Source organism: Sulfitobacter sp. AS92 (genome assembly GCF_038900015.1).
In the GTDB taxonomy this organism is placed as follows: Bacteria; Pseudomonadota; Alphaproteobacteria; order Rhodobacterales; family Rhodobacteraceae; genus Sulfitobacter.
On sequence record NZ_JBBMQL010000001.1, the window covers coordinates 508,300 to 616,252 of the forward strand.

At 60.2% G+C, this 107,953-nt stretch carries 120 protein-coding genes, 2 tRNA genes and 1 other RNA gene (1 of these 123 cut by a window edge); 72 read left to right on the forward strand and 51 right to left on the reverse strand.

What is annotated here, in order from left to right:
• Nucleotides 1-207: 207 nt before the first annotated feature.
• On the reverse strand, nucleotides 208-762 hold the full coding sequence (locus tag WNY61_RS02435) for an NYN domain-containing protein (RefSeq protein ID WP_007118160.1): 555 nt from the start codon (nucleotides 760-762) through the stop codon (nucleotides 208-210).
• Between the two features lie 123 nt (nucleotides 763-885).
• Between WNY61_RS02435 and folK the strand changes: the two genes are divergently transcribed.
• The 12 genes from folK (at nucleotide 886) to recO (ending at nucleotide 10,386) form a co-directional block, all read left to right on the forward strand.
• Nucleotides 886-1,494 carry a 2-amino-4-hydroxy-6-hydroxymethyldihydropteridine diphosphokinase gene (gene folK / locus WNY61_RS02440; protein WP_342849859.1) on the forward strand — a complete coding sequence of 203 codons (609 nt, stop codon included), beginning with the start codon at nucleotides 886-888 and terminating at the stop codon, nucleotides 1,492-1,494.
• Between the two features lie 73 nt (nucleotides 1,495-1,567).
• Nucleotides 1,568-1,921, forward strand: a complete 354-nt coding sequence (gene rpoZ / locus WNY61_RS02445; RefSeq protein WP_007118158.1) for a DNA-directed RNA polymerase subunit omega — start codon at nucleotides 1,568-1,570, stop codon at nucleotides 1,919-1,921.
• 36 nt (nucleotides 1,922-1,957) lie between these two features.
• Entirely contained in the window at nucleotides 1,958-4,108 is a 2,151-nt protein-coding gene (locus WNY61_RS02450) for a bifunctional (p)ppGpp synthetase/guanosine-3',5'-bis(diphosphate) 3'-pyrophosphohydrolase (RefSeq protein ID WP_342849860.1), read from the forward strand.
• A gap of 36 nt (nucleotides 4,109-4,144) precedes the next feature.
• Nucleotides 4,145-4,801: a DUF2062 domain-containing protein gene (locus WNY61_RS02455; protein ID WP_342849861.1), complete on the forward strand. Its 657-nt coding sequence runs from the start codon at nucleotides 4,145-4,147 to the stop codon at nucleotides 4,799-4,801.
• Nucleotides 4,802-4,900: 99 nt separating this feature from the next.
• Complete coding sequence (locus WNY61_RS02460) at nucleotides 4,901-5,653, forward strand: pyridoxine 5'-phosphate synthase (RefSeq protein ID WP_342849862.1); 753 nt, start codon at nucleotides 4,901-4,903, stop codon at nucleotides 5,651-5,653.
• A 111-nt stretch (nucleotides 5,654-5,764) separates the two neighbouring features.
• Nucleotides 5,765-6,208, forward strand: coding sequence for a PA2169 family four-helix-bundle protein (locus WNY61_RS02465; RefSeq protein WP_342849863.1), 444 nt, complete (start codon nucleotides 5,765-5,767; stop codon nucleotides 6,206-6,208).
• A 149-nt stretch (nucleotides 6,209-6,357) separates the two neighbouring features.
• On the forward strand, nucleotides 6,358-6,762 hold the full coding sequence (acpS, locus tag WNY61_RS02470) for a holo-ACP synthase (RefSeq protein WP_342849864.1): 405 nt from the start codon (nucleotides 6,358-6,360) through the stop codon (nucleotides 6,760-6,762).
• Between the two features lie 132 nt (nucleotides 6,763-6,894).
• The gene (gene lepB / locus WNY61_RS02475; RefSeq protein WP_342849865.1) at nucleotides 6,895-7,731 is read left to right on the forward strand and encodes a signal peptidase I; all 837 of its coding nucleotides are present in this window, start codon (nucleotides 6,895-6,897) and stop codon (nucleotides 7,729-7,731) included.
• On the forward strand, nucleotides 7,728-8,414 hold the full coding sequence (rnc, locus tag WNY61_RS02480) for a ribonuclease III (protein WP_342849866.1): 687 nt from the start codon (nucleotides 7,728-7,730) through the stop codon (nucleotides 8,412-8,414). Before lepB ends, rnc begins: the two co-directional genes overlap by 4 nt.
• On the forward strand, nucleotides 8,411-9,319 hold the full coding sequence (era, locus tag WNY61_RS02485) for a GTPase Era (protein WP_342849867.1): 909 nt from the start codon (nucleotides 8,411-8,413) through the stop codon (nucleotides 9,317-9,319). The genes rnc and era overlap by 4 nt, the downstream gene beginning before the upstream one ends.
• Nucleotides 9,320-9,334: 15 nt before the next feature.
• Nucleotides 9,335-9,664 (forward strand): DUF1491 family protein, encoded by a 330-nt coding sequence (locus WNY61_RS02490; RefSeq protein ID WP_342849868.1) that lies wholly within the window; start codon nucleotides 9,335-9,337, stop codon nucleotides 9,662-9,664.
• Nucleotides 9,664-10,386, forward strand: a complete 723-nt coding sequence (gene recO / locus WNY61_RS02495) for a DNA repair protein RecO (RefSeq protein ID WP_342849869.1) — start codon at nucleotides 9,664-9,666, stop codon at nucleotides 10,384-10,386. Before WNY61_RS02490 ends, recO begins: the two co-directional genes overlap by 1 nt.
• On the opposite strand, the gene WNY61_RS02500 is transcribed toward recO, so the two are convergent.
• Both WNY61_RS02500 and WNY61_RS02505 read right to left on the reverse strand, forming a co-directional pair.
• On the reverse strand, nucleotides 10,370-10,762 hold the full coding sequence (locus WNY61_RS02500) for an META domain-containing protein (protein WP_342849870.1): 393 nt from the start codon (nucleotides 10,760-10,762) through the stop codon (nucleotides 10,370-10,372). The two genes, recO and WNY61_RS02500, sit on opposite strands and share 17 nt — an antisense overlap.
• A gap of 67 nt (nucleotides 10,763-10,829) precedes the next feature.
• Nucleotides 10,830-12,512, reverse strand: a complete 1,683-nt coding sequence (locus WNY61_RS02505) for an acyl-CoA dehydrogenase family protein (protein ID WP_342849871.1) — start codon at nucleotides 12,510-12,512, stop codon at nucleotides 10,830-10,832.
• A gap of 142 nt (nucleotides 12,513-12,654) precedes the next feature.
• Between WNY61_RS02505 and WNY61_RS02510 the strand changes: the two genes are divergently transcribed.
• Nucleotides 12,655-13,419, forward strand: coding sequence for a sulfite exporter TauE/SafE family protein (locus WNY61_RS02510; protein ID WP_342849872.1), 765 nt, complete (start codon nucleotides 12,655-12,657; stop codon nucleotides 13,417-13,419).
• A gap of 293 nt (nucleotides 13,420-13,712) precedes the next feature.
• Here the strand turns inward: WNY61_RS02510 and WNY61_RS02515 are convergent.
• A tRNA-Ala gene (locus tag WNY61_RS02515) sits at nucleotides 13,713-13,788 on the reverse strand.
• A gap of 93 nt (nucleotides 13,789-13,881) precedes the next feature.
• The gene (locus WNY61_RS02520) at nucleotides 13,882-14,211 is read right to left on the reverse strand and encodes a TIGR02300 family protein (RefSeq protein WP_007118144.1); all 330 of its coding nucleotides are present in this window, start codon (nucleotides 14,209-14,211) and stop codon (nucleotides 13,882-13,884) included.
• A 111-nt stretch (nucleotides 14,212-14,322) separates the two neighbouring features.
• On the opposite strand from WNY61_RS02520, the gene WNY61_RS02525 reads away from it, so the two are divergent.
• A complete protein-coding gene (locus WNY61_RS02525) occupies nucleotides 14,323-15,009 on the forward strand; it encodes a SprT family zinc-dependent metalloprotease (protein ID WP_342849873.1) in 687 nt (228 codons plus the stop codon).
• Here the strand turns inward: WNY61_RS02525 and WNY61_RS02530 are convergent.
• Both WNY61_RS02530 and WNY61_RS02535 read right to left on the reverse strand, forming a co-directional pair.
• Complete coding sequence (locus tag WNY61_RS02530) at nucleotides 15,006-16,127, reverse strand: aminodeoxychorismate synthase component I (RefSeq protein WP_342849874.1); 1,122 nt, start codon at nucleotides 16,125-16,127, stop codon at nucleotides 15,006-15,008. The two genes, WNY61_RS02525 and WNY61_RS02530, sit on opposite strands and share 4 nt — an antisense overlap.
• 8 nt (nucleotides 16,128-16,135) lie before the next feature.
• Nucleotides 16,136-16,429, reverse strand: coding sequence for a Dabb family protein (locus tag WNY61_RS02535; protein ID WP_342849875.1), 294 nt, complete (start codon nucleotides 16,427-16,429; stop codon nucleotides 16,136-16,138).
• A gap of 126 nt (nucleotides 16,430-16,555) precedes the next feature.
• Between WNY61_RS02535 and WNY61_RS02540 the strand changes: the two genes are divergently transcribed.
• Complete coding sequence (locus WNY61_RS02540; protein WP_342849876.1) at nucleotides 16,556-17,206, forward strand: GntR family transcriptional regulator; 651 nt, start codon at nucleotides 16,556-16,558, stop codon at nucleotides 17,204-17,206.
• Between the two features lie 14 nt (nucleotides 17,207-17,220).
• On the opposite strand, the gene WNY61_RS02545 is transcribed toward WNY61_RS02540, so the two are convergent.
• A complete protein-coding gene (locus tag WNY61_RS02545; protein ID WP_342849877.1) occupies nucleotides 17,221-17,532 on the reverse strand; it encodes a hypothetical protein in 312 nt (103 codons plus the stop codon).
• Between the two features lie 293 nt (nucleotides 17,533-17,825).
• Here WNY61_RS02545 and WNY61_RS02550 point away from each other — a divergent pair, with 293 nt between their 5' ends.
• Nucleotides 17,826-18,272 (forward strand): GNAT family N-acetyltransferase, encoded by a 447-nt coding sequence (locus WNY61_RS02550; protein ID WP_342849878.1) that lies wholly within the window; start codon nucleotides 17,826-17,828, stop codon nucleotides 18,270-18,272.
• On the opposite strand, the gene WNY61_RS02555 is transcribed toward WNY61_RS02550, so the two are convergent.
• Nucleotides 18,269-19,231 carry an acetyl-CoA carboxylase carboxyltransferase subunit alpha gene (locus WNY61_RS02555; protein ID WP_342849879.1) on the reverse strand — a complete coding sequence of 321 codons (963 nt, stop codon included), beginning with the start codon at nucleotides 19,229-19,231 and terminating at the stop codon, nucleotides 18,269-18,271. The two genes, WNY61_RS02550 and WNY61_RS02555, sit on opposite strands and share 4 nt — an antisense overlap.
• A gap of 158 nt (nucleotides 19,232-19,389) precedes the next feature.
• Nucleotides 19,390-20,349 carry an L-malyl-CoA/beta-methylmalyl-CoA lyase gene (locus tag WNY61_RS02560; RefSeq protein WP_342849880.1) on the reverse strand — a complete coding sequence of 320 codons (960 nt, stop codon included), beginning with the start codon at nucleotides 20,347-20,349 and terminating at the stop codon, nucleotides 19,390-19,392.
• 255 nt (nucleotides 20,350-20,604) lie between these two features.
• Here WNY61_RS02560 and dgcN point away from each other — a divergent pair, with 255 nt between their 5' ends.
• Genes dgcN through WNY61_RS02575 form a run of 3 tightly spaced genes read left to right on the forward strand, consistent with a single transcriptional unit; the run spans nucleotide 20,605 to nucleotide 23,437 of the window.
• Nucleotides 20,605-21,606, forward strand: coding sequence for an N-acetyltransferase DgcN (gene dgcN / locus WNY61_RS02565; RefSeq protein ID WP_342849881.1), 1,002 nt, complete (start codon nucleotides 20,605-20,607; stop codon nucleotides 21,604-21,606).
• Between the two features lie 2 nt (nucleotides 21,607-21,608).
• Nucleotides 21,609-22,574, forward strand: coding sequence for an N-acetyl-D-Glu racemase DgcA (dgcA, locus tag WNY61_RS02570; protein WP_342849882.1), 966 nt, complete (start codon nucleotides 21,609-21,611; stop codon nucleotides 22,572-22,574).
• A gap of 2 nt (nucleotides 22,575-22,576) precedes the next feature.
• Entirely contained in the window at nucleotides 22,577-23,437 is an 861-nt protein-coding gene (locus tag WNY61_RS02575; protein WP_342849884.1) for a D-amino-acid transaminase, read from the forward strand.
• A 3-nt stretch (nucleotides 23,438-23,440) separates the two neighbouring features.
• Here WNY61_RS02575 and WNY61_RS02580 read toward each other — a convergent pair whose 3' ends face one another.
• Complete coding sequence (locus WNY61_RS02580) at nucleotides 23,441-23,884, reverse strand: DMT family transporter (protein WP_342849885.1); 444 nt, start codon at nucleotides 23,882-23,884, stop codon at nucleotides 23,441-23,443.
• A 107-nt stretch (nucleotides 23,885-23,991) separates the two neighbouring features.
• On the opposite strand from WNY61_RS02580, the gene WNY61_RS02585 reads away from it, so the two are divergent.
• Nucleotides 23,992-24,450 carry a MaoC family dehydratase gene (locus WNY61_RS02585; protein ID WP_342849886.1) on the forward strand — a complete coding sequence of 153 codons (459 nt, stop codon included), beginning with the start codon at nucleotides 23,992-23,994 and terminating at the stop codon, nucleotides 24,448-24,450.
• 195 nt (nucleotides 24,451-24,645) lie between these two features.
• Here WNY61_RS02585 and WNY61_RS02590 read toward each other — a convergent pair whose 3' ends face one another.
• Complete coding sequence (locus tag WNY61_RS02590; RefSeq protein WP_342849887.1) at nucleotides 24,646-24,957, reverse strand: DUF1244 domain-containing protein; 312 nt, start codon at nucleotides 24,955-24,957, stop codon at nucleotides 24,646-24,648.
• Between the two features lie 154 nt (nucleotides 24,958-25,111).
• Here WNY61_RS02590 and pyk point away from each other — a divergent pair, with 154 nt between their 5' ends.
• From pyk to WNY61_RS02620, 6 genes are all read left to right on the forward strand, one after another.
• On the forward strand, nucleotides 25,112-26,557 hold the full coding sequence (pyk, locus tag WNY61_RS02595) for a pyruvate kinase (protein WP_342849889.1): 1,446 nt from the start codon (nucleotides 25,112-25,114) through the stop codon (nucleotides 26,555-26,557).
• A 27-nt stretch (nucleotides 26,558-26,584) separates the two neighbouring features.
• The gene (locus WNY61_RS02600) at nucleotides 26,585-26,809 is read left to right on the forward strand and encodes a hypothetical protein (protein WP_342849890.1); all 225 of its coding nucleotides are present in this window, start codon (nucleotides 26,585-26,587) and stop codon (nucleotides 26,807-26,809) included.
• A 136-nt stretch (nucleotides 26,810-26,945) separates the two neighbouring features.
• Complete coding sequence (gene rpmI, locus WNY61_RS02605) at nucleotides 26,946-27,146, forward strand: 50S ribosomal protein L35 (RefSeq protein WP_007118125.1); 201 nt, start codon at nucleotides 26,946-26,948, stop codon at nucleotides 27,144-27,146.
• Between the two features lie 15 nt (nucleotides 27,147-27,161).
• A complete protein-coding gene (gene rplT, locus WNY61_RS02610; protein ID WP_007118124.1) occupies nucleotides 27,162-27,527 on the forward strand; it encodes a 50S ribosomal protein L20 in 366 nt (121 codons plus the stop codon).
• 166 nt (nucleotides 27,528-27,693) lie between these two features.
• A complete protein-coding gene (locus WNY61_RS02615) occupies nucleotides 27,694-28,737 on the forward strand; it encodes an alpha/beta hydrolase (protein ID WP_342849891.1) in 1,044 nt (347 codons plus the stop codon).
• Between the two features lie 243 nt (nucleotides 28,738-28,980).
• Entirely contained in the window at nucleotides 28,981-30,177 is a 1,197-nt protein-coding gene (locus WNY61_RS02620) for a Hint domain-containing protein (protein WP_342849892.1), read from the forward strand.
• Here the strand turns inward: WNY61_RS02620 and WNY61_RS02625 are convergent.
• Together WNY61_RS02625 and WNY61_RS02630 are read right to left on the reverse strand one after the other, a co-directional pair.
• Complete coding sequence (locus WNY61_RS02625; RefSeq protein ID WP_342849893.1) at nucleotides 30,166-30,378, reverse strand: hypothetical protein; 213 nt, start codon at nucleotides 30,376-30,378, stop codon at nucleotides 30,166-30,168. The genes WNY61_RS02620 and WNY61_RS02625 overlap by 12 nt on opposite strands.
• 105 nt (nucleotides 30,379-30,483) lie before the next feature.
• On the reverse strand, nucleotides 30,484-31,158 hold the full coding sequence (locus tag WNY61_RS02630) for a type 1 glutamine amidotransferase domain-containing protein (RefSeq protein WP_342849894.1): 675 nt from the start codon (nucleotides 31,156-31,158) through the stop codon (nucleotides 30,484-30,486).
• Between the two features lie 171 nt (nucleotides 31,159-31,329).
• Here WNY61_RS02630 and pheS point away from each other — a divergent pair, with 171 nt between their 5' ends.
• The 5 genes from pheS (at nucleotide 31,330) to mscL (ending at nucleotide 37,730) form a co-directional block, all read left to right on the forward strand.
• Nucleotides 31,330-32,403 carry a phenylalanine--tRNA ligase subunit alpha gene (pheS, locus tag WNY61_RS02635; RefSeq protein WP_120351945.1) on the forward strand — a complete coding sequence of 358 codons (1,074 nt, stop codon included), beginning with the start codon at nucleotides 31,330-31,332 and terminating at the stop codon, nucleotides 32,401-32,403.
• 608 nt (nucleotides 32,404-33,011) lie between these two features.
• The gene (gene pheT, locus WNY61_RS02640; protein ID WP_342849895.1) at nucleotides 33,012-35,408 is read left to right on the forward strand and encodes a phenylalanine--tRNA ligase subunit beta; all 2,397 of its coding nucleotides are present in this window, start codon (nucleotides 33,012-33,014) and stop codon (nucleotides 35,406-35,408) included.
• A 15-nt stretch (nucleotides 35,409-35,423) separates the two neighbouring features.
• A complete protein-coding gene (locus WNY61_RS02645; protein WP_342849896.1) occupies nucleotides 35,424-35,867 on the forward strand; it encodes a YtoQ family protein in 444 nt (147 codons plus the stop codon).
• A gap of 183 nt (nucleotides 35,868-36,050) precedes the next feature.
• On the forward strand, nucleotides 36,051-37,175 hold the full coding sequence (locus WNY61_RS02650; RefSeq protein ID WP_342849897.1) for a histidine kinase dimerization/phosphoacceptor domain -containing protein: 1,125 nt from the start codon (nucleotides 36,051-36,053) through the stop codon (nucleotides 37,173-37,175).
• 123 nt (nucleotides 37,176-37,298) lie between these two features.
• Nucleotides 37,299-37,730 carry a large conductance mechanosensitive channel protein MscL gene (mscL, locus tag WNY61_RS02655; protein ID WP_342849898.1) on the forward strand — a complete coding sequence of 144 codons (432 nt, stop codon included), beginning with the start codon at nucleotides 37,299-37,301 and terminating at the stop codon, nucleotides 37,728-37,730.
• A 61-nt stretch (nucleotides 37,731-37,791) separates the two neighbouring features.
• On the opposite strand, the gene ald is transcribed toward mscL, so the two are convergent.
• The gene (gene ald / locus WNY61_RS02660) at nucleotides 37,792-38,910 is read right to left on the reverse strand and encodes an alanine dehydrogenase (protein ID WP_342849899.1); all 1,119 of its coding nucleotides are present in this window, start codon (nucleotides 38,908-38,910) and stop codon (nucleotides 37,792-37,794) included.
• A 138-nt stretch (nucleotides 38,911-39,048) separates the two neighbouring features.
• Here ald and WNY61_RS02665 point away from each other — a divergent pair, with 138 nt between their 5' ends.
• A complete protein-coding gene (locus WNY61_RS02665) occupies nucleotides 39,049-39,507 on the forward strand; it encodes an Lrp/AsnC family transcriptional regulator (RefSeq protein ID WP_007118113.1) in 459 nt (152 codons plus the stop codon).
• A gap of 135 nt (nucleotides 39,508-39,642) precedes the next feature.
• Here WNY61_RS02665 and rpsU read toward each other — a convergent pair whose 3' ends face one another.
• Nucleotides 39,643-39,849 carry a 30S ribosomal protein S21 gene (rpsU, locus tag WNY61_RS02670; protein ID WP_007118112.1) on the reverse strand — a complete coding sequence of 69 codons (207 nt, stop codon included), beginning with the start codon at nucleotides 39,847-39,849 and terminating at the stop codon, nucleotides 39,643-39,645.
• A 110-nt stretch (nucleotides 39,850-39,959) separates the two neighbouring features.
• On the opposite strand from rpsU, the gene WNY61_RS02675 reads away from it, so the two are divergent.
• The 4 genes from WNY61_RS02675 to WNY61_RS02690 all read left to right on the forward strand — a co-directional run bounded on the left by WNY61_RS02675 (nucleotide 39,960) and on the right by WNY61_RS02690 (nucleotide 42,648).
• Nucleotides 39,960-40,652: a COQ9 family protein gene (locus WNY61_RS02675; protein ID WP_007118111.1), complete on the forward strand. Its 693-nt coding sequence runs from the start codon at nucleotides 39,960-39,962 to the stop codon at nucleotides 40,650-40,652.
• Between the two features lie 82 nt (nucleotides 40,653-40,734).
• Nucleotides 40,735-41,469, forward strand: a complete 735-nt coding sequence (locus WNY61_RS02680) for an ABC transporter ATP-binding protein (RefSeq protein ID WP_342849900.1) — start codon at nucleotides 40,735-40,737, stop codon at nucleotides 41,467-41,469.
• On the forward strand, nucleotides 41,444-42,040 hold the full coding sequence (locus WNY61_RS02685; protein WP_342849901.1) for an energy-coupling factor transporter transmembrane protein EcfT: 597 nt from the start codon (nucleotides 41,444-41,446) through the stop codon (nucleotides 42,038-42,040). The genes WNY61_RS02680 and WNY61_RS02685 overlap by 26 nt, the downstream gene beginning before the upstream one ends.
• Nucleotides 42,041-42,102: 62 nt before the next feature.
• Nucleotides 42,103-42,648, forward strand: coding sequence for a biotin transporter BioY (locus WNY61_RS02690; RefSeq protein ID WP_342849902.1), 546 nt, complete (start codon nucleotides 42,103-42,105; stop codon nucleotides 42,646-42,648).
• A gap of 33 nt (nucleotides 42,649-42,681) precedes the next feature.
• On the opposite strand, the gene WNY61_RS02695 is transcribed toward WNY61_RS02690, so the two are convergent.
• Both WNY61_RS02695 and WNY61_RS02700 read right to left on the reverse strand, forming a co-directional pair.
• Nucleotides 42,682-43,788 carry a thiolase family protein gene (locus WNY61_RS02695; protein ID WP_342849903.1) on the reverse strand — a complete coding sequence of 369 codons (1,107 nt, stop codon included), beginning with the start codon at nucleotides 43,786-43,788 and terminating at the stop codon, nucleotides 42,682-42,684.
• Nucleotides 43,785-45,014 (reverse strand): AMP-binding protein, encoded by a 1,230-nt coding sequence (locus tag WNY61_RS02700; protein ID WP_342849904.1) that lies wholly within the window; start codon nucleotides 45,012-45,014, stop codon nucleotides 43,785-43,787. Before WNY61_RS02700 ends, WNY61_RS02695 begins: the two co-directional genes overlap by 4 nt.
• 96 nt (nucleotides 45,015-45,110) lie before the next feature.
• Here WNY61_RS02700 and WNY61_RS02705 point away from each other — a divergent pair, with 96 nt between their 5' ends.
• Nucleotides 45,111-46,121 (forward strand): NAD(P)H-quinone oxidoreductase, encoded by a 1,011-nt coding sequence (locus WNY61_RS02705; RefSeq protein WP_342849905.1) that lies wholly within the window; start codon nucleotides 45,111-45,113, stop codon nucleotides 46,119-46,121.
• 157 nt (nucleotides 46,122-46,278) lie between these two features.
• Here WNY61_RS02705 and WNY61_RS02710 read toward each other — a convergent pair whose 3' ends face one another.
• Nucleotides 46,279-46,923 carry a ribonuclease T2 gene (locus WNY61_RS02710; RefSeq protein WP_342849906.1) on the reverse strand — a complete coding sequence of 215 codons (645 nt, stop codon included), beginning with the start codon at nucleotides 46,921-46,923 and terminating at the stop codon, nucleotides 46,279-46,281.
• 123 nt (nucleotides 46,924-47,046) lie between these two features.
• Between WNY61_RS02710 and WNY61_RS02715 the strand changes: the two genes are divergently transcribed.
• The 3 genes from WNY61_RS02715 to WNY61_RS02725 all read left to right on the forward strand — a co-directional run bounded on the left by WNY61_RS02715 (nucleotide 47,047) and on the right by WNY61_RS02725 (nucleotide 50,431).
• Nucleotides 47,047-47,826: a DUF1013 domain-containing protein gene (locus tag WNY61_RS02715; RefSeq protein ID WP_342849907.1), complete on the forward strand. Its 780-nt coding sequence runs from the start codon at nucleotides 47,047-47,049 to the stop codon at nucleotides 47,824-47,826.
• A gap of 118 nt (nucleotides 47,827-47,944) precedes the next feature.
• Nucleotides 47,945-49,066, forward strand: a complete 1,122-nt coding sequence (locus WNY61_RS02720) for an endonuclease/exonuclease/phosphatase family protein (RefSeq protein WP_342849908.1) — start codon at nucleotides 47,945-47,947, stop codon at nucleotides 49,064-49,066.
• Between the two features lie 186 nt (nucleotides 49,067-49,252).
• Entirely contained in the window at nucleotides 49,253-50,431 is a 1,179-nt protein-coding gene (locus WNY61_RS02725) for a type III PLP-dependent enzyme (RefSeq protein WP_342849909.1), read from the forward strand.
• 81 nt (nucleotides 50,432-50,512) lie between these two features.
• Here WNY61_RS02725 and recR read toward each other — a convergent pair whose 3' ends face one another.
• From recR to WNY61_RS02745, 4 genes are all read right to left on the reverse strand, one after another.
• Nucleotides 50,513-51,106 carry a recombination mediator RecR gene (gene recR / locus WNY61_RS02730; protein WP_342849911.1) on the reverse strand — a complete coding sequence of 198 codons (594 nt, stop codon included), beginning with the start codon at nucleotides 51,104-51,106 and terminating at the stop codon, nucleotides 50,513-50,515.
• Between the two features lie 53 nt (nucleotides 51,107-51,159).
• Nucleotides 51,160-51,504 carry a YbaB/EbfC family nucleoid-associated protein gene (locus WNY61_RS02735; RefSeq protein ID WP_067624876.1) on the reverse strand — a complete coding sequence of 115 codons (345 nt, stop codon included), beginning with the start codon at nucleotides 51,502-51,504 and terminating at the stop codon, nucleotides 51,160-51,162.
• Nucleotides 51,505-51,555: 51 nt separating this feature from the next.
• Nucleotides 51,556-53,310 (reverse strand): DNA polymerase III subunit gamma/tau, encoded by a 1,755-nt coding sequence (locus tag WNY61_RS02740; RefSeq protein ID WP_342849913.1) that lies wholly within the window; start codon nucleotides 53,308-53,310, stop codon nucleotides 51,556-51,558.
• 78 nt (nucleotides 53,311-53,388) lie between these two features.
• A complete protein-coding gene (locus WNY61_RS02745) occupies nucleotides 53,389-53,751 on the reverse strand; it encodes a DUF202 domain-containing protein (protein ID WP_342849914.1) in 363 nt (120 codons plus the stop codon).
• Between the two features lie 63 nt (nucleotides 53,752-53,814).
• On the opposite strand from WNY61_RS02745, the gene WNY61_RS02750 reads away from it, so the two are divergent.
• Entirely contained in the window at nucleotides 53,815-54,648 is an 834-nt protein-coding gene (locus WNY61_RS02750) for a neutral zinc metallopeptidase (RefSeq protein ID WP_342849915.1), read from the forward strand.
• A 260-nt stretch (nucleotides 54,649-54,908) separates the two neighbouring features.
• On the opposite strand, the gene ffs is transcribed toward WNY61_RS02750, so the two are convergent.
• Together ffs and WNY61_RS02760 are read right to left on the reverse strand one after the other, a co-directional pair.
• Nucleotides 54,909-55,006: signal recognition particle sRNA small type (gene ffs, locus WNY61_RS02755), an RNA gene on the reverse strand.
• Nucleotides 55,007-55,043: 37 nt separating this feature from the next.
• Complete coding sequence (locus WNY61_RS02760) at nucleotides 55,044-56,891, reverse strand: 5'-nucleotidase C-terminal domain-containing protein (protein WP_342849916.1); 1,848 nt, start codon at nucleotides 56,889-56,891, stop codon at nucleotides 55,044-55,046.
• A 151-nt stretch (nucleotides 56,892-57,042) separates the two neighbouring features.
• Between WNY61_RS02760 and nudC the strand changes: the two genes are divergently transcribed.
• On the forward strand, nucleotides 57,043-58,011 hold the full coding sequence (nudC, locus tag WNY61_RS02765; protein WP_342849917.1) for an NAD(+) diphosphatase: 969 nt from the start codon (nucleotides 57,043-57,045) through the stop codon (nucleotides 58,009-58,011).
• Between the two features lie 62 nt (nucleotides 58,012-58,073).
• Nucleotides 58,074-58,547, forward strand: a complete 474-nt coding sequence (locus WNY61_RS02770; RefSeq protein ID WP_342849918.1) for an SRPBCC family protein — start codon at nucleotides 58,074-58,076, stop codon at nucleotides 58,545-58,547.
• 18 nt (nucleotides 58,548-58,565) lie between these two features.
• On the opposite strand, the gene WNY61_RS02775 is transcribed toward WNY61_RS02770, so the two are convergent.
• The gene (locus WNY61_RS02775) at nucleotides 58,566-59,423 is read right to left on the reverse strand and encodes a prephenate dehydratase (RefSeq protein ID WP_007118090.1); all 858 of its coding nucleotides are present in this window, start codon (nucleotides 59,421-59,423) and stop codon (nucleotides 58,566-58,568) included.
• Between the two features lie 154 nt (nucleotides 59,424-59,577).
• Between WNY61_RS02775 and WNY61_RS02780 the strand changes: the two genes are divergently transcribed.
• The 5 genes from WNY61_RS02780 to WNY61_RS02800 all read left to right on the forward strand — a co-directional run bounded on the left by WNY61_RS02780 (nucleotide 59,578) and on the right by WNY61_RS02800 (nucleotide 66,025).
• On the forward strand, nucleotides 59,578-60,078 hold the full coding sequence (locus WNY61_RS02780) for a cytochrome c family protein (RefSeq protein WP_342849920.1): 501 nt from the start codon (nucleotides 59,578-59,580) through the stop codon (nucleotides 60,076-60,078).
• Nucleotides 60,079-60,309: 231 nt separating this feature from the next.
• Nucleotides 60,310-62,241, forward strand: a complete 1,932-nt coding sequence (locus WNY61_RS02785) for an extracellular solute-binding protein (protein WP_342849921.1) — start codon at nucleotides 60,310-60,312, stop codon at nucleotides 62,239-62,241.
• Between the two features lie 9 nt (nucleotides 62,242-62,250).
• A complete protein-coding gene (locus tag WNY61_RS02790; RefSeq protein ID WP_007118087.1) occupies nucleotides 62,251-63,342 on the forward strand; it encodes a microcin C ABC transporter permease YejB in 1,092 nt (363 codons plus the stop codon).
• A complete protein-coding gene (locus WNY61_RS02795; protein ID WP_342849922.1) occupies nucleotides 63,342-64,448 on the forward strand; it encodes an ABC transporter permease in 1,107 nt (368 codons plus the stop codon). The genes WNY61_RS02790 and WNY61_RS02795 overlap by 1 nt, the downstream gene beginning before the upstream one ends.
• Nucleotides 64,445-66,025, forward strand: coding sequence for an ABC transporter ATP-binding protein (locus WNY61_RS02800; protein ID WP_342849923.1), 1,581 nt, complete (start codon nucleotides 64,445-64,447; stop codon nucleotides 66,023-66,025). Before WNY61_RS02795 ends, WNY61_RS02800 begins: the two co-directional genes overlap by 4 nt.
• Nucleotides 66,026-66,154: 129 nt before the next feature.
• Here WNY61_RS02800 and WNY61_RS02805 read toward each other — a convergent pair whose 3' ends face one another.
• Both WNY61_RS02805 and WNY61_RS02810 read right to left on the reverse strand, forming a co-directional pair.
• Entirely contained in the window at nucleotides 66,155-67,630 is a 1,476-nt protein-coding gene (locus WNY61_RS02805; protein WP_342849924.1) for a D-alanyl-D-alanine carboxypeptidase family protein, read from the reverse strand.
• A gap of 266 nt (nucleotides 67,631-67,896) precedes the next feature.
• Nucleotides 67,897-68,604: an HAD family hydrolase gene (locus WNY61_RS02810; protein WP_342849925.1), complete on the reverse strand. Its 708-nt coding sequence runs from the start codon at nucleotides 68,602-68,604 to the stop codon at nucleotides 67,897-67,899.
• A gap of 158 nt (nucleotides 68,605-68,762) precedes the next feature.
• Here WNY61_RS02810 and clpS point away from each other — a divergent pair, with 158 nt between their 5' ends.
• The 7 genes from clpS (at nucleotide 68,763) to WNY61_RS02845 (ending at nucleotide 73,635) form a co-directional block, all read left to right on the forward strand.
• Nucleotides 68,763-69,083 (forward strand): ATP-dependent Clp protease adapter ClpS, encoded by a 321-nt coding sequence (gene clpS, locus WNY61_RS02815; protein ID WP_342849995.1) that lies wholly within the window; start codon nucleotides 68,763-68,765, stop codon nucleotides 69,081-69,083.
• A 3-nt stretch (nucleotides 69,084-69,086) separates the two neighbouring features.
• A complete protein-coding gene (locus WNY61_RS02820) occupies nucleotides 69,087-70,079 on the forward strand; it encodes a class I SAM-dependent methyltransferase (RefSeq protein WP_342849926.1) in 993 nt (330 codons plus the stop codon).
• Nucleotides 70,080-70,098: 19 nt separating this feature from the next.
• On the forward strand, nucleotides 70,099-70,899 hold the full coding sequence (locus WNY61_RS02825; RefSeq protein WP_007118080.1) for an SDR family oxidoreductase: 801 nt from the start codon (nucleotides 70,099-70,101) through the stop codon (nucleotides 70,897-70,899).
• A 113-nt stretch (nucleotides 70,900-71,012) separates the two neighbouring features.
• A tRNA-Met gene (locus WNY61_RS02830) sits at nucleotides 71,013-71,089 on the forward strand.
• A 138-nt stretch (nucleotides 71,090-71,227) separates the two neighbouring features.
• Nucleotides 71,228-71,659 (forward strand): thioesterase family protein, encoded by a 432-nt coding sequence (locus WNY61_RS02835; protein ID WP_342849927.1) that lies wholly within the window; start codon nucleotides 71,228-71,230, stop codon nucleotides 71,657-71,659.
• Between the two features lie 75 nt (nucleotides 71,660-71,734).
• Nucleotides 71,735-72,703 carry a Gfo/Idh/MocA family oxidoreductase gene (locus WNY61_RS02840; protein WP_342849928.1) on the forward strand — a complete coding sequence of 323 codons (969 nt, stop codon included), beginning with the start codon at nucleotides 71,735-71,737 and terminating at the stop codon, nucleotides 72,701-72,703.
• The gene (locus WNY61_RS02845) at nucleotides 72,700-73,635 is read left to right on the forward strand and encodes an acetamidase/formamidase family protein (RefSeq protein WP_342849929.1); all 936 of its coding nucleotides are present in this window, start codon (nucleotides 72,700-72,702) and stop codon (nucleotides 73,633-73,635) included. The genes WNY61_RS02840 and WNY61_RS02845 overlap by 4 nt, the downstream gene beginning before the upstream one ends.
• A 67-nt stretch (nucleotides 73,636-73,702) precedes the next feature.
• Here WNY61_RS02845 and WNY61_RS02850 read toward each other — a convergent pair whose 3' ends face one another.
• From WNY61_RS02850 to hmgA, 7 genes are all read right to left on the reverse strand, one after another.
• Nucleotides 73,703-75,382, reverse strand: a complete 1,680-nt coding sequence (locus WNY61_RS02850) for an ABC transporter substrate-binding protein (protein WP_342849931.1) — start codon at nucleotides 75,380-75,382, stop codon at nucleotides 73,703-73,705.
• A 235-nt stretch (nucleotides 75,383-75,617) separates the two neighbouring features.
• Nucleotides 75,618-75,806: a DUF2783 domain-containing protein gene (locus WNY61_RS02855; protein ID WP_342849932.1), complete on the reverse strand. Its 189-nt coding sequence runs from the start codon at nucleotides 75,804-75,806 to the stop codon at nucleotides 75,618-75,620.
• Entirely contained in the window at nucleotides 75,803-77,410 is a 1,608-nt protein-coding gene (locus tag WNY61_RS02860; RefSeq protein ID WP_342849933.1) for an FAD-dependent oxidoreductase, read from the reverse strand. The genes WNY61_RS02855 and WNY61_RS02860 overlap by 4 nt, the downstream gene beginning before the upstream one ends.
• Nucleotides 77,411-77,428: 18 nt before the next feature.
• On the reverse strand, nucleotides 77,429-77,689 hold the full coding sequence (locus tag WNY61_RS02865) for a hypothetical protein (RefSeq protein WP_342849934.1): 261 nt from the start codon (nucleotides 77,687-77,689) through the stop codon (nucleotides 77,429-77,431).
• Entirely contained in the window at nucleotides 77,689-78,639 is a 951-nt protein-coding gene (locus WNY61_RS02870; protein ID WP_342849936.1) for an MBL fold metallo-hydrolase, read from the reverse strand. Before WNY61_RS02870 ends, WNY61_RS02865 begins: the two co-directional genes overlap by 1 nt.
• Before the next feature lie 51 nt (nucleotides 78,640-78,690).
• The gene (fahA, locus tag WNY61_RS02875; protein WP_342849937.1) at nucleotides 78,691-79,944 is read right to left on the reverse strand and encodes a fumarylacetoacetase; all 1,254 of its coding nucleotides are present in this window, start codon (nucleotides 79,942-79,944) and stop codon (nucleotides 78,691-78,693) included.
• A gap of 26 nt (nucleotides 79,945-79,970) precedes the next feature.
• Complete coding sequence (gene hmgA / locus WNY61_RS02880) at nucleotides 79,971-81,305, reverse strand: homogentisate 1,2-dioxygenase (RefSeq protein ID WP_342849996.1); 1,335 nt, start codon at nucleotides 81,303-81,305, stop codon at nucleotides 79,971-79,973.
• 93 nt (nucleotides 81,306-81,398) lie between these two features.
• On the opposite strand from hmgA, the gene WNY61_RS02885 reads away from it, so the two are divergent.
• Both WNY61_RS02885 and WNY61_RS02890 read left to right on the forward strand, forming a co-directional pair.
• Nucleotides 81,399-81,848: a MarR family transcriptional regulator gene (locus WNY61_RS02885; RefSeq protein ID WP_342849938.1), complete on the forward strand. Its 450-nt coding sequence runs from the start codon at nucleotides 81,399-81,401 to the stop codon at nucleotides 81,846-81,848.
• A 26-nt stretch (nucleotides 81,849-81,874) separates the two neighbouring features.
• On the forward strand, nucleotides 81,875-82,759 hold the full coding sequence (locus WNY61_RS02890; protein WP_342849939.1) for a DMT family transporter: 885 nt from the start codon (nucleotides 81,875-81,877) through the stop codon (nucleotides 82,757-82,759).
• Nucleotides 82,760-82,761: 2 nt separating this feature from the next.
• Here WNY61_RS02890 and WNY61_RS02895 read toward each other — a convergent pair whose 3' ends face one another.
• The gene (locus WNY61_RS02895) at nucleotides 82,762-83,571 is read right to left on the reverse strand and encodes a division plane positioning ATPase MipZ (protein WP_342849940.1); all 810 of its coding nucleotides are present in this window, start codon (nucleotides 83,569-83,571) and stop codon (nucleotides 82,762-82,764) included.
• A gap of 233 nt (nucleotides 83,572-83,804) precedes the next feature.
• Here WNY61_RS02895 and WNY61_RS02900 point away from each other — a divergent pair, with 233 nt between their 5' ends.
• Nucleotides 83,805-84,488: a hypothetical protein gene (locus WNY61_RS02900; protein ID WP_342849942.1), complete on the forward strand. Its 684-nt coding sequence runs from the start codon at nucleotides 83,805-83,807 to the stop codon at nucleotides 84,486-84,488.
• 181 nt (nucleotides 84,489-84,669) lie between these two features.
• On the opposite strand, the gene rpmE is transcribed toward WNY61_RS02900, so the two are convergent.
• From rpmE to WNY61_RS02960, 12 genes are all read right to left on the reverse strand, one after another.
• Nucleotides 84,670-84,891 carry a 50S ribosomal protein L31 gene (gene rpmE / locus WNY61_RS02905; protein WP_007118064.1) on the reverse strand — a complete coding sequence of 74 codons (222 nt, stop codon included), beginning with the start codon at nucleotides 84,889-84,891 and terminating at the stop codon, nucleotides 84,670-84,672.
• Nucleotides 84,892-84,902: 11 nt separating this feature from the next.
• Nucleotides 84,903-85,286: a 50S ribosomal protein L19 gene (rplS, locus tag WNY61_RS02910; RefSeq protein WP_342849944.1), complete on the reverse strand. Its 384-nt coding sequence runs from the start codon at nucleotides 85,284-85,286 to the stop codon at nucleotides 84,903-84,905.
• 254 nt (nucleotides 85,287-85,540) lie between these two features.
• A complete protein-coding gene (locus WNY61_RS02915) occupies nucleotides 85,541-85,702 on the reverse strand; it encodes a DUF1328 family protein (RefSeq protein WP_007118062.1) in 162 nt (53 codons plus the stop codon).
• Between the two features lie 69 nt (nucleotides 85,703-85,771).
• Nucleotides 85,772-86,560, reverse strand: coding sequence for a tRNA (guanosine(37)-N1)-methyltransferase TrmD (gene trmD, locus WNY61_RS02920; protein ID WP_342849945.1), 789 nt, complete (start codon nucleotides 86,558-86,560; stop codon nucleotides 85,772-85,774).
• Entirely contained in the window at nucleotides 86,557-87,348 is a 792-nt protein-coding gene (locus WNY61_RS02925; RefSeq protein WP_342849946.1) for a hypothetical protein, read from the reverse strand. Before WNY61_RS02925 ends, trmD begins: the two co-directional genes overlap by 4 nt.
• 15 nt (nucleotides 87,349-87,363) lie before the next feature.
• Entirely contained in the window at nucleotides 87,364-87,891 is a 528-nt protein-coding gene (rimM, locus tag WNY61_RS02930) for a ribosome maturation factor RimM (RefSeq protein WP_342849947.1), read from the reverse strand.
• Entirely contained in the window at nucleotides 87,888-88,037 is a 150-nt protein-coding gene (locus tag WNY61_RS02935; protein WP_007118058.1) for a hypothetical protein, read from the reverse strand. Before WNY61_RS02935 ends, rimM begins: the two co-directional genes overlap by 4 nt.
• Complete coding sequence (bluB, locus tag WNY61_RS02940) at nucleotides 88,037-88,666, reverse strand: 5,6-dimethylbenzimidazole synthase (RefSeq protein ID WP_342849948.1); 630 nt, start codon at nucleotides 88,664-88,666, stop codon at nucleotides 88,037-88,039. Before bluB ends, WNY61_RS02935 begins: the two co-directional genes overlap by 1 nt.
• Nucleotides 88,667-88,682: 16 nt before the next feature.
• A complete protein-coding gene (gene rpsP / locus WNY61_RS02945) occupies nucleotides 88,683-89,069 on the reverse strand; it encodes a 30S ribosomal protein S16 (RefSeq protein ID WP_007118056.1) in 387 nt (128 codons plus the stop codon).
• A 49-nt stretch (nucleotides 89,070-89,118) separates the two neighbouring features.
• Nucleotides 89,119-89,427 carry a chorismate mutase gene (locus WNY61_RS02950; RefSeq protein WP_342849949.1) on the reverse strand — a complete coding sequence of 103 codons (309 nt, stop codon included), beginning with the start codon at nucleotides 89,425-89,427 and terminating at the stop codon, nucleotides 89,119-89,121.
• A complete protein-coding gene (gene ffh, locus WNY61_RS02955) occupies nucleotides 89,424-90,935 on the reverse strand; it encodes a signal recognition particle protein (RefSeq protein WP_342849950.1) in 1,512 nt (503 codons plus the stop codon). Before ffh ends, WNY61_RS02950 begins: the two co-directional genes overlap by 4 nt.
• Before the next feature lie 265 nt (nucleotides 90,936-91,200).
• Nucleotides 91,201-91,785, reverse strand: a complete 585-nt coding sequence (locus WNY61_RS02960; RefSeq protein WP_342849951.1) for an NAD(P)H-dependent oxidoreductase — start codon at nucleotides 91,783-91,785, stop codon at nucleotides 91,201-91,203.
• 127 nt (nucleotides 91,786-91,912) lie between these two features.
• On the opposite strand from WNY61_RS02960, the gene WNY61_RS02965 reads away from it, so the two are divergent.
• A complete protein-coding gene (locus WNY61_RS02965; RefSeq protein WP_342849952.1) occupies nucleotides 91,913-92,800 on the forward strand; it encodes a LysR family transcriptional regulator in 888 nt (295 codons plus the stop codon).
• Nucleotides 92,788-93,714 carry a DMT family transporter gene (locus WNY61_RS02970; RefSeq protein ID WP_342849953.1) on the forward strand — a complete coding sequence of 309 codons (927 nt, stop codon included), beginning with the start codon at nucleotides 92,788-92,790 and terminating at the stop codon, nucleotides 93,712-93,714. Before WNY61_RS02965 ends, WNY61_RS02970 begins: the two co-directional genes overlap by 13 nt.
• Nucleotides 93,715-93,904: 190 nt before the next feature.
• Here the strand turns inward: WNY61_RS02970 and WNY61_RS02975 are convergent, their stop codons facing one another.
• Nucleotides 93,905-94,261: a metalloregulator ArsR/SmtB family transcription factor gene (locus WNY61_RS02975; RefSeq protein WP_342849954.1), complete on the reverse strand. Its 357-nt coding sequence runs from the start codon at nucleotides 94,259-94,261 to the stop codon at nucleotides 93,905-93,907.
• A 239-nt stretch (nucleotides 94,262-94,500) separates the two neighbouring features.
• Here WNY61_RS02975 and WNY61_RS02980 point away from each other — a divergent pair, with 239 nt between their 5' ends.
• The 7 genes from WNY61_RS02980 to WNY61_RS03010 all read left to right on the forward strand — a co-directional run bounded on the left by WNY61_RS02980 (nucleotide 94,501) and on the right by WNY61_RS03010 (nucleotide 101,149).
• On the forward strand, nucleotides 94,501-94,851 hold the full coding sequence (locus WNY61_RS02980) for an AtpZ/AtpI family protein (protein ID WP_342849955.1): 351 nt from the start codon (nucleotides 94,501-94,503) through the stop codon (nucleotides 94,849-94,851).
• Nucleotide 94,852: 1 nt separating this feature from the next.
• Nucleotides 94,853-95,614 carry a F0F1 ATP synthase subunit A gene (locus WNY61_RS02985; RefSeq protein WP_007118047.1) on the forward strand — a complete coding sequence of 254 codons (762 nt, stop codon included), beginning with the start codon at nucleotides 94,853-94,855 and terminating at the stop codon, nucleotides 95,612-95,614.
• Between the two features lie 64 nt (nucleotides 95,615-95,678).
• Nucleotides 95,679-95,903, forward strand: coding sequence for a F0F1 ATP synthase subunit C (locus tag WNY61_RS02990; protein WP_007118046.1), 225 nt, complete (start codon nucleotides 95,679-95,681; stop codon nucleotides 95,901-95,903).
• A 90-nt stretch (nucleotides 95,904-95,993) separates the two neighbouring features.
• Nucleotides 95,994-96,551, forward strand: a complete 558-nt coding sequence (locus WNY61_RS02995; protein WP_342849956.1) for a F0F1 ATP synthase subunit B' — start codon at nucleotides 95,994-95,996, stop codon at nucleotides 96,549-96,551.
• Nucleotides 96,552-96,566: 15 nt separating this feature from the next.
• Nucleotides 96,567-97,127, forward strand: coding sequence for a F0F1 ATP synthase subunit B (locus WNY61_RS03000; protein WP_342849997.1), 561 nt, complete (start codon nucleotides 96,567-96,569; stop codon nucleotides 97,125-97,127).
• Between the two features lie 94 nt (nucleotides 97,128-97,221).
• Entirely contained in the window at nucleotides 97,222-97,512 is a 291-nt protein-coding gene (locus WNY61_RS03005; protein ID WP_342849957.1) for a hypothetical protein, read from the forward strand.
• Between the two features lie 181 nt (nucleotides 97,513-97,693).
• Nucleotides 97,694-101,149 (forward strand): AAA family ATPase, encoded by a 3,456-nt coding sequence (locus tag WNY61_RS03010; RefSeq protein WP_342849958.1) that lies wholly within the window; start codon nucleotides 97,694-97,696, stop codon nucleotides 101,147-101,149.
• Between the two features lie 116 nt (nucleotides 101,150-101,265).
• On the opposite strand, the gene WNY61_RS03015 is transcribed toward WNY61_RS03010, so the two are convergent.
• Nucleotides 101,266-101,622 carry a helix-turn-helix transcriptional regulator gene (locus tag WNY61_RS03015; protein WP_342849959.1) on the reverse strand — a complete coding sequence of 119 codons (357 nt, stop codon included), beginning with the start codon at nucleotides 101,620-101,622 and terminating at the stop codon, nucleotides 101,266-101,268.
• 164 nt (nucleotides 101,623-101,786) lie between these two features.
• Between WNY61_RS03015 and WNY61_RS03020 the strand changes: the two genes are divergently transcribed.
• A complete protein-coding gene (locus WNY61_RS03020; RefSeq protein ID WP_342849960.1) occupies nucleotides 101,787-102,695 on the forward strand; it encodes a LysR family transcriptional regulator in 909 nt (302 codons plus the stop codon).
• Nucleotides 102,696-102,771: 76 nt separating this feature from the next.
• Here WNY61_RS03020 and WNY61_RS03025 read toward each other — a convergent pair whose 3' ends face one another.
• Nucleotides 102,772-104,370 carry a phosphoenolpyruvate carboxykinase gene (locus WNY61_RS03025; RefSeq protein WP_342849961.1) on the reverse strand — a complete coding sequence of 533 codons (1,599 nt, stop codon included), beginning with the start codon at nucleotides 104,368-104,370 and terminating at the stop codon, nucleotides 102,772-102,774.
• Nucleotides 104,371-104,748: 378 nt separating this feature from the next.
• Here WNY61_RS03025 and WNY61_RS03030 point away from each other — a divergent pair, with 378 nt between their 5' ends.
• The 4 genes in view from WNY61_RS03030 to rapZ are tightly spaced (at most 42 nt apart) and all read left to right on the forward strand, a layout consistent with a single transcriptional unit that may run on beyond the window.
• The gene (locus WNY61_RS03030) at nucleotides 104,749-105,450 is read left to right on the forward strand and encodes a response regulator transcription factor (protein WP_007118038.1); all 702 of its coding nucleotides are present in this window, start codon (nucleotides 104,749-104,751) and stop codon (nucleotides 105,448-105,450) included.
• A 42-nt stretch (nucleotides 105,451-105,492) separates the two neighbouring features.
• Nucleotides 105,493-107,181, forward strand: a complete 1,689-nt coding sequence (locus tag WNY61_RS03035; RefSeq protein WP_342849962.1) for a sensor histidine kinase — start codon at nucleotides 105,493-105,495, stop codon at nucleotides 107,179-107,181.
• A gap of 18 nt (nucleotides 107,182-107,199) precedes the next feature.
• Complete coding sequence (locus tag WNY61_RS03040; protein WP_342849963.1) at nucleotides 107,200-107,628, forward strand: HPr kinase/phosphatase C-terminal domain-containing protein; 429 nt, start codon at nucleotides 107,200-107,202, stop codon at nucleotides 107,626-107,628.
• Nucleotides 107,625-107,953, forward strand: the 5' portion of a protein-coding gene (gene rapZ / locus WNY61_RS03045; protein WP_342849964.1) for an RNase adapter RapZ. It continues 577 nt past the right edge of the window; only the first 329 of its 906 coding nucleotides appear in the window; the start codon lies at nucleotides 107,625-107,627; its stop codon lies off the right edge, out of view. The genes WNY61_RS03040 and rapZ overlap by 4 nt, the downstream gene beginning before the upstream one ends.

Genomic DNA, 107,953 nt, shown 5'->3' on the forward strand with positions numbered 1-107,953 from the left:
AGAACAGGTAGTATGGGATCAAGGGGAACGCATGGGTTCATGTGCTGTATTGTATCTTCCCTGGGGTATTTTAGAAATTTCACAGACCAGTGACGCCATAGTCGCTGGTCTGTTATTCGTTTGCCTGCTGTCCCGATAAAAAAGACAAAGATAACCCACTGCTGCACGGGGCAGCATGGTTTCGGGCGGGAATAAAGCGGTTTGCGCCTAGTCTTGCGGGGCGGAGATAGGATCGCGCGGCGGGCGGCCAATAACATCACGCAGATCATCAAGCTCAATAAAGTTATCGGCTTGGCGGCGCAGGTCATCAGAGATCATCGGCGGCTGGCTGCGAATCGTCGACACAACGGATACGCGCACGCCTTGGCGCTGCAGGCTTTCCACCAGCGGACGGAAATCACCATCGCCTGAGAAGATCACGATATGATCGACGCGGGGGGCCAGTTCCATCGCATCAACGGCCAGTTCGATATCCATGTCGCCTTTGACTTTACGGCGGCCCATGCTGTCGGTGTATTCCTTGGCCGGTTTGGTGACCATGGAAAAGCCATTGTAGTTCAGCCAATCAACAAGCGGGCGGATCGGCGAATACTCATCATTTTCCAGCAGCGCGGTGTAGTAGAAGGCGCGCAGCAGCTTGCCGCGGCGCATGAACTCTTGCCGCAGCAGTTTGTAGTCGATGTCGAAGCCTAGCGCCTTTGCCGCGGCGTATAGGTTGGAGCCATCTATAAATAGCGCCAACCGCTCATCTTTGTAGAACATTAATCTATCCTTTCGGCAGGCTTCGCCGTATTCCCGGTTTAATTTGTAATCGCCGCGGATTAAAAAATTCGTGACGTCAGGCGATGCCCCCACATCAGGGTGCATAACTAAGGTTTTTTAGCGATGCCGCAAGACCCCGAAGGGATGGAATTAAGCAGTAGAAAGCCTATACGAAAGTATAGCCTTCTGATTGCGCTCGGCGGTAATCTTGCATCTTCTGTGGGCAAACCGCAGGAAACTCTGAAATCGGCTTTAAAGCTATTGCAAACGTCTGGCGCGGTGATTCGCGCCACCAGCCCATTCTATCACACTCCGGCATTTCCCGCAGGCGCAGGGCCAGATTATGTGAACGCTGCTGTGCGTGTCGAAGCATCGTGGGACCCGCAGAAAGCCTTGGGGGTGTTGCACCGCATCGAAGCGCAGATGGGCCGCGAGCGCGTGCAGCGATGGGGGCAGCGTACGCTGGATTTGGACCTGCTGGCCTGTGACGATATTGTGTTGCCAGACCGTAACACCCACAAGATGTGGCGCGACTTGCCGCTTGAGGCGCAGATTGGCCGCACACCTGAGCAGTTGATCCTGCCGCATCCGCGGCTGCAGGACCGTGCGTTTGTCTTGGTGCCGCTGGCAGATGTCGCACCTGATTGGGTACATCCGCTGCTTGGAAAGCCGGTGCGCGCCTTGCTTGAGGCCCTGCCGGAGCGGGACCGTGCCAGCGTGCGGCGTCTGTAATAACGGCTTGTAAATCTGCCTGAAGAGGCCTAAATAGCGCACTTCTGGCAGCAAATGAGATATTGGAGGCTTCATGGCCCGCGTCACCGTCGAAGATTGTGTTGATAAGGTTCCGAACCGTTTCGAGCTTGTTATGCTGGCCGCGCACCGCGCCCGTGAGATTGCTGCCGGATCGCCGTTGACCGTCGACCGCGACAACGACAAGAACCCGGTCGTGTCCCTGCGTGAGATTGCAGACGAAACGCAGTCTGCCGATGATCTGCGTGAGCGTCTGATCGAAAGCAATCAGAACCAGATCGAAGTCGACGAGCCCGAAGAAGACGCCATGGCGCTTTTGATGGGTGCCGAGCAGGACAAGCCCGAAGAAGACAGCATGTCCGAAGAAATGTTGCTGCGCCAGTTGATGGCCGCACAGGGGCAGGGGTAACCCCCGCGCCCCGGCCGGGGCTATGAGGCAGATGGCATGAACAGCGCCGACATTACTGCCGACGACCTGATCGCTCTTGTTCAAGGCTATAATCCCCGTACCAACGAGCCACTGATCCGCGCAGCCTTTGACTATGGCGCGCAGATGCATGATGGCCAGTTTCGCCATTCCGGCGAGGCTTATTTTACCCATCCCGTCGCCGTCGCTGCGATCCTCACGGAACAGCAGCTTGATGATGCGACGATCATCACCGCCCTTCTGCATGACACGATCGAAGACACCAAAGCGTCTTACGCCGAGGTGCAAAACCTCTTTGGTGGCGAAGTGGCCGAATTGGTCGATGGTGTCACCAAGCTGACCAACCTTCAGCTCAACTCGACCGAGACCAAGCAGGCCGAGAACTTTCGCAAGCTTTTCATGGCGATGTCCAAGGACCTGCGGGTCATCCTCGTCAAGCTCGCCGACCGTTTGCACAACATGCGGACGATCAAATCCATGCGCCCTGACAAGCAGGTCAAAAAGGCGCGGGAGACGATGGACATCTATGCGCCGCTTGCGGGCCGTATGGGCATGCAATGGATGCGCGAAGAGTTGGAAGACCTCGCCTTTCGCGTGCTCAACCCCGATGCACGTGCGTCGATCATCCGGCGTTTCATTACGCTGCAACGCGACACCGGCGATGTGATCCAGCGGATCACTGGCGACATGCGGGTCGAGTTGGAAAAAGCGGATATTGAGGCCGAAGTCTTTGGCCGGGCCAAGAAACCCTATTCGATCTGGCGCAAGATGGAGGAGAAGGAGCAGAGCTTCTCTCGTCTGTCTGACATCTACGGCTTTCGTGTGATCACTGCCTCCGAGGAAGATTGCTACCGTACGCTCGGCGCGATCCACCGGCGTTGGCGCGCGGTGCCGGGGCGGTTCAAGGATTACATCAGCCAGCCCAAGACTAACGGCTACCGCAGCATCCATACCACCGTCTCGGGGCGTGATGGCAAGCGGGTCGAGGTGCAGATTCGCACGCGGCAGATGCATGACGTGGCCGAAACCGGCGTTGCCGCGCATTGGTCCTACCGTGACGGTGTGCGCAGCCGGAACCCCTTTGCCGTTGATCCCGCCAAGTGGATCAGCCAACTGACCGAACAGTTCGACGCCGAGACCGACCACGAGGATTTCCTCGAGGCGGTGAAGCTTGAGATGTACGCCGACCAAGTGTTCTGCTTCACGCCGAAGGGCGATGTGGTGAAACTGCCGCGCGGCGCGACGCCAATTGATTTCGCTTATGCGATCCACACGCGGATCGGCAATGCCTGCGTGGGGGCCAAGATCGACGGGATGCGCGTGCCGCTGTGGACGCGCATCAAAAACGGCCAGTCGATTGAGATCACCACTGCGCAGGGCCAGACCCCGCAGGTCACATGGCTTGATATTGCAACCACCGGCAAGGCCAAGTCGGCGATCCGTAGGTCGCTGCGCGAGGTGGATCGGGAACGGTTTATCAAGCTGGGCCGCGAATTGGCACGCTCGGCCTTTGCCCAAGTCGGCAAGAAGGTGACCGAGAAGGTACTGCATACTGTTGCCAAAAACCTGCGGCTGAACGGTTCAGATGAGGTGCTCGCTCGCCTTGGCAGTTCCGAGCTTACAGGGCGGGAGGTCGTACAATCTGTCTATCCTGACCTCGCCCCGCAAAAGGGCGAGCAGATCGATGTGCGCCGCGCCGTGGTCGGGCTGGAGCCGGGCCAGAGCTTTGACCGAGCACCCTGTTGCACGCCGTTGCCCGGCGAACGGATCGTTGGCATCACTTTCCGGGGTAAGGGCGTGACCGTCCACGCGATCGATTGTGACCGCCTCTCGGAATACGAAGCTCAGCCCGAACGCTGGCTTGATCTGCGCTGGCATGACGGCAGCCATCCAGCGGTCTATACCTGCGCGCTCGATATCACCATCGGCAACGGCGCGGGGGTGTTGGGGCGGGTCTGCACCTTGATCGGCGAAGCCTCGGCCAATATCTCGGATTTGGAATTTGTGGAGCGTAAGCCTGACTTTTACCGGCTGGTGGTCTATGTGGATCTCAGAGATGTAACACACCTGCATTCGCTGATGTCCACGCTTGAAGCCGAGAGTGAGGTCGCCGATGTCAGCAGGCACCGCAATATGAGCACGGGAAAGACTGTCGAAAAGACTGGCTGACCCGCGCAGAAGAAACGCCGATACTGGACCTAAGACTTGATTTTCAAACGCCGCGATCCGAAACCGACCCTGCGCGCGCTGGCCGAGTTTCTGTGGCCGCGCGGTGGATGGACGCGTGCGTTTCACTATGTCAAACACCGGATGCGGCGGCTGCCTGACAGCCCCGAACGCATTGCGCGGGGCATCTGGGCCGGGGTCTTTACCACCTTCACCCCGTTCTACGGGCTGCATTTTATCGTGGCCGCGCTTATTGGTCGGCTGATGCGGGCCAATATATTGGCGGCTCTCATGGCGACCTTCTTTGGCAATCCGCTGACCTATGTCCCAATTGGGATTGCTGCCCTGCAAACGGGGCACTGGATCCTCGGCGCGCCCGTGGCGGCGAGAGAGCATCGCTCTTTCGGTGGGAAGTTTCTGGATGCGGGGCACGACCTACAAGAGAACTTCTTTGCGATCTTTACCGATGCGACGATGGATTGGTCCGGCCTTGCGGTCTTTTTCCATCAGGTTTTCTACCCCTATTTGATCGGGGGCATCCTGCCGGGGATGATCTGTGCCACGATCGCCTATTACATCTCGGTCCCGGTTCTGCGCGCTTATCAAAAGCGGCGGCGGGGCATGATCAAGGCCAAGTTCGAGGCGCTGAAACATAAGGCCGCGCAAAAGGCCGAGGCCAAGCGCCACGCGGACTGAACCTCTGCCAGTATCAAATTTCTGGAAAAAGCGCTTCCCCCTATGGGGTTGCCGAAAATTCCAACCTATGGTCGCGGTAATGATGCGAGAGGAATCAACATGGCTGACCAACCAAAGCTGAGATTGGGCGTGAACATCGACCATGTGGCGACCGTGCGCAATGCACGGGGCGGGGCCTACCCTGACCCGCTGCGCGCTGCCAAAATCGCAGAGAAGGCCGGGGCCGATGGCATCACCGCGCATCTGCGCGAAGATCGGCGGCATATCTCAGACGCCGATATCGAAGGGTTGATGGAGGTCCTCTCCGTTCCGCTTAATTTTGAGATGGCCGCCACCGATGAGATGCAAAAGATCGCCCTGCGTCACAAGCCGCACGCGGTGTGCATCGTCCCCGAAAAACGCGAAGAACGCACCACCGAGGGCGGTCTGGAAGTTGCGCGTGAGGAAAACAAGCTGGCTCATTTCATCGCCCCGCTGCGCGAAGCGGGCAGCCGGGTGTCGATCTTCATCGCGGCTGAACCTGCCCAGATCGAGGCCGCCAACCGCATTGGGGCCGAGGTGATTGAGCTGCACACCGGTGCCTATTGCGATGCTTTCGCCGAAGGCCGCTGGGACGCGGCGGATATTGAGCTAACGAAACTGCGTGAGATGTCGACGTTTGCCGCGTCCCTAGGTCTTGAGGTTCACGCGGGTCATGGGCTTACCTATGACACAGTGACCCCCGTCGCCGCCTTTCCAGAAGTGCGCGAGCTTAACATCGGGCATTTCTTGATCGGAGAGGCAATCTTTTTAGGGTTGGAGCCCGCGATCACCGAAATGCGCCGCCTTATGGATGCGGCCCGCGAGGACTAACCCAGGCCTCCTGCAACGGCGGAAACTTACTTATTCGATGCTTTGCTATGGACCCAAATCGGCTTTGCCGCGTTGGGCCGCCAGACTGGTTAACAAACCTTGGAGGCACCAATGAGCGACCATATTGATACACTGCAGAAACTGCACACCCGCCTGATCGACAGCCGTGACGGCTATCGTGAATCCCGCAAGCAAGTCTCTGACGAAGTGGCTTTTGTCGGCTTCTTCGATCAGCGCATCGCCGAGCGCGAGAAGTTCCACACCGAGCTGCACCGCCAACTGGGCGCAGACGGTATCGACGTTTCCGAAGAGGGTTCTGTCGCCGCGTCGGCCCACCGGGGCTGGCTCAAGCTGCGCGATGCGGTCACAGGCGATGCGGAAGCGGTCTATGACGAGATCATCAACGGCGAATCCGCATTGGTCGAAAACTACGACGACGCGATCAAAGCCACCGCTGGCCGCCCGGGCTATGAGTTCCTGACCGAGCAGCGCGCGTCCGTGCAGCGCGCGATTGACGAGGCAAAAGCCGAAAAGGCCCGCCACGCCGTCGCATAAACTGAACATCACTTAGACCCGGTTAACGCCGTCCCGCCCCCGCGGGGCGGCGTTTTAATGTGGCATTGCTGCTTTTCCTCAGCAACACGCCATGATCTATTGCCTGCAAAGGGCGCACCGGCCCTATCACGCGACAAGAATGGCTTTCAATGATCCTCGGCATCGGCACTGATCTGGCGAATATCGACCGTATCCAAGGCACGCTCGACCGCTTTGGCGACCGTTTCCGCAATCGGGTTTTCACGCCCATTGAGCAACACAAGGCCGAACGTCGCCGCGATGTGGCGGGCACCTATGCCAAACGCTGGGCCGCAAAAGAGGCGTGCTCAAAGGCACTCGGCACCGGGCTGCGCATGGGCATCGCTTGGCGTGACATGGCAGTGAGCAACCTAAAGACGGGCCAACCTGTGATGGAGGTGACCGGCTGGGCCGCTGATCGCCTTGCCGCGATGACCCCGCCGGGGCATGAGGCGATTATCCATGTGACGTTGACTGACGATCACCCCTGGGCGCAGGCCTTTGTGGTGATCGAAGCGCGCCCCCTTGCCGATTAGGCCTTCGTGGGCTGGCGTGTCGTGGCGTTTCGCGTCATATCCACGCGGGGCAGGCCGATCCGGTCCCGCTTCACTTGACTTGGCCCGCACGGCCCCGCATGTAACCCCAAACCGATATGTCAGGAGCGCCGCATGGCCGCCAAGGAAAAAACCGGCAACGCCTTTGTCGAAACCATCAAGACAATTTTTTGGGCGCTGCTGATCGCCGGTGTCTTCCGGACCCTGTTTTTCCAGCCTTTTTGGATCCCTTCCGGCTCCATGAAAGAGACGCTGCTGATCGGTGATTTCCTTTTCGTAAACAAGATGGCCTACGGCTACTCCTACGCCTCCTGTCCCAGCGTGATGCTCCCCGGTCTTGGGGTCGAGATCGACGCCAAAGATGTCTGCGGTGTCTTTGATGGCGATAACGAGCGTCTGTTCGGCTCTGAGCCTGAGCGCGGCGATGTCGTAGTCTTCCGCCACCCCGTGTCGGGCCGTGACTACATCAAGCGTCTGATCGGCCTGCCGGGTGATAAAGTGCAGATCCAAAACGGGATCATCAGCCTGAACGGCACCCCGGTCAAAGTTGAAGACGCAGGCACGTTTGAAGAAGCGATGGCCCCGCAAGGCCCGCAGCAACTCCGTCCGCGTTGTGAAAATGGCCCCGTGGGTCAAGGCGGCACCTGCGTTAAAAGCCGCCAGATCGAAACCCTGCCCAATGGTGTGTCGCACCCTATCTTGAATATTACCAATCAGCAGTCGGACAACACCGGCGTCTATACCGTGCCTGAAGGGCATTACTTCTTCATGGGCGACAACCGCGACAACTCAGCCGACAGCCGTTTGGCACAGCGTGCAGGCGGTGTGGGTTTCGTCCCGTTCGAGAACCTGATTGGCCGTGCAGACCGCATTGTGTTCAGCTCTGCCGGGCGTTCAATGCTGTTCTTCTGGACATGGCGCAGCGATCGTTTCTTTGAAGCTGTCAGATGAAACTAAGCGGTGACCTAAAAGCGTTTGAGGCGCGTATCGGCCATAGTTTCGCCAAGCCGGAACTGCTCGTCCGTGCCGTGACCCATGCCTCCATGTCCTCGGCCAACCGCGATGACAATCAGCGGTTGGAGTTTCTGGGCGACCGGGTCTTGGGGCTTGTGATGGCCGAAGCGCTTCTGGCGCTTGATCCCGGTGCGACCGAAGGCCAGTTGGCCCCGCGTTTCAACGCGTTGGTGCGCAAAGAAACCTGCGCAGACGTGGCGCGTGAGATTGATCTGGGCAAGGTCCTGAAGCTGGGCCGTTCTGAGATGATCTCGGGCGGGCGGCGCAAACAGGCGCTTTTGGGCGATGCCATTGAGGCAGTGATCGCCGCTGTCTATCTCGATAGTGGTTTTGAAGCTGCAAAAGGGTTGGTTCTGCGGCTTTGGGGCGATAGGCTTAAAACCGTTAAGGAAGACGCGCGTGACGCCAAAACCGCGTTGCAGGAATGGGCGCAGGCGCGCGGGCTGATGCCGCCGCGTTACGTGCAGACCGACCGAAGCGGCCCCGATCACGCCCCTGTCTTTACGATTACCGCGCGGCTGGATAACGGGGCCGAAGCCGCCGCCACCGCGCCCTCAAAACGCGCCGCCGAACAGGCCGCCGCCACCACGCTGCTGCGGCAATTGGAGAAGAACTCATGACCACCCGTGCCGGATTCGTCGCCCTGATCGGAGAGCCCAACGCGGGCAAATCCACGCTGCTGAACCGCATGGTGGGGGCCAAAGTCTCGATCGTGACCCATAAGGTGCAGACCACCCGTGCGCGCATTCGTGGTGTCGCGATGGAGGGGCAGACGCAGCTTGTTTTCGTCGACACGCCCGGTCTGTTCCAGCCGCGCCGCCGTCTGGATCGCGCGATGGTTGCCGCCGCTTGGGGCGGGGCTGCGGACGCCGATGTGATCGTGCTGCTGATCGAGGCGCACCGTGGCATGACCGAGGGTGTGGAGCGCATTCTTGAGGAACTTGGCAACATCGCCAAAGGCCGCCGGGTTGCGCTGGCGATCAACAAGATTGACCGCGTCGAGGCGCCGGTGCTGCTGGGCCTGACCGAGAAGATGAACGCGCGGTTTGACTTCACCGAAACCTTCATGATCTCCGCCGAGCGTGGCCACGGCATCGACACGCTGCGCCAGTGGCTGGCCGGAGAGGTGCCAGAAGGCCCATGGCTCTACCCCGAAGACCAGATCGCCGATCTGCCGATGCGCAATATCGCGGCTGAGATCACCCGCGAGAAGCTGACCCTACGTCTGCATCAGGAACTGCCCTATCAGCTCACGGTTGAAACCGAGAACTGGGAAGAGCGCCCCGATGGCTCTGCCCGGATTGACCAGTTGGTCTATGTGATCCGCGATGGTCACAAGGGCATTGTGCTGGGCAACAAGGGCGAAACGATCAAAGCCGTGGGCAAAGCTGCCCGCGAAGAGCTTGAAGAGTTCCTTGGCCGCAAGGTGCATCTGTTCTTGCAGGTCAAAGTCCGCGCCAATTGGCTGGAAGAGGCCGAGCGCTATTCCGAGATGGGCTTGGATTTCAAAGATGGCAATGACTGAGCGTAAAGGTCAGCCATGCCGCGTCTGACCGCGCGCTTCTGGGTCGATGCCTATCTCACCCGGCTGCGGCTGCAGGATATTCCCGCTTTTGTTGTGGCGCATGGTGATGACACCGGCGGCGCGGTCTTGGTGAAACTGGCAACGCTCGATGGCCGTGCGATGCTGTTCCAGCGCTCCTTCGATCTGATGACAGGGGACCGAAAGTGGGTCGAACTGGCGTCTGGCGACGAGGGGGAGGTCGACGCTACTGTCACCCGCCAGCGCGGCTTTGATCCCGACCTTTGGGTGATCGAAGTCGAAGACAGGCAAGGCCGCCACCTGTTGGACGAACCGGGGCTGAGCTGATGGAATGGCGCGATCAAGGCATTTTGCTGAGCGCGCGGCGACATGGCGAGACTTCCGCGATCATTGAGGTTTTTACCCCCAAACAAGGCCGCCATGCAGGTGTCGTGCGCGGCGGCACCAGCCGCAAGATCGCGCCAAGCTTACAACCCGGCGCACAGCTTGACGTGGCATGGCGCGCGCGGCTGGAGGATCATATCGGCGCCTTCACCGTCGAGCCGCTGCGCAGCCGCGCGGCGGTGGCCATGCAGGACCGTCTGGCGCTGGCGGGGCTAAATGCAGTGACCGCACTCCTGTCCTTCTGCCTGCCCGAGCGCGAACCGCATCCCGCGCTTTACCTGCGCACCGAGACGCTCTTGGATATGCTGGGGCAGGGGGATGTCTGGCCACTGGCCTATCTGAAATGGGAACTGCGCCTGCTGGAAGAAATGGGCTATGCGCTCGATCTGGAAAGCTGCGCGGTGACCGGGGTGAGCGAAGAACTGATCTATGTCTCGCCCAAATCGGGCCGCGCGGTATCGGCCAAAGGCGCGGGGGAGTGGGCGGATCGGCTGCTGCCCCTGCCTGCGGTTCTGCGTGGGGGCGCGGGCAGTGACGCGGAGATTGCGCAGGGCTTGGTGACCACGGGCCATTTCCTGACCGCGCATTTGGCGCGCGATCTGGGGGGCAAACCGCTGCCCGAGGCGCGGGCGCGGTTTATCGACGCTTTTAGTCGGCGGCTTTGAACACCAGCCGTTCACCGCTGTCATCCGACAGGATCAGCGTGTCGCCCAACACGTCCGAGATCGTCACATCCCCCAAGGCTTTCAGAAACGCCGCCTCTGCCGCAAGGTCTGGGCAGGCGCGGCGCGTGGCGGCGATATGGCCCGCGTCGAACCACGGGTAGGGCACCGTCATCGCAGCGCTATAAGCGTTGCAGGGGGCTTCTCCGGCGATTTTGCCGGTCTCGGGGAAGGTCAGCGTGGCTCGGGCATCGAAGGGGGTGCCGTCCAACTCCACCAAGGTCCATGCCTTGTCGCCCGCCTCGTAGGCGCGGACGGTCTCATCGCCTTGGCATTGCGGTAGGGCGCTGAGGGCGGCGAGGATCAAGAGGCTGCGCATGGGCTGTCCTTTAGTTTGAAACGCCGCCTATGTCCTCGACATCGGCAGCGCTTGCAACCCCGGCGCGTTAGCCCAGCAGCCGCCGCGCGATAACCTGCGCTTGGATTTCCGCCGCACCTTCAAAGATGTTGAGAATCCGCGCATCGCATAGAACCCGGCTGATCTTGTACTCCAGCGCGAAACCGTTGCCGCCGTGAATCTGCAAACCATTGTCCGCTGCCGCCCAAGCGACACGCGCGCCGAGCAGTTTGGCCATGCCTGCCTCGACATCGCAGCGCCGTCCGGCGTCCTTTTCGAAGGCGCTGTAATAGGTCAACTGCCGCGCGATCATTAGTTCCACCGCCATCATCGCCAGCTTGCCCGACACGCGGGGGAAGTTGATCAGCGATTTGCCAAATTGCTTGCGGTCTTGCGCGTATTGCATCGAGATATCGAGCGCCGATTGCGCCACGCCGATGGCACGCGCAGCGGTTTGGATGCGGGCCGATTCAAAGGTTTCCATCAGTTGTTTGAAACCGCGCCCCTCTTCGCCGCCCAGAAGGTTCTCGCCCTTAACCTCAAAACCATCGAACGCCAGTTCGTATTCCTTCATCCCGCGGTAGCCGAGCACCTCGATCTCCCCGCCGGTCATGCCCGGGGTGGGGAAGGGGTTGGCATCGTCGCCGGGGGTTTTTTCAGCCAAAAACATCGACAATCCGCGGTGGTCTGTCGTGTCGGGGTCCGTGCGCGCCAGCAGCGTCATCACATGGGTCCGCGCCGCATGGGTGATCCAAGTCTTATTGCCGGTGACCTTGTAGTCATCCCCGTCCTTCACCGCGCGGGTGCGCAGGCTGCCGAGGTCCGACCCGGTGTTCGGCTCGGTAAAGACCGCCGTGGGCAGGGTTTCCGCGCTGGCAATGCGGGGCAGCCATTTCTCTTTTTGCGCGTCGGTGCCGCCACAAAGGATCAGTTCCGCCGCGATTTCCGAGCGGGTGCCAAGCGAGCCGACGCCGATATAGCCGCGCGAAAGTTCCTCGCTGACCACGCACATCGACGCTTTGGTCAGGCCAAGCCCGCCGAATTTTTCGGGAATGGTAAGGCCAAAGACGCCCATCTCGGCGAGTTCTTCGATCACTTCAATAGGGATCAACTCATCCTTAAGGTGCCAGTCATGGGCATAGGGTTCGACCTTCTCGACCGCGTAGCGGCGGAACTGGTCGCGGATCATCTCAAGCTCTTCGTCGAGGCCGCTGACGCCAAAGGTCACATCGGCGCTGCGCTCCTGCATGAGTTCAACCAAACGGCTGCGCGCGGCCTGCGTGTTGCCGCTGCGGGTCAGGGTCGTGATCGCTGGATCATTAAGCACGGTTTCATCTTCGGCGCTCAATCCCAAATCTTGCAGGCGCAGCATCTCGCCCTGGTTCATCTGGATCCCGCCCCGGATCTGGCAGAGGTATTCGCCAAAGGCGATTTGATGCAGCAGCTCTTCGACCTCACCAAAGCGGCCGTCGCTTTGCAACCGTTCGGCCCAAAGCTGCATCTGCCGCAGCGCCTGCACATAGGTGGCAAGCCACGCGAGCCCATGGGCTGCTGTCTGATTGGCTTCGATCAGCTTGGCCGAAACGCGGTCATCCTCACTGACCTGCGCGCGGACAGCGGCGGTAGCCTGCTCTAGCAACCGGTCGAGGGGCGCCAGTGCCGCGCCGGTCAGCCCGGTCAGATCATCGAGAATTACGCTATGCATCGTCATATCCTGACCGTCATGTGCCATGAGCTGTCCTTTCGTGCTTGGGGAAGATATAGACCTTTCGCATTTGCAGCACAACAAAGATACGTTTTTATGCAGCATTTTGTTCTAATCTTGCGCGCCCATTTTCGACGTGCGGTTGCCGAGCAGGCTGCTATGTAGCGGTATGGACAGTATTTTTCCCTTTCTCACCCCGCTCGAATTCTATGCTGCACTTGCGATCGGCCTGTGTGGTGGCTTTGTTAAAGGGGTCGTCGGGTTCGCTCTGCCTTTGGTGCTGATTTCAGGTCTCACGACCTTCATGGCGCCTGAGTTAGCGCTGGCTGGCCTGATTCTGCCGACTGTTTTGGCGAATGCCCTTCAGGCGCTGCGGCAGGGGCCGAAGGCGGCGATGCGGTCGATCCGGCTTTTCCGGGTATTCTTGATTTGCGGCGGCGTGATGTTGGTGCTGTCCGCGCAACTGGTTCGGTTGGTGCCGCCAACGGCCATGCTGTTGATGATTGGGGTCCCGGTGGTGCTGTTCGCACTGCTGCAACTGTCGAAGTATAAATTTCGCCTCGCCCAGCGGTCGCTGAAGGTTGAGGCGCTGGTCGGTGGATTTGCCGGGGCTATCGGCGGCATTTCAGGCATTTGGGGGCCGCCTACAGTGGCCTACCTGACTGCGCTCGGGACCGAGAAACACGACCAGATGCGGATACAGGGCGTTATCTACGGGCTGGGTGCGGTCGCGCTCTTGGCCGCGCATATCGGGTCGGGTGTGTTGAATGCCGAAACTTGGCCGTTTTCGGCGCTGTTGATCCTGCCAGTGCTCGTGGGTGTCTGGCTGGGCAGCAAGGTGATGGACCGAGTGGACCCCGTGCTGTTTCGCAAGATGACGCTGCTGGTGCTGATGGTGGCGGGGCTGAACCTGATCCGACGGGCGGTGTTCTGAGCGGGGCTGGAAGTGAGCGTAAGGCGCGACCGGCTATCATCAGCCTATCCCAATGGGTTGGTGATTTGGCAAGGTTTGGCCCGCGCTAGGTAGTGCACATCATGGGCGCGGCGTAGTGGCAAGAGGCGAGACAAATCGCCGACCAGTAGGCAGGGGTGGCCTACAGATTTTGATCGCAGAGCATCGTTTGCAACTGCGATATAGCTTGTATCGTTTGTATGGACTGTTGCGCTGCGCTCTCATCGCTTCTTCGAAGCGACTGCCGCGCGACGCCTTTTGCTTTGCAAAAGGCTTGGTGGAGCCTAGCGGGATCGAACCGCTGACCTCCTGCATGCCATGCAGGCGCTCTCCCAGCTGAGCTAAGGCCCCATCGTGGATCGTGTGATCCGGGTCGTTATGCGCCGCTAACTAGGCGCTGGCGAAGGCGGGATCAAGCAGAAAATTGACCCCGCCGTCGATTAATTAGTCGTCGTCGTCTGACGCGACATCGGCGATATCGTCGAGGGGAACTGTATCCTCGTCATCATCGTCGTCGTCCAGCAGATCATCATCCAGATCCACATCAACTGTATCGTCGTCATCAACGAGGGAATCGTCGTCTGCCTTATCGCCTTTCTTGGCTTTGGCTGTGACCGCATCCTCGGCATCCGCCGCAATCATGCGCGACTTGGAATTGTCGACCGCGACCTCTTCGCCCGTGTAGGGGCTGATGATCGGATTCTTGTTGAGGTCATAGAAGCGCTTGCCCGTCGTGGGGCACAGGCGCTTGGTTCCCCATTCTTCATTGGGCATGAAACACCCCTTTATAATATTGCTGTTGCGTGTAGATGATTCCGGCCAAGTGCCATATGAGGGGGGCACTGTCAAAGGCTTTGGCCACTATCTAGGGACGTTGCTCCGGTAATGAAAGACCCAGTGCTGCCCGGCAACCCGCCGATTCCGTTGATCTTGCGCCGTTCGGCCCGTGCCCGTCGCATCTCTTTACGCATTTCGCAGTTGGATGGACGAGTGACGCTGACCATGCCCAAGCGCTTGGCCGAGCGTGAGGCGCTGGCCTTTGCCGAAACCAAGCAAGACTGGATTCGCCAACACCTTGCCGCGCGGGGCGAAGACGTGATTGTCGCACCGGGGGCTGAGCTGCCTGTGGGCGGCAAGGTTCTCAAGGTGCGCGGCGGGCAGGGGCGTGGCGTGCGGATCGGTCCCGAAGAGATTCTCGTGCCCGGTCCGGACGACAGCGTTGGCAAACGGCTTGCTGCACATCTGCGCGAAGTGGCACGGGATCGGTTGGCTGGCGCTTGTGACGACTATGCCGCCCTGCTGGGAAGGTCCTACAACCGCATCACCCTGCGCGACACGCGGTCCCGCTGGGGATCGTGCACCAGTGACGGCGGGCTGATGTTTTCTTGGCGGCTGATTATGACACCGCCAGAAGTGCTGGATTATGTTGCGGCCCATGAGGTCGCGCATTTGGCGCAAATGAACCACTCGCCGGCGTTCTGGGCCGAGGTCACGCGGATCTACGGGGATTATCAGGCCCCCCGGCAATGGCTGCGCGATCACGGCGGCGCGCTGCACCGCTATCGGTTCTAGGGCAGGGTCGCAAAGCGCGCTTTCAGCAGCGCTTCGGCATATTCATCTTCGGCTGTGCTGTCATGCACCACGCCGCCACCGACATTTAGCCGGAGCCGCCCGTCGGCGTGGCAGGTCGCCGTGCGAATCGCCACGTTGAACTGCATCGCCCCTGAGGGCGCGATCCAGCCAATAGCGCCGCAATAGGCATCGCGTGGAGCAGGTTCTAACGCGCGCAAGATCTGCATGGCGCGAATTTTGGGCGCACCGGTGATAGAGCCGCAGGGGAAGAGGGCGTTGAAGATGTCCGTCAGGCGCGTCTCCGGCAAAACCTGTGCCGTGATGCGCGAAGTCATCTGATGCAGGGTCTCATAGGTCTCGATCTCGAACAGCTTCGGCACCTCGACGCTGCCCACCTCTGCAATCCGGCTGATGTCGTTGCGCAGCAGATCAACGATCATCAGGTTTTCCGCCATGTTCTTTTCCGACGCGGCGAGATCGGCGCGCAGCTTGGCGTCTTCATGGGCATCCTGCCCGCGCCGTGCGGTGCCCTTCATCGGACGCGCGGTCAGGTGGCCATCAGCATTCAGCGCAAAGAACAACTCGGGCGAGCGTGAAAGCAACACCGGGCCGCCAAGATCGACGAAGGCCCCATGTTCCACCCTCTGGCGCTGCCGCAGCCGGGCATAGAGGGCGGCAGGCGTGCCGCTATAACGCCCCTCCATCCCAAAGGTCAGATTGGCCTGATAGATATCCCCGGCTGTGATGAAGTCCTGCACCTGCGCAAAGGCGGCCTCATACTGGATAAAATCCCAATCCGGCGTCAGGGCAGACAGGCTGGCGTCCGCTGTCGCATCCTCGAAATGGTACGCCTCAGGCGCATCAAAAACCCCGAAACGCAGCAAGGGCAGGCCGCGCCCCGCAGGCATTAGATCGCGCAGCTTGCCAGAGCCGAGGTAGCCCAACTCATAACTCGCATAGCCAGCAAGCCATGCTCCGCCCGCCTGCGCCGCCTCAAGGGCTGCAAAGGCCGCGGGCACCTCTGCAGGGGTCTCGGCACTGATGATCCGCTGTAGCGCGCGAAAACCTGTGCCGCCCCGCAGCGGGCCAGTGTCAAAGAGAACGCAAGGACCAGCCATGCTGCGCCTTAAAAGTCCGCAGGCACGCGCATGTCGCGCAGCGGGCGGACGATATCGATGGATTCTTGGTAGATTGGATGCGCCTTATAGGCGGCCAGCGCCTCGGCGTCGGGGAATTCGGCATAGACAACCACATCCACATCGCCCGAAAGCGCATCGACACGGGTGTTTTCGCAGATCTCGAAGGTTGTCGAATGCGGGATGTTGGCCAATTTCCAAAGCCCCGCCACGATCGTAGGCAAGTCTTGGGGGTCTTTGGCCGAGAAAAAGACCACGTGACGGATGAAGTTTCGTTTGGTCAAGGCGCGTCTCCTTTGGCGGTTTTATCCCCGATAAATCGCCGCAGGGCCCGGGACAACGGGTGATCGTGCTCAGCGCCGCAAAATGCCGCGCTTGACGGGTGGCCATTTTGTGATCACAAGCGCATCATGAACCTAAGCCCCCGCCCTGTCGAGGCCACCCCACTGGCCCATGATCGCGTCTACCGTCGCCTGCGCGCGCAGATCATGCACGGCGATCTACCGCCCGGTCATGCACTGACCCTGCGCGGTATCGGCAAGGAATATGAGGTCTCCATGACGCCCGCGCGCGAAGCGGTGCGGCGTTTGGCGGCCGAAGGCGCGCTAACGATGTCGGCCTCGGGGCGCATCTCGACGCCTGAACTCAGCAATGAGCGGATCGAGGAATTGGCAGCACTCAGGACGCTGCTAGAGGTCGAACTGGCCTCGCGTGCCCTGCCGCGTGCCCATATGGCGCTGATCGAGCGGATGCAGACGATCAATACCAATATCGCCGAGGCCGTGGCCCACCGAGATGCGGTCAGCTACATCCGCACCAATCTGGAATTTCACCGCACGTTGTACCTGCGCGCCCAAGCGCCTGCCATGCTCGCCATGGCTGAAACCGTATGGCTGCAAATGGGCCCCACGATGCGCGCTCTCTATGGTCGCTTGCGGCGGACCGAGCCGCCGCATTTCCATCGGTTGATCATCGCCGCCCTGCGCGCCGGTGATGAACCGGGGCTGCGGTTGGCGGTGCGTTCTGATGTGACCCAAGGGCTGCGGATGCTGGCAAGTTGACAGTCGGCCTATGCTCAACTCGCCGCGCCCTTCTTCGGCGGCGCGACAGGCTCGACCATCCAATGCGTACCGGTCGATAGAATGCAACTTATGCCTTCGGGCCGGCTTATCAGCACGGTAAAGCTGCCAGTTTCCTGAGAGGCAAAGACCTCGATCAACGCGTTCGGATTCTGAAGCCCCCGCGCCGAGAGGGTCTCGCCATAGTCGGTTTCCAATTTCGTGGCGAGCACCGCGCGCGGGGCGCAGGCCAGAGCCTGAGCCCAAGCCGGTGGCCCGGTGCAGGCCATGCCAAAGAGCAGGGCGGCGGTGAGAATACGCTTATACATGACAGGCTCCCTTCTGATGTGACCAACAAGGGCATCTGGCGGCACAGGGGTGTCGCAGACGCCCTGTACATTTAATATCGGGTGCATTGGGGCCGCTTGCAAATCACACCGGCTCACATATGCGGCGCTTGACAGCCGCGCGGCACGGAGGCACCTAGGCTTCATGGAAACGACCTGCCTCACAATAGTCTATTATCCCCGCTCTTAATCGGCGCGGCACCTATACCCATATCCACAAGCCGCCACAGCGCGGCTTTGCTTGTCTCCCTGTGGCGATCACAGAAAGAGACGACATGCCCCCTATTCGCCCCGCCCGAAAATCCGACTTGCCAATGGTGCTTGATCTGGCCCACGCGCTGGCGGCCTACCACGGTGACACCGCAACACTCACGCTGGCAGCGCTGGAACGTGACTGCCTTGACCCCACACCTTGGCTGACCCTCTTGGTGGCCGAAGGCGCGACCGGGCTGCGTGGCTATGCCGCGCTCTGCCCCCAGATGCAGTTGCAATTCGGCGCAAGGGGGATGGACCTGCACCATCTCTTTGTCTGCGACACCGCGCGCGGGCGCGGCATCGGCAAAGCACTGGTGGAAGCCGCGCTGGAGCACGCGAAGGCGCGGGGCTGCAGCTATATGACAGTAGCCACAGATACAAAAAACCGGCGCGCGCAGGGGTTCTACCGCGCCGCCGGTTTCGATCAAATCACGCCTGATCCGCGTTTTCGGCGGCGGCTGGCTTAGGCCGCCAGCCCTTTGCGCCCCATCTCAAGGAACTTGGTCCGGCGGTCTTTGATCAAGGTCTTGCCGTCCTTGCCGTCGAGTTCCTTGAGCATGGCTTCGATCGACTTGCCCACCGCCTTGATCGACTCTTCGGCATGACGATGCGCGCCGCCCATGGGCTCTGGAATGATCCGGTCAATCACACCCAATGTCTTAAGCTCATCCGCCGTCAAACGCATCTGTTCGGCAGCTTCGCGCATCTTCTCGCTGTCTTTCCACAGGATCGACGCACAGCCTTCGGGCGTGATCACCGAATAAACCGAATGCTCCAGCATCGCGACGCGGTTCGCTGTGGCAAAAGCCACCGCCCCGCCGGAGCCGCCTTCGCCGACGATCACACTGATCAACGGCACACCGATCTGCAGGCATTTCTCGGTCGAGCGGGCAATCGCCTCAGATTGACCGCGTTCTTCAGCACCTTTGCCAGGATAAGCGCCCGGCGTGTCGACAATGGTGACTACGGGTAGGTTAAACTTATCTGCCAATTCCATCAAACGCACCGCTTTGCGATAACCCTCAGGTCGGGCCATGCCGAAATTACGCTCGATCCGGCTCTTGGTGTCATTGCCCTTCTCATGGCCGATGACCATGACCGGCTTGTCATTAAAACGCGCCAACCCACCCATCACCGCCAGATCATCGGCAAAGTTGCGATCCCCGGCCAACGGCGTGAACTCGGTAAACAGCGCTTCGATGTAATCTCTGCAATGAGGCCGCTCAGGGTGGCGTGCAACTTGGCATTTGCGCCAAGGTGTCAGCGAACCATAAAGGTCTTCAAGCATCCCCGCCGCTTTTTTATCCAGCGCGCGGGCCTCGTCGGTGATGTCCATCTCTTCGTTGGACCGGGCCAGCGCCCGCAGCTCTTCCGCCTTGCCTTCAATCTCGGCCAGCGGTTTTTCGAAATCCAGATATTGGGTCATTGCATGCTCCGGCTTGTTGCCCTGTTATATGGAGCGCAACGCGCCGGTTTGCAACGCGGGTTTGAAAGGCAGGCAAGCCCACGCCCTTACCTCTTCATCCTTTTCCAAATACCCGCGGGGGTCCGGGGGCAGCGCCCCCGGCGGCCTGCCTCAGTCGCTCAGCTCCCGGCGATCATCTCCGACTGCCGCACCACAACCTCGGCCTGCTTGATGCTGGCAATGTCCACCAGACGCCCCTTATAAACCGTGGCCCCTTCGCCCTTCGCCTTGGCTTCTTCCATCGCAGCCAGAATCTCGCGCGCTTCGGCCACGGCTTCTTCCGAGGGTGTGAACACCTCGTTGCTCAATGCGATCTGTTTGGGGTGGATCGCCCATTTTCCCACCATGCCCAAAGTCGCCGAACGCCGCGCCTGCGCCCGGAAACCTTCGTCATCCGAGAAATCGCCAAATGGGCCGTCGACGGGCAGAACGCCATGGGTGCGGCAGGCAGCGACAATCGCGGCCTGCGCCCAGTGCCACGGGTCAGACCAATGTTTTTGATCGCCGCGCTGCATATAATAGTTCTCTTGCGTGCCACCGATGCCGGTGGTCTGCATGCCCATCGACGCCGCGAAATCGGCGGCCCCCAACGACATCGCCTGCAAGCGCGGCGAGGACGCGGCGATCTCTTCTACATGAGCAATCCCAGCGGCGGATTCGATGATCACCTCAAAGCTAATTTTCTTCTCGCGGCCCATGGCGGTCTCCACAGCGGTCGCGAGCGCGTCAACAGCATAGACATCCGCCGCGCAGCCAACTTTAGGGATCATGATCTGATCGAGACGCGGCCCCGCCTGTTCCAACAGATCAACCACATCGCGATACCAATAGGGGGTATCCAGCCCATTGATCCGCACCGAAAGGGTCTTGTTGCCCCAGTCGATGTCCGAGATCGCCTTGATGATATTTTCCCGGGCGCTGTCTTTGTCCGACGGTGCGACGCTGTCCTCGAGGTCAAGGTTAATCACATCCGCATCTGAGGCTGCCATTTTCTCAAAGATCGCCGGGCGGGAACCGGGGCCAAACAATTGGCAGCGGTTCGGACGGGCAGGGGCGGCAGGCTGAATGCGAAAGCTCATGGGGCACCTATGGGTAATAATGTTTCATTAGGGTTCGCCATTCTGGTATGAAATTGCGCCGCCAATCGCAAGGGGATTTCGCACTTGCAGCATTTCAGCCGTTTTGCAGCCGGTAAAGCGTGACGCACGATTTTTGCGCGGTGAACGGTAATTTGCCGGAATTGCAGCGCAAAGTTGCGCTATCACGTCGACAACGCCACGCACTTGCGTATCCTCGCGCGCAATATGCGGACAAATTAATGCCGGAGGCTTGTCATGATCAAAACCCCTTATCTGCTGTTTTTAGGCGACGCGCCTGATGCCCTGTCCGCCAAAGTTGCCCAAGGCATCAAAGATTGGCGCCCCGACAATGCCGTGGGTCAGTTCCGTATGGACGGCTGCAAAGCTGATCTCGGACTACAAGACATGACCTTGGCCGAGGCGCGTGAGGCCGGGGCAGAGACGTTGGTCATTGGCGTCGCCAACCGGGGCGGCAAAATCAGCGCTGCATGGAAAGAGGTGCTGATCGAGGCGTTGAACATGGGTTTCGACATCGCGTCCGGCCTGCACAATCTGCTGCGCAACGAAGCCGATCTGGTCTCAGCTGCCGTAGCCAATGGCACCACGCTGCATGATGTGCGCGTGCCCAGCGTCGAGTATCCGATCGCCGACGGCAAAAAACGCAGTGGCAAGCGGGTCTTGGCCGTGGGCACCGATTGCTCGGTCGGCAAGATGTACACGGCCTTGGCGCTGGACGAGGCGATGCGCGAAAAGGGGATGAAGAGCACCTTCCGCGCCACCGGCCAGACCGGCATTCTGATCACCGGTGAAGGTGTGCCGTTGGATGCGGTAATTGCCGATTTCATGGCGGGTGCGGTGGAATATCTCACGCCTGACAATGATGACGACCATTGGGACATCATCGAAGGGCAGGGCAGCCTGTTCCACGTCTCTTACTCTGGGGTGACCATGGCCCTGATCCACGGCGGCCAGCCTGATGCGCTGATCCTCTGCCATGAGCCGACACGGACCCATATGCGCGGCCTGCCGGAATACAGCCTGCCCAGCATGGAAGCCGTGCGTGATGTGGCGCTGACACTGGCGCATGTGGCCAACCCCGCCTGCAAGGTCGTCGGCATTTCAGTCAACACTTACCACATGTCCGAGGCCGAGGCGGATGCCTATCTGGCCGAAGTCGAAGAGCGTTTTGGCCTGCCCGCCGTTGATCCGTTCCGCCAGGGGGCTGCGCGGCTGGCCGATGCACTGGCGGCGCTGTGACCATGCAGATCGACGTTACCGCAGATACATTCAAACTGGCGCAGGTCTTTACCATCAGTCGGGGCTCGCGGACCGAGGCTAAAGTGCTAACCGTCCGCATCACCGATGGCGGCGTCACCGGCTGGGGCGAATGCGTGCCCTACGCCCGCTATGACGAAACCCTCGAATCCGTCACCGCAGAGATCACCGGCCTGCCCGGCTATATCACACGGCAAGCGCTTTATGATCTTCTGCCTGCGGGTGCTGCCCGTAATGCAGTGGACTGTGCGCTGTGGGATCTGGAAGCCAAACGCGCAGGCAAACGCGTGTGGGAGCTCGCCGGGTTGACCGCGCCGGGGCCGGAAGTCACGGCCTATACCCTGTCACTGGACGCGCCCGAGGCGATGCGCGCGCAGGCGGCGAAACACAGCCATCGGCCCCTGCTCAAGATCAAGCTCGGCACGCCTGATGACATGCCCCGGCTCGAAGCCGTCCGCGCCGGTGCGCCCGATGCCACGATCATCATCGATGCGAATGAGGGCTGGTCGGCAGAAGTCTACGCCGACCTTGCGCCGCATCTGGTGCGTCTTGGTGTGGCGCTGGTGGAACAGCCTTTGCCCGCAGGCGAAGACGACGCGCTGTTGGGCATGGACCGGCCCGTGCCCGTCTGCGCGGATGAGAGCTGCCATGACCGTGCCAGCCTGCCGAGCCTTAAGGGCAAATACGATGTAGTGAACATCAAGCTCGACAAGACCGGTGGCCTGACCGAAGCGCTGGCGCTGCGCGATGCAGCACTTGCCGAAGGGTTCGACGTCATGGTCGGCTGTATGGTCGGATCGTCGCTGGCGATGGCTCCGGCGACGCTGGTAGCCCAAGGCGCAAAGGTGGTGGACCTTGACGGCCCGCTGCTTCTGGCCGAAGACCGCGAGAATGCATTGAAATTTGACGGCGCGGGCGTGCATCCCCCTGCTGCCGCGCTTTGGGGGTGACCATGCGAACTGTCTATGTAAACGGCGAATACCTGCCCGAGGATCAGGCCAAGGTCTCGATCTTTGATCGGGGGTTTCTGATGGCCGATGGGGTCTATGAGGTGACGAGCGTGCTGGATGGCAAGCTGATCGCTTTCGACGGCCATGCCGAACGTCTTGCCCGCTCGATGAACGAGCTCGACATGCGCGCGCCTGCCACCACTGAAGAGCTGTTGGAAATTCACCGCGAATTGGTGCGCCTGAACGACATCAAAGACGGGCTGATCTATCTTCAGGTCACGCGCGGCTCTGACGGCGACCGCGATTTCGCCTTCCCTGATCCCGAAACCACCGCGCCGTCGCTGGTGCTGTTCACCCAGTCAAAACCGGGTCTGGCCGACAATCCAGCCGCGCGTGACGGCATCCGCGTGATCAGCATTGAAGACATCCGCTGGGGCCGTCGTGATATTAAAACGGTGCAGCTTCTCTACCCGTCGATGGGCAAGATGATGGCCAAAAAGGCGGGTGTCGAAGACGCTTGGATGGTCGAGGACGGTTTCGTGACCGAGGGCACGTCGAACAACGCTTATATCGTCAAAGACGGCAAGATCGTCACGCGCGAGACCTCCAGTGATATCCTGCACGGCATCACCCGCAAGGCGGTGCTGGAACTGGCCCGTGAGGCACAGATGCAGGTGGAAGAGCGTAACTTTACCATCGAAGAGGCGCAGCAGGCGGATGAGGCGTTTGTGACCTCGGCCAGCGCCTTCGTGACGCCTGTAGTTGAGATTGACGGAGCCAAGATCGGCAGCGGCACGCCCGGCAAGCTCGCTCCGCGTCTGCGCGAAATCTATCTCGAAGAGATGCGTAAAACCGCGATCTGACGCTCAGAACCGCGATAAAACCAGCCCCGCCGCCACCAGCGCGGCGGCGGCGATGCGGGTGGGGGTGATGGCCTGCACCGTCAGGCCCAAAAGCCCGGTCGCATCGATCACCAGTGCCGCGCTGAGTTGGCCGAGGATCAGGGCCGAGATCACCGTCAGCGCCCCCAGCGTCGGGATCGCCCAGAGCACCGACCAGACGTAGAATGCCCCGAGCACCCCACCCAGCAGCAACACCGGCGGCGCAGAAAACGCACGGGGCAAAGCCCCCAGCTCGCCCCGGAGCAGCAACACTGCCAGCAGGATCGCAAAACCCACGCCAAAGGATACCGCCGCCGCAGCCACACCGCTGCCGATGTTGCGGCCCAAAGCGGCGTTGATCGGCGTCTGCAAAGCCACGGCGGCCCCTGCGACGGCAACGATGATAAGGGCGAGGATGGGGGTGTTCATGATGTCTCCGCTTTGGTTGCTCCCAGCATGTAAGTTGGCCCGCCGGACGCAAGGGCTTTCGCCGGGCGGGGGATCGTGGATAGGGTGGCGCGGGGCAGGAGGCAGTGATGCGTTACGAAATTGACCGGGCAGAGATGGAAGCCGCCGTGGGCCGTGAATTGGGCGTCTCGCCGTGGTTTATGATGGATCAGGCGCGGATCGACGCTTTTGCCGATGTGACCGAAGATCACCAATTTATCCATGTTGATCCCGTCCGCGCGGCAGAAACCGATTTCGGCGGTACCGTGGCGCATGGGATGCTGACCCTGTCGATGATGTCGGGCATGGCTTATGGCGCGCTGCCGGTGATGGCGGGGGCGAAGGCTTCGATCAATTACGGGTTCGACAGCGTGCGTTTTGTCGCGCCGGTGCATTCTGGTAAGCGGATCCGGGGGCGATTCACGCTGGCGGAAGCGCATACGCGAGGGCGCGGCGATCTGATGACGCGCTTTGCCGCGACAGTTGAGATTGAGGGCGCGGAGCGGCCCGCGCTTAAGGCGGATTGGCTTGTGCTCTATCAGTTCTGAGCGAAGCTTTCGGGACGAGGAAATCGACCCCCAGCGATATTGATCAAGTAACGGGCGCGCGCAGGGGCGGTCCTTGAAAAGCCACGGATGCGCGCCCGATTGGTCGTTTCACATTGCCTGCGCAGCTGACGATTGTTGCGCAGTGGTGGTCAATGTGCCCGTTTAGCAGTGCATTGTTTCGGCTTAAGCTGCGGTTCAGCTCTTGCCGACATTCTCCTCGAAGGCTGTTTTGAACGCCTCTTTCTGGCTGTCCTTTGCTTCGGTTTGATAGTTGGCTTTCCAATCATCCATAGTCATCCCGTAGAACAACTCGCGGGCCTCTTCCTTGCCCATGTCGATGCCGCGCTCATTGGCGGCTTCTTGGTACCAGCGCGACAGGCAGTTGCGGCAAAATCCGGTGAGATTCATCATGTCGATGTTCTGAACATCCGTCCGGTCTTCCATCAGGTGCTTTTGCAAGCGGCGAAAAGCGGCGGCTTGCAGTTCGATCTCTTGTTGGCTGGGCATGGCAGCTTCCTTTTCATATGGCTGGACGGCAGAGCGATAGGCCGTCATTCTGATGAAACCTTTGACAGGCACACATAGGGGCGGTAGGCCATCAACAAGTCGATGTTACCGTTAACATTCCCCATGGGGCGACACAGGACACGAAGGAACAGATATGAGACGTTTGCGCAATGTAAAGATCGTAGCCACGCTTGGGCCGGCCTCTGAGACACGCGAGATGATCGGCGCATTGCACAAAGCAGGTGCAGATGTCTTCCGGTTGAACATGAGCCACGGCAGCCATGACGAGATCCGCGAAAAACACCGTATCATCCGCGAAATTGAAAAAGAGACCGGCGGCGCGATTGGCATTTTGGCTGACCTTCAGGGGCCAAAGCTGCGCGTGGGCGTGTTCCAAGGAGACGGGCCAACGTTGGAAGAGGGCGCCGCCTTCCGGCTGGATCTTGATGAGGCGCCGGGAGATGTGAACCGTGTTTGCCTGCCGCATCCCGAAATTTTCGCGGCGCTAGAGCCGGGCGCGAGCCTGCTGGTTAATGACGGTAAAATCCGTCTGAAGGTACGCGACTGTGGCCCTGATTTCGCTGATTGCGAGGTGGTGACAGGCGGTGTGATCTCGAACCGCAAAGGTGTGAACGTGCCCGACGTGCTGCTGCCCTTGGCAGCCCTGTCGGAGAAAGACCGGGCAGATCTGGAATTTGTTTGCGAATTGGGTGTCGACTGGCTTGCCCTTAGTTTTGTGCAGCGGCCCGAAGATGTGACCGAAGCGCGTGATCTGGTTAAAGGCCGGGCCGCAATCCTGTCGAAGATCGAAAAGCCATCGGCGGTAGAGCGTTTTGAGGCCATCCTTGAGGTCAGCGATGGCATTATGGTGGCGCGCGGCGATCTGGGCGTGGAGCTTCCGGTGCAGAACGTGCCACCAATCCAGAAGCGTCTGGTGCGCAAATGCCGCGCGGCGGCCAAGCCGGTGATCGTGGCCACGCAGATGCTCGAATCGATGATCGAAAGCCCGATGCCGACCCGCGCCGAAGTGTCGGACGTGGCCACCGCGATCTATGAAGGCGCAGATGCTGTGATGCTGAGCGCCGAGTCGGCCGCCGGGGACTACCCATTGGAAGCCGTGGCTACGATGGACAATGTCGCCCAAGAGGTTGAGGCCGATCCGACTTATACGCAGATCATCGAATCCTCGCGTACTGCCGTTCGGACCACCGTGGCCGATGGGATCGTTGCCGCTGCGCGTGAGATTGCGGAGACGACGGACATCAAGGCGATCTGCTGTTTCACTCAATCGGGGACCACAGCATTGCTGACTGCACGCGAGCGGCCCCGTGTGCCAATCATCGCATTGTCGCCTTTGGTGAACACTGCACGTCGTCTGGCGTTAAGCTGGGGGACGAATTGCATCATCACCGATGGGCATGATCGGTTTAAGCTGGCTGTCATCAGCGCCGCGCGCGCTGCCTTGTCAGAGGGGTACGCCGGGCCGGAGGATCATATCGTGGTGACCGCAGGTGTGCCCTTCAACGTGCCGGGCAGCACCAACATCCTGCGCGTGGCCCCTTGCGACGAACGTTTGATTTACGCCTCTGATCCAGAGTAGCCTTTCCCCAGCGAGGGGAGGGCGTGCGTGAACTCTGATTTGATTATGGTCGTGGGCATCGTTCTGGCGGTGTTGTCGATTCCCTCAATACTCTCTGCGGTGACCGATCGTCGGTCGCCGCGCGTCTCGGCGATCACGGTCCTGATTGCCGGAGGCCTGATCGTTTACGCATTGCAGAAAAATCCGGGGCGCTATTCCTTTGAGAACCTGCCGGATGTCTTTGTCTCGGTTGTGGCGGACCTACTGCCTTAGGGCTGCTCGCTGCGCCGCTCAAAACCTCTTGCATCCTTAACCAAGCGCGCCTATACGGCGCATCTTAGCCTGCACGACCGGCCGAAAGTGGCATGCCGAGTCGTGTTTATACCGAACTCAAAAGACGGAGACGGAAATGCCCAAGATGAAGACAAAATCGAGCGCCAAAAAGCGCTTTAAGGTCTCGGCGACTGGTAAGGTCATCGGCAGCCAAGCTGGCAAACAGCACGGCATGATCAAACGGACCAACAAGTTCATCCGTAACGCACGCGGCACGACAACACTGTCCGAGCCCGATGCAAAGATCATCAAGGGCTTCATGCCCTACGCCCGCTGATATAGGAGTACCGAGATGTCCCGAGTAAAAGGTGGTACAGTCACCCACGCGCGTCACAAAAAGATCATCAAAGCCGCAAAAGGCTATTATGGTCGGCGCAAAAACGTCTTCAAGGTCGCCACGCAGGCGGTCGACAAGGCCAACCAATATGCAACGCGTGACCGTAAGAATCGCAAGCGCAACTTCCGCGCGCTGTGGATCCAGCGGATCAACGCCGCCGTGCGCAGCCACGACGAGGCGCTGACATACAGCCGCTTCATCAATGGCCTGTCGCTGGCGGGTATCGAAGTGGACCGTAAGGTTCTGGCAGATCTGGCCGTGCATGAGCCCGAAGCCTTTGGCGCGATCGTCAAGCAGGCACAGGACGCACTGGCAGCCTAAGCTGACTTTGTATTGAAATTTAGAAAGCCCCGCCCTACGGCGGGGCTTTTTGCGTTTGGGGCACGGCTAGAAGACCCAAAGGCGGCTTCTCAAGAAGATGTCATTGAACCGCCCCACGGGGCCATCTGTTGTGTCAGCAGGACACATTCACGAAGGATGACATTCAATGACACTTTCCCTACGCCAACTGCTAACCGGTGCCGCGATTGGCGCGCTGGTTCCCGCGACCGCCTTTGCCGAAGCGCATGCCGAGAAAGACAAGGTCGTGCTACAGGCGCAGACGCAGGAGTTTATCGACAGCCTTAAGGGGTCGACCCCCATCAATGAGCTATCGCCGGAAGACGCGCGGCAGGTGTTGATCGACACGCAGACAAAAGCAGATGTCGACATGCCCGAAGCCTCGGTCGAGAAAATGACACTGGAGATTGGCCCTACCGGCCAGACGGATGTGGTTGTGGTAAAACCTGCCAATGCTGGTGATGAGACGATGCCAGGCGTGCTCTACTTCCACGGTGGCGGCTGGATCTTGGGCAATTTCACAACTCATGAACGTATGATCCGTGAGCTGGCGAACCAGACAGGCGCGGCTTATGTCTTTGTCGACTACGCCCCGGCGCCCGAGCAGAAGCACCCCGTGCAGATTGAGCAAGATTTCGCGGTGCTGAAACATGTGGCCGAGAATGCCGCTGATTTCGGTATTGATGCCAACCAACTCGCATTGGCGGGCGATTCTGTCGGTGGCCAGATGGTCGCAGTCGTCGCGCAGATGGCCAAAGAGCAGGGCGGCCCAGATCTTGATGCGCTTGCGATGATCTACCCGGTGACCACCGCTGATCTGACCAGCGGCTCATACGAAGAATTCGCTGACGGCCCGTGGTTGACCAAAGCCTCCATGGAATGGTTCTGGAACGCCTATCTACCCGAAGACGCAGACCCGATGGATCCGATGATCTCTCCTCTAAACTATGACACCGAAGCGCTGGCCAATCTGCCACCTTCGCTTGTGATTACGGGCGCCAACGACGTGTTGCGTGACGAAGGGGAGGCTTTCGCAGCCAAGCTGGTCAAAGCTGGCGTAGAGACCGAGGGCACGCGCTATGATTTCTCGATCCACGACTTTGCCATGCTCAATCCCATTGCGGGCACCCCCGCGCCCGAAGCAGCGATTGAGCAGGTCTCTGGCTTCTTAAAAGACCACTTTACGAAGTAAATTTGCCTCAATACCAAGCGAAAGCCCCGCCTCTTTGGTGGGGCTTTTTGCGTGCCGGGCTGAATGCTGCGCAGAAGGTCGGACTTAATCTTGCCTCAATGAATCCTTGCCGCGGCCATGCCATTTCCTCAGCCGTAAGACAATGTGCCTCAACGACTAGCCACTGTGCAAAGAATCTGCGCAGGTGACGCAATAATTCATGTTGCTGGTTGGCAGGTTATTTATAAAAAGGTGGGGACGTTTATGCCCGCAATTGTGATTAATAGGTTAGATGAGGATCCGCATGAGACGGTCCACGGCATCCGCGACGATACCAGTTCGCGCGGCGTCGATCTGGAAGGTGCGCGGATTACGCTAACCTATGCGGATGGAACCACCGAAACGCTTACGTGGCACGCGACGGACGCGTATACTAACGGCGCGGCGGTTGGCGAGCATTCGAAACTGTCCTTTGGCTTTGATTGGCACCATCTGGAAACGACCAAGCCGCTGGCCACCATGGAGATTGACCTCCAGCCCGCGAGCTCTGTTTTTGATACAACCCGTGAGCCGGATGACGATCCAAACGGCGGCTCAACCCCCGGTTCGCTTGATGGATTTCCTTTCCGGCTGGGTGAGGGGTCTCAGGATTTAGCCGGTGACCTTGAGGTGACCTATTCCGGTATCGTCAATCTGGCGGGAAGCCCCCCTGCGGGCGATCTCTTTACTACGATGACCGTTGATTTCTCAGACCTGCCGAAAGGTGGGTTGCTGGGAGATCTGACATGGAACTCCGATATTGATACGATGAGCAAGGATGGCGACCTTGTTTCGACGGGCGTAGCTTGTTTCACGCGGGGCACGTTGATCACCACTGACAGGGGCGATTTGCCGGTTGAGGCATTGTCACCGGGCATGCGCGTTTTGACCCAAGGCTGCGGCTATCAAGAGCTGATCACCGCGCTGCGGCGTTGTGTGGATGCGCCCGAGCTTGCCAAAAATCCCAAGCTTTACCCGATCCGTATCACTGCGGGCGCATTGGGTGCGGGGCTGCCCAAGCGCGACCTTATCGTGTCCCGCCAGCACCGCATGGTGGCGCGGTCCGGCATCGTGAAACGCATGTGCGGCGCGATGACGGTACTGGTCGCCGCCATCCGACTTACCGAACTGCCGGGGATCACTGTCGAGGATGAGGTCGAACGGGTCGAGTACTTTCATCTGATCTTTAAAGAGCATCAAATCATCTATGCAGAAGGCGCACCAACCGAGAGTTTCCTGCTCAACGCTGACACTGCAAAGACAATGGGTCATGCGCAGCGTGAAGAGTTTGCCCGACTATTTCCTGATCAAATTGTCAGCGGCGATTTCGGCCCGTCTGCCCAGCCAATCCCTTCAGGAAACATGCAAAAGCGGCTGGTCGAAAAGCACAAGAAGAACGGGCGCGAATTGCTATCGGTCTAGCGTGTCGGGGTCATAGGGGTTTTGGCTGACAGATGTCAGGCTGATGCCTTCAAGCGACGCTTGGTGTGAGATCGCCTTTTCCGTTCGGCCCAGCTGTACGCCGATCACGCTGGCCGAAGTGCCCTCAGCTGCAAGAATGCGTAGCTGGTCTAAGTCGTCCGCGCTCCAAGGTGCGCCGGTGGTGGGGTCATAGTCTGCCATGTCGGGGGCTCCTTCCAGAAAGAAAACACGGCACGGCCTTTGGCGGTTCCCACAAAGAAAAGGGGGCGCAATGCTGCGCCCCCTCATCCATCGCTTACCAAACCGTTACTTCAACAGTGCCAGCATTTCTTTCGCCGCTTCTTCGGAAGATGCGGGGTTCTGGCCGGTCACCAGCTTGCCGTCGACCAGCACGTAAGACGCCCAATCATCGCCTTTGCTATACTCGCCGCCGTTCTTCTTCAGCATGTCTTCGACCAAGAAAGGCACCACATCGGTCAGGCCAACGCCCTCTTCCTCGGTGTTGGTAAAGCCGGTGACGCGCTTGCCAGAAACCAGCGGCTTGCCGTCATGTTCGGTGTCTTTGAACACGGCAGGCGCGTGGCAGACTGCACCGACAGGGCGATCAGAGGCCCAGAAGGTTTCAATCAAGCGCTTGCTGTCGGCGTCATTGGCCAGATCCCACAGCGGGCCGTGGCCGCCGGGGTAGAAGATCGCGTCAAAACCGTCCGCATCCACATCGCCCAGCACTTTGGTCGAGCCGAGGGCTTTCTGCGCCGCGTCGTCGTCTTTGAAGCGGCGGGTCGCGTCGGTCTGCGCGTCGTCGCTGTCGCTGTTGGGATCAAGCGGCGGCTGGCCGCCTTTGGGCGAGGCGAGGGTCACGTCGGCGCCCGCGTCTTTGAAGACGTAGTAGGGCGCAGCGAATTCTTCGAGCCAGAAGCCGGTTTTATTGCCGGTGTCGCCCAGTTCGTCATGCGATGTCAGAACCATCAGGATTTTCATAGTCTCTCCTTTCGGGGGAGTTTGAGCGCGCCGATGCCACGAGGGCGCGTCGGGGGATGCGGGCTAACGCTTGGCAGAGGTGGTGGTTCCTCCATGCCGTCACAACCCCTACGGCTTGCATTCGCAAGGCGGGAGGGCTAGCAGGACGGGGTATTATTCCAAGGGCCTGTCATGGACGATCTGAAGCAAAAGTACCTGAGCCAAATCGCCGATGCCGGTGACGAATCCGCATTGGAAGACATCCGGCTGGCTGCCGTGGGCAAGAAAGGCGAAGTGGCGCTGAAGATGCGCGAGCTGGGCAAGATGACCCCCGAAGAACGGCAGGTCGCTGGCCCCGCGCTCAACGCGCTGAAGGATGAGATCAACTCGGCGCTGTCAGCCAAAAAGGCCGCGCTTGGTGATGCCGCGCTGGACGAGCGCCTGCGCAGCGAATGGCTCGACGTGACCCTGCCGACGCGGCACCAGCGTCAGGGAAGCATCCACCCAGTCAGCCAAGTGACCGAAGAGCTGACCGCGATCTTCGCCGAGATGGGATTCTCCGTCGCCGAAGGCCCGCGTATCGACACCGATTGGTACAACTTCGACGCGCTGAACATCCCTGGCCACCACCCCGCGCGGGCTGAGATGGACACGTTTTACATGGCCCGTGCCGAGGGCGACGACCGTGCGCCCCATGTGCTGCGCACCCACACCTCGCCTGTGCAGATCCGCACGATGGAGGCCGAAGGCGCGCCCCTGCGCATCATCTGCCCCGGCGGTGTCTACCGCGCCGACTACGACCAGACGCACACGCCGATGTTCCATCAGGTCGAAGGTCTGGCGATCGACAAGGATATCTCTATGGCGAACCTCAAGTGGACGCTTGAGGAGTTTTTCGCCGCGTTTTTCGAGATCGACGGCATCAAGACCCGCTTCCGCGCGTCGCACTTCCCCTTCACCGAGCCTTCGGCTGAGGTCGACATCCAGTGTTCTTGGGTCGACGGTCAGTTGCGTATTGGCGAGGGCGACGGCTGGATGGAAGTGCTGGGCTCCGGGATGGTGCATCCTAAGGTATTGCAGGCGGGCGGGATCGACCCGAACGAATGGCAGGGCTTTGCCTTTGGCATGGGGATCGACCGGATCGCGATGCTGAAATACGGGATTCCGGATTTGCGGGCGTTCTTTGATTCTGATTTGCGGTGGTTGCGGCATTATGGGTTCGCGAGCTTGGATCAGCCGAATTTGCATGGTGGGTTGAGTAGGTGAGTAAGGCACTTCCGTTTCATCCAAGGGCTGGTCAAGTCTTGGTCGCGGATTTTAGAGCTTTTGAGGTGCCCGAGATTACCAAAGTTCGGCCCGTAGTCGTTATTTCTCCAAAGCTTCGCTTCCGTGCTGGATTGGTCACTGTTGTGCCAGTCAGTACTACGGCACCTCGCCACAGCGAGCCATACTGTTATAGGTTGTCGCGGAATTACTCGCCTTGGGGTGAAGAGGATATTCCGACCTGGGCAAAATGTGACCTTGTTATAAGTGTTTCACTCAAGCGGTTATCGGCATTCAAAGTGGGCCGGCGCCAATTTCACACGCCGCAAGTTTCAGGTGAGGATCTAGCTGGCGTACGTAAGGCTGTTCTAGCGGGCTTAGGCTTTACTTCTTCTTGATTGTTTGATGATAGCTAACTATATTGTTCGTGTATCCCGCTTGTCGGGCTTAAGACCTAGAATACTGGGCAGGTTGTTCACCGGTCGATGACAAGACCAGAGCAGCCTAAATATTGTCAGCGTCCCAAAACCCCGCTTCGGCGGGGTTTTGTGTTGCTGGACAATAGGTCGATACACTCATACTACAGCTTCGGATCAATCTGAGGGCATAGCATGAAATTCACTCTCTCCTGGCTCAAGGACCATCTCGACACCACAGCGTCGATTGATGAGATCACCTATGCCCTCACCGACCTCGGCCTCGAAGTCGAAGGCGTCGAGAACCCGGCGGCGAAGCTGGCCGATTTCACCCTCGGCTATGTCCAATCCGCCGAGAAACACCCCGATGCCGACCGGCTGAACGTCTGTCAGGTGGAAACCGACGAAGGCGTAATGCAGATCATCTGCGGCGCGCCCAATGCCCGCGCCGGCATCACCGTTGTCGTGGCCAAGCCGGGCGTCTATGTGCCGGGCATCGACACGACCATCGGCGTCGGCAAAATTCGCGGCGTTGAGAGCTTTGGCATGATGGCCTCCGAGCGCGAGATGGAGCTGAGCGAAGAGCATGACGGCATCATCGAACTGCCCTCGGGCAAGCCCGGCGACCGTTTCATCGACTGGCTGGCCGAGAATGACCCGGCGAAGGTCGACCCGGTGATCGAGATCGCCATTACACCCAACCGCCCCGATGCGCTTGGCGTGCGCGGCATTGCGCGTGACCTCGCTGCACGAGGTCTGGGCAAGCTGAAGCCGCGCGATTGCGACGCGGTTGAGGGCAGCTTTGCCGCGCCCATCAGCGTCAGCATCGACACGGATACGCTCGACGGTTGCCCGGTGTTCTATGGTCGCGTGATCAAGGGCGTGAAGAACGGCCCCAGCCCGGCGTGGCTGCAAGATTGCCTGCGCGCCATTGGGCTGCGTCCGATCTCTTTCCTCGTGGATGTAACCAACTTCTTTACCTTCGACCGCAACCGCCCGTTGCATGTCTTTGACGCCGATAAGGTCAAAGGCAACCTGCGCGTGCACCGCGCTAAGGGCGGCGAAGAGATTGCGGCGTTGGATGACAAAACCTACACCCTGCAAGCGGGGCAGATGGTTATCTCCGACGATAGCGGCGTGGAAAGCATCGCGGGCATCATGGGTGGCGAGGCCACGGGCGTGACCGAAGACACGGTCAACGTCTTTGTCGAAAGCGCCTATTGGGACCCGGTGCAGATCGCCTATGCGGGCCGTGCGCTCAAGATCAACTCGGATGCGCGCTACCGTTTCGAGCGCGGCATTGACCCGGCGTGGACGCCTTATGGCATCGAACATGCCACGCGGATGATCCTTGATCACGCGGGCGGTGAGGCGTCTGAGGTTGTGGTTGCGGGGCAGGTGCCTGACACCCGCCGCGCCTACAAGCTGGACGCGGCCAAAGTGCAATCGCTGGTCGGCATGACGATCCCCGAGAGTGACCAGCGCCAGACGCTGACCGCGCTTGGCTTCCAGCTCGACGGTGACATGGCGCAGGTGCCAAGCTGGCGCCCTGACGTGCAGGGCGAGGCCGATCTGGTGGAAGAGGTCGCGCGGATTGCGTCGCTCACCAAACTCGAAGGCAAACCGCTGCCGCGTCTGACGACCGGCGTGCCGCGCCCCGTGCTCTCGCCCATGCAGCGCCGCGTGGTGACAGCACGGCGTACGGCGGCGGCGCTCGGCTACAATGAATGTGTGACCTACAGCTTCATCGACCAAGCTTCAGCCGCGCTGTTCGGCGGCGGTACGGATGAGACGCGCCTCGAAAACCCGATCTCGTCGGATATGAGCCACATGCGCCCCGATCTGCTGCCCGGTCTGTTGCAGGCCGCCGCCCGCAATCAGGCGCGTGGTTTTGCCGACATGGCGCTGTTTGAGGTGGGTCCTGCCTTCTCAGGCGGTGAGCCGGGCGAAGAGCAGATCATGGTAAGCGGCCTGCTGGTAGGCCGTACTGGCCCGCGCGATGTGCATGGCGCGGCGCGGGCGGTTGATGTGTTCGACGCCAAGGCCGATGCCGAGGCCGTGCTGGCGGCCATCGGTGCGCCCGCCAAAGTGCAAATCCTGCGCGGTGCGGCGGAGTGGTGGCATCCGGGCCGTCACGGCAAAATCTGTCTCGGCCCGAAAAAGGTGCTCGGCGTCTTTGGCGAAGTGCACCCCCGCGTGCTGGCCGCGATGGACGTGAAAGGCCCGGCGATGGCCTTTACCATCTGGCCCACCGAAGTGCCGCTGCCGCGCAAATCCGGTGCCACGCGTCCAGCCTTGCAGATCAGCGACCTACAAGCGGTCGAGCGTGATTTTGCCTTTGTCGTCGATGCGGATGTTGAGGTGCTGACGCTGGTGAATGCCGCCAAGGGCGCCGACAAAAATCTGATCGAAGACGTGCGCGTGTTTGACGAGTTCATCGGCGGCAGCCTCGGCGAAGGCAAGAAATCCCTCGCTATCACCGTGCGTTTGCAGCCGAGTGACAAGACGCTGAAAGATGCCGACATCGAAGCCGTAGGGGCTAAGGTTGTCGAAAAGGTGACCAAAGCCACGGGCGGCGTGCTGCGCGGCTGAACGAAAGGACGAGCGATGAAAGTCTATCTCTCCGGTGAGATTCACACCGACTGGCGCGAACAGATCATCACAGGGGCCGAAGGGCTCGACGTGACTTTTACCGCGCCGGTCACCGACCACGCCGCCAGCGATGATTGCGGCGTGGCGATCCTTGGGGCCGAGGATGACAAATTCTGGCACGACCGCAAAGGCGCACAGATCAACGCGATCCGCACCCGCAAAGCGATTGCCGAGGCGGATGTGGTCGTGGTGCGCTTTGGCGAGCAGTACAAACAGTGGAACGCGGCCTTTGACGCGGGCTATGCCGCGGCTCTGGGTAAGTCGTTGATCATTCTGCACGGGGCGGATCACGCACACGCGTTGAAAGAGGTCGATGCCGCCGCGCTGGCCGTGGCCTCGGACCCCGCTCAGGTGGTCGAGATTCTGCGCTATGTGCTGTCCGGTGCGCTGCCAAAGTGACGCCGCAGCAGGGCTAGTCGCGGCAAAGTTTAACATTTATCAATGCTTAGTGAGCGAATCGATTCGGCAGCGTAGTGGACGCCGCTGCTTTTCGGGCTAAACCTTCACTTGCTGGAGGTTCATCAGCCTTGATCTGCCCCCGAAAGGCAGGCCATATCCGACCCCCCCTGTTGCGCCAAAGCTGTGCAGCGGGTCAATTTTGGAAGGAGAAGGTCCATTTTAGCCGACACGCCCGCGGAGCAGGACCAGCGTCTTGAAACGCTGCACTCCTATGATGTCCTTGATACCGAAGCCGAAGCTGATTTTGACGATATTGTCGAGCTTGCGTCCAAGATCTGCGAGACGCCTGTCTCTCTGATCAGCCTGGTCGATGAAAAGCGCCAGTGGTTCAAAGCGCGCGTCGGATTTGAGCCCCAAGAGACAGCGCTAGATCAATCGGTTTGTTCTCACGCCATTCTTGATGGTGGTTTCACCGAGATTTCTGATATGGGCGCGGACCCGCGAACGGCGGACAATCCGCTGTATGTCGGTGACCCGCGGGTAAAATTCTATGCCGGGGCGAACCTTGTCGCGCCGAACGGCCAATCGATTGGCACGCTTTGTGTGCTGGATACCAAGCCTCGAATCCTGACCGAATTTCAACGTCAAGCGCTACAAACCCTGTCGCGTCATGTGATGATGCAGCTGGAACTGCGCAAGAAAATTCGCATCGAGGCCGCCCTGCGTGCCGAGATGGACCACCGCGTTAAAAACTCGTTCCAGACCATTGCGTCGCTGCTGCGAATGGCGACGCGCAAGGTGCATGACCCTGACGCAAAGGATGTGCTTGCCCTTGTGGAGCGGCGGTTTGGGGCTGTTGCCTCGCTGCATAATGAATTGATGGGCCAGGGGGGGCAAAGCAAGGTGCAGACCGCCTCTTACCTTGAGCAGTTGAACAAGCTTCTCGCCGCAGGGGCGCCCGATCATGTCACCATCTCTTGTGCGGCCGAGCCGGGAGAGTTGCAGGCCGCGCAAGCATCGGCGCTTGGGATGATCGTTAGCGAATTTGTGGCTAATTCGATCAAGCACGCCTTTCCCGGGGACCAAGCTGGGGAGGTCAGCATTTCACTGCGTAGGCAAAACGATGCGGGCGGCTGGCTGTTGGAGTGCCGGGACAACGGCTGTGGTCACAACGGAACTGTCTCGGGGGCTGATAGCAGCGGGTTGGGACGGATGTTGATGGCCACGGCAGCCGAGCAGCTTCACGGGCGGCTTACGACTGATTTCAGCCCAGATGGTGCGCTGATGCGGGTTTGTTTTCACGCCTAATGGTGTTCAGAGCGGCAATTCAGGCGACAACCTTCAAAACGTTATTGACCGCCCTCTCTGCCAATCCTCACAATCGAACGATGGCGGCGGGACGGTCGGCAGGACATAAATAGGGACAGAACTATGATTCAAGAATTTAAGGACTTCATCGCCAAGGGCAATGTCATGGACATGGCGGTAGGCATCATTGTGGGCGCGGCATTTACGGCGATCGTCTCGTCGATGGTGGCTGATTTGATCAACCCGATCATCGGACTTTTTACAGGTGGTGTGGATTTTACCAATAACTATGCTGTCCTGTCGGGGGATGTGCCCGCTGACGCATCGCTTGAGCAGGCGCGGGAGGCAGGGGCCTCGATCTTTGCTTATGGGTCGTTCCTGATGGCGGTGATCAATTTCTTCATCATCGCTTTTGTCGTCTTCATCCTTGTCAAAATGGTGAACCGGGTGAAGGCCGCAGCTGAAAAACCAGACGACGTTGCGCCCGAGGTTAAAACCGGGCCGTCACAGGTGGATGTGTTGTTGGAAATTCGCGACGCGCTGAAAAACCGCTAACGCAAGCGTATTTACGAAAAGGCCCGCCAGATTGGCGGGCCTTTGTGGTTTCAAAGGCGGGTCAGCCCGCGATGGCTTGATCCGCGGTTATGCTCTCGATGCCAAGCGCTTCGCCTACGGCAGCGTAGGTCAGCTTGCCCGCATGGACGTTAAGCCCGGCCTTGAGGTGTGGATCATCCGCGCAGGCTTGTTTCCACCCCTTGTCGGCCAGCGCCAGCATGAAAGGCATGGTCGCATTGCCAAGCGCGATGGTCGAGGTGCGCGCCACGGCGCCCGGCATGTTGGCTACGCAATAGTGCATGATGCCGTCGACGTCATAGACCGGGTCTTGGTGCGTGGTCGCCTTGGAGGTTTCAAAGCAGCCGCCTTGGTCGATGGCCACGTCCACCAGCGCCGCGCCGGGTTTGAGTTCGGACAGTTGCGCGCGGCTGATGAGCTTGGGCGCCGCCGCGCCGGGGATCAGCACTGCGCCGATGATCATATCGGCCTGACGCGCCAATTCGATGGTGTTGCCCGCGCTGGCATAGGCGGTTTTGAAGGTGCCGCCGTAGATGTCATCGAGATAGCGCATCCGGGGGAGTGAACGGTCAAGAACGGTCACATCCGCGCCCATACCAGCGGCGATCCGGGCCGCATGGGTACCAACAACGCCGCCGCCGATGACCATGACCTTGGCCGGGCCAACACCGGGCACGCCGCCCATCAGCACACCGCGTCCGCCGTTGGCTTTTTGCAGCGTCCAAGCGCCGACCTGCGGGGCCAAACGGCCAGCGACTTCGGACATCGGTGCAAGCAGGGGCAGCCCGCCGTTGCGGTCGGTCACGGTCTCATAGGCAATCGCGGTGCAGCCCGAGGCCAGCAGGTCGTGGGTTTGATCCGGGTCGGGTGCGAGGTGCAGATAGGTGAAGAGCAACTGGCCTTCGCGCAGCATCTTGCGCTCGCTGGCCTGTGGTTCCTTCACTTTGACGATCATATCGGCGCTGGCAAAGATTTCCTCGGCCGTGTCGATGATGGTGGCACCTGCTGCGGTGTAATCCGCGTCTTCAAATCCCGCGCCGACACCGGCACCGGCCTGCACGATAACCTCATGCCCGTGGGCGACGGCTTCTTGTGCGGCATTGGGCGTCAGGCCGACGCGGAATTCCTGTGGCTTAATTTCTTTCGGGCATCCGATTTTCATGGGGGTCACTCCTCCTCCGTAGTGGGACAGGATTATCACAACTGCCGTGCATATCGCTGCGAATTTGGGGTCGCCATGGGGCGTCTTATTCGAATATAATCGCGCCTATCTACACCTTTACGCGAAAGTATTGCGCAAATGTCCTTGGATGAGATTGATCGACGTGTCCTGCGCGCTTTGCAGCGGAATGGGCGAATGTCCAATGCCGAACTGTCGGAGGTGGTGCATTTGTCGCCCTCGGCCTGCCACCGCCGTGTGCAGCGGTTGGAAAAGGAGGGGTATATCCGCGATTACGTGGCGCTGCTGGACCCGCGCAAGCTGAATATGCCGACCACGGTGTTTGTAGAGATCACCTTGCAGGCGCAGGCCGAAGAGGTTTTGGAAGCCTTTGAGAAATCCGTGTCGCGTATTCCCGATGTGCTGGAATGTCACCTGATGGCGGGGACGGCGGATTATCTGCTGAAGATTGTGGCGGAGAACACTGAGGATTTCGCGCGAATCCACCGTCAGCATTTGGCGCGGCTGCCGGGTGTGGCGCAGATGCAGTCGAGTTTCGCGCTGAGGACGGTGTGTAAGACGACGGCGCTGCCAGTTTGAGCAGAAACTTTCGGCACAGCACGGGAAACATGGCCGTCAGGCCGTCGAACCCCTCTTAGACCCCCACAAAACAAAACCCCCGCTGCCATCAAGCACCGGGGGTCTCATATATCTGTCGCGTGTCGCGGGCGTGATTTACATCATACCTTCGCGTTGCGCTTTTTTCCGTGCCAGCTTACGGGCACGACGGATCGCTTCAGCTTTCTCGCGCGCTTTTTTCTCGGACGGTTTCTCGAAATGTTGCTTAAGCTTCATTTCACGGAAAACGCCTTCGCGCTGTAGCTTTTTCTTCAGAGCCCGAAGGGCCTGATCGACGTTGTTGTCGCGAACACTAACCTGCATGTGGTTGTCACCACCTTTCTAGGATAAAGTTGCAAGGAATTGCAGGAATTGGGCCTATAACAGCCTATATCTACTTTGTCCACCCCATCACGCCCCGATAGGAGCCCGCCATGACCCCGCCCAAGGCCGACCCAAAGGACCAATTGCTTGATGCTGCATTGATGCATGTGCCGTTCGATGGCTGGTCCCCCGCGACCTTCAACGCCGCGATCAAGGACAGTGGTCTGGACCCGGCGCTGGCCCGTGCGGTCTGCCCGCGTGGTTCGGTTGATCTGGCCGTGGCGTATCACCGACGCGGGGATGCAAAGATGCTGGAAGGGCTGGCCGAAGCTGATCTAGCAAACCTGCGCTTCCGAGACCGCATCGCCAAGGCCGTGCGCCTGCGGCTTGAAGCGGGCGACCGCGAGGCGATCCGCCGAGGCAGTACGCTTTTCGCCCTGCCGCATCACGCCCCCGAAGGGGCGGGCCTGCTGTGGGAGACCTGCGATAAAATCTGGACCGCGCTTGGCGATACCTCGGACGATGTGAATTGGTACAGCAAACGGGCCACGCTGTCGGGCGTCTATTCTGCCACGCTGCTCTATTGGCTGGGTGATACCAGTGAGGGGCATCAGGCGACGTGGTCTTTCCTTGATCGGCGGATCGATGATGTGATGCAGATCGAAAAGCTCAAGGCGCAGGTGCGCGAAAGCCCGACGCTGAGCCGTTTGATGGCCGGGCCGAATTGGCTGCTGAGCCATATCAAAGCGCCGCGCGGGCAGCGTGACCCAAATCTTCCGGGGCGTTGGACGCCGCCGCGCTGAGGCACAGCGCGGAGCGACAGCGGGCTTCCCCGCCCGTGCACCAGATGGTAGGGCAGGGCATCCGGTTTTACACAGGCGCCCGATGACCAATTCGACCCATCCGCTCATCGATATCGACAGGATCAGCTACACGCCTGGCGGCACGCCGGTGTTGCGCGACGTGAGCCTTCAGTCCGATGCCGCGCGGATTGGAGTTGTGGGGCGTAACGGCTCGGGCAAGACCTCTTTCGCGCGGGTGCTGTCGGGGTTGGTGGCGGCAGACACGGGGCAGGTGCGGATCAACGGGGTCGACGTGGCCCATGACCGCCGCCGCGCAATCGGCGCTGTGGGGATCCTGTTTCAGAACCCCGACCATCAGATCATCTTTCCCACCGTGGAGGAGGAAATCGCCTTTGGCCTCCTGCAGATGGGCCAGTCCAAAGCAGAGGCCGCTCGCGGCGTGGCCGCGATTCTTCATCAGTTCAACAAACGGCATTGGGCGCAGGCGTCGATACATCAACTCTCCCAAGGGCAGCGGCAATTGGTTTGTTTGATGGCGGTTCTGGCGATGCAGCCTCGGGTGTTGGTGTTGGACGAACCCTTTGCCGGGCTCGACATTCCGACGCGGCTGCATCTTGAGCGTGTCTTGGCCGGGCTCGACCTAACGCTGGTGCATATCACCCACGATCCCGCCGCGGTGGCAGGATACGATCATATCCTCTGGTTGGAGGGCGGTGAGGTTGCACAGCAGGGCAGTGCGCGCCCGGTGCTGCGCAATTTCGAGACCCGGATGAAGGAACTGGGGGCGAGCGATGATCTCTCTGACCTCGCCGGTTGAGACTCGGGCCCATGGCTGGCCCGCAGGGGCCAAGCTGGGAGCGCTTTGTCTTGCGACGCTGCTGCTTTTCCGGGTGGAAGAGCCAATCTGGCAGGCTGCGTTCTGCGCGGGGATGCTGCTGCTCTATGCCCTGCCGGGGCGGGTTTTTTTAAAGGCCGGGTTGGGGCGGCTGCGAATGCTTTGGCCCTTTGTCGCGATGATTTTGTTGTGGCACGTGCTGACCCGTGATGCGGTGGCGGGCCTCGTTATCGTATTGCGGATGATCACGGCTGTAGGGCTGGCCAACCTTGTGACCATGACCACGAAACTCAGCGATATGATGGCGGTGGTGCGCTGGCTTGCCACGCCGTTGCGCCGCTTTGGGGTCCGGACCCGTAGCTTGGAGTTGGCGGTGGCGCTCGTGGTGCGTTTCACCCCGGTGCTGGCCGCCAAGGGGCAGATGCTATCGCTGGCGTGGCGGGCGCGGTCGCGCAGGCGGGCGGGCTGGCGGATCGTGATGCCGTTCACCGTGCTGGCCATCGATGACGCCGAACATGTTGCCGAGGCGCTGCGCGCGCGGGGCGGGCTGTGATTGCTTGACCGGGGCCGAGGGCTGGCCTAGGCATTGAAAACTTTAATTCAAGGACCCTTTCAATGGAACGCAATCTGACAATGATCGCCCTCTTCGCCGCGCTGATTGCGGCATTGGGCTTGATCCCGAAATTCACGCTTGGTTTTGGTGTGCCGATCACGGCGCAGTCGCTGGGCGTCATGCTCTGTGGCACGGTGCTGGGCGCATGGCGCGGTGGCCTCGCGGCGCTGCTGTTTGTGGCGCTGGTGGCGCTTGGTCTGCCGCTTCTGGCTGGTGGCCGTGGCGGTCTGGGCGTCTTTGCCTCTCCAACCGTGGGCTTCCTCATTGGTTTCCCGATCGGTGCCTTCGTGACCGGCTTTATCATGGATCAGTGGCGCAGCGCGCCTGTGGGTCTGGCCGCCGGGGTTTCCGCCGTCTTGGGCGGCATCCTTGTGGTCTATGCCTTCGGCATTTTCGGCATGATGATGACGCTGAACAAAACGCTGATCGAGGCGACCTTGCTCGTCCAAGCCTTCATCCCCGGTGACCTGATCAAAGCCGTTCTGGCGGGTTTCATAACCTCTGGTCTGGCCAAGGCGCGTCCCGCAAGCGTGCTGTCGCGCAGCTAAAACCATTGGCCCGCTCCCTTTGGGGGCGGGCCGCTACAGCCGCATCAGCGCGGCAGAGCCGATCCCCCCGGCGGCGGCAATCGCGGCCAATCCAGTGCCTGATCCCCGCGCCACCAGTTCATGCCAGAGCCGCACCGCATTGATCGCGCCCGACGCGCCAATCGGATGCCCCCGCGCCAAAGCGCCTCCCCCAATGTTGACGATCTCAGGTGCGATCCTCGCGCCGGTAACACAGGCGATGGCCTGCACGGCATAGGCCTCCATGATCTCGGCAACGTTAAGGTCGGTGGTGGCCAAACCGGTTTGGCGAAACACTTCCTCAATCGCGATCAATGGGGCCAATCCGGGTTCTTCCGGTCTGCTGCCCCTTGTTGATGCCGCGATTAACTCAACTTTGGGGGCCGTGAGGCCTGCCGCGACGCGGTCAGAGACGATGACGCAAAAGGCCGCGGCATCGGCAGCAACGGCGGCATTGGCGGCGGTGATATCGCCGGTGAGGACTTTGGCGCGACGGCAGAGCGCAGGGGTGAGGCGGCGGGTGAATGTATCGCTCTCGATTCCCGCCAGCGGCACCAGTTCCATCTCTGCGGGCAGATGCGCGCGGGCTTTTGCATGGCTCTCTACCGCCCAATCATCCTGTGTTTGGCGGGTGATGCCTTGTGATAGGCCGAGTGCGGCGGCAGCCTGCGCCATTTCGGGGTCGCGTTCTGGCCAAGGGGTGAAGGGCGCTTGGGTGTAAGCTTCGGGCGGGCGGCCATCGGGGAAGGTGCGATAGCGCAGCGGTTGGCGGGAGTAGCTCTCAGCCCCGCCAGCCACGACCACCTCTGCGGCGCCGCTGAGGATCATTTGGCGCGCGAGCGCTAGCGCATCCAAACCGCCCGCGCACTGCCGATCAATGCTGATGCCCGCCACATGCTCAGGCAATCCCGCTGCCAGCGCGATGCTGCGCGCCGGGTTGCCGCCGGGGCCGAGGGCCGTGCTGCAAATCACCTCTTCCACTTGGCCCGGTGCAAGCCCTGCGCGGGTCAAAGCGGCGATCAGAACCGGCGCGGCGAGGTCGGGCAACGACAGATGCGCCAGCGCCCCGCCACGTGGTGCGACCGGGCTGCGAGAGCCGGAGACGATGTAGGCGCGGGTCAAAGTTGGCCCTCCAGCCAATCGGAGAGGGCGGTTAGATCAATCTTACCTGACGGAAGCACCGGCAGTTCAGGGTGAAAATATACGCGCCGGGGGGCGGTCAAAGGGCAGAGTTTTGCGCGACAGGCCGCGATAATCCCCTCAGCTTGGGCACGGTTTTCTGCCCCTTCAACCACCGCCACCAAATGCTGCCCGCGCAGCGCGTCGTCCCGCGGCAGGACCGCACAAGGAAGGCTTGAGTGCGCGGCGATCACCGCCTCCACCGCTTCGGGGAACACCAATTGGTCGGCGATTTGCATCATGCGTTGCCGCCTCCCCCTGATCCACAGGTGTCCGTCTTCATCCAACTCGCCCATTTCGCCTACGGTCACATAGCCATCGCGCCAGCGCGTATCGGTACTGTCGCCTGAGGCGTATCCATCGAAAAGGTAGGGGCTCGAAACCCAGATTTCGCCGACATTTGCCGTCGGTTGGCCTGCCGCATTCAACAGGCGCAGATCGACACCGGGGTAGGGGCGTCCGACTGAACCATCGGGGGTGTTGGCTTCGGCCAGGGTAATAAAGCTTGTCTCTGCCGCGCCATAGAACACCTGCACGGCAGCGTTGGGGCAGAGCCGTTCAACCGCCGCGCGCGTGGCGGCGTCGAGCGCACCACCACCGCAGAGCACCAGCCGGAACGTTGGCAAGGGCGTGGCAGCGCCACGTGCCAGCAGGCGCAACTGGGTCGGCGTGGCGTAGAGGATCGTTGCGCCGACCTTGGCAATCTGTGCCGCCTGCCTGCGGGGGGAAAGATCCGCTAAGACATGCACGTCGAGACCTAGGTGCAGCGCCTCTAGAACGGCATAAAGCGACAGCGAATGGCTGAGTAGACCCAGAACGGCGACCGCGTCAGAGCTGCGCAGGGCAAAACGATTAGCATTCACACCGAAGCTGGCGGTCCAAGAGGCTTGGCTGCGGCGCACGGCCTTGGGCAGGCCAGACGCGCCACCTGTGAGGGTAAGGAACGCACCCGGCGAGCAGGTGATATCGTTTGCGAGGGGCCGATCGCTCAGGCAGAAAGGCGTTTGATCAGTGATTGCGGCAGTGAGTCCGGTTAAGGCGTCATAGGCCGGAGATGCGGGCAGGCCGCGGAAGTTATCGCCGTCCCCGGCAGGCGCGCGGGGCACCTCTTGCGTTCCAGCGAAAAGCCGCGCCTCTTCGTGCCATCTGAACCGATCCTGCGCGCCCATCCGCCCCTCCTTCGTGTCTTGTTTTCAAATTCCGGGTGCACGCCCCGGGGCCGCCCGTTAGGCTGCGGCAAAACCAGACCCGAGGATACTTCAGACATGACAGAGACCATGCGTGCAATCGAAATCACCGAACCCGGCGGTCCGGACGTTCTGCAGGGCACCACCCGCCCCCGGCCCCAACCGAAACACGGGCAGGTCATCATCAAGGTCGCCTATGCCGGGGTGAACCGCCCCGATGCGCTACAGCGCGCGGGCAAATATGCGCCCCCTGCCACGGCCAGCGATCTGCCGGGGCTAGAGGCGTCGGGCGAGGTGGTTGAGGTCGGCCCCGGCGTGACAACACTGGCACCGGGCGATCTGGTCTGCGCGCTGCTGCCCGGCGGCGGCTATGCCGAATACGTCGCCACGCCCGCCGCGCATTGCCTGCCGATCCCCGAAGGCATGGGATTGAAAGAAGCCGCCTGCTTGCCTGAGACATTCTTCACCGTCTGGTCTAATCTTTTCATGCGGGGCGGGCTAAAGGCTGGGGAGAAGGTGCTGATCCACGGCGGCTCTTCCGGCATCGGCACGACCGCGATCCAACTGGCCCGCATCTTGGGGGCACGGGTTTTCGTGACCGCTGGCACCGACAGCAAATGCGCGGCTTGTATGAAGCTGGGTGCCGAGGTGGCGATCAACTACCGAGATACGGATTTTGTCGATGTGCTGCAGGCCGAAGGCGGGGCGGATGTGATCCTTGATATGGTTGGCGGCAGCTACATCAACCGCAACCTCAAGGCGCTAGCCGAAGATGGCAGGCTGGTGCAAATTGCTTTCCTGCAGGGGGCCAAGGAAGAGGTGAACTTTGTCACGTTAATGACGCGCCGCCTGACCATGACCGGCTCAACCCTGCGGCCCCAAAGCGATCTGGCCAAGGCGCGGATCGCCGAGGAATTGATGCAGAATGTCTGGCCCCTGTTGGAGGCAGGCCGCGTGGCCCCGGTAATGGACAGCACCTATGATCTGTCCGAGGCGAATGACGCGCACCGCCGGATGGAGGCCAGTGGCCATATTGGCAAGATCGTCTTGACGGTGGGCGGAGAGCCAACCTCTGCGGAAGGTCAGTAAAATTTGAGACAGTAACGAATTGTTAAGACCTAATTCGTTAACTTTAATCACGGAATGGGACGCCATCACCCGTGTTGGAGAGAGAGCCGAAAGGCAATTGATAGCGGGGGAGGAAATTTCGCCTCTCCCGCTTTCACATGAATAACGGCTTCATGCTCTATCGCACCGGAGTGAACACAGCGTTATCAAGGCTACAATCGCGCCGTACATCTGGGCCGCAGGGGATGAACTCCAGATCGCGTGAGAGGCAGATGCGCGCCTCTTGGATATGATCTTGCTTGCAGGTGATGGTGATCCCTTGAGCGGTCAAATCAGGGTTCGCCTTTAAAAACGCCTCTTCGACGACGGCAGCCGGTAGGGCGACAGTTCGGTCTAGTTTGCGAAAGACTTCGGGACGGTTAATGCGGCCATAGGCTTCGCGGGACAGGGCGAAATAATCAGCGGGGTCGAGCCCGCTGCACGATCCGTGTTTCTTCCATTGATGCCACGCCAGCCCACCGGTGCCCATGATATCGGCCATGGCCCCGGTCTGCGTGCGGTTGGGCGGTCGCTGCCCGCTTTGGCAGTAGGATGGGTAGCCCCGCGTGAATTGCGGCCAAAGCCCATGCAGGGTCCAACCGTGATGTTTATCTGCGTCGCATTGCGGAGAGCGACGCGCATCGCCGGTCAATTCGCACCAATTGGGCGACCACGACAGCGACATGACGTAGTAATCGAATTCGCCCGCACGTTCCCCCTCGGACATAGCAGAGAGGGGCGTGAGCAGCGTGAGGATCAGCAGACAGGCGCGCAGTGGCCGCATTGGGTCTTCCCTTATGATGTTTGAGCCAGTATACAGCCGCCAACTTCCCCGACAATGAAGACCGTTCTGCCAAGCAGGACAGCCTTTCAGGCGACGGGAAAATTGCGTTTTTAGGAGAGTGACATGGCAAAACCGATTATGGCCAAAGCCACCGCCGTCTGGCTCGTGGACAACACCACCATCAGCTTCAAACAGATCGCTGACTTCGTCGGCATGCATGAGTTGGAAGTGCAGGGCATCGCCGACGGCGACGTGGCGCAGGGCGTGAAGGGCTTTGATCCGATTGCCAACAACCAGCTGACCCAAGAAGAGATCGACGCAGCGCAGGATAATTCGCTGCACAAGCTGAAGCTCAAGTTCAACGCCGCTGCCGAAGGCGAAGAGAAACGCCGTGGCCCGCGTTACACGCCGCTCAGCAAACGTCAGGACCGTCCGGCGTCGATCCTGTGGTTGGTCAAGTTCCACCCCGAACTTAGCGATGGTCAGGTCAGCAAGCTGGTGGGCACCACCAAGCCGACGATCCAAGCGATTCGTGAGCGCACGCATTGGAACATCTCCAACATCCAGCCGATCGATCCGGTTGCCCTTGGCCTGTGCAAACAATCCGAACTTGACGCTGCCGTGCAAAAGGCCGCCGCGAAAAAGGCCGCCGCGGGCGAAGTCATGAACGACGACGAGCGCCGCAAGCTGGTGTCGACCGAGCAGAGCCTCGGCATGGACAACGAGCCCAAGATCCCCACGGCCATCGAAGGTTTGGAAACATTCACCCTCTCCGGCAACAGCACGGATGACGAGGAAGATGAGAACCACTCCAAGGGTGATTACTCTGACGCCGACAGCTTCTTCTCACTGCCCGAGAGCACCGAAGAAGACGACGACGCCGAGGACAAAGCCAAGGGCTAAGCCCCTCAGGGCGGTGGGGCGGAAGGAACTTTCGCCACAAGGATGTGTTAAAGTGACAGGGCGTCGGGTTCTCCGGCGCCCTGTTTTTCTTTGACGCAAAGGCGCGGCGCGCCGGAGGATGGCTTTGGAGACGATATTGGACTGGTTGATCTGGGGTTTGGCGGGGTTGCTAATTTTGTGCAGCCTACTCCCGCTGAGCAAGTTTCCTTTTGGGGCGATCCGCGGTCTGGCCTTTCCTCGTGAGCAATTCCTCGGGCTGGCCTTGGTACTTGCCGCAGCGTTTGCACTGGTGCAGGGGGCGACCACGACGTCCGGCGCGGTCGGCATTGCACTGATGCTCGGGGTCGCTGCGCTTCAAGCATTCTATATCATTAAATTTACCCCGATCTGGCGCAAGCAATCGCTGGCCGCTTCTTCGGAGTTGCGCCGCGTGACAGATCGGCAGGTCAGCCTTCTGACTGCAAACGTCAAAAAGTCCAACCGCGATTATGGCAAGCTTATCGCCCTAGTGGAGGCGCGGGTGCCGGATATCTTTATGGCCATTGAGGTGGATCAGGCGTGGATCGACGCACTGGCGGACGGACTGAGCAAAAATTACGACCAGCGCATCGATGTGCCGCTCGAGAATGGCTATGGGCTGTGCGTCATGTCCAAACTGCCGCTATCCGAGGTGGAGGTGCGTGAACTGATTACCCGTGAGGTGCCTTCGATCCGCGTGCGCGTGCAGTTACCGGTGGGGGAGGATTTCCGCCTCTACGTGGTTCACCCCGAGCCGCCTGTGTTCGAGCATGACACCAAAGGCCGGGACAGTGAGATCGCGATGGTCGGTATTGAGGCCGAGAAAGACCCGCTTCCGGCTGTTGTTACGGGTGACCTGAACGATGTAGCGTGGTCGACCACAACGCGACGCTTTCAACGGCTTTCGGGGCTTTTGGACCCGCGCGTGGGGCGCGGCATGTACAACACCTTTAGCGCGACGATGCCTTGGATGCGCTGGCCGCTCGATCACCTGTTCCACGACCCGCAGTTCCGCCTGCTTGAGATGGACCGGCTGGATAAGATCGGGTCGGATCACTTCCCCATGTGGTTTGTCTTGGCGCTGGCCCAGACCGAAGCCGCCGATAGTGACCCCGAAGAAACTGACCCAGAAGAGGAGCAAGAGACCAAAGATATGATCAAAGAAGAACGCAAAAGAGACCGCGACCCCATCGGTAGTGACTGGGAAGACGAGGAAAACTAACAATTTGCATCGCGGGTAATTTTACCCCTTGTACGAATCCCAAAACGGCGTACATGGCGCAATATAGACGCCAACGCACGCGCCTCTGGCCGGTCAGTTCCTACTCTGACTGACCCGCGTTTATGTAGCGACGGTAACGTCTCTTGAAACGACACGCGGGGAACCAGCCCCACCTGCTCTTTGGAGATGACCATGAACGCTACAGTACCCGGTGCACTGCGCACCGCATCCAATTCATTTGCCGATCCGGCCGCTGCCTATATTGCCGCCAACAGCTTTGACAAGCCGACGCTTGTCATCAGCCGTGAGCGTGTGGCCGCGCAATATGATGCGCTGCATAGCGGTCTGGGCGATGCGCATATCCATTACGCAGTGAAAGCGAACCCGGCGGCGGAAATCATTCGTCTTCTGGTCAAAAAAGGCTCTGGCTTTGACGCGGCTTCGCGTGCCGAGATTGAGCTTTGCCTCAGCCAAGGTGCGAAGCCTGAGAACATCTCTTTCGGCAATACCATCAAACGTGCCTCCGACATCGCCTTCGCCCATTCCGCTGGGGTGACCCTGTTCGCTGCCGACAGCGAAGCCGAGCTCGACAAGATCGCCGCCCACGCACCGGGCGCGCGGGTCTACCTGCGCTTGATCGTCGAGAACTCCATGGCCGACTGGCCACTCAGCCGCAAATTCGGCTGTGCTGGTTCCGCGCTGCCTGCGCTGCTGAACCACGCGGTTGCCGTGGGCCTCGTGCCGTTCGGTCTGTCCTTCCACGTCGGCTCGCAGACCCGCAAGGCGGAGTTCTGGAACCCGGTGCTGGATCAGGTCGCGCCGCTATGGCATGCCGCCCGCGCGGATGGTCATGACCTGCAACTGCTGAACCTCGGCGGCGGCTTCCCGGCATTCTACGGCGAAAGCATCGAAGCGCCGCGCGCCTATGCTGCGGCCGTCATCTCAGCTGTCAAAGCCCGTTTCGGCGACGTGCCGCAACTGATGGCAGAGCCGGGCCGTGGTCTGGTGGCCGAGGCCGGTCATATCGCGGCCGAAGTCCTATTGGTGAGCCGTAAATCTGCGGATGACCTGCACCGCTGGGTCTATCTCGACATTGGCCGCTTCTCTGGCCTTGCCGAGACTGAAGGCGAAGCGATCCGTTATCAGATCGTTACCTCGCATGACGGTGAAGAGGCCGGACCCTGCGTTTTGGCTGGCCCGTCTTGCGATTCGGCGGACATCCTTTACGAAAAACGACCGATTCATCTGCCTTTATCTCTCCGAGATGGCGATAAAGTGATGATTCGCGCTTGCGGAGCCTACACAAGCTCTTACAGTTCGGTTGGGTTCAACGGATTTCCGCCGCTTGATGTGATCGTGCTTTAACAGCACGATCTGCGTCGCCACGGAATAGGGTCGTCTGCTTTGGGAGGAGCGGGCGGCCCGCTTTGATTCTGGGGGGTGCGCTTAAAGCGACTTACGCGCCTGCATCGCGGCGGTGATCGTCCCATCGTCGAGGTAATCAAGCTCCCCGCCAATCGGCACGCCTTGGGCGAGGGAGGTGAGCCGCACCCGGCCTTCCAATTGATCTGCGATGTAATGCGCGGTGGTTTGGCCGTCGATCGTGGCGTTGAGCGCGAGGATCACCTCCGTCACCTCTTCGGTATCAATCCGGTCCACCAGACGGGGGATGCGCAATTCTTGGGGGCCGATGGCGTCCAGCGCCGAGAGTGTGCCGCCCAGCACATGATAGCGCCCTTCGAACACGCCGGAGCGTTCCATCGCCCAAAGGTCTGCCACGTCTTCGACCACGCAAAGCTCCCCGTTTGCGCGTTTCTCGGACGTGCAAATGTCACAGACATCGGTAGTGCCGACATTACCGCAGTTCAGGCATTCCCGCGCCGTGACGGCGACGGTTTGCATCAGGTCGGACAAGGGGGTGAGCAACAGCGCGCGCTTGCGGATCAGGTGCAGCACCGCGCGCCGGGCCGAGCGGGGGCCAAGGCCGGGCAATTTCGCCATCAGCTCGATCAGGGCGTCAATGTCGCGGGTAGAGCTCAAGGATGGCACCTATCGGGGGTTGGGAGGGGGCGGGGCAATCCCGCCCCGCCGAATTAGAAGGGCAGTTTCATGCCCGCAGGAAGGCCCATGCCCTCGGTCAGCTTGCTCATCTCAGCCTGCGCACGGTCCGAGGCTTTGCTCTGGGCGTCTTTGATGGCGGCGAGGATCAGGTCTTCGACGACCTCTTTCTCGTCCTTGTTGAAGATCGACGGGTCGATATCGAGGCCCTTCAACTCACCTTTGGCAGAGCATGTCGCTTTGACGAGGCCCGCACCAGATTCACCTTCAACGGTGATGTTGTGCATCTCCTCTTGCAGTTCGGCCATTTTGCCCTGCATTTCCTGAGCTTTCTTCATCATCCCGGCCATATCGCCGAGGCCGCCTAATCCCTTGAGCATCTGGGTCTCCTTGTTGTGTTGTCGTTTATATGTGGCGTGAAGGGGCGTGGATCAACCGTCCTCGAACGGATCCCATTCGTCTTCGACTTCTGGCAGCGCTTCGGCGGTGGCGGCAGCGGCGATGTCTTCGGGCGTGCGGATCGCGGTGATCCGGGCTTTGGGGAATTGCGCCAGCACCGCCTGCATCATCGGATGTTCTTGGGCCTGTTTCTTGAGCGCCAGTTCGCGCGCATCGCGGATCTGCGCGATGGTTTCGGCGCCGCCCTCGTTGACCAGCGACACCGCCCAGCGGTTGCCGGTCCAGAGTTGCAGCTTTTGCCCCAACCGCTGCGCAAGATCGCGGGGCGCGTCGTCGGTGGGGACGAATTCGATCCGGCCAGGTTGATAGGCCGCAAGCTGGACGCAGGTTTCGACCTCAACCAGCAATTTCACATCGCGGTTCACGCGGATCAGTTCGATCACATGTTCAAAGGTCGGGAAGCGGGCGAGGGCGGCATCAAGGTCTTGCGCCAGCGCCGTGGTCTGCCCCTGAGGGCCGGGGTTCGACGCCATGCGCTGTTGTGCATGTTGCACGGCCTGAGCGCCGCTGCTGCCTTGGGCCGCACCATTGCCACCTCCATCGCCGCCAACGGGGGCAGGGGGCGGGCTGCTGTTTTGCAGCTTGCGCACCAGTTCTTCGGGCGAGGGCAGATCGGCCACATGGGTCAGGCGGATCACGGCCATTTCGGCGGCCATCATCGCATTGGGGGCCGCGGCGACTTCGTCCAGCGCCTTGAGCAACATCTGCCACAGCCGCGTGAGTACGCGCATCGGCAGGGTCTCGGCCATTTGCTGGCCACGGGTGCGTTCTTCGGGGGCGATTGTGGGGTCTTCGGCGGCATCAGGCGTGATCTTCACGACCGACACCCAATGGGTGATCTCGGCCAGATCGCGCAGCACCGCCATCGGGTCTGCCCCGTCGGCGTATTGGCCGCTGAGTTCCGTCAGCGCCGCTGCCGCATCGCCGCGCAGCACCATGTCGAATAGGTCCAGCACCCGGCCTCGGTCGGCCAGGCCCAGCATTGCGCGCACCTGCTCAGCGCCCGTCTCGCCTGCGCCGTGGCTGATGGCCTGATCCAGGAGCGAGGTCGCGTCACGGGCCGACCCTTCGGCGGCGCGGGTGATCAGCGCCAGCGCGTCATCGGTGATCTCAGCAGTCTCCGCCGTTGCGATCTTGCGCAACAGCGCGATCATCACTTCGGGTTCAATGCGGCGCAGGTCAAAACGCTGGCAGCGCGACAGAACCGTCACCGGCACTTTGCGGATCTCGGTGGTGGCGAAGATGAATTTGACGTGTTCGGGCGGCTCTTCCAACGTCTTCAGCAGCGCGTTGAACGCCCCGGTCGAGAGCATGTGCACTTCGTCGATGATATAGACTTTGTAGCGGGCCGAGGCGGCGCGGTAGTGTACCGAATCAATAATCTCGCGGATGTTGGCGACGCCGGTGTTCGAGGCGGCGTCCATCTCCATTACATCGACGTGGCGGCCTTCCATAATCGCTGTGCAGTGCTCGCAAACGCCGCAGGGATCGGTCGTCGGCCCGCCGTTGCCGTCTGGCCCAATGCAGTTCATCCCCTTGGCGATGATCCGTGCCGTGGTCGTTTTGCCGGTGCCGCGAATGCCTGTCATGACAAATGCCTGCGCGATCCGGTCAGCGGCAAAGGCGTTCTTGAGCGTGCGCACCATGGCGTCTTGGCCGACGAGATCGGCAAAGGTCTCGGGCCGGTATTTGCGGGCCAGAACGCGGTAGGCGGATGTATCTGTCATGGTGCCCCAGATCGGATTCGGTCAAGGCCGTAAACTAGGCGCTCCGCGCCGTGGCGTCTACCGTGCTTGCGGGGATGCTCAGAGCATCCAAAGGATCGCGCCGACGCCAATTGAGGCCAGCGCAAGGATCGCGGCCAATATTTTCATGCGACTGTTGGGCTGGGCATTGGCGTGATGGTCGCTAAGCCGTTTTTGGGTTTTAGCGGCTGATGCCTGCGCCGCCCAATAGACGTAAAGCGCGGCAAGGATGAAAACCGAAGCGACCGCCTTGGCGACCCAAGTCGGCTGAAACTCTCCAAAAACAGCACGCAGACCAATCGCCACCGCGACACAGGCCATGCCGGTCCGCATCCAGCCCGCGAAGGTGCGTTCATTTGCTAGAATCGTGCGGTCTTCGGCCCAGTCGGTCCGATTCTCAGCGAGATCGTTTTTATCACTCATTGAACTAATCTGCTCCTTGCGCGTTCATGTGGCAATAATCTTTGACATTGCGAGGGACGGATAATGCGTTTGCGGGGAATTGGGCGGAGCAAGAATGTCATTCGTCGCAGCGGAGGGGCTGGCAAAGCCGGCGGTCTGGGTCTGGTTGGCGTCTTGGCGGTTTTAGCCATCGGCTATTTCACCGGCATTGATGTAACCCCACTGTTGACGGGTCAGGGGGGCGGACAGGTGCAACAGTCCCGCCCGCTGAGCGACAGCGAAGACCCGCAAGTCGATTTCGCGGCCCGCGTCTTGACCACAACAGAGCAGGTCTGGAGCCGCGTTTTCCAAGAGCAATTGGGCGAAACCTATACGCCGCCTCAACTCGTGGTATTTGAGAATGTCACTCAAAGCGCCTGTGGCGGTGCCTCGGGCGCGACGGGGCCGTTCTACTGCCCTGCGGACAATATGGCCTATCTCGACACCGCGTTTTTCCGCACATTAGAGCAAAGGCTCGGGGCCGAGGGCGATTTCGCCGCGGCCTATGTGATTGCCCACGAAGTTGCCCACCACATTCAGAATGAGATCGGCGTTTTGCCGCAGGTAGCGCAGATGCGTCAGCAATCGTCTGAAGTGGAGGCAAACGCGCTGACGGTGCGTCTAGAGTTGATGGCCGATTGCTTTTCGGGAATTTGGGCGTCGAATGTCCAAGGGCTGATGGAGAAAGGCGACCTTCAGGAGGCGCTCAATGCCGCGCGGATGATCGGGGATGACCATTTACAGCGGCAGGCTGGTCAGGTGCCGCAGCCGCATACCTTTACTCACGGCACATCAGAGCAACGCGCGCGTTGGTTTGAGCGTGGGTATGACAGCGGGCAAATGGCGCAGTGCGATACGTTTGAGGCGGATCGGTTGTGAGGGAGGGGCAGCGCCGCACGGGGCGAACAAAGCAGTTTCCCGGGTGCTAGGTAGGCCCATTGAGATCTGACGAGGCAATCTTTCGAAGCGTTTCAAGCTTCTCGGCTGGCAGGATGGCTAATGACCCTGGCGCCTACGAGAAAAGCGTCCAACAGGGTGTTATCCTTTAAGCGCGTTCATCGAAGGGAAGGGAGCTTGCCCCTCTCATCGTTTCTGCGAAACGACTGCCGGGGTCTTCCTGTCGCTGCGCGTCAGGATGTTGGTGAGAGGCTGATAACGACCCAAGCGGGGCTCGTTACGGCTGCTTCCTTCCGGATCTGACCGGGTTGGCGAGGCGCCTGCCCGCACCAACCTCTCAATGCCCATATAGGGGGGAGGGAAACGAAGTGCAAGCCTCACAGGTGAAGCCGTATTTTGGCAAAGCCTGACGCAGTCATTCCGCAGGGCGCAGGTGATAGATGCGCGATGTCCTCAAGATAGGGAAGTGCTTCGGGAGTGGTTTGAAGGATCGCCGATGCACCCGAGGCGTCAAAGCGCCATGGCGGGGTATCTGGCCAAAGCTGCTCGCAAGGGGCAGTGAGGGCCGCGATTAGCGCTTCTGCGAGGGGCACGGGGCTACGCAGAGCCACGGCAGTCTTGGGGGCGCAATCAAATCCTCCGCCACCAGCGGCACGAAACTGATTTGTTGCTAATAAAAAGACCTGCTTAGGTTGCACTGGCGCTTCTTGCCACGTCAGGGCGGTGATGCGGTCCCCCCTTGGGCGGCGCGGGTCGATATTGTAGGTCACGCCGTGAATCGTATCAAAGTGAAACGGCGGGCGGGATGGATCAATAAGCGGTCCGATAGCGGCGCCAAGCGGCGCAAAAACCTCTGCCGATGTCTCTAACCAACGCCGAAGGTCGGCACCCGAGACGCGCAGCGCCCAAACCTCGTTGCGATAGGGGATAAGCCCGGCAATATGGCGGCGTTGCACAGGGCCGGGCGGGATATGCAAAAAATGTCCCGGACCACCGAGCCCGCCTGCCGTATGAGCCGCTGTTGCTGACAGGATGGGGAGTTTGCTTTCGGGCGCGCCGCGCACACCTTCGCGGATCACTGTGGCCTGCGCGCGGGCGGTAAGTGCGTCGATGGCGGTGGGGGTGGCCAGCGAAAAGAAGTTGTGAAGTGCCGTTTTTGTATGGCCGACGACCTCTTCCAGGTGCCTGCGCACCTTCATGTGGCTTCCCCGCGCAGCACTAAGCACCACGGGATCGGCCAGCGTGTGCGCAGTGTTGCGGCGCAGGCGGCTTTCGTGACGCGATACCGTCCAGTGCCCTTGCGGGTCACGTTCAAGGGCGAGATCCAGAACCGCCAGATCAGAGCCGCCAAAGCCCGGCATGACGGCGGGCCTTTGGGAAAGCGTTCCGGCTTGTGTGTCCACTCCACTGCGCGCGGGGTGGTCCAGTCCGGGGAATCGGCGGTGCGTGTGGCCTGTGATGACAGCGTCGATCCCGTCGACCTCAGCCATGGCGCAGACATCATCTTCGGTTAGCGTTTCACCTTCATGTGCAATGCCCATATGGGCCAGTAGTACAATCAGATCAGCCCCCCCCGCGCGCAGCAGTGGTGCAGCAGACCGGAGACTTTCCAGCGGGCAGGTGATCCTGGCCCCATTTTCCAACACGTCGCGGTTCCAGATCGACGTCTTGCTGGGCAGCACTGAAAGCAGGCCAATCCGGAGCGGTGGCATCGGTTGACCGTTCACCGCAGGTAAGGGGCAGGAGACGATGCTCCATCGACGCAAGGGGCCGGGTTCGGTCAGATGCAGGTTGGTTGAGATCAGCGGCATGTCGAGCGCGCCGGCAACGGCGCGCAGATACGGCAGCCCATGATCAAGGTCGTGATTACCCAATCCAAGGGCGTCATAGCCCAAATAATTCAAACAGGCGACGAGGGGATGTGCGGGGGTGACCGGCATCTGTGCCAATTGGTTGCCCATCGCGCTGCCCTGCAACAGGTCGCCATTGTCGAGCAGGACACAAGCCGCGTTCTTGGCGGTGGCCTCTTTTCGGGCGGTGCGGATCAGCGTGGCGATCCCGGCCAGTCCGTGGTGCCCAACAGAACGGTCTCTGACATAGTCATGTCCAACGATCTGCATGTGCAAATCGGTGGTGGCTAGAATGCGCAGACGTGCCTCGGTCGGGGCGGCCCCTTCAGCGGGAGGCGCATCGGCCGATACATATGTGCGGAGTTCATTCGCCAAAAAGGTAAGTGCTCACAATAATTTACAACTTAAAGATGTTTTACTATGAGCAGATTTCAACCCATGTGGCAAGTGCGCTTGGGATTGCCAATATCGCGTGCGCCATGGCATGGCTTGGCCCAAAGCGGAAAACCCGCGTCAGGAGAGCGCCATGCGTCATGCGGAAACTGTAACTTTTGGGGGCTCGGCGCTTGATCGTGCGGGTGAGTTGCGCGGCAACGCTGCTGCGTTAGAGCAGCTTCGGGCCGACCCTAAGGCGCGGGCTATCGTTTTCTGGCGCGGGAAACCCTTGATTGCACCAGAGCGCCCTGCCGCCTTGGTGCGGCTGGCGCTGGATCACCCGGCGTTGAAAGATGCCGAAGGTGCTGCGATTTTGCTAGGACGCGAAGACGGTGCGGCGCGGTTTGCGGTTGATATCTCCGGCTGGCAGCCTGCTGATCTGGATCAGTCGCAGTTGGGTGCCTTCCTTGATCCCAGTGAACAACGTCATCCGCTGTTGGGCGATGACATGGTATTTGCCGAATTGCGGCGGGTTATGACGTGGCTTGATCCGCGCGATGCTGAACTGGCCGCCAGCGGCAAGGCGATCCTCGGCTGGCACGAAACGCACCTCCATTGCGCCCGCTGCGGCAGTGCCACCGATTTGGCGCAGGGCGGGTGGCAGCGCGTCTGTCCCGATTGCGGAGGGGCGCATTTTCCGCGCACCGATCCGGTCGTTATCATGCTGATTACCCATGGTAATTCCGTGCTCATGGGCCGCTCTCCCGGCTGGCCGGAGGGGATGTATTCGCTGCTCGCGGGCTTTGTTGAGCCGGGCGAAACGGTCGAGGCCGCCGTGCGCCGTGAGGTTTTTGAGGAGGCGGGCGTGCAGGTCGGCGCGGTAAGCTACCTCTCTAGCCAGCCGTGGCCCTTTCCGGCGTCATTGATGCTGGGCTGCGCGGGCGAAGCGCTGAGCCGCGAGCTGACCATCGACCCGGTTGAGATCGAAGACGCGCTGTGGGTGACCCGCGAAGAGATGATGGATGTTTTCGCCGGAACCCATCCGCGCCTGCTGCCCGCACGGCGCGGGGCCATCGCGCATTTCTTGCTGGAAAACTGGCTTGCGGATACACTGCGCTGACAGGCCCCGCCGTAACAGCGGCTATGGTGAATAATACGAGCAGAAGAATTGGAACGGACGGAATGAAATTCTCGACCAAAGAAGACGTCGAAGCGCCGATTGAGGCGGTCTTTGACATGCTATGCGATTTTGAGAGCTTTGAGCGGTCCGCCATGCGGCGCGGGGCCGAGGTGCAGCGCGTTGATACCATGTCCAAGCCCGGCGTGGGCATGACATGGAACGCGGTTTTCCCCCTGCGCGGCAAACGGCGGGAGTTGACGATTGAAATGGTCACATTTGACCGCCCCAATGAAATGGTCATCGACAGTATGTCGCAGGGATTGGCCGGGCAGATGTCATTTGAGTTGATGCCCTTGTCGCGCAACACCACGCGGGTGCTGGTGGCGCTAGAGATCAAACCATTGAACCTGTCTGCCCGTCTTTGGGTGCAGTCGCTCAAGCTGGCCAAAGCGACTCTGAGCAAGAAATACAAAGAGCGTGTGGCCGAGTATGCCCGCGGTATGGAAGAGCGTCACGCCCGCAGCATTAAAGTCTAGGCGCAGCTTGATTGAAGCTTACATCCCGGTCGGTTCACCCCGTCCGGGATGTGCAGGGTAAGCGCCCAGAATCTCAAGCATATTGGTGAAGTAGCCCAATTCCTCCAGCGCGCGTTTGACAGCCGGGTCTTCGGGATGCCCCTCAATATCTGCGTAAAATTGCGTTGCGGTGAAAGACCCGCCAACCATGTAGCTTTCCAACTTGGTCATGTTCACACCATTGGTCGCGAAGCCGCCCATTGCTTTGTACAGGGCGGCGGGGATGTTGCGCACTTCGAAGACAAACGTCGTCAGCATCCGCTCGGCCCGACGGCTCAGGTCGATCTTAGGCGCCATGAGCAGGAAGCGGGTGGTGTTGTGGTCCATATCCTCAATATCGCGCGCCAGCACGTTAAGGCCGTTGATCTCTGCCGCGACCTCGCCTGCCAACACCCCATCGGTGCTGCCCTCGGTCGCGGCCAGTTCGGCAGCGGCCCCGGCGGAATCAGCCGCAGGCTCGGATGTGATGCCGTGTTTTTGCAGAAAGCTGCGGGCCTGTGGCAGCAGCACAAGATGCGCGCGGACATGTTTGATGTCGTCCATGGTCACACCGGGGCGCGCCATCAGCGCGATGCGTACCCGCACAAAGGCTTCGCCGATAATATGCAGCCCGCTTTCGGGCAGCAGGCGGTGAATATCGGCCACGCGACCATAGGTCGTGTTCTCAACCGGCAGCATGGCCAGCTCGGCGCGGCCTTCGTTTACGGCGCGGATCACCCCTTCAAACGACTGGCAGGGCACCGGCTCCATGTCGGGGCAGGCCTGAATGCAGGCCTCGTGGCTATAGGCGCCAAGGGCTCCCTGAAAGGCGATGCGCGGCGTGGTCTGGGCGGTCATGGATCGTATCCTGCTGCAAAAGGCGCGGGGAAGGGCAATTGGTCGCGGTAACTACACCTTGCCTGCGCCGAGGGAAAGCAATAGATACGCGGGCAACGATGCCAAGAACCGTGGCCCGGCCATGGTGCCAATACCAAGTGATGGACCCTGACGCATGTTCGATACAATGACCCTGACCAAAATCGCAGCCGGCGTATTCGGCGCCTGGTTGGTACTTCTGCTGGGCAAATGGGCGGGTGAAGAGATTTACCACGCCGATGCACATGGGGAAGCGTCCTATGTCATCGAAGTGGCCGATGCCGGTGGTGACGAAGGGGGCGAAGAAATCGACTTTGCCGCCGTAATGGCCGAAGCAGATGCCGACAGCGGCTCCAAAGTGTTCCGCAAATGCGCCGCTTGCCACAAAGTTGATGGCTCAAACGCCGTCGGCCCGCATTTGGACGGCGTTGTTGGCCGTGACATCGCAGCGGTTGGTGATTTCGGCTACTCCGGCGCGCTGTCCTCGATCGACGGCAGCTGGACCCCGGAAGAGTTGAGCGCTTTCCTCACCAGCCCCAAAGGCTACGCACCCGGCACAACAATGGGTTTCGCGGGTCTGCGTAAGGTCGAAGACCGGGCGGACGTGATCGCCTATTTGCAGAGCGTTTCTAACTGATACTACGCAGCATTGCGTGTGTGATGGCCGCCCCTCGGGGCGGCTTTTGCGTTTGGGAGTGCGGAGCCGCGCCGTGACCACCGCACCGATGGTATTTTCCTCTCCGTACAATGGCGCGGTTTGCTGCCGTTCAAGGACAACCTAACATATTCGCAACTTGTATCTTGGCGCGTCACAGCGTTAGCCTACATGACGCTACGATCCGGACTATGCCACCCCAAGGAGTGCCCTATGCCCCGTGCCCAAACCCGCGCCGCGACCCGTCCATCGGTCTTTGCCCCCCTCCCGCTATGGCTTATGACTATGACGCTTTCGGTGCTTGTGTTGCTGGCTGGTGCCGCGACGGCGCAGGAGCAAAAGATCATCAAAAGCCACGGTTATTCCTTTTATGGCGACCTGACCTATCCGGCGGATTTTAAGCACTTCGACTATGTGAACCCCGATGCCCCCAAGGGCGGGGAGATTTCGCTGCCCTTCGTCGGCACACTCGATTCGATGAACCCCTATTCCGGCAAGGGCAGGGCGCATCTGTTTTCGATTTTTGGGTTCGAAAGCCTGTTAGGTGAAGCTCCCAGCGGTGAGCCACTGCCTGCGGATGTCTATGGTGAGAGCTACTGTTTGCTGTGCGAAAGCCTTGAGTACCCTGAAGATAAATCTTGGGTGATTTTTAACATGCGTCCCGAAGCGCAGTTTTCTGACGGCACACCGGTCACCGCCCATGACATCGTATTTTCGCACAACTTGCTGCTGGACGAAGGGTTGAAATCCTACGCCGACGCCGTGCGCAAGCGCATCCCCAAGGTTGAGGCGCTGGACGATCACACGGTTAAATTCACCTTCGCCGACGATATCTCGCGCCGCAGCTTGATCGAGACGGTTGGCGGGGTGCCCGCTTGGCCGAAAAAATGGTTCGAAGAGACCGGCAATGGTCTGAAAGACAGCTGGATGGACCCGCCCCCCGGCTCGGGCGCCTATATGGTCGAAAGCGTCGATCTGACCAAACGCATCGTGCTGAAGCGCAATCTTGACTATTGGGGGAAAGACCTGCCGATCAACCGGGGCCGGATGAATTTTGACCGCATCCGGCTTGAGATTATCAGCGATGATACCTCTGCGTTTGAGGCGTTCAAAGCGGGCGAATACACGTTCCGTGCTGAGGGCGATTCCAAGAAATGGGCCACCGGCTATGACTTCTCCAAAGTAACCGATGGCGATATCGTGAAGGCGGAATTGCCTGACGGGTCGCCCCCGACGCCTTCGGGGATCATCTTCAACCTTGGCCGCGAGGCGCTGCAAGACCGTGCCGTGCGCGAAGCCGTTGCGCTGATGTTCAACTTTGAGTGGACGAACGAGTCGCTGCAATACGGGCTGTTCAACCACCGCGCCTCCTTTACCCAAGATACGCCGCTTATGGCGCAGGGTGCACCCGAAGGGGCGGAGCTGGCACTGCTGGAAAGCCTTGGCGATCTTGTGCCTGCTGAGCTGCTGAACGAGCCTGCGGTCGTACCGCATACCTCTGACGCCAGTCGTTTGCTTGATCGTCGTAATGCGCGGCAGGCCTCCAAGCTGCTCGAAGAGGCCGGCTGGACCGTGCAGAACGGCATGCGGGTCAATGATGCGGGCGAACCGTTGCGGCTGAACTTCTTGATGAACTCCTCCGGCTCGCCGACGATCTCTGCTGTGATTGAGAATTTCGTAGGTAACCTGCAGTCCATCGGCATCGACGCCCGGTTGGAGAAGGTCGACAGTTCGCAATACACCGCCCGTGAACGCGACCGCGACTACGACATGATCTATGACGCCTATGCGGCGTTCCTCGGCACCGGCACCGGATTGGCGCAGCGCTATGGGTCCGAGGCGGCTGAGTTCTCGCTCTTTAACCCAGCCGGACTGGCCAGCCCACTGGTGGATGCGATCATCGACGCGTCGCTCGATGCTGATACGGCAGAGGAAGAAGACGCCGCGCTTATGGCGCTCGACCGTGCGCTGCGGCATGAGTTCTTCATGATTCCAACATGGTACAACGACAGCTATTGGGTCGCCTATTACGACCAATACGACCACCCCGAAACGATCCCGCCCTACGCTTTGGGCTACCTTGATTTCTGGTGGTACGACAAAGAGGGCGCAGAGCAATTGCGTGCCTCAGGCGCCTTGCGGTAAAGCGACCTCATGGGTGCTTATATTCTCAGACGGCTGTTGCTGGTGATTCCGACGTTGCTCGGCATCATGTTGGTTAACTTTGCCTTGGTGCAATTCGTCCCCGGTGGCCCGGTAGAGCAGGCCATCGCCCGTATTCAGGGCGGTGGGGATGTCTTTGGCGGCTTTGCCGGGGGCAACAATGATGCCGGGGTCGATACTATGGCGCGGGGGTCTGACAGCACCTATGTCGGTGCGCGCGGGCTGCCGCCTGAACTGATTGAGGAATTGGAAAAGGAATTCGGTTTCGACAAACCACCTGTTGAGCGCTTCTTTCACATGCTCTGGAACTACATGCGTCTGGATTTTGGGGAGAGCTACTTTCGCTCCATCGGGGTCATTGACCTGATCAAGGAAAAGCTGCCTGTATCGATTACGCTGGGGCTGTGGTCCACGCTGATCGCCCACTTAATCTCGATTCCGCTCGGCATTCGCAAGGCGGTCCGCGACGGAAGCCGGTTTGATACTTGGACATCGGGTGCGATCATCGCCGCCTATGCGATCCCGGGCTTCCTGTTCGCTATTTTGCTGCTCGTACTCTTTGCGGGTGGATCATACTGGCAGGTCTTCCCGCTGCGCGGTCTGACGTCGGATAATTTCGATAGCCTTAGCCCCTTGGGAAAGGTGGCCGACTACTTCTGGCACATCACGCTGCCCGTGCTGGCCTCGACCATCTCGGCTTTTGCCACGTTGACGCTGTTGACCAAGAACAGCTTTCTCGATGAAATCAAAAAGCAATATGTCATCACCGCCCGCGCCAAAGGGCTGTCGGAAAGCAAAGTGTTATACGGACATGTGTTCCGAAACGCGATGCTGATCGTGATCGCCAGCTTTCCGGCAGTGTTCATCTCGGTTTTCTTTGGTGGCTCGATCATCATCGAGACGATCTTCAGCCTTGATGGTCTGGGCCGCTTGGGTTTCGAGGCCGCCGTGGCACGGGACTATCCGATTGTATTCGGCACGCTGTTCATCTTTGGCCTCATTGGCCTCGTCGTCGGCATCTTGTCGGACATGATGTACGTGCTCGTCGATCCCCGTATTGATTTTGAGAAGAGGGAAGGCTGATGGCGCTCTCCCCCCTGAACCAGCGCCGCTGGCGCAATTTCACCGCGAACCGGCGGGCCTATTGGTCGCTGTGGATTTTTGCGATCCTGTTCGGCATTTCGCTGTTCGCCGAGTTCGTTGCCAACGACAAGCCGATCTTGGTCAGCTACCGCGGCGAATATTACACGCCGATCTTCAACTTCTACCCTGAGACCGCCTTTGGCGGCGATTTCCAAACCGAGGCCGCCTACCGCGACCCGGAGGTGCGCTGCCTGATCGCCACCGGCGGGCTGGATGCCTGTTTCGACGATCCTGAGGGCTATATCCTTGACGCCGAGGATGGCGAGGTTGAAGGCGAAGCAATCGACAAAGGCTGGGCGATTTGGCCGGTCATTCCCTATTCCTTCAACACCGCTGTGGACCGCCCCGGCGCCGCGCCGCTGCCGCCCAATGGACAGAACTGGCTGGGCACCGATGGCACTAAACGTGATGTGATGGCGCGGGTGATCCACGGTTTCCGACTGTCGGTGCTGTTCACGCTGATCGTGACGGGGGCTGCCTCTGTCATCGGCATTCTGGCTGGCGCGGTGCAGGGGTTCTTTGGCGGCTGGCTCGACCTCATCTTTCAGCGGATCATTGAAATATGGTCGTCGACGCCCTCGCTCTACGTCATCATTATCATGTTTGCGATTTTGGGGCGAAGTTTCTGGCTCTTGGTGATCCTTCTCGTCCTGTTCTCATGGACCGCGCTGGTGGGCGTGGTACGCGCCGAATTCCTGCGTGCGCGTAACCTTGAATATGTCCGCGCGGCGCGTGCGCTTGGTGTGGGCAACGGCACGATCATGCTGCGCCACATGCTGCCCAACGCGATGGTGGCCACGCTGACCATGCTGCCGTTTATCATCACTGGCACGATCTCAACTCTCGCCACGCTGGATTTCCTCGGCTTCGGCCTGCCATCCTCGGCCCCGTCGCTGGGTGAGTTGACGCTGCAAGCTAAACAGAACCTGCAAGCGCCTTGGCTGGCCTTCTCGGCCTTCTTTACCTTTGCCATCATGCTGTCGCTGCTGGTCTTCATCTTTGAAGGCATTCGCGACGCATTCGACCCCAGAAAGACCTTTTCGTGACTGCGCTTTTAGACGTCAAAGACCTGCAAGTTTTCTTTCGGCAGGACGGGCAACTGATCCCGGCGGTGCGCGGTGTCAGCTTTGCTGTGAACCGCGGGGAGACAGTGGCGCTTGTGGGCGAGAGCGGCTCGGGCAAGTCAGTCTCAGCACTCTCGACAGTCTCGCTATTGGGCGATTCTGCGCAGGTTAGCGGGTCGGTCACCTATGATGGGCAAGAGATGATCGGCGCGGATGCCAAGCTGCTGCATAAGGTGCGCGGCAACGACATCTCGTTCATTTTCCAAGAGCCGATGACCTCGCTCAATCCGCTACACACGATCGAAAAGCAGTTGGCGGAATCGCTGGCGCTGCACCAAGGTTTGCAAGGGGCCGAAGCGCGCGCGCGGGTGCTGAGCTTGCTGGAGCAGGTTGGCATCAACGATGCGGAAAGCCGCATGGGGGCCTATCCGCACCAGTTGTCCGGTGGGCAGCGGCAGCGTGTGATGATTGCCATGGCGCTGGCCAATAAGCCCGACATCTTGATCGCGGACGAGCCGACGACGGCGTTGGACGTCACCATTCAGGCGCAAATTCTTGATTTGCTGAAGGACCTCAAGGACGAGATGGGGATGGGGCTTTTGTTCATCACCCACGACCTTGGCATCGTGCGGCGCATCGCGGATCGGGTATTTGTGATGCAAAAGGGCGTGGTGGTCGAAGAGGGGCCGACGGCCGAGATTTTCGGTAACCCCCAGCACCCCTATACCCGCAAGCTGCTGAGCGCTGAGCCTACCGGCTCGCCCGAGCCTGTTGCTGATGATGCACCCGAGGTGTTGCGCACCGAGAACCTCAAGGTGTGGTTTCCAATCCAGAAGGGGCTGTTGCGCCGCACCGTGGGCCATGTGCAGGCGGTCAATGACACCAGCCTGTCGGTTCGCGCCGGGGAGACTTTGGGCATCGTGGGCGAAAGTGGGTCTGGCAAGACCACGCTGGCGCTGGCGATCATGCGGCTCATCGGCTCGGAAGGGGAGGTGACCTTTCGCGGTGAGGATGTGCGCAAATGGTCCACCCGGCAGCTGCGCCGCCTGCGCGCGGATATGCAGATCGTGTTTCAAGATCCCTTCGGCTCGCTCAGCCCGCGTATGACCTGCTTTCAGATTATTGCTGAAGGGCTCGCGATCCATAAGGTCGACAAGGGCCGCGACCGGCGTGAGGTGGTGGCGGAAGTGATGACCGAGGTCGGGCTAGACCCCGTCACCATGGACCGTTACCCGCATGAATTCTCGGGCGGCCAGCGCCAGCGCATCGCGATTGCCCGCGCCATGGTGCTGCGGCCCAAACTGCTGGTATTGGACGAGCCGACCTCGGCGCTTGATATGACGGTGCAAGTGCAGATCGTCGATCTGCTACGGCGTTTGCAGGTGAAGTACGGGCTGGCTTATTTGTTCATCAGCCACGACCTCAAGGTCGTGCGTGCCATGTCGCACAAGGTGATGGTGATGAAGCGCGGGGATGTTGTGGAATATGGCGATGTCGACGCGCTTTATGACAATCCGCAGACCGAATACACACGGGCCCTGTTGCAAGCCGCAGGATAAGCAGGCGTCGCTGTCTATCGAGAGGTAGCGGGGGCGCTGCCCCCATCGCGCCGGGGGCGCGATTCCCCCGCGGGTATTTTTAAAAGGATGAAGATGGGTCGGGCGGCGCTTGTGTGTGGGTTGTGGGCCTCAGCCTTCGCTTGGCCCAATCATGAAGCAGCTGACATTGCGTGCAGCCAGTCGGCGGCATGCTAGATCAGCGCTTTCGCGCGACATGCCAAGGAAGTTTGCGTCATAGCCCTGTGGGCGCTGCACCACTTTGCGCAGGGTGCCGTCTAGGGTCGACATCTCGGCCAGGGCGGTTTTCAGGAGTACTTTCTCGGCTGCATAGCGGCTGGGGAAGCGGCCCACGTTTACCCCCCAATGGCGGCTGCCAGAGGTTGAGACACGGGTCACGATTTCCTGTTCAACTGCTTGTTGCACGGCCAATGTCACGTCCTTGGGGCGTGGTTCGGGGCGGGCAGACGCTTGGGCCGATGCAATAACGATTTCCGCGTCTTTGCTTTGCGGCGCAGTAGCAGGCGCGGCTGGCGGCGGTGGGGCGGTTTGGACCGCTTCGCGCAGCGCCGCCGTGATGTCGCTGTTTGAAACGACACTGGTTGCTTCAGGCGCTGTGGCGGTTGCTACGACAACGACGTCGTTACGGGGGCGGAGCTGGGGGCGTTTGGAGGTCGTGACGGCCCCCACAAGGCGGATCGTCTTGCCCGCGGCACCGGGGGCGGCGGGCGCGTCTTCGACATCAGCATAGACCGGCGGGACGGGCTTGCTCAGTGGGGCAGAGGAGGGCGCGCGGCGGAAGCCTAGGTCCATCAGCTCGGCCACTTTGGCGTTGCGCGATGCGGTGGAATTTCCGCCAAACACGGTGACGATGATCCGCTCATTGCCACGCTCTGCCGAAGCGGTCAGGTTGAAGCCCGCAGCACGGGTGTAGCCTGTTTTGATCCCGTCGGCCCCTTTGTACGACCCCAGGAACCGGCGGTTTGTGTGGGACACTTTGCGTACACCCGCATCGGCGGTGATGCGCGAGAAGAGGTTATAGTACTGCGGGTAATCATAAAGCAGATGACGGCCCATGGCTGTCATATCGCGCGCGGTAGAGAGGTGGCCGTTCTCGGTAAGCCCGTGCATGTTCTTAAAGGTGGTCCGCGTCATGCCGAGCTGTTTGGCGGTGCGGTTCATCCGGCGGGCAAAAGCGGCCTCAGAGCCCTCAATGGCTTCGCCAATTGCAGTGGCGGCATCGTTGGCTGATTTTACGGCGGCGGCGCGGATCAGGTAGCGCAGGGCGATTTTCTGGCCCGGGCGCATCCCCAGTTTGCTGGGGGGTTCAGATGCAGCGTTTTGGGAAATGGTGACTTGGGTATCGAGGGAAAGCTCCCCCCGCTCTACCGCCTGAAAAGCGATGTAGAGCGTCATCATCTTGGTCAGGGAGGCGGGGTGCAGGCGGGTGTCGGCGTTCTCTGCGTGAATTTCTTTACCGGTGCGGGCATCGATAACATATGCGGCGTAAGGCGCGGCCATGGCGCTGAGCGGTAAGATGACCAAAACCCAGAATGCTGCGAATAGAAATAGCCCGTAACGGGCCGGCTGAATGCGCCGAGCCTTCATGTTAGCCTGCCTTTTTTACTGCCTCGAGTCGCCGATTTTCGACTGACCATTTTTTGATTGGTTTAAAGGTAGCACAGGAGGGTGCTTCGCGGAAGCCGTCGAATCTTAAGGACAGGTGAAAAAATGACGGATCTCTCCTCCAATATGTAGAGGCTTGTTCACGATCACCCACTATAAGCGGGAATAAGGCGGGAATAAGGCGTGATTTAGGCGGCAACTGGGCGGATGCGGGGTGGACTTACAATCGCCACCCGAGCGCTGGCGACTCACCCCGAGGTGATCTGTTTCAACGCCTCTGGCAGCCCCGATAAATCGCTAATTTCAGCGAAACGGGGCGAATTGGTTGGCGGTTCGGCATGTTCCATTGCCCAGGTCAGATCATGCGGCACATAAACGCCCCAGCCCCCTGCTTCGATCATCGGGCGCACGTCTGAGGCCAGAGAGTTGCCGACCATCAGCCCCTGCGCGGCCCCTTCGCCATGGTGCTCAAAAATGCGGCGATAGGCGGCTTCAGTCTTGTGAGAGACGATCTCGACCGCATCGAACATCTCTCGCAGGCCTGATTGCGCCAGTTTGCGTTCTTGATCTAGCAGGTCGCCCTTTGTCACCACGATCAGCCGATATTGGCCCTTCAGGGTTTCCAACACGTCTTCTACATGGGGCAGCAGTTCAATCGGATGGGCTAGCATCTCGCGCCCGGCGGCGAGCAGATCGTTGATCACCTCAGCAGGAACTTTGCCGTCTGTCACCTCGATCGCGGTCTCGATCATCGACAGGGTGAAGCCTTTGATGCCGTAGCCATAATGCGGCAAATTGCGCCGCTCGGCCTCCAGCAGACGGGCCATCAGGTGGTCGCGTTCACTATGTTCTGCCAGAAGGGCTGCAAAACGGTCATGGGAGAGTGCAAAGTAGCGCTCATTATGCCACAATGTGTCATCCGCATCGAAACCGATGGTGGTGAGTACCCCGCTCATATGTGCTGCCTCTTTCCTAAATTGGTTCAGGGGTTATATAGACGGCTGCACGATGAACAAGCTTACCCCCAGCCGCAGGAGCAGCAATGCACCGTGACGACGTGAAAGCAGATTGGACGATCCAGGTAGCAGACCGGCCCGCGCCGGGCTGGTTGATGATGGCCAATGGCCCGAAAAACGGCGACGACACCGAGCTGTTGACCAAGACGCGTCCCAAGACCAAACGCCCGCCGCTTTATAAAGTGATGCTGCTGAACGATGATTTCACCCCGATGGAATTCGTGGTGCATGTGCTGGAGCGGTTCTTTGGCCTGAACCACGCGCAGGCGTTTGAGATCATGCTGACCGTGCACAAAAAAGGTCTGGCCGTGGTTGGCGTCTTCAGTCACGAGATCGCGGAGACGAAAGTGGCGCAGGTGATGGATTTCGCCCGGCGTCACCAGCATCCGCTGCAATGCACTATGGAAAAAGAAGAATAACACGTGATTGATCCGCGACTGGAACTGGCCCTGAACGGCGGTGGGCTGGAACTGCCCGAAACAGGCACGATTGCCGTATTTCAACCCCCCGTTGATGCTGATTTGGCCGATTTGCCGGTGGATCGTTGCAAGATTATCCACGATTTCAAGCCTGCCTATGATGCTTGGACCGCCCGCGGTTACGACGCTGCGCATTCGGTCGAGGGGCGCTATGCCGCCGCGATTGTCTGCCTGCCACGCGCCAAACACGAGGCCCGCGCGCTGATCGCCCAAGCCTGCGCGGTGAGCGACGGCCCGGTGGTGGTCGATGGACAAAAGACCGATGGCGCGGATTCGATCCTGCGCGAGATGCGCGCGCGGGTGACGGTTCAGGGGCCGATCTCAAAGGCACATGGCAAGCTTTACTGGATCGATGCCAGCGGCAGCGATTTTTTCACCGATTGGGAAGCGGGCCCGGCCCAGACCGAAGCAGGCTTTTGGACCGCGCCGGGGGTCTTTTCGGCGGATGGGGTTGATCTGGCCTCGGCGCTCTTAGTCGATGTGCTGCCCGATAACCTTGGGGCCGAAGTGGCTGACTTGGGCGCGGGCTGGGGGTTCCTTTCGGCGCATATCTTGACGCGGCCCAAGGTGAAGACGGTGCATCTGGTCGAGGCGGGGCATCTGGCATTGGAATGCGCACGCCATAATGTGACCGACGACCGCGCCGTGTTTCATTGGGAGGACGCCACCGAATGGCAGCCGCCGCACCGGATGGACACCGTCGTGATGAACCCGCCTTTCCACACCGGTCGCGCCGCCGAGCCGCAGATCGGTCAGGCCTTTGTTGCCGCCGCCGCGCGTATGCTGTCGGGACAGGGTGACCTGTGGATGGTTGCCAATCGGCATTTGCCCTATGAGGCGGAACTGAAAAAACGCTTTGCGCAGGTGGCGGAGCTTGGGGGCGATGCGCGGTTCAAACTGTTCCACGCCACCCGCCCGCTGACCCGTCGCCGCTAAGCCTTTAGGGGGTATCCCGATGTCTTTCTCGATTTCCGGCAAAACAGCCATTATCACAGGCGCGGCAGACGGCATCGGCCTTGCCATTGCCCGACATCTGGCCGACCGGGGCGCCAATGTGATGTGTGCTGACTCCAACGAGAAAAAGCTGATGGAGGAGTTGGGCGATACCCCGGATGAGGGCAACATCCGCGTTTTCGCTGGCGACTTGCGCCAGCGGCTGACCATTGCCAATCTCGTTTCAGCGACCATCGACGCATACGATCAGGTCGACATCCTCGTGAACGCCTCGCGGCAGGTGATGCCGACCGATCCGCTGGATGTTGACGACACCTCTGTCGAGACGCTGTTGCAGCAGAACCTGATGACAGCGCTGCAACTGTCGCAGCAGGTCGCGCGGCGCATGATGAAACAGGCCGAAGGCCAGACCGAGGGGCAGGTGGGGTCGATCATCAACCTCAGCTCCATCGCGGCACAGCGGCACCAGCCGGATATGATGGGCTATGCCATCGCCTCGGCGGGTGTGCAGCAGATGACCCGCTCTCTGGCGCTGGTACTGGCGCAGCATCGGATACGGGTGAACGCGATCTCCTTCGGATCGGTGATGAGCGCGTCGCTGCGCGCAGCTGTGGCCGACAACCGCGATTGGCGCGAGGACATACGCGCACATACGCCACTGGGCCGCATTGCGGGGCCGAATGAGCTTTGTGAGGCTGTTCAGTTCCTCGCCGCCGAAAGCTCGGGCTTTATGACGGGTGAGATTATGACCATCGACGGCGGGCGTACGCTGTTGGATGTGGTCTCGGCGCCCGCGCACTGAGGGGAGCCGTCTTGAGCGGCACGCGGCGTCGCGGCATTTTTATAAGGCAAAATCACGATGATCCGGTTTTCGCCCTTGACCCCAATGCGAAGCTGTCTTATCCGACGCGCCACGGCGTTATAGCTCAGTTGGTTAGAGCGAACGACTCATAATCGTTAGGTCCCTGGTTCAAATCCAGGTAACGCCACCATCCTCTCCCTTGTTTCATATGAACATTCGACTTTTGGTGTGCTGTTTGCCCTCGGGTTGCACGCCGTGCTGGAAGGGATAGAAGATAGCCAACGTCCCGCGCGGCACTGCGTAGGCCTGAGCAGATGAAGGCAGCCTTATGACCACGGAAAACTTCGTTCACGAGATCAACGTCACCTGGGGCGATTGTGACCCGGCGCAGATCGCCTATACCGCGCGGCTGCCCTATTTCGCGCTCGATGCGATCAACGCGTGGTGGGAGGCGCATTTCGACGGCGACGGGTGGTTCCAGCTTCAGATCGACCGCAACATCGGCACGCCTTTCGTGAACCTTTCGATGGATTTCCGCAGCCCGGTTACCCCGCGCCACAAGCTGATGTGTGAGACCTACCCGACCCGACTGGGCAACAAGTCTATCACCTTCGGCATGAAGGCCCGCCAGAATGGGGTGCTGTGCTTTGAGGGGTCCTTCACCTGCGTCTTCACCATCGCTGATGTGTTCAAAAGCCAATCTGCGCCGGAAGAGTTGGCCCGCGTGATCGAGCCTTTGGTGCGCGCCGACCTCGCCTAAAACAAGCGCCTCGGGCGCAGTTGAAGTTCCCCCAAATGCAGCGTCTTATCGCGCTGTAAAATGAGGGAGATTCAGATGGCGATCAGGACTGCGGTAATCGGATTGGGGATCATGGGCCGGCGCATGGCCGAGAACATGGCGCTGCACCCTGAATTCACGGTCGCCACCATGTGGGATCCGAACCCTAACGCCTGCGAGGCTGCACGTGCCATCGCGCCCGGTGCGGCGTTGACTACCACGGCCTCTGAGGCGATGGCCGATGTCGATCTGGTCTATCTCGCCTGCCCCCCGGTGCCCCGCAAAGCCTATGCTCTCGAAGCTGCCGCTGCGGGCAAGGCGATATTTCTTGAAAAACCTCTCGGCGTGGATATCGCCGAAAGCCGCGCGCTGGTGGCCGAGTTGGAAGCTGTAGGCGTGCCTGTGGCGGTCAACTTCACCCAAGCGGCAGGGGCGGCGCTAACCGATCTCTCGCGTGCGATCGACGAAGGCGCGCTTGGCGACCTCTGCGGCATCGATATCATTGTGACCTATCCCGCGTGGCCCCGCGCGTGGCAGCGCGATGCGAACTGGCTGCGCTTTGCCGCTGAGGGGGGGATGACCCGCGAGGTGATCTCGCATTTCTTGTTCCTCAGCGAACGGGTGCTGGGGCCGCTGACGCTGCAATGGGCTCATACCGAATACCCAGATGACGAACTTTGCGAAACCCACGTGGCCGCACGGCTGGTCAATGCCAAAGGGCTGCCGGTTTCGATCCTCGGCTCTGTCGGCGGCGCGCAGCCAGATCGGCAGGAAGTGACGGTAAAAGGGGCGACAGCCAGCCGCCGCATCTCTGAGTTTGCGATTGATACGGTCTCCACCGGTGAAGAGTTCGCCCCCACCAATTCCGCCCCCACCGATACCCGCGCGAGCAGCCTTAAAGCGCAGCTTGACGATATGGCGTTGCTGATCGCGGGCAAGCCAAACCGGCTTGCCACGCCACAAGAGGCGCTGCGGGTTCAGGTGTTGATCGAAGGTATTCTAGCGAACGAAGGAACAAATTCATGACCGCGACACTTAATGCAGCACCCGAGACTTGCCATTGGGGATATTTTGAAGCCGCGCGCCCGGCCGCTTTGACGATCAAAAGCGGGCAGGAAGTGATCATCAACACCGTCTCCGGCGCAGCCAATTGCCTGCCGCCTGAAGGCTTCCATGTGCCGCCCGAACTTCACGACATTCACAACGCTGGCCCGCCGCCGCTGCCCGGTCACATCCTGACCGGCCCGGTGGCCGTCGAAGGCGCGATGCCCGGTGATGTGCTCAAGGTTGATATCCTTGATGTCGCGCTGCGGCAAGACTGGGGGTATAACTTCATTCGCCCACTGGCAGGCACGCTGCCGCAGGATTTCAATGAGAGCTATCACACAAACATCCCGCTTGACGCAAAGCGGGGCATCGCGCGGCTGCCTTGGGGGCTGGAACTGCCCTTGGCCCCGTTCTTTGGCGTCATGGCCGTGGCTCCACCGCCCGAATGGGGCCGGATCGCCACCATTGAGCCGCGCAAGCATGGTGGTAATCTTGATAACAAGGAACTGGTCGCGGGCAGCACGCTGTACCTGCCAGTGTTCAACGAAGGGGCGTTGTTCTCTTGCGGGGACGGACATGGCGCGCAGGGCGACGGTGAGGTCTGTGTCACCGCGATTGAGACCGCGCTGCAAGGCCGTTTTCGCCTGACGGTCCTGAAGGACCGCACGCTTTCCTATCCTCAGGCAGAGACGCCGACGCATGTCATCACCATGGGCATGGCCCCTGACCTTGACCGCTGCGCTGAGATGGCTCTGCGCGACATGATCGCGCTGGTGTCAGAGCGCGCGGGCATCAGCCGCGAGGACGCCTATGTGCTGTGCTCTCTGGCCGGGGATCTGCGGATCACCCAGACGGTCAACCGTGAGAAGGGCGTTCATATGATGATGGCGAAAGACCTGATCGGCGGCTGAGGCTACACTCTACAAAGACAAAGGGCCGCATCGCTGCGGCCCTTTCGCGTTTCTAGCTAGTGGTAGATTACTCTTCTGCCCAAGCCATCCGCGCCGGGTGATATTCAAACCCGATGTGGTGACCTGCGCCAACCAGACCCTCGCGGGTGTGGTTATAGAGCGAGCGCCAGTAGGGCTGGATCGTGACGCCATCGTCCTGCAGCATCTTCTGCCCGCGGGCCATGATCTCACGCCGTGCGTCGACATCGGCTGTGGCCAGTGCCTCAGAAAGCAGCGCGTCGAACTCAGGGTTGGCATAGCCAAACTCGTTCCACGCCTCGCCCGAACGGTAGGCCAGCGCCCAGATTTGCACGCCCAAGGGCCGCGCGTTCCAGTTGGTGGACGAGAAGGGATATTTCACCCAGTCGTTCCAAAAGGTCGAGCCGGGCAGGATGGTCCGCTTTACCTTGATGCCCGCGTCGCGCAGCTGGGCCGCAACGGCGTCGGTCGTGTCTTTGCGCCACGCATCGTCGATCGAGAAGAGCTCATGCTCGTAGTCAGCCATGCCGGCTTCTTCCATCAGCGCGCGAGCGGCCTCCGGGTCGGTCTTGGGCGGCTCGATCTCTGCGTATTCGGGGTGCATTGGGCCAACATGGTGGTTTTCGGCCACGATCCCGCGCCCGGCATAGCCCAGTTCCAGCAGAACGGCGTTATCGACCGCAAGTTGCAGCGCATTGCGCACGCGCTTGTCTTCATAGGGCTTCTTGCCGTCGATTTCGGCCAGCTGGTTGGGGCGGATGACGATGGTCGCCGCAGAGGCGATTTCGTTCTCGTTCCAGCCGTCGAGCGTGCTCATGACGTCGATATATTCGCCTTCCATGGAATAGAATGCGTCAACCTCTTCGGCTTCGGCTGCGGCGATCCATGCGGATGGGTCGGTGCCATAGTCGATGTATTCAAGACGGTCGATGTAGGGCCCACCGAAGACTTCTGTGCCCCACCACGTATGGTCGGGGTTCTTCACCAGCACGCTTTTCACGCCCACTTCGAGCGATTCCGGCAGGTAAGGGCCGGTGCCCTTGGGGTTGTCCAGCATGGTATCTGGGTCAAACCCTTCGGGTGTGATTGCGGCAGGGTAATCGGCCATGCCGGGGATCAAAGTGATGTCTGATTTTGGCAGCTTCAGCTTAACCGTGTGGTCATCGACCACTTCAATCGCGCCGTCGATGGCTTTGCCAGTCTCTTCGTCGACCAGCGTGCCGAAACGGCCCGCCATGGAGTTGCCTTCGAGCGACTTGTCGCACCAACCTTCGATGTTGCGCGCTACGTCTTGGGCGGTGAAATCGCTGCCGTCGTTCCACTTTACGCCCTTGCGAACGTTCAGCGTGTATTCGGTGGCGTCATCATTGATCTCCCAGCTTTCCAGCAGGCCGGGGGTGAAGGTGCCGTCATTTTCCCAAATCGCGAGATATTCCAGCCAGCCGCGGCTGAAGTTGGCGATCTGCGACCAGTCGTAGGTTCGCGGGTCTTTCAGAGCACGCACCTCCATTTGCATCCGCACAGTGCCGCCTTCTTTGAGGTTGGCATGGGCTGCAGCGCGCGCAGGCGCAGCCATGCCAAGCATCGCGTAGGCCGTGGCGGACGTGGCCCCGAAGGCGCTGGCAATTGCTAGAAACTCGCGCCTATTGACGGGATCTTTCTTGGCGTTCTCGGCTGAATTCAGCACGGATTGCGGCAGCGGTTTTCCGGTGCGTGTCAAAAATTTCATGATTTTCCTCTCTGTTGGCGCGGTGGCCGGGGCCGCCGCAAATCCCGATTTTTGGTCGGGCCAGGTGATGCAGTTGATCTGCGTTTATATCGCCTCTTGAGATGGGCGCGGGGTGTTAGTCTGCCGATCAGGCGTCTTGCGTCAAGTCTGTCGCGGGATGTTGGACACAAAGCTAGCGCAGGATGTCGGGCCGACAAGCGGGATATTTATGGAAAATATTGGGCAGACGAGCGGCTTACGTCAATCTGCGCGCTGCTTTAAAAAGCGCCTCAAGCCGTGCGGGATCGCCGACCTCATTTGCCAGCATCAGAACCAATCGTGCATTCAGGGAATGGCTTTCGGCTTCGCTCAGCCCTTCGTGCGCGGCCATTAAGGCCGCATAAACGCTATCGCCTTCGGTCCCGAGATTGTCATCAAGGATCATGCGGCGGCTCCTTTTGCGCGGTCAAAGGCTCGGGCGATTGCGGCCCTGTCGGGCTGATCAAAGACGGCACAAACATGGCCATCGGGGCGCAGCAGATAGAGGAACCCGCTGCCATAGCGCCGCTGCGCGTGGCCTTGGTGATCTTCAAAGCAGCGATAGCGGTCATGGGATTGGCCGATGCCGATGCGGTCAACGCCTGGAACTTCGGGGGCCGCAATCTCTCCGACTGCCAGCAGGGTGAACTGCCCATGCACTTCGCGCAGCAGGCAGCTGTCCCCCCGCGCCCCGATCAGCGGCGCGTCGATCAGTGCGCTGCCGGGGCGTAGCGGCGCGTCGCCAGCGGTTTGCAGCGGGCTGTGCGCCAGAGAGCAGGGTTGCGACAGGCGGCCTGAATTGATCAGCTTGCGCGCAAAGGGATGTTCTGAGGCAAGGGTCAGCACCTCATCGCGAAACAGCGCTTCGATGGGTGATTTTGGCGTCATAAAGTTCGTCGCACGGGCGGAGTTGCGCATGTTCTCATCCGCGCCATGGCCGCGCTCAATGTCATAGGTCTCGATCAGGCTGGGTCGTGCGTCGCCATGAACCACGGCGGCAAGCTTCCAGCCAAGGTTATCGACATCCTGCACCCCGCCATTGCCGCCCCGCGCGCCAAAGGGGCTGACTACATGCGCGCTGTCGCCGACAAAAATAACGCGGTCATGCACGAACTTCTCCAACCGTGCGCAGCGAAACTTGTAGACGCTCATCCAGTCCAGCCGGAAAGGCGCATCGCCCAGCATCTGCTTAAGGCGCGGCACGACCTTCTCTTCGGTCGCCTCGGCCTTTGGGTCGGTCTCTGACCCCAATTGAAGGTCGATGCGGTAGATATTGTCGGGCTGTTTGTGCAGCAGGGCGGATTGGCCGTTGTGGAAAGGCGGGGCGAACCAGAACCAGCGCTCGGGCGTGTCATGATCGCCGAAGGGAGAGGTTTCCATCTCCACATCAGCGATTAGGAAATGCTCGTCGAATGTCTGACCCTCAAAGGGCAGGTTCATGCGTTTGCGGGTGGCGGAGCCTGCGCCGTCGCAGGCGATGTACCAGTCGGTTTCCAGCGTATATGGCCCGTCCGGCGTCTCAACCGTCAGTTCGACGTGATCGGTGTAGCCTTTGTGGTCGGTGACCTTGTTGAGAAACCGCAGGTCGATCAGATCGGGGAAATCCTGCGCACGTTCTACAAGGTACTCTTCGACATAGTATTGCTGGAGGTTCACAAAGGCCGGGTATTTATGGCCCGGCTCTGGCAGCAGGTCGAAGTTGTAGACCTCTCGGTCGCCGTGAAACTGACGGCCCACTTTCCAAGTCACGCCTTTTTCCAGCATCCGCTCCCCGATGCCCAGACGGTCGAAAATCTCAAGCGTCCGTTTCGCCCAACAGATCGCGCGTGAACCTAGGGAGACCACGTTGTTGTCGTCCAGCACCACGGACCTCACGCCCCGCATGGCCAGGTCCACCGCCATCGACAGGCCGATGGGGCCAGCTCCGACAATCACCACTGGATGCCGCGGCTCGGGCGTGGTGAGGCCGGGCGGCGGGCTGTAGGGGAATGGGGTGTAGGCGTAGGCCATCGATGGGCTCCTTCGCACTTAGGTCGCGAGCGCACGGGCGGCAAGTATGGCCAGCAGAGTAAGCGTCGCCCAGACCAACCGCCAACGCGCTCTGTGCTGCTCAGAAGAGCGTAGCCAATGCAGCCAAGCCTGCCCCTCGTCGCGCAACCCGCCAAAAACCTGTCCACTGCGCCGTCCCGCGTCGCGGCGCTGTTCCATCACCATGGCGAAGACAAGATAGGCCCAAAAGGCCAAGGCCAGCACCAACAGCACGTTGAGGATCGCGATCAGCATGTCCATCAATCTGACAGCGCCTCCCACATCTCCTTATCGCGTGCGGCGGTCCAAATGCGCGGGGTGTCGATGTCGAGCGCTTCGTCATAGGCGCGGGCGACGTTGAAGGGCAGGCAGTGCTCATAGATCGCATAGTCGCCGAACTTGGGGTCACATTCGGCGCGCACGGCGTCCCATGCCTCTTTCAACGTGCCGCCGCGCAGGGCCACGCGGGCTGCCGGGCGGTAGGTTGAGCGGACGAAATCAGCGGTGCTGTCGATCGCCGCGTTGACCATCTCGCGGCCAATGAGCGCGTCGCCGCGACCCGGTGCGATGGCATCAAGGTCAAAGGCGCGGATGCGTTCCAGCGTGCCGGGCCAGTCGTGGAAATGCCCATCCCCGCAATAGCAGGCGGAGTGGTATTCGACGATGTCGCCGGTGAACATGACGTTTTGATCCGGCACATAGATCACCGCATCACCCGCCGTATCGGCGCGACCAAGCTGCATGATGTCGACCCGGCGTTTGCCGAGATAGACACTCATCCGCCCGTTAAAGGTGGTGGTGGGATATGTCAGGCCGGGGATGCTTTCATGGCCTTCGAACAGACGCGGGAAACGCTCGAACTCGCTGTCCCAATCCTCCTGCCCGCGTTCGGCGACCATAGCGCGGGCCTTTTCGGACATGATGATCTGCTGCGCGCCAAATGCAGACGCCCCCAACACGCGTACGGCGTGGTAGTGGGTCAGCACCACATGGCTGATCGGTTTGTCGGTGACAGAGCGGACGCATTCAATGACCTTATTCGCCAGACGCGGTGTGGCCTGCGCTTCGATGATCATCACGCTGTCGTCGCCGATGATGACGCCAGAGTTCGGATCGCCCTCGGCGGTGAAGGCGTAAAGTCCCTCTCCGACCTCGGTGAAGGAGATTTCCTTTTCGGTCATGTCGCCTTGGGATGCGAATTGCTTGGCCATGTGATGTCCTTCTGTCTTGGTTTGCCTGGCGGTCAGGGCGCGTTCATGTGTTCAGGAAAAGTCGATTGCCGGGCGAATTTTGCCGGTGCAGGTGCCAAAACCCACGCGGAAGCCGTCGCCCTGCGCGTGGCCGGTGAGGGTCAGCGTGTCGCCGTCTTCGACAAAGCTGCGGCTGCTGCCGTCTTTCAGGGTAATAGGCTCTTTGCCGCCCCACGACAGTTCCAGCAGCGACCCGCGTTGCGATTTCTCGGGGCCTGAGATGGTGCCGGAGCCGAGCAAATCGCCCGCGTTCATCGCGCATCCCGAAGAGGCGTGATGCGTCAACTGCTGGGCAGCGGAGTAGTACATCTCGCGGTAGTTCGTCCGCGCAATCTCCTCGGCCTCGCCGCCTTCGGGCTGGATCAGCACCGACAGGTCGATGTCATAGAGGCCCGGTTTCTCTTCGCGCAGGTAGGGCAGGAGTTCTTTCTCGCGCTCTGGCGTGGAGGTGCGGAACGGCTCAAGCGCGTCGCGGCTCACGATCCAAGGGGAGATCGAAGTGGCGAAGGCCTTGGCTTGGAACGGGCCAAGCGGCTGGTATTCCCACGCCTGAATATCACGCGCCGACCAGTCGTTCAGCAGGACATAACCAAATATCATCTCGTCTGCTTCTTCGACGCTGATCGGCTGGCCCATCTCAGTAGAAGTGCCGACGATCGCGCCCATTTCCAGTTCAATATCGAGCTTCTGGCAAGGGCCGAAATGCGGTGCATCGGCATCGGGCGCTTTTAGCTGGCCATTGGGCCGCGTGATCGCGGTGCCCGAGACGACGACGGTCGAGGCGCGGCCGTTGTACCCAATCGGAATGTGCAGCCAATTCGGCGGCAGGGCATTCTCTGCCCCGCGAAACATCGTGCCGACATTGGTCGCGTGGTGTTTGCCCGCGTAGAAATCGGTATATTCCGAGACCATCATGGGCATGTGCAGACGGGCATCGGCCATCGGCACCAGATGCGGCGCGACGGTGGCCTGTTCGGCGGCATCGGCGCTGAGCAGTTCAATCAGCCGCGCACGCAGGGAGGCCCATGCCGCTGGGCCAAGGTCCATCATATCGTTCCAATAAGGCACGTCAAACACAGGATCTTCGGCAAGGGTGATAAGGCCCTCTTCCTCCAAAGCGGCCATGTCGAGGATCTGATCCCCAATCGCCACACCGCAGCGCGCCTCTAGCCGATTTGTCGTAAAAACGCCGTAAGGCAGGTTGTTGAGGGGGAAATCGGTATCAGCGCTGTTGGCGCTTTCCACCCAAGAGGTCATCAGGGTCATGTCGGTCCTTTCAGGGGGCAGGCGGGTCACTTCTTGCCCGGTGTGCCGTCGAATTTCTTTTCCAAGCTTTCCCAGCAGTCGATGTAGTCATCCTGCAAAGGCGCTTCTTTGGCGGCAAATTCGGTCAGATGCTGCGGAAAGCGGGTCTCGAACATGAACGACATCGTATTGTCGAGCTTATGCGGCGCAAGCTCAGCGTTCGATGCGCCCTCAAACGCATTCCGGTCAGGCCCATGCGGCAGCATCATGTTATGCAGGGACATCCCGCCGGGGATGAATCCCTTCGGCTTGGCGTCATACTGGCCGTGGATATTGCCCATCAGCTCAGACATGATGTTCTTGTGATACCACGGCGGGCGGAAGGTATCTTCGGCCACCATCCAGCGGTCGCGGAACAGCACGAAGTCGATGTTGGCGGTGCCTTCTACGCCCGAGGGCGCGGTCAGCACGGTAAAGATCGACGGGTCGGGATGGTCAAAGAGCACCGCGCCTACGGGGCAATAGGTGTTCAGGTCGTATTTCACCGGGCAGTAGTTGCCGTGCCATGCCACCACGTCGAGCGGCGAATGCCCGATCTTTGTCTCGTGAAACTGGCCACACCATTTGATCGTCACCGTCGAAGGCGTCTCGCGGTCCTCAAAGGCCGCTACGGGGGTTTTAAAGTCACGCCGATTGGCCATGCAATTGGCCCCAATTGGGCCACGGCCGGGCAGATGGAATTTCTGGCCGTAATTCTCACAAACAAACCCCCGCGCCGGACCGTCCAGCACTTCGACACGGTAGACCAACCCACGCGGAATGATGGCGATCTCTTGGGGGGCGATGTCCATCTCGCCGAGCTCGGTGCAAAAACGTAGGGTGCCTTCCTGCGGGACAATCAACAGCTCGCTGTCGGCAGAGTAGAAATAGCTATCAACCATGCTGTCGGTAACGAGATAGATGTGGCTCGCCATCCCGACTTGAGTGTTCACATCGCCTGCGGTTGTCATGGTGCGCATGCCGGTAAGCCATGTCAGCGCGGTGTCGGAATGCGGCACGGGATCCCAGCGGTACTGGCCAAGGCTGGTCACATCCTGCGGCACATGCGGGGCGGATTTCCAATAGGGCAGGTCGATCCGCTCATACCGCGACGAATGTTTGACCGACGGGCGGATACGGTAGCACCATGTCCGCTCATTCTGATGGGACGGCGCGGTAAATGCGGTCCCGGAAAGCTGTTCGCCGTAGAGGCCGTAGTTGCATTTCTGCGGGGAGTTCATGCCCTGCGGCAACGCGCCAGGCAGGGCCTCTGTCTCAAAATCATTACCGAAACCGGGCATGTAGCCCGGATGCGTGCCCGAAGTGGTGGCCGCGGTTGTCATCGTCGATGGCTTTGAATGGTTGGTCATCTGTGCCCCCTTGCAGAATCTGTTGCAACTGTAATAGTTGTATTTGTAACTAACAAGCGGCGTGATATGGAAACTGACGAATTTCAATTGCAGCAATTCCTCCCCTATCTTCTGAACCAAGCGGCAGAGGCGTCTTCGCTGGAGTTTCAGCAGATCTATAAGGATCGCTACGGCATGCTGCGCACAGAGTGGCGGGTGCTGTTTCATCTTGGCCTCTATGGCCGCCTCACGGCGAGCGACATCGGCCAGCGCGCGCGGATGCATAAAACCAAGATCAGCCGCGCCGTGCACCGTTTGAATGAGCGCCGCTTTGTTGACCGTACCCGCAACGAGGATGACCGCCGGGTCGAGTATCTGTCGCTGACCCGGCAAGGCCAAGCGGCCTATAACGATCTGCGCGCCGTCGCACGGCGCTATGATGCGGCGTTGATGGATGCACTTGATCCCGCCGAGGCCGAGGTGCTGCGTCGGGCGCTGCTCAAGCTGTCAGAAGCAGGCCCGGGGGGCTTTACTTAAGGCTTGGAAAACGCCACCGATGGCGCATGACTGATCAAACCAAAGGCCTCCTGCTCACCTTTCTCGGGGTGATGTGCATCGTTCCCGAAGCGCTTTTCGTGCGGGTCATCGACGCGCCGATGCTGACGCTGGCGTTCTGGAAGGTGACCCTCGTGGGATTGGCGATTGGCACGGGGTTGCTTGTGGCGCAGGGCACCGCACCGTTTCGCGCTCTGCGCCGGGCCGGATGGGCCAGCGCGATCTATGTCGGCGGCGTTGCCTGTGCCGGGGTGGGTTTTGTGCTGGCGGTGCGGCTGACGTCGGTGGCGAATGTCGTATTCATTCTCGCCTCGCTCCCAGTCTTTGCCGCGATCTACAGCCGGGTCTTTCTAGGTGAGCCGATCAGCCGCCGCATGTTCCTTACCATTGCCGCAGTGCTGGCGGGGCTGGCAGTAATCGCCTTCGGGTCAGGCGAGACCGAAAACGCGTCGCGGGCGGGCGATCTTTTGGCATTAGCGATCTCTGCCATCTTCGCAGGCGCACTGACTGCGGCGCGGCACGCGCGGGCGGTATCCATGGTGCCGGCGGTTGCGCTGGCTTATCTGCTGGCGGGGCTGGTGCTGCTTCCCGTGGCGCAACCCTTGCAGATGCCCAGCTCAGAGTTGCCCCAAATGCTACTCTATGCCGTCTTTATGGCGGCCAGTGCTGGGCTCATCGCCATTGGGCCGCGCTATATTTCAAGCGCGGAAGTGGGCCTGCTGGTGCTTTTGGAATCCGTACTTGCACCGCTACTTGTCTGGGCCGTACTGGGCGAAGACCCGGGCATCTATGCGCTGATCGGCGGGGCGATTGTGCTGGGTGCGCTGTTCTTATCGAACCTCGTCGCCCTCGCTCGTCGCCGTCGCGTGGTGGCACCGCTGCCCCACCACTAACATTAAAAGTCGGCAGTCACACCCGGCAGTTCCAGCGCCTTAATCAGATCGCGAAGTTCTTGCCGCGCGGCGATGTTTGAGATGTTCAACTGCTTCACCCCGATATCCTTGAGGTCAAGCAACGTCAGACCGCGCGGGAACAGCTCGCGAAAGATCACCCGCTCATTAAATCCCGGTGCGGTGCGAAAGCCGATCCGCTTGCTAAGATTGCCAATCGCGCGTTCCATCTTTTCCTTATTCACCATCCGCTGCGCACCCAAACGGTTGCGCACCACGACCCAGTCAATCGCCGAAAGCCCGGCCTGCGCCCGCAATTGCCGCGCGTTCCAGACCATCTCGGAATAGACAGACGGCCCGGTGATCTTTTCCCCGTTGGCGTCGATATGGGCCAAAAGGTCAAAGTCGATGAAACTGTCGTTCAACGGCGTGATCAGCGTATCCGCCAGCGAATGTGCAACTTGGCTCAACCGTGTATGCGAACCGGGGCAGTCGATCAGAATGAAATCATTGTCTGGCTCCAGCTCCGCCACGGCGGCGCTCAGGCGATGATCATACATATTCTCACCGGGGCGCAGGGTGCTTGCCTCAACATCCGGTAGCTCACATAAGCCAGGGCTTGCCAGTGTCAGGCCAGACTCGCGCAAGAAATCGCGACGGTTCTCAATATAGCGGCCAAAAGTCCGTTGCCGCAGATCAAGGTCCAACCCGCTAACCTTATGCCCAAGCCGCGCCAAAGCCGTTGCCACATGCATGGAAACGGTCGATTTTCCCGCGCCGCCCTTTTCGTTACCGACGACGATGATATGCGCCATTCTGCTGTCCCTTCGCGCCCGCCGTTTCAGCAGGATATTGTTGAGCCACACTATATGTAGGGTTCTCAACTTTGGAAAGTGGCGAGGGAGCTTGTAAAGCCAGACCGTGGCAGCTCTGCCGCTTTTGGACATCAGAGTTATCTGCGCTATTTTCACTGTCAGAGGCGTAGTGTAACACCGCGTTTTGCTGCCCCAGAGGGGGGCCAGAGTAACCGTTGAAGCAAGGCCTCCCTATGGCAGATCCTACCCCCGGCACATCACGCAATCCAAAACCAAGGACCGCGCGCGGCGTGCTGCCGTCGCTGGGGGCGGTGATTGCTGAGTTCGCACTTGTGTGCCTGCTGGTGGCGCTGGTGCCGGTTACGGTTTATCTCGATACAACAGTCTTGGGCGACGGCGTCTCAGAAGAGTCGCTGACAGAGCACCTGCACAACGTGTTACTGGCTGTCGCTGTCGCGATCTTTGTGCTTGGGGCGTACCGGCATGTGGGCATGCGGGGGTATCTGACGTTGGCGGCGACGCTGTTTGCCTGCATGTTTTTGCGCGAATATGACGCTGTGTTGGACCGTATCCAACACGGTTTTTGGATTTATCCCGCGCTGTTGACGCTGACAGTGGGCTGTCTAATCGCCTGGCGCAACCGGGGGACTACCCTTCTGCCAATGTTGCATCACCTGCAAACGCGCTCGGCCACTTTTGTTTATATCGGCGTGGTGCTGCTGCTCTTCTTTTCGCGCACTTTCGGCACTGGCACCCTATGGGAAGCGGTCATGGGGGGCGCTTATGATCCACAGGTTAAAACCACCGTCCAAGAAGGCATAGAACTTCTTGCCTATCTGCTGATCGTCTACGGCGCGGTTCTCTCCCATCTACACGGTTACGGTGCCCAAGCCGCCCTACAAGAACGCCGCCTCTGACCCCAGCTGCCGATTGCGCGCTGCTCCAATCGGCACGTGACTTCCCCCCCATTTCATCCTTTTGCAAATACCGTGCACCTCGCCAGCCCAAAACGCCCTGTCCCGCTTTTATCCCAACCTAAAACGCAAAAGGCGCGACCCGCAGGGGCCGCGCCTTTGTTTTCGCAATGAGGGAAAAGGCTTAGAAGCCCAGACCTGCGTATTTGTTCTTGAACTTCGACACGCGGCCGCCGGTGTCCATGATCCGGCCTGTGCTGCCGGTCCATGCGGGGTGCACGGAGGGGTCGATGTCGAGCGACAGTTGGTCGCCTTCTTTGCCCCAAGTCGATTTCATTTCCACAACAGTGCCGTCGGTCATTTTGACGTTGATGATGTGGTATTCTGGATGTGTATCGGCTTTCATCGACCTGTCCTTTAAGCTTTCGCGCCCGAGAGCGGCTTGTAGTGGGCGTTTTCGACAATACGTGCGGATTTACCGCGACGGCTGCGCAGGTAGTACAGTTTGGCGCGACGAACGCGGCCACGGCGTACTACTGTGATGCTGTCGATGTTGGTCGAATGCAGCGGGAACACACGCTCCACGCCTTCGCCAAAGGAAATCTTGCGCACGGTGAAAGACCCGGCAATGCCGCGGCCGTTTTTGCGCGAAATGCAGACGCCTTCGTAGTTCTGCACACGGGTGCGGGTACCTTCGGTGACTTTAAAGCCAACACGAATGGTATCACCGGCACGGAAGTCGGGGATCTCTTTCCCCAGTTCGGCGACTTGTTCCGCCTCGATCTCTGCGATCAGGTTCATCTGACCTATCTCCTATGATGTTCGCGGTATTCCACGAAATTATGTTGCGACCCAGAGCTTCGGGTTCTGCCGGGCAGCGCCGTGATCATTTCGGATCGCAGGGCCCCCGCCGGAGGTATCGTCGTCATTGCTTTATTCGCTTGCGCCTAAACGCAAAGCACCGGAGCCGCCAAAGCTGCTCCGGATGAGGGGGGTATAGGGGCAAGGGGCTGCGGGATCAAGGGGGCTGTTGATGCCCTTGATCCCGCCAAACTCTAGGCCAGCGCAATCACGCCCAAGACGACAAGCAGGAACAGCACCAGCACGATCCCGATAAGCACCTTTGCCCCGGTCAGGGCCGCACCGGAAACCCGGCCAAATCCCAGAAGTGCCGCCACAGCTGCGACAATGAGCAGAATTAGAATAATCTCTAGCATGTGTTGTCTCCCTCCAATGTGAGAGATCAACGCCGCGCTGAGAGCGGCAGTTCCTCAAGGCACGGGCGCTTAGCCCTTATCTTGATGTTTGGCCCACATGTCGGGGCGGCGCGTGCGGGTAAGTTCCTCGGCCTGCGCTTGTCGCCATTTGGCGATCTCGCCGTGGTTGCCTGACATCAACACAGGGGGGATTTCGCGCCCTTCCCATTCGGCGGGCCGGGTGTATTGCGGATGCTCCAGCAGTCCCGAAGCATGGCTTTCTTCCTCAATGCTTTCAGCATTGCCCAGTACGCCGGGCAGCAGACGTACCGTCGCGTCGAGCATCGCCTGCGCCGCCAGTTCCCCGCCGGTCATCACAAAATCACCCAATGAGACTTCTGTGATGCCGAATTGTTCAATCACCCGTTCATCCACACCCTCAAAGCGCCCACACAGCAAGGTGACCCCGGCGCAATCTGCCAGATCCCGCGCCATCGCTTGATCAAACCGCTGCCCACGCGGGGACATGTACAGGACAGGCCAGCGCCCATGCGCATGGCTCTGCGCTTCGGCCAGTGCGGGGCCGACCACATCGGCGCGCATCACCATGCCCGCGCCACCGCCCGCAGGCGTGTCATCGACGTTGCGGTGTTTGCCAATGCCGAATTCGCGCAGATCATGGGTGTGTAACTGCCAGCGCCCGTCTTGCAGCGCCTTGCCGGTCAGGCTGGCCCCCAGCACGCCGGGGAAGAGATCGGGAAATAGCGTCACGACCCGCGCCTGCCAAACGTCCGCATAATCGGGCGCGTCCTGCATCAGGGTGCGGGGCTTCAGGCTGGGCCGGACGCTTTGGCGACCATGGGAGCGGGTGGGTTTCATGCGGTTCCTGCCTGTTCGAGGATGGCGGTCTTGGCGCGGCGGCGCGCCTCAGGGTCATCGGCGTGTTGGCGGTTGGCGTCAAGCATAGCTTGCAGCACTTCGGCCGGGGGCCGAACATTGATGGGCGGCGATTGCACGAGCGTTTTCACGACATTCGCCGGCAGATCACAGAGATCAACAAGCGGGGTCGCAGGGCCGAGCGGCAGATCGTGGCAGTTTTCCAACCTGACGTGCTGCACGCGGCAGGGCAAGCGGGCGGCGATCTCGGACGCCATGGCATCTAAGTGCGCTGCAGATGCGTAGCGGGCGGAGAAAGACTTAAGGTCCAGCGTCATCGAAGAAGAGCTGACATGCTCCCAATAGGCAGAGCGTATCCAGCTCTCAGGCGCGCGGGTGGAAAGATGGACGATAATCTCGGCGTCTGGAAAGCGGCGGTGCACGGTCTGCCACATCGTAAAGATCAGCTCAGGTGCGGCGCTGTAATCGGCCAGATCGCCCCGGCCCGGCATGTGCCCGGCCAATTCCTCAGCCGACAATATGAGCGTGCGGCGCGGCATCCGTGGCAGCGCCCCCAGCACTGCGTCAAAGCGGTGCTCGACCTTCAAAAGGGTGATCGGATCGCGCCATGTCGAATAGCCGCGCGTTGCATGCAGCAGGTCTTTCAAATGCCAGCGCAGGCGCAGGGCGACATGAGGTTTTAGCGCCGCTCGGTTGGCCCGCAGCGTGGCTTGGATGCTGCTGGTGCCGGTCTTGTGAAAGCCGGGATGCAAGATGATCCGGCGCGGCATTATCCAAGCCCGCGATCAGCCATCCGCCGCATCCGGCAACACACCGAGCGGCGGGTCCGCGACAATGCGGCCAGAGGCCAGATCGACGGTTGGTACAGCGGCTTTGGTGAAGGGCAGGAAAGTTGTGGCAGAAGTGCCTGCCAGTTGCAGTTCCAGCAGATCATCAGCGCCGTGATTCTGCACCGTTTTGACCCGGCCCAACAGCGTGCCACCAGTGTCATAAACCTCAAGCCCGATCAGATCGGCGTGGTAGAACTCATCATCCGGCAGGTTCGGCAGTTGATCCCGCGCTGCGAACAGCAACAGGCCGCGCATCTCGTCGGCTTCTTCTTTCGTCGTGATCTCAGCGATGCGGGCGGCGAAACCGTTTTTGACCTGATGCAGTAGGGCAAGGTTGAAGGTCCGGCTGCCGTCTTCGGTGTAAAGCGGGCGGTAGGTCTCGATATCTTCGGGTGCTGCGCAATAGCTCTTCACGCGCACTTCGCCGCGTACGCCGTAGGCACCGGCGATGGCACCGACGCAGATCAGGTCTTGGTCACTCATTGCAACAACTCCGAATTCACACAGATCGTCCCGGTCCATTCCCCGGCACCGGTTTTGCATTCGTCCTGCATTAACTGCCGATCATAGCGGATGCCAAGGACAAAGCCGAGCACCAGCACGGCCAGAAGGAACAGTAATTTTCTCATTAACGGGTCTCGATCTTCAGGCTTGGGGCGCGGCTCTCCCAGCCCTTGGTTTCCAGTTCCGGTGTTAGGCTGTTGTCCTGCGGCCATCCCATGCAGAGATAGCCCACCAGCGACCAGTCTTTCGGCACGTCAAGATCACGGTTCAGCCGCACAGGGTCAAGCACCGAGACCCAGCCCAATCCAAGGCCGTGGGCACGGGCAGTGAGCCACATCAGGCTGATCGCGCCGACCACGGAATAGCGGCGCATTTCTGGCATGGTTCCGGCACCAAGGCCGCTGCCCTTGTCGGTGCTGTCATCGCAGTAGATCGCCAATTGCTCCGGCGCATCGCTCATGCCCGAAAGCTTGAGCCCGGCATAGAGCGCGGCCTTCTCACCGTCATATCCGGCAAGGGCGCGGGCATTGGCTGTTTGGAAATTCTCAAGCGCGGCTTGGCGCGCGGTGTCGGACGTTACGCGGATGATCCGCCACGGTTCCGACAGGCCCACAGAGGGGGCGAGGGAAAAGCTGTCGAGGCAGGTTTGCACCAGCGCCTCGTCCAGCGGGTCTGTGCGAAAGCGGCGCACATCGCGCCGCCACCGCATCAGGTCGTGCAGCCCGGCACGGAAGTCTTCAGAGAATTCATCCATGCCGGGCGCTCGCAGCTTATTCTGCGGAAGCTTCTTCGGCAGGTGCGTTGGCAGCTTCAGCAGCGGCAGCGGCTTTGTCGGCCTTCTCCTGCACGCGTTCCTGAGCTTTCTTGCCCGGTGTGCCCTTCTTGGGGTTGTTACGCTCGGTCTTTTCGCGGACGCCAGCGGCTTCCAGCATGCGTGTCACACGCTCGGTCGGCTGGGCACCTTTGGCGATCCATGCTTCGATCTTTTCAACGTCCATCTTTACGCGCTCTTCGCTGTCTTTCGGCAGCAGCGGGTTGTATGTGCCCAGCTTCTCGATGAAGCGGCCATCGCGTGGCATGCGGCTGTCGGCTGCAACGATACGGTAGAAGGGGCGCTTTTTGGAGCCGCCGCGGGCGAGACGAATTTTCATAGCCATGGTGAGTAGTCCTTTGAGTTGGTGTGCAGGGTGGGGGTGACCCCCGGCCTTACGTTTGGTGGCTTTTATGGTGCTGAATGACTTCAGCGATGATGAAGTTCAGGAACTTCTTGGCGAATTCGGGGTCGAGGTCGGCCTCTTTCGCCAAATCTTCGAGCCGTGCGATCTGGGCCGCTTCGCGGGCCGGATCGGACGGGGGAAGGTCGTGTGTGGCCTTGAGTTTCCCCACGGCCTGTGTGTGTTTGAACCGCTCGCCTAAGGTATAGACGAGGATCGCGTCGAGCCGGTCGATCGAGGCGCGGTGCCCTTTCAACAGCTCGGCGGCGCGGTTGGCGATATCTGTGGTGGTGTCGGTCATTTCTTTTTCCCGAAACCGCTGAGCCCGCCGGGCAGGCCCATGCCGCCGCCGCCCATGCCGCCCAGACCGCCGGGCAGCTTGCCGCCCATCTGCTTGGCCGCCGCTTCGAGCGCCTTTGGGTCCATCTGGCTGGGGTCCATGCCGCCGGGCATGCCGCCCTTGCCCATCATGCCCTTCATCGCTTGCTTGAGCATGCCGCCTTTGCCCATTTTGCCCATCTTCTTCATCATGTCGGACATCTGGCGGTGCATCTTCATCAGCTTGTTGAGGTCGGAAACCTCCATGCCGGCACCGCGTGCGATACGCTTTTTGCGGCTGGCTTGCAGCAGGGCAGGGTTGGCACGCTCTTTCTTGGTCATGGACTGGATCAAGGCGATCTGCTGCTTGAGGATCTTGTCATCAAAACCGGCGTCTTCGACCTGCTTGGCCATTTTGCCCATGCCGGGCATCATGCCCATCATGCCCTGCATGCCGCCCATCTTGATCATCTGCTCAAGCTGCATCTTCAGGTCGTTCATGTTGAACTGACCCTTGGCCATGCGCTTCATCATCTTCTCGGCCTGTTCGGCCTCGATGGTTTCTTGGGCCTTCTCAACCAGCGCGACGATGTCGCCCATGCCAAGGATGCGGCCCGCGATGCGCTCAGGCTCGAAAGTCTCAAGCGCGTCCATCTTTTCGCCAAGACCGACGAATTTAATCGGCTTGCCGGTCACGGCACGCATCGAGAGCGCCGCACCGCCACGGCCATCGCCGTCCATCCGGGTCAGAACGACACCGGTGATGCCGATACGCTCGTCAAAGTTCTCGGCGGTGTGCACGGCGTCTTGGCCAGTCAGGCCGTCGACCACGAGCAATGTTTCACGTGGATTGGCGACGTCACGCACGGCTTTGACCTGTTGCATCAACTCTTCGTCGATGGACAGGCGGCCCGCAGTGTCGAGCATATAGACGTCATAGCCGCCCAAGCCCGCCTGCGTCTTGGCGCGTTTGGCGATCTGCACCGGGGTCTCGCCCTTGACGATCGGCAGTGTGTCGACGCCGATTTGCACGCCAAGGATCGCCAGCTGTTCCATCGCCGCCGGGCGGTTCACGTCGAGCGAGGCCATCAGCACGCGCTTGCCGTCACGCTCCTTCAAGCGCTTGGCCAGTTTCGCGGTGGTGGTGGTTTTACCGCCACCCTGAAGGCCGACCATCAGGATCGGCGCGGGCGGGCTGTCGATCTTGAGTGCGCCGGGCTCCCCTTCGCCTTTCAGCGTGTCGATCAGCGCGTCATGGACGATCTTCACGACCTGCTGGCCGGGCGTGACCGATTTGGTCACCGCTTGGCCGGTGGCCTTGTCCTGCACCGCTTTGACAAAATCACGCGCCACGGGCAGCGAAACGTCAGCCTCCAGCAGGGCGACGCGGACTTCGCGCAGGGCGGTTTTGACGTCTTCGTCGCTGAGCGCGCCTTGTTTGGTCAGGCGGTCAAAGACACCAGAGAGCCGTTCGCTGAGATTTTCAAACATGGGCACAGGGCCTTTCGGGTCGGTTGCACTTGCCCTTACTTAAGGACGCGCGCGAAAATGCACAAATGCCCCAGTGGGCGCAACGCGCTGACTGGGGGCGATCCCGACGCCATGTCGGGACCGGAAGGCAATGCTTCCGGAGATTGAGGGGCGTTTACGCGCTGGCGCGGCGCGTGTCAAGCCGGGCAGGGCGGGCGGCATAGCACCGCCATGCGAAAGCCGCGCCCCGGTGACGGGACGCGGCTGTTTCTGAGGGGAAGGCTGCTTAGGCCGCGTCGCGCAGCGCGTCGATCTGGGCATTGGCGCGGGCGATGGTGCCTTCGGCGTCTCCGGCCAATTGGTCCGCTGCGACGAAGGTCACATCGGTGATGCCCAAGAAACCCAGCACGAAGCGCAGGTAGCCGCTGGCGAAATCGGCGGCGGAATCGATTCCGGTACCGCCTGAGGCGAAGGCGACGATCACGCGCTTGTTTTCCAGCAAGCCCACGGGGCCTTCTGCAGTGTAGTTAAAGGTCACGCCGACGCGGGCGATCAGGTCAATCCACGCTTTCAAAGACGCGGGGATGGTGAAGTTGTAGATCGGCGCGCTGATGACGATTGTATCGGCGGCTTGGACTTCGGCAACCAGTGTGTCGGAGAGGGCGAGGGCGTCTTGATCCAAGGTGCTGCGCTCGTCGGCGGGTTTCACGCGGGCGCTGGCCCATGTGGAATCGATCAGCGGCAGGGGCTCGGTGGCTATGTCGCGGGTAACAACGTCACTGTCGCCGAGGGTGGAGATGATGCGGTCCGTCAGTTTGCGGGTGACAGAGTTTTCGCGGTTCACGGAGGTTTCGATGCGCAGGGTGGCCATGATGCTGGTCCTTGTTCCAATGGTAAATCTGATGACATGGAATTGGGCATTGTGCTCGCGAACGCAACTGCCAGAATGAATGTGACCATGTTCGTAAATGCACAGGTCGGGACGGCAGGGTGAGTGAATGGACAATTGGGACGAGATCAGAACCGCATTTCAGGTTGCGCAATTGGGGACGGTAAGCGGCGCGGCAGAGGTGCTAGGCGTGCACCATGCTACCGTTATCCGCCATATCGATGCTTTGGAGGGGCGGCTCGGCGTCAAACTGTTTCAACGTCATGCGCGCGGTTATACCGCGACCGAGGCGGGCGAAGACCTTTTGCGGGTGGCGCGGGCTACGGATGATCAGTTCAGCCAATTGGCCGGGCGGATCAAAGGTCGGGGCAGCGATGTCTCGGGCGAATTGGTCATTACCTCGCTTGATTTTTTGGCGCCACGGCTGGCCCCGCTGCTGACCGAGTTTCAGCGTCAGAATCCTGAGTTGGTGGTGCGTTATCTTATCGGGGATCGTCTGTTCCGATTGGAATACGGAGAGGCGCATGTGGCAGTCCGCGCAGGCGCCGCGCCAGACCAGCCCGACAATGTGGTGCAGCCCTATTCGCAGCTTTCGGTGGGGGCCTATGCCAGCCGGGACTATGTGGCGCAATACGGCATCCCGCAGGGGCCGGAGGATTACCCAAAGCACCGTTTCATCGCGGCAGACAACCGCGACAGCCGCGCGCCCTATCACCAATGGCTTTGGGCCAATGTGCCCGAGGAAAGCATCACTTGGCGCAGTTCCAGTGGTGCCGCGATGGAAGCAGCATTGCGGGCCGGGGCAGGGATCGGCGGTCTGCCCGCCGCGATGGGGCGCGCAGACCCTGAGCTTGTCGAAATCCACGCGCCGCGCGCCGATTGGGGCAGCGCGCTTTGGTTGGTGACCCATGTTGATTTGCACCGCACCAGCAAGGTGCAGGCGGTGCTGCGCTTTCTAAAGGAACATGCCGAGGAAGCGGTCTCATGTCCCGACTGAGCGTTTCGGCACAGGGCCATTTGGCGATGCTGTGCTTCTCGGCGCTGGTGGCTGGGTCATTCTCGCTCGGGGCGCAGGTCGCGAATGAGATCACGCCGACGGCGTTGAATACAGTGCGGTTTGGTTTGGCGACGTTGCTGGTTGGCGTGCTGGCATGGGGGCGGGGCGATATCAGCCGCGCGGGATTTGCCGCGCCTTGGCGATACTTTGTGCTGGCGGCGCTCTTTACCCTGTATTTCGTGCTGATGTTCGAGGGGCTTAAAACCGCACCACCGGTTGCTGCGGCGGCGGTCTTTACGCTCGTCCCGGTGATGGCGGCGGGGTTTGCGTGGCTGCTGATGCGGCAGGTCATGACGCCGCGCATGGCGCTGGCGCTGGCGATTGGTGGGGCCGGGGCGCTTTGGGTGACCTTTCGCGGTGACCTCGCGGCGCTTTTGTCGTTCGATATTGGACGCGGGGAGGCGATCTATTTTGTCGGCTGCATCAGTCACGCAGTCTATACACCTATGGTGCGGCGGTTGAACCGAGGCGAAAGCGCGGTGATGTTCACTTTTGGCACGTTACTGGCGGGCACGGTGTTACTGGCGCTCTACGGTTGGCAAGATATCCGCGCGACGAACTGGAGCGCCCTGCGCCCCTTGGTTTGGATCACTATTCTATACGTTGCGGTCTTTGCCACGGCTGCCACGGTGGTCTTGCTGCAATTCGCGGCGTTGCGGCTGCCGTCGGCCAAGGTGATGGCCTATACCTACCTCACGCCAAGCTGGGTAATCCTGTGGGAATTAGGCTTTGGCAATGCGCTTCCGGGCAGGATGGTTTGGGGAGGCGTCCTGATGACGATTCTGGCGCTTTACCTGCTGCTACGCGAAGATAGAGCGGAAAAATCACAAAAATTCAAAAAGTTGTGGACTTGATGGAACCAGAGTGCTCAATCCTGCGTTGGGGCGTGAAATCATAGTGAAGGACACAACCATGCGTAGTATTATTTACCTGATCGGGTTGATCGTAGTGGTATTGGCTATTTTGCGTTTTGCATTCGGCGTCATCTGACCGTCGATTGATCCTCCCCTTGTCTTATTTACCTCGTGGCAAGGGGGGATCACTCTACTCTGACCCTGAGCGCGCTACGCCTTCGCCCGCATCAGGCAATTCGATTTCTAGAAATCGCTCGAAGGCATCAAGGTTCACCGGCTCGAATTGCCCGAACCCTTGCATCCAAACCGACGCATTTCGCAGCGCATCCGGTTCCAGCTTGCACCATTTCACCCGCCCACGTTTTTCCTGACTGATGAGTCTGGCTGCCGTCAGCACGCCTAGGTGTTTTGAGATTGCCGCAAGCGACATTTCAAAAGGCTCGGCCACATCCGTCACGGCCATATCGTCCTCTAGCAGCATCGCTAGGATGGCGCGGCGGGTTGGGTCGGCAAGGGCGGCAAATACCTGATCTAGGTCCTGGGTCATGCACCTGCATAGCGCGGAGCGCGGGCGTGGGAAAGCGAGCATGACGCTAACTTAACCATTGGGTTGAATAAGGCTGGGGCGCACTTTTACTGGGATTTCGCCGAGATGTTTCAACCCTTAAAGGCACGGTATAAATTTAAGTCTCTGAAATATCAGCATTATTCGCATGTCCGAACGCAGTTGACTCTAACCCGCCCTAACATTAGCACCGCAGCAGATATTCCGATGGGGATTTTGGTGTGACCAGCCCGGACCAACGGCAGCAGATCGAGCAGCTTGAGGCCAAACTGGCGGCTGCGAAACAACGCGGCGCACCCACGCCCCGAGCGGATGAGCATTACTCTCAGGCCAATATGGCGTGGCGGATGGTGATCGAACTTGTGGCCGGTCTTGGGATCGGTTTCGGCATCGGATACGGGCTTGATGTGCTGTTTGGCACGCTGCCCATCTTCATGGTGCTCTTTGTAATGCTGGGCCTTGCGGCGGGGGTGAAGACGATGCTCCGCACCGCTAAGGAAATCCAGGACAAACAACAGGCCGAATTGGCCGAACAGGATACGCCCCATTCGGGCAAGGACGAGGGAGCCTGAAATGGCAACAGAGATACAAGGCGCTGAAACAGGCGGTCTGGAATTCCACCCGATGGACCAGTTCATCGTATCGCCACTCTTTGGCGATGGCGCTTCCGTTGCTTGGTACACCATCACCAATGCCACCTTCTGGATGGCGCTGGCGGTTCTCGCGACTTTCGCTCTGCTGGTGCTGGGCAGCGCACGCCGCTCTGTCGTGCCGGGCCGGATGCAATCGGTTGCCGAGTTGGCCTATGGCTTCATCTACAAGATGGTCGAGGACATCTGCGGCAAAGAAGGACTGAAGTTCTTCCCCTATATCATGACCCTGTTCATGTTCATCGTGATGGCCAACTTCCTCGGCCTGATCCCCACGGCCTTCACGCCCACTGCGCATTTCTCGGTGACTGTGGTGCTGGCGCTGGCAGTGTTCATTACCGTAACCGTAGTCGGCTTTGTCAAAAACGGCGCGGCGTTCCTGAGCCTTTTCTGGGTGTCGTCGGCACCTCTGGCCCTGCGCCCGGTGCTGGCGATCATCGAATTGATCAGCTACTTCGTACGTCCCGTTAGCCACTCCATTCGTCTGGCGGGTAACGTCATGGCGGGCCACGCGGTTATCAAAGTTTTCGCCGGTTTCGCTGCCATCGCAGTGATCTCTCCGGTGTCGGTGCTCGCGATTACCGCGATGTACGGTCTCGAAGTGCTGGTGGCCTTTATCCAGGCCTATGTCTTTACCATCCTGACATGCGTGTACCTCAAGGACGCGCTGCACCCCGCACACTAACAACCCCAACAACGGCGGAATATTTCGCCAAAGTTTTAACTTCCAATCGTAAGGAGATACCCCCATGGAAGGTCAACTCGCACATATCGGCGCAGGCATTGCAGGTCTCGGCACGGGCATCGCAGCCCTGGGTGTCGGCAACGTTGCCGCCAACTTCCTGTCCGGCGCACTGCGCAACCCATCGGCAGCCGCAAGCCAGACAGCGACCCTGTTCATCGGCATCGCGTTTGCAGAAGCTCTGGGGATCTTCTCGTTCCTCGTCGCTCTGCTGCTGATGTTCGCCGTCTAAGCTTCCGGAACTGCATTCCTTACGAGCGGGCAGGCGCGCATTGCCGTGTCTGCCCGACTGTAACGGCAAAGTTTCCAAGGAGAAGCCACGATGGCAACTGAAACAACCAGCGACGGGCTGGCCGACGCGACCGGCATTGTGACCCATGCCGCCGAAACGCCGGGCATGCCGCAGCTGAACTTTGATCACTGGGGCAACCAGATTTTCTGGCTGATCCTGGCACTTATCGCGACCTACCTGATCCTGTCACGCGTGGCTCTGCCCCGTATCGGTGCGGTTTTGGCTGAACGCCAAGGGACCATCACCAATGACATCGCTGCCGCTGAAGACCTGAAGGTCAAGGCGCAGGAAGCCGAAGCCGCCTATGACCAAGCCCTGATCGACGCCCGTGCCGAGGCACAGCGGATCGTGGCCCAAGCCAAAGCGGACATGCAGGCTGATCTGGATATCGAAATGGCCAAGGCCGATGCCGAGATTGCCGCTCAGGTGGCAGAATCGGAAAAAGCCATTGCCGAAATTCGTGCGAGCGCCATGGTCAACGTACAAGCCGTTGCCAAGGATACCGCAGAAGCTCTCGTCGCCGCTTTGGGTGGCACGGCAGATGCAACCACTGTTGATGCCGCCGCTGATGCGCGGATGAAAGGATAAGCCATGACCAAATCCATGCGCCTAACACTTTCGACCCTGCTCGCCGGTCTTGCGGCATCGCCAGCGCTCGCCGCCACGGGGCCGTTCTTCTCGCTGCGCAACACCGATTTCATCGTGTTGCTGGCCTTCTTGCTCTTCATCGGCATCCTGATCTACTTCAAGGTTCCGACGCTGCTGATCGGCATGCTCGACAAACGTGCCGATGGCATCAAGACCGAGCTGGAGGAAGCCCGCGCCCTGCGTGAAGAAGCGCAAACTCTGCTGGCCTCTTACGAGCGTAAGCATAAAGAGGTGCAGGACCAAGCGGACCGCATCGTGTCTTCCGCCAAGGAAGATGCCCGTCTTGCTGCCGAACAGGCGCGGGCGGATATGGCCAAGTCGCTTGATCGTCGCATGGCTGCCGCGAAAGACCAGATCAGCTCGGCTGAGGCCGCTGCTGTGAAGGAAGTTCGAGACCAAGCTGTGACCATCGCTGTCGCCGCTGCCCGCGACGTGATCGCCAAACAGATGACCGCTGCACAGGGCAACAAGCTGATCGACGACGGCATCGCCCAAGTCGAAGCCAAGCTGCACTAAGCCGCGTCACATTGAATTTAGAAAGCCCCGGTTTTGCCGGGGCTTTTTCTTTTGCGTTAGGCTTTTGTTAATTCGGCCACTGCAGGCTGAGGCCATGCGCTTGTTACTCACCCTCGCAATATCGGTCGGCCTTTCGGCCTGTACGGCCCCCAGCCGGGATTTTCGGGGTTTACCGGCCCAACGTATAACGGTGGACGGCTCGGTTTTTGATGTGCGTATTCGCGGGGAGCGTGCGGAGGCGGTGCGCGTGAACACGCAATACGCCCCCCGCTTTGGCCCAATCCGGGAGAGGGCCGGACGCGCGATGGCACAAGCGAGCGGCTGTCAGGTGAAAGAGGTGCTGGGCGATCAAGCGCTGGCGCTTGGTGTGTTGGACTGCGATTAGCACCTCCCGCGCAGGATTGGGCACCTCGGTTGGTTCGCGGAAGGATGATCCCACCACTGGCGACAATATATTGTGGATAACCGCTCATCGCCCCCCTTCCCTTGGGGCTTTTGATTGACTCGGACCCTCCCAAAACGGCAAGTTCGCCGCTCAGGTAAGAATCAATCACGGCAGGGCTAACTTGCGCTTTTCCAAACTCAGACTGACCGGCTTCAAAAGCTTCGTGGACCCCACAGACCTCGTCATTTCAGACGGGCTGACCGGGGTCGTGGGGCCAAACGGCTGCGGTAAATCCAACCTGCTCGAAGCGCTGCGGTGGGTCATGGGCGAAAACCGCCCGACCGCGATGCGTGGCGGTGGCATGGAAGATGTGATCTTTGCCGGGGCCGCCTCGCGCCCTGCGCGCAACTTTGCCGAAGTCTCGTTGCACCTTGATAACAGTGACCGGTTGGTGCCTGCGGGCTTTAACGAGCAGGACGCGCTAGAGATTGTGCGCCGCATTACCCGCGATGTAGGCAGCGCCTATAAGGTGAACGGCAAAGATGTGCGCGCCCGCGATGTGCAGATGCTCTTTGCCGATGCGTCGACGGGCGCTCATAGCCCGGCGCTGGTGCGGCAGGGGCAAATTGCTGAGCTCATTAACGCCAAACCCAAAAGCCGTCGCCGTATTTTGGAAGAAGCCGCCGGGATTTCCGGTCTTTACCAGCGGCGCCATGAGGCAGAGCTCAAGCTGAACGGCGCGGAGCAGAACCTCGCCCGCGTTGATGATGTGATCGAACAGTTGGCTTCGCAACTGGCGACGCTGGCCCGACAAGCGCGGCAAGCCGCGCGGTACCGCGAGGTTGGCGAGGCGCTGCGCCGGGCCGAGGGGTTGCTGCTGTATCGACGTTGGCGCGAGGCAGATGAAGCCCGAGGCACCGCAGAAGGCGAATTGCGTGCCCGCGTTACGTCGGCAGCCGAGGCCGAGGCGCAGGTGCGCCGGGTGGCCAAAGCACGCGAGGAAGCGGAAACCGTTTTGCCCGCGTTGCGCGAAGAAGAGGCGATCTCTGCCGCTGTGCTGCAACGCCTTGCTACACAGCGCGATACGCTGACCGATCAAGAGGCGCGCGCTGCCGCATTGATTGAGACCCTGACTGGCCGCATCACGCAGCTAGCGCGCGATATTGACCGCGAAGGTGGGTTGAACCGCGATGCCGAGGAAACGATCGAACGCCTCGAATTGGAGGCGCAGGAACTGGCCGCGGCGGGCGAGGGGCATGACAGCGCGCTTGATGCAGCTGCTGAGGCTGCGCGTGAAGCGGCTGAGGTGCTTCAGGCCCGCGAAGGGGATCTGAGCCAACACACAGAGGACGTCGCCCGTCTGGCCGCGCGTCATAGCTCGGCGGAGCGTCTGCTTCAGGACAGCCGCAAAACGCTGGAGAAGTCAGAGGCCGAAGCCCGCAAGGCCCGCGATGCCGTGGCGCAAAGCCAAGCGACGCTCGATAAAGCAGGCGTGGATTTTACCGAGGCGCAGCAGGCCGAAGCCGCCGCTGTCACTGCCGCTGCCGCTGCCGATGCCGCCCTTTTGGCTGCAGAAGAAACACGCGCTGACACCCAATCGCGCGAAGCCGACGCCCGCGCGGAACGGTCTGAGGCCGAAGGCGAAACCAATGCCCTGCGGGCAGAGGCCGGGGCACTGGCGAAGCTGGTGGAGCGCGACACGGCGGAGGGTGGGCAAATCCTCGACCGGTTGCAGGTTGAACACGGGTTCGAAAAAGCACTCGGCGCGGCCTTGGCCGACGATCTGCGTGCCCCTGAAGTTGATGCGGATGGTCCGTCCGGCTGGTCGGTACTGCCCGGGTATCTGGAGGCGCAACCCCTGCCTGAGGGGGTGACGCCGCTGACGCAGCATGTCTCGGTCCCTGAGGTGCTTGAACGCCGCATGAGCCAGATCGGGCTGGTCGATCCGGACGCGGGTACGCGGCTTCAGGCGCAGTTGTTGCCAGGGCAGCGGCTGGTCTCGCCCGAGGGCGATCTGTGGCGGTGGGACGGCTTTCGCGCCTGGGCTGAGGACGCGCCTTCGGCTGCAGCGCTGCGTTTGCAACAGTTGAACCGATTGGAAGTGTTGAAGCAAGCGCTGGAGCAAGCAAGCCAGCGCGCCGATGGCGCACGGGCTGCGCATGAAACATTGCAACGCCAATTGGCCGAGCAGGCAGACGCGGATAAACGCGCCCGCGAAGCGCGGCGCGACGCGGACCGTCTGGTTGCGGATGCTGGCCGCGCGCTGAGCCGGGCGGAAGCGGATCGAAACCTTGCCGAGAGCCGACTGGAATCCATTGGGCTTGCGGTAAAGCGCCACGAAGAGGCTGCGATAGCCGCCCGCGCGGAGGTCCAGGAGGCCGAGCGCACGCGCGAGGGGCTGGACGACCTTACAGCGGCGCGCGCGCAGGTTGAGGACATTCGCATGACGGTCGAAGCGTCGCGGATCACCATGATGTCGCGTCGCTCGGCTCATGATGAACTGCGCCGCGAAGGCGAAGCGCGCACCCGCCGCGCGCAGGACGTGACGAAAGAAGTCAGCAATTGGCGGCATCGCTTGGAAACGGCGGGCAAACGGACTGCTGAACTGATCGAGCGCAAGACCGCGTCCGAGGTCGAGTTGGCCGAAGCCAGCGCCGCGCCTGCAGAGATCGCGGCCAAACGTGAAGAATTGACTGGTGCGATCGCCGCTGCCGAAGCGCGTCGGGCTCTTGCGATGGAAACGTTGTCTACTGCAGAATCGGCATTGAAGGCAGCGACAGATGCCGAACGGGATGCTGAACGGCAGGCCTCTGACGCACGCGAAGCCCGCGCGCGGGCCGAAGCCCGCAGTGACGCCGCCCGCGAGACCGTCTCGCACGCCGCCGAGCGCATTCAGGACGAACGGCAAGTCACACCTGACGCGCTGCGCGCTGCGCTCAATATCGAAGCAGACAAGATACCGCGCGCCGAAACCTTGGAAGAGGACGTGAACCGCTACAAACGCCAGCGAGATTCCTTGGGAGCGGTGAATCTGCGCGCTGAGGATGACGCCAAGGAGGTTCGCGAGGAGCACGACGCGCTGTTGACCGAAAAGGCCGATCTGGAAGAGGCGATCAAGACATTCCGCAGTGGCATTGCCGGTCTTAACCGCGAAGGGCGGGAACGGCTGCTGACGGCCTTTGAGCAGGTGAACGCGAACTTCTCTATGTTGTTCACCCATCTCTTTGGCGGCGGCGAAGCGAACCTGGTGATGGTCGAAAGCGATGACCCGTTGGAAGCCGGGCTCGAGATCATGTGCCAGCCGCCGGGCAAAAAGCTCAGCACGTTGAGCCTGCTTTCAGGCGGGGAGCAAACCCTGACCGCAATGGCGCTGATCTTTGCCGTGTTCTTGGCCAACCCGGCACCGATTTGTGTGTTGGATGAGGTCGACGCGCCGCTTGATGACGCAAATGTGACCAGGTTCTGCGACCTGCTAGACGAGATGTGCCGTCAAACCGATACGCGATTCCTAATCATCACACACCACGCGGTGACGATGGCGCGGATGGATCGGCTCTTTGGGGTCACCATGGGGGAGCAGGGCGTGAGCCAATTGGTCTCTGTTGACTTGAAGAAAGCGGAAACGCTGGTGGCGTGATGCCGCGATGCTGGCGCTCGATGGCGCTGCGCTTGCGGTGCGCATCGCGCGCCGCGAAACTTGTTCCCTCCCTTAACGCGCTCGCCGCTGATCCGGGGGCGGGCGAACAGCGACAGTCAGCTTCGACGAGAGACAGTCACGCCCGAAACATCTTCAATAAACGTTAGAATACGGGCTCTTATCGCGTCATCTTTGATGGAGCCAATCGCGTTCACGATATCCAGCGCGGGGTCATTTTTGGTTTCTGGGGCGTCGTCGTCGAGCCCTTCAAAGAAATAGCCGGGGGTGACATCGAGTATCCGGGCCAACTCATGAAGGCGGCTGGCAGCGATACGATTCGAGCCGATCTCATACTTTTGGATCTGTTGGAAAGAGAGTTTCAGTTCACGTGCCACATCGGTCTGGGACTGTTTGCGAAGGGTGCGGGCCTGCTTAAGTCGCCGACCAACGTGAATGTCTACAGGATGGGACATGGTATGATACCTCAGGTTGAGTTTCATATATTCGTTACGCGCAATGTGTTGAGGATCAATTGCCTAGATCTGGCCTATTTGCGTTAACCAATTTACCTAAGATGGATTCATTATGTTGCCTTATGGGGTGATACATGTACCATCCCTCGCCTATGAACCAGCATATGTCCGATATTGAGCCGGTCGACACCGTGCCCCAGACCTCGCAAAAGGAGCCCGCGCCGGCCCTATTGTTTGAGATGATGCGATCATTCGTGACCTTAGCAAGCACCTTGAACCTGAGCCATGCAGTCGCCCAGATGACGAGCACGCGGCAAACGGTTCGGCGGCACATCCAGCAATTGGAAGACACAATGGGCGCGCCGCTCTTCTCTATTGAGAATCGGCGCTATTCCCTGACCAAGGCGGGCGAAGAGGCGTTGCCAGAAGCACGCGATATCCTGGACCGCGGTAAGCTGTGGCTGGGGGGGAAGACCCGCCATGTCGATGGGATGCTGCGCCTGTCCTATGAAGAGCCGAACGGCTGGTGCTTCCACCAGAAACAACAGCCGCTATCGCTTATCTGGGATGGTGGATCACCGATGTTGCAGGCCGCTCTTGAGGCTTGGACGCAAAGCCGGGGAGAGTTGGAAAGCGAAGCCTTCCGCGCCATGCGTCCCTATGTGCTCGTCTATCGCGACTCGCCAAACGGATGGATTTGCACCGAGGTTGGCGAAAAATCGTTTTATACCCAGTGGTGGGGGTGGAGTAACGCGCGGAGCAGCATCGGGCGGCCGCTCAAGCTGTTTCCCGGCGGGCCTGAATTCGAAAATATGCTGAACTTTCCCTTTCGCGAGGTAGAGGCCACCAATGGTGTGCGACTGGATGAGGTGGTCACGCAGATCCCACGCGAGGAGGGGGGACACCCGGTGCCATTGGCCTACAAACGTCTGCTGATGGCCGGGCGCTATCCAGACAAAAGCTTTGCGCTGATTGCTGCTGTTGACCGATCGACATCCGTGAATATCGAAGGGGTCGATGATGCTTTCCTGCAGGAGATGCCGTTGGATGCGAAGGTGACATTCACAGGATAGGCTGTGAAGAACGTCAGACGTGCAAAAGGGCCGCCCATCAAGGCGGCCCTTTCTGTATCGGCTATGTCAAAAAGCCTTAGCTGATCGCTGCCGCTTTCACATCATCGTCGATGTAGGGCAGGTACTGCTCAAAGTTGTCCGAAAACATCTTGACCAGTTTGGCTGCCTGACGGTCATAGGATTCCGGATCATCCCATGTGCGACGCGGGTCGAGCAGGATGTCGGCGACGCCGTTCACCTCGATAGGGACATCAAAGCCAAAGTTCGGATCTTTGCGGAACTCGGCATCTGCAAGACGCCCTTCAAGCGCGGCAGACAAGAGCGCGCGGGTCGCCTTGATCGGCATCCGCGAACCGGTGCCATAGGCCCCGCCAGTCCAGCCGGTGTTGACTAGCCAACAGGTAGCACCATGCTGGGCGATCTTTTCGCGCAGCAGATTGCCGTAGACTTCGGGCCGGCGCGGCATGAAAGGGGCGCCGAAACAGGTGGAAAACGTGGGCTCAGGCTCGGTCACGCCACGCTCGGTCCCTGCCACTTTGGAGGTGAAGCCCGACAGGAAGTGATACATTGCCTGCGCCGGGCTGAGCCGTGCGATCGGAGGGAGCACACCAAAGGCATCGCAGGTCAGCATGATGATATTCTTGGGGTGGCCGCCGACGGCTTTTTCGCTCGCGTTAGAGATATAGTGCAGCGGGTAGGCTGCACGCATGTTCGCGGTGAGCGAGTCGTCGTCGAAGTCCAGCTCGAACGTGTCGGGATCGAAGACCATATTCTCGATCACGGTGCCGAATTTGGAGGTCGTCGCGTAGATTTCCGGCTCGGCTTCGGCGTTAAGGTTAATAGTCTTGGCATAGCAACCCCCTTCGAAATTGAAGGTGCCATTGTCGGACCAGCCGTGTTCATCATCACCGATGAGCGTGCGTTCGGGGTCGGCCGACAGCGTGGTCTTACCGGTGCCCGACAGGCCAAAGAAAACAGCCGTATCAACCGGGTTACCGTTGGCATGGTTGGCCGAGCAGTGCATCGGCATGATGCCTTTCTCGGGCAGCAGATAGTTCAACAGGGTAAAGACCGATTTCTTGTTCTCGCCCGCGTATTCGGTGCCGCCGATGAGGATCATCTTGCGGTCGAAATTCATCGCGATCACGGTCTCGCTGCGACAATTGTGCTTGGCAGGGTCCGCCTGGAAACTGGGGCAATTGATGACGGTGAAGTCTGCGGTGAACTCTTGCAGCGCTTCGGCATCAGGGCGGCGCAGCATGGTACGGATGAACAGCCCATGCCATGCCAGTTCCGTGACCATGCGCACATTGATCGCGTGTTTGGGATCGGCGCCGCCAACGAGGTCTTGGACGAAGTAGTCCTTGCCCTGCATATGGGCGATCATGTCTTGATACAGCGCGTCGAAACCCTCGGCCGACATTTCGGCGTTGTTTTCCCACCAGATGCTATCGGCCACGCTGTCGGTTTTAACGACGTGTTTGTCCTTGGGCGACCGGCCTGTGAACTTGCCCGTGGTAACAAGGAACGCGCCGCCCTTGCCGAGCTTGCCTTCATCGCGTTTGAGCGCAGCTTCGACCAGCGCAGGCTCGGTCAGGTTGTAATAGACATCGCCAAGCCCGCTGATCTGTTGATCTTCGAGGCTGAACTGCGGGTTTACCCGTCCAAATGTCATATGATGTCTCCTGTGGTAGCGCGTAAGCAGCGCAGAACGTGTCCGAGCGGGCGCAATTGCCCTGGGCATCGGGGCCTTGAGAGCCTCTTAACACGGGCGTTTTCAGGTTGAACAGGCAGGTTTGCCATAGTTAGCGCCATCATCTGAAACTTTGTTTCTAAGCGCTCGAATCCTGGCAAAATGCGGTGGCTGCCGGGCGGGCTTTGGCTGATGCGACCGAAGTTAAAGTGCGGCAATTTAGTCATTCCTAACCAAATTATGACCCAATTGGTGCATCACGAAGGCACGATTCGCACTTAAGGATTGATTCGATCTGTTATATTGGGGATCACTGGCTCCAAAAATAAGAACGAATTGAGCAGCATAAGGAAGCAGGCAATGTCAAAGATTGCATTGGTAGACGATGACAGGAACATCCTGACATCCGTTTCGATGACTCTTGAAGCTGAAGGCTTCGAAGTAGAAACCTACAACGACGGCCAGGCCGCGTTGGACGCATTCAACAAGAAACTGCCGGATATGGCCGTGCTGGACATCAAGATGCCCCGCATGGACGGCATGGACCTGCTGCAACGTCTGCGTCAGAAAACCGCGATGCCGGTCATTTTCTTGACCTCCAAGGATGATGAGATTGACGAGGTTCTGGGCCTGCGTATGGGCGCCGACGACTACGTTAAAAAACCCTTCAGCCAGCGCTTGCTGGTCGAACGTATCCGCGCCCTTCTGCGCCGCCAAGACGCGGTGGAAACGAATGAGGTTGGCGATACTGAAGAGACCAAAGTGATGGAACGCGGCGAATTGCGGATGGATCCGCTGCGCCACGCGGTCAGCTGGAAGGGGAAAGACGTATCCCTGACCGTGACCGAATTCCTGCTGCTGCAAGCGCTCGCGCAGCGCCCCGGTTTTGTGAAGTCGCGCGACCAGTTGATGGACGTGGCCTATGACGACCAAGTCTATGTGGATGACCGCACGATCGACAGTCACATCAAACGTCTGCGGAAAAAGATGCGCAGCGCGGATGATGAATTTTCGGCGATCGAAACGCTTTATGGCATCGGCTATAGATATAACGAAGAGTAAACCCGCCAGTTAACGCGGGTCGAAAGGAAGCTTGTGCGCGACATGGCTGCTGGCAGGGATGGTGATGTAGTATTGGGGGACGATTGGGTCACCCCCGACAGTGCCGCGCCGGGTGAAATTCGGGTCAAGCGAGAACGCCGGGGGCTGTTCTCGCTGCGGGCTTCGCCGCTGACGCGCAAGATTATAACTTTCAACCTTATCGCGCTCAGCGTGTTGGTCGCGGGCATTTTGTACCTCAACTCCTCGCGTGACAGTCTGGCGCTGCAACGTGCGGCGGCGTTGGTTTCAGAAACTGAACTGATCGCCAATGTGATCGAAGCGCAGCTTCCCGTGGGCGCGCCGGTGAACCTGACCACTGGCGATGGTGTTGATGTGGTGGCCACACTTAACGGGCTGGACCTACGCGGCGGCATCGAAGTCTTCGTCTATGACCCGGCGGAAACGCTTGTTGCGCGCACAGCGGGCAGCCTCACCGTGGCCGAAGCGCTTGCAGCTTCCGAAGCTGGGGAGCGGACGCTGCTCAATGACGGGTTGAACTGGCTCTGGGACCGCGTCTCGGCCCCCTTTAATACTAATGAAGTCGCCTCTGCCCCCCCGCTCGAAGAGCAGTTGCGCAGTATTGTCGGGGCCAGTGTCACAGGAGGCACCCGCTTTGAAGGTACCCTTGATATAGAAGGCGGCACATTGTTCAGTGTGGTCACGCCAATCATGCAGGGCGACACCCCAGTCGGCGTGGTCGCCGTGGCCAGCGCCGCGGGAGAGATTGACCGTCTGGTGCGCAGCGAACGTGAGCGCGTATTGCAGATGTTTGTCATCGCGACATTGGTTTCCATCGGGCTTAGCCTTGTGCTGGCGTCGACAATCGCCAACCCACTGGCTGACCTTTCGGCGGCTGCCGAACTGGGCCGCGACAAAGACGCACGCAAGATGAACCCCGGCCGTATCCGCATCCCCGATCTGACCGCACGTCCCGATGAAATTGGTCGCCTCTCCGGTGCACTCCGCGGGATGGTATCGGCACTCTACAACCGTATTGATGGCAACGAACAATTCGCCGCCGACGTGGCACATGAGATCAAGAATCCGCTGGCATCACTGCGTTCCGCCGTGGGCACCCTAAGGTTGGTAAAACGCGATGATCAGCGGGAAAAACTGCTTGATGTCATCGAACATGACGTGCGCCGGCTTGACCGGCTGGTAAGCGATATTTCCAACGCCTCTCGGCTCGATTCAGAGCTGGTTAAAGAAGAGGAAGAACCCTTCGATCTGCTGCAAATGCTTGGCAACCTTGGCCAGTATCTGGGAGAAGATGCGAAATCTAAGGGCATCGATTTCATCACCGATCTGCCCGCCGCGCCGATCACCGTGCATGGGCTTGAGGCGCGTTTGGCACAGGTTTTTGTGAACCTCATCACCAACGCGATTTCCTTTTGCGAAGACGGCGATGCGATCCGCGTTTGGGCACGTAAACGCGCCAACCGTGTGCTGATCGTGGTCGAAGACACCGGCCCCGGCATCCCCGAGCAAGCGCTTGGCAAAATCTTCAAACGGTTCTATTCGCAACGCCCCGAAGAGCATTTCGGCAATAATTCCGGTCTTGGCCTCGCAATTTCCAAGCAGATTGTTGAGGCCCATGGCGGCGTAATTTGGGCCGAGAACATCCGCCCGACTGAGGCTGACATTACCTCAGAGCCACTCGGCGCTCGTTTTGTTGTGGGTCTGCCGACCTAAGCGGCTTGAGGCCGAGAAATGACTATCAAACCCGACAATCTGCATGCCAGTTGTGTCGCCATCGACGGGCGTGGGGTGCTGATCCTTGGCCCATCAGGAGCCGGTAAATCCGCGCTCGCGTTGCAACTGATTGCTCTCGGCGCCAAGTTGGTGGCGGATGACCGCACCGATGTAATCCGCAGTGAGGACGAGGTGATCGCGAGCGTTCCCGAAAATATTCGTGGGCTTATTGAGGCGCGGTATGTTGGAATTCTACGGCTTGAGGATCACGGTCCGGTGCCCTTGGTCCTAGTCGTTGATCTAGCCCACACCGAAATCCAGCGCCTTCCGGAGCGCCATTCACATCAGGTACAGGGTGTCACATTGCCCTGTTTTCACAAATGCGATAGCGCTCATTTCCCGGCAGCAATTCATCTGTATATATCAGGTGTGAAAGAACCGAATTGATCAGTCAAACGTCATCAACAGACCGCGCGCCCCGGCGCTTGGTCCTTGTCACCGGCCCATCGGGCGCCGGCCGCTCCTCTGCGCTCAACGTGTTGGAAGACGCAGGGTTTGAGGCAATCGACAACTTACCACTGCGACTGCTTCCAGCACTGCTGGACCGACCTGGCGATGCGCAATCAATCGCCCTTGGTATCGACCCGCGAAACCGCGATTTCTCAACCGAGGGTGTGCTTGAGTTGATGGGCCGACTTTCTGCGGAACCGGGGTGGAGCGCGGAACTGCTTTACCTAGACTGCGCGCCCGATGTGCTGCTGCAGCGCTTTTC

Bases quoted from the DNA above. Each gene is read 5' to 3' on its own strand.
- WNY61_RS02435 (WP_007118160.1), bottom strand. From the start codon at position 762: ATGTTCTACAAAGATGAGCGGTTGGCGCTATTTATAGATGGCTCCAAC.
- folK (WP_342849859.1), top strand. From the start codon at position 886: ATGCCGCAAGACCCCGAAGGGATGGAATTAAGCAGTAGAAAGCCTATA.
- rpoZ (WP_007118158.1), top strand. From the start codon at position 1,568: ATGGCCCGCGTCACCGTCGAAGATTGTGTTGATAAGGTTCCGAACCGT.
- WNY61_RS02450 (WP_342849860.1), top strand. From the start codon at position 1,958: ATGAACAGCGCCGACATTACTGCCGACGACCTGATCGCTCTTGTTCAA.
- WNY61_RS02460 (WP_342849862.1), top strand. From the start codon at position 4,901: ATGGCTGACCAACCAAAGCTGAGATTGGGCGTGAACATCGACCATGTG.
- WNY61_RS02465 (WP_342849863.1), top strand. From the start codon at position 5,765: ATGAGCGACCATATTGATACACTGCAGAAACTGCACACCCGCCTGATC.
- acpS (WP_342849864.1), top strand. From the start codon at position 6,358: ATGATCCTCGGCATCGGCACTGATCTGGCGAATATCGACCGTATCCAA.
- lepB (WP_342849865.1), top strand. From the start codon at position 6,895: ATGGCCGCCAAGGAAAAAACCGGCAACGCCTTTGTCGAAACCATCAAG.
- rnc (WP_342849866.1), top strand. From the start codon at position 7,728: ATGAAACTAAGCGGTGACCTAAAAGCGTTTGAGGCGCGTATCGGCCAT.
- era (WP_342849867.1), top strand. From the start codon at position 8,411: ATGACCACCCGTGCCGGATTCGTCGCCCTGATCGGAGAGCCCAACGCG.
- WNY61_RS02490 (WP_342849868.1), top strand. From the start codon at position 9,335: ATGCCGCGTCTGACCGCGCGCTTCTGGGTCGATGCCTATCTCACCCGG.
- recO (WP_342849869.1), top strand. From the start codon at position 9,664: ATGGAATGGCGCGATCAAGGCATTTTGCTGAGCGCGCGGCGACATGGC.
- WNY61_RS02500 (WP_342849870.1), bottom strand. From the start codon at position 10,762: ATGCGCAGCCTCTTGATCCTCGCCGCCCTCAGCGCCCTACCGCAATGC.
- WNY61_RS02505 (WP_342849871.1), bottom strand. From the start codon at position 12,512: ATGGCACATGACGGTCAGGATATGACGATGCATAGCGTAATTCTCGAT.
- WNY61_RS02510 (WP_342849872.1), top strand. From the start codon at position 12,655: ATGGACAGTATTTTTCCCTTTCTCACCCCGCTCGAATTCTATGCTGCA.
- WNY61_RS02520 (WP_007118144.1), bottom strand. From the start codon at position 14,211: ATGCCCAATGAAGAATGGGGAACCAAGCGCCTGTGCCCCACGACGGGC.
- WNY61_RS02525 (WP_342849873.1), top strand. From the start codon at position 14,323: ATGAAAGACCCAGTGCTGCCCGGCAACCCGCCGATTCCGTTGATCTTG.
- WNY61_RS02530 (WP_342849874.1), bottom strand. From the start codon at position 16,127: ATGGCTGGTCCTTGCGTTCTCTTTGACACTGGCCCGCTGCGGGGCGGC.
- WNY61_RS02540 (WP_342849876.1), top strand. From the start codon at position 16,556: ATGAACCTAAGCCCCCGCCCTGTCGAGGCCACCCCACTGGCCCATGAT.
- WNY61_RS02545 (WP_342849877.1), bottom strand. From the start codon at position 17,532: ATGTATAAGCGTATTCTCACCGCCGCCCTGCTCTTTGGCATGGCCTGC.
- WNY61_RS02550 (WP_342849878.1), top strand. From the start codon at position 17,826: ATGCCCCCTATTCGCCCCGCCCGAAAATCCGACTTGCCAATGGTGCTT.
- WNY61_RS02555 (WP_342849879.1), bottom strand. From the start codon at position 19,231: ATGACCCAATATCTGGATTTCGAAAAACCGCTGGCCGAGATTGAAGGC.
- WNY61_RS02560 (WP_342849880.1), bottom strand. From the start codon at position 20,349: ATGAGCTTTCGCATTCAGCCTGCCGCCCCTGCCCGTCCGAACCGCTGC.
- dgcN (WP_342849881.1), top strand. From the start codon at position 20,605: ATGATCAAAACCCCTTATCTGCTGTTTTTAGGCGACGCGCCTGATGCC.
- dgcA (WP_342849882.1), top strand. From the start codon at position 21,609: ATGCAGATCGACGTTACCGCAGATACATTCAAACTGGCGCAGGTCTTT.
- WNY61_RS02575 (WP_342849884.1), top strand. From the start codon at position 22,577: ATGCGAACTGTCTATGTAAACGGCGAATACCTGCCCGAGGATCAGGCC.
- WNY61_RS02580 (WP_342849885.1), bottom strand. From the start codon at position 23,884: ATGAACACCCCCATCCTCGCCCTTATCATCGTTGCCGTCGCAGGGGCC.
- WNY61_RS02585 (WP_342849886.1), top strand. From the start codon at position 23,992: ATGCGTTACGAAATTGACCGGGCAGAGATGGAAGCCGCCGTGGGCCGT.
- WNY61_RS02590 (WP_342849887.1), bottom strand. From the start codon at position 24,957: ATGCCCAGCCAACAAGAGATCGAACTGCAAGCCGCCGCTTTTCGCCGC.
- pyk (WP_342849889.1), top strand. From the start codon at position 25,112: ATGAGACGTTTGCGCAATGTAAAGATCGTAGCCACGCTTGGGCCGGCC.
- rpmI (WP_007118125.1), top strand. From the start codon at position 26,946: ATGCCCAAGATGAAGACAAAATCGAGCGCCAAAAAGCGCTTTAAGGTC.
- rplT (WP_007118124.1), top strand. From the start codon at position 27,162: ATGTCCCGAGTAAAAGGTGGTACAGTCACCCACGCGCGTCACAAAAAG.
- WNY61_RS02615 (WP_342849891.1), top strand. From the start codon at position 27,694: ATGACACTTTCCCTACGCCAACTGCTAACCGGTGCCGCGATTGGCGCG.
- WNY61_RS02620 (WP_342849892.1), top strand. From the start codon at position 28,981: ATGCCCGCAATTGTGATTAATAGGTTAGATGAGGATCCGCATGAGACG.
- WNY61_RS02625 (WP_342849893.1), bottom strand. From the start codon at position 30,378: ATGGCAGACTATGACCCCACCACCGGCGCACCTTGGAGCGCGGACGAC.
- WNY61_RS02630 (WP_342849894.1), bottom strand. From the start codon at position 31,158: ATGAAAATCCTGATGGTTCTGACATCGCATGACGAACTGGGCGACACC.
- pheS (WP_120351945.1), top strand. From the start codon at position 31,330: ATGGACGATCTGAAGCAAAAGTACCTGAGCCAAATCGCCGATGCCGGT.
- pheT (WP_342849895.1), top strand. From the start codon at position 33,012: ATGAAATTCACTCTCTCCTGGCTCAAGGACCATCTCGACACCACAGCG.
- WNY61_RS02645 (WP_342849896.1), top strand. From the start codon at position 35,424: ATGAAAGTCTATCTCTCCGGTGAGATTCACACCGACTGGCGCGAACAG.
- mscL (WP_342849898.1), top strand. From the start codon at position 37,299: ATGATTCAAGAATTTAAGGACTTCATCGCCAAGGGCAATGTCATGGAC.
- ald (WP_342849899.1), bottom strand. From the start codon at position 38,910: ATGAAAATCGGATGCCCGAAAGAAATTAAGCCACAGGAATTCCGCGTC.
- WNY61_RS02665 (WP_007118113.1), top strand. From the start codon at position 39,049: ATGTCCTTGGATGAGATTGATCGACGTGTCCTGCGCGCTTTGCAGCGG.
- rpsU (WP_007118112.1), bottom strand. From the start codon at position 39,849: ATGCAGGTTAGTGTTCGCGACAACAACGTCGATCAGGCCCTTCGGGCT.
- WNY61_RS02675 (WP_007118111.1), top strand. From the start codon at position 39,960: ATGACCCCGCCCAAGGCCGACCCAAAGGACCAATTGCTTGATGCTGCA.
- WNY61_RS02680 (WP_342849900.1), top strand. From the start codon at position 40,735: ATGACCAATTCGACCCATCCGCTCATCGATATCGACAGGATCAGCTAC.
- WNY61_RS02685 (WP_342849901.1), top strand. From the start codon at position 41,444: ATGATCTCTCTGACCTCGCCGGTTGAGACTCGGGCCCATGGCTGGCCC.
- WNY61_RS02690 (WP_342849902.1), top strand. From the start codon at position 42,103: ATGGAACGCAATCTGACAATGATCGCCCTCTTCGCCGCGCTGATTGCG.
- WNY61_RS02700 (WP_342849904.1), bottom strand. From the start codon at position 45,014: ATGGGCGCGCAGGATCGGTTCAGATGGCACGAAGAGGCGCGGCTTTTC.
- WNY61_RS02705 (WP_342849905.1), top strand. From the start codon at position 45,111: ATGACAGAGACCATGCGTGCAATCGAAATCACCGAACCCGGCGGTCCG.
- WNY61_RS02710 (WP_342849906.1), bottom strand. From the start codon at position 46,923: ATGCGGCCACTGCGCGCCTGTCTGCTGATCCTCACGCTGCTCACGCCC.
- WNY61_RS02715 (WP_342849907.1), top strand. From the start codon at position 47,047: ATGGCAAAACCGATTATGGCCAAAGCCACCGCCGTCTGGCTCGTGGAC.
- WNY61_RS02720 (WP_342849908.1), top strand. From the start codon at position 47,945: ATGGCTTTGGAGACGATATTGGACTGGTTGATCTGGGGTTTGGCGGGG.
- WNY61_RS02725 (WP_342849909.1), top strand. From the start codon at position 49,253: ATGACCATGAACGCTACAGTACCCGGTGCACTGCGCACCGCATCCAAT.
- WNY61_RS02735 (WP_067624876.1), bottom strand. From the start codon at position 51,504: ATGCTCAAGGGATTAGGCGGCCTCGGCGATATGGCCGGGATGATGAAG.
- WNY61_RS02740 (WP_342849913.1), bottom strand. From the start codon at position 53,310: ATGACAGATACATCCGCCTACCGCGTTCTGGCCCGCAAATACCGGCCC.
- WNY61_RS02745 (WP_342849914.1), bottom strand. From the start codon at position 53,751: ATGAGTGATAAAAACGATCTCGCTGAGAATCGGACCGACTGGGCCGAA.
- WNY61_RS02750 (WP_342849915.1), top strand. From the start codon at position 53,815: ATGCGTTTGCGGGGAATTGGGCGGAGCAAGAATGTCATTCGTCGCAGC.
- nudC (WP_342849917.1), top strand. From the start codon at position 57,043: ATGCGTCATGCGGAAACTGTAACTTTTGGGGGCTCGGCGCTTGATCGT.
- WNY61_RS02770 (WP_342849918.1), top strand. From the start codon at position 58,074: ATGAAATTCTCGACCAAAGAAGACGTCGAAGCGCCGATTGAGGCGGTC.
- WNY61_RS02775 (WP_007118090.1), bottom strand. From the start codon at position 59,423: ATGACCGCCCAGACCACGCCGCGCATCGCCTTTCAGGGAGCCCTTGGC.
- WNY61_RS02780 (WP_342849920.1), top strand. From the start codon at position 59,578: ATGTTCGATACAATGACCCTGACCAAAATCGCAGCCGGCGTATTCGGC.
- WNY61_RS02785 (WP_342849921.1), top strand. From the start codon at position 60,310: ATGCCCCGTGCCCAAACCCGCGCCGCGACCCGTCCATCGGTCTTTGCC.
- WNY61_RS02790 (WP_007118087.1), top strand. From the start codon at position 62,251: ATGGGTGCTTATATTCTCAGACGGCTGTTGCTGGTGATTCCGACGTTG.
- WNY61_RS02795 (WP_342849922.1), top strand. From the start codon at position 63,342: ATGGCGCTCTCCCCCCTGAACCAGCGCCGCTGGCGCAATTTCACCGCG.
- WNY61_RS02805 (WP_342849924.1), bottom strand. From the start codon at position 67,630: ATGAAGGCTCGGCGCATTCAGCCGGCCCGTTACGGGCTATTTCTATTC.
- WNY61_RS02810 (WP_342849925.1), bottom strand. From the start codon at position 68,604: ATGAGCGGGGTACTCACCACCATCGGTTTCGATGCGGATGACACATTG.
- clpS (WP_342849995.1), top strand. From the start codon at position 68,763: ATGGCCAATGGCCCGAAAAACGGCGACGACACCGAGCTGTTGACCAAG.
- WNY61_RS02825 (WP_007118080.1), top strand. From the start codon at position 70,099: ATGTCTTTCTCGATTTCCGGCAAAACAGCCATTATCACAGGCGCGGCA.
- WNY61_RS02835 (WP_342849927.1), top strand. From the start codon at position 71,228: ATGACCACGGAAAACTTCGTTCACGAGATCAACGTCACCTGGGGCGAT.
- WNY61_RS02840 (WP_342849928.1), top strand. From the start codon at position 71,735: ATGGCGATCAGGACTGCGGTAATCGGATTGGGGATCATGGGCCGGCGC.
- WNY61_RS02845 (WP_342849929.1), top strand. From the start codon at position 72,700: ATGACCGCGACACTTAATGCAGCACCCGAGACTTGCCATTGGGGATAT.
- WNY61_RS02850 (WP_342849931.1), bottom strand. From the start codon at position 75,382: ATGAAATTTTTGACACGCACCGGAAAACCGCTGCCGCAATCCGTGCTG.
- WNY61_RS02855 (WP_342849932.1), bottom strand. From the start codon at position 75,806: ATGATCCTTGATGACAATCTCGGGACCGAAGGCGATAGCGTTTATGCG.
- WNY61_RS02860 (WP_342849933.1), bottom strand. From the start codon at position 77,410: ATGGCCTACGCCTACACCCCATTCCCCTACAGCCCGCCGCCCGGCCTC.
- WNY61_RS02865 (WP_342849934.1), bottom strand. From the start codon at position 77,689: ATGGACATGCTGATCGCGATCCTCAACGTGCTGTTGGTGCTGGCCTTG.
- WNY61_RS02870 (WP_342849936.1), bottom strand. From the start codon at position 78,639: ATGGCCAAGCAATTCGCATCCCAAGGCGACATGACCGAAAAGGAAATC.
- fahA (WP_342849937.1), bottom strand. From the start codon at position 79,944: ATGACCCTGATGACCTCTTGGGTGGAAAGCGCCAACAGCGCTGATACC.
- hmgA (WP_342849996.1), bottom strand. From the start codon at position 81,305: ATGACAACCGCGGCCACCACTTCGGGCACGCATCCGGGCTACATGCCC.
- WNY61_RS02885 (WP_342849938.1), top strand. From the start codon at position 81,399: ATGGAAACTGACGAATTTCAATTGCAGCAATTCCTCCCCTATCTTCTG.
- WNY61_RS02890 (WP_342849939.1), top strand. From the start codon at position 81,875: ATGACTGATCAAACCAAAGGCCTCCTGCTCACCTTTCTCGGGGTGATG.
- WNY61_RS02895 (WP_342849940.1), bottom strand. From the start codon at position 83,571: ATGGCGCATATCATCGTCGTCGGTAACGAAAAGGGCGGCGCGGGAAAA.
- WNY61_RS02900 (WP_342849942.1), top strand. From the start codon at position 83,805: ATGGCAGATCCTACCCCCGGCACATCACGCAATCCAAAACCAAGGACC.
- rpmE (WP_007118064.1), bottom strand. From the start codon at position 84,891: ATGAAAGCCGATACACATCCAGAATACCACATCATCAACGTCAAAATG.
- rplS (WP_342849944.1), bottom strand. From the start codon at position 85,286: ATGAACCTGATCGCAGAGATCGAGGCGGAACAAGTCGCCGAACTGGGG.
- WNY61_RS02915 (WP_007118062.1), bottom strand. From the start codon at position 85,702: ATGCTAGAGATTATTCTAATTCTGCTCATTGTCGCAGCTGTGGCGGCA.
- trmD (WP_342849945.1), bottom strand. From the start codon at position 86,560: ATGAAACCCACCCGCTCCCATGGTCGCCAAAGCGTCCGGCCCAGCCTG.
- WNY61_RS02925 (WP_342849946.1), bottom strand. From the start codon at position 87,348: ATGCCGCGCCGGATCATCTTGCATCCCGGCTTTCACAAGACCGGCACC.
- rimM (WP_342849947.1), bottom strand. From the start codon at position 87,891: ATGAGTGACCAAGACCTGATCTGCGTCGGTGCCATCGCCGGTGCCTAC.
- WNY61_RS02935 (WP_007118058.1), bottom strand. From the start codon at position 88,037: ATGAGAAAATTACTGTTCCTTCTGGCCGTGCTGGTGCTCGGCTTTGTC.
- bluB (WP_342849948.1), bottom strand. From the start codon at position 88,666: ATGGATGAATTCTCTGAAGACTTCCGTGCCGGGCTGCACGACCTGATG.
- rpsP (WP_007118056.1), bottom strand. From the start codon at position 89,069: ATGGCTATGAAAATTCGTCTCGCCCGCGGCGGCTCCAAAAAGCGCCCC.
- WNY61_RS02950 (WP_342849949.1), bottom strand. From the start codon at position 89,427: ATGACCGACACCACCACAGATATCGCCAACCGCGCCGCCGAGCTGTTG.
- ffh (WP_342849950.1), bottom strand. From the start codon at position 90,935: ATGTTTGAAAATCTCAGCGAACGGCTCTCTGGTGTCTTTGACCGCCTG.
- WNY61_RS02960 (WP_342849951.1), bottom strand. From the start codon at position 91,785: ATGGCCACCCTGCGCATCGAAACCTCCGTGAACCGCGAAAACTCTGTC.
- WNY61_RS02965 (WP_342849952.1), top strand. From the start codon at position 91,913: ATGGACAATTGGGACGAGATCAGAACCGCATTTCAGGTTGCGCAATTG.
- WNY61_RS02970 (WP_342849953.1), top strand. From the start codon at position 92,788: ATGTCCCGACTGAGCGTTTCGGCACAGGGCCATTTGGCGATGCTGTGC.
- WNY61_RS02975 (WP_342849954.1), bottom strand. From the start codon at position 94,261: ATGACCCAGGACCTAGATCAGGTATTTGCCGCCCTTGCCGACCCAACC.
- WNY61_RS02985 (WP_007118047.1), top strand. From the start codon at position 94,853: ATGGCAACAGAGATACAAGGCGCTGAAACAGGCGGTCTGGAATTCCAC.
- WNY61_RS02990 (WP_007118046.1), top strand. From the start codon at position 95,679: ATGGAAGGTCAACTCGCACATATCGGCGCAGGCATTGCAGGTCTCGGC.
- WNY61_RS02995 (WP_342849956.1), top strand. From the start codon at position 95,994: ATGGCAACTGAAACAACCAGCGACGGGCTGGCCGACGCGACCGGCATT.
- WNY61_RS03000 (WP_342849997.1), top strand. From the start codon at position 96,567: ATGCGCCTAACACTTTCGACCCTGCTCGCCGGTCTTGCGGCATCGCCA.
- WNY61_RS03005 (WP_342849957.1), top strand. From the start codon at position 97,222: ATGCGCTTGTTACTCACCCTCGCAATATCGGTCGGCCTTTCGGCCTGT.
- WNY61_RS03015 (WP_342849959.1), bottom strand. From the start codon at position 101,622: ATGTCCCATCCTGTAGACATTCACGTTGGTCGGCGACTTAAGCAGGCC.
- WNY61_RS03020 (WP_342849960.1), top strand. From the start codon at position 101,787: ATGTCCGATATTGAGCCGGTCGACACCGTGCCCCAGACCTCGCAAAAG.
- WNY61_RS03025 (WP_342849961.1), bottom strand. From the start codon at position 104,370: ATGACATTTGGACGGGTAAACCCGCAGTTCAGCCTCGAAGATCAACAG.
- WNY61_RS03030 (WP_007118038.1), top strand. From the start codon at position 104,749: ATGTCAAAGATTGCATTGGTAGACGATGACAGGAACATCCTGACATCC.
- WNY61_RS03035 (WP_342849962.1), top strand. From the start codon at position 105,493: ATGGCTGCTGGCAGGGATGGTGATGTAGTATTGGGGGACGATTGGGTC.
- WNY61_RS03040 (WP_342849963.1), top strand. From the start codon at position 107,200: ATGACTATCAAACCCGACAATCTGCATGCCAGTTGTGTCGCCATCGAC.